The sequence below is a fragment of the Variovorax jilinensis genome, from assembly GCF_030316885.1.
GTDB lineage: Bacteria > Pseudomonadota > Gammaproteobacteria > Burkholderiales > Burkholderiaceae_C > Variovorax > Variovorax jilinensis.
The window spans coordinates 1-112,636 of record NZ_JASZYQ010000006.1; the positions used below are offsets into that span (position 1 = coordinate 1).

The following is a 112,636-nucleotide window of genomic DNA, read 5'->3' on the forward strand; positions in this document are numbered from 1 at the left end:
GCCGATCGGCAGGTAGCGGTCGGTGGCCGCGTCGTAGGCCATCGGATGCGTGAGGCGTCCGAGGTCCTCGATGTCGTGGTCGTTCCATGTCAGCAGTTCGCTGACCGAGTGGCGCTGGAACACCTCGGGCGTCGCGCGCTTGCGTGTCGCTTCCCAGCTCACGGCCTTGGCACCGTTCTCGCAGAACTCGAAGGTCGAGGTGTGCTTCGGATCGGGCCAGGCGCAGCCCGGGCAGTCGAAGCCGTCGGGCTGGTTGTTCCTGAGCATGATCTGGGTGCCCGAGATCGTATTCATCTGGCCATGGATGGCCTTGGCAACGGCGCCCAGGGCATCCCATCCGCCGGCGGGATGCCCATACTTCCTGATACCCAAACCGCCGCCCATGGTGTTCAGTTCTTGCAAACGAAGCGCAGCGCACGTGCTGCATCATGGACCCGAACGAAGTCTCCATGGACGAGTTCCAGGGGCGTGGCGCCGTTGAGCAAGGAGTTGGCGTCGACAAACCATTGCGCCAGCTCCCAGTCGTCGAGAGCCACGGACAGTTCCTCGACCAAGGCGCTCACTGACCCTCGCACGGTGCCACCTCCCTCCTCGAACTGAAACACCGGCAACCATCGATGGCCGCCCCAGTCGAGGCTGATCAACTCGCGCTTGGCAATGATCCGCGCGAGCTGGGACAAGCCAACACCGGGCCTTCTGGCAGCGATCTCGGAGCCGGTCGCAAGGCCTCCTGAGCGCCGGTAAGCGGCCAGGAGTTCTAGGAACTGCACGTCACGGGCGAAACTGCCGTTGGTGGCGGGCGCAAGAAAAGGTTCGAGCGTAGAGCCGACGCTCAGACAAGAGACAGTCCGGTCAGTTCTTGCTTGGAGGGCTGGCATAGGTGCTCCTTGACCTGCGAATCTGGCGATGAAGACTCCATCTTCAATGGCCGTCGTTCCAATTCTGTTTCAGGCGAGCGCCATGCATGTTGCAGCTGTGACTGAGAAGCGTCATTGGAGGCGCTTTGCGTTGCCTCGTTCACATTCAAGCGTTTTTCACACGCGCGTAATAAAGTTGATGTAGATCCTTTAAGCCATCCGCTCATGTGGCGTGAGGGCAGGCGCTCAAGGTGATGATGTCCCGAGAACAAAAGTGCCGGGCGGTGACAAATTTGTCATCTGTTTTGATAGCTCACTACATAATTGCGAGGGAAGTGCACCCTTAAGTTTCCATTGAGTACGTCGCCAGGATCCAATTGCGTCGGGTATACGAATTGCAGCGCTACAGAATCGATCAACACCAAACGAAATCGCCCTTCCGCGCACATCGGAACGAACGGCCTCTCCCATTGGCCGTTTGATGCCCGCCCTATCGGAGGACGGCGCGGGTCAAGGCGATTCGACACTCTTTGCGTAACGACTTTAAGGCACCCGATGAGAACTCATAGTCCAGATTTGGCCGATCAATGCCGCCCAGTCAAGGGGTTGACGCTGTTTGATGTAAGCGGTCGTTGTGCTCGACGCATGCAGTGGGGGTAGAGGCTCCGGAACCGGTGCATCGGGCCTCGGCTTGGGGATCGCAATCCAGCATCGCCGACTCAAAGCGACGCATTCAGGGTCGTCGGATTCTCGAGACCTCATTTGCCGGCGGCAAGCACTCCGAGCACCCTGGACGACCCCCTGTATTCGCTATGCACTTGAGGCGGCTCGGACCGCGAATCAACCATGCTGCATGCATTCCGGCCACCGGTCGAAGTGTGGAGTGCGACGCTTGGCGCGCGCTCCTTGTGGGCTGGCTCTTTGCCCGGGTCTTGGCGGCGCAATAAACCAACGCGATCTTCACGATGGCTAACACGTTGACAAAGCGATGCTTTGGCCATGAGCGCGACGCTGATGACCGCAGCGCTCGGTGAGAGCGTCCAATCTCGGCGGTGTCGCGATCATTGCATTCCTCGGCTTGATCTAGCCCGGTCCTCCCTGGCAAACATTGCCTCAAGGTGCGGGATCCTCGCCGTTTGTACAGGCCACATCGAATCAATTGCAGAATTCGCATGAAGCACGCCTTCCAAACGTCGGATTGGCGCAATACGCTGGCCCTCAATGCGGCACCACAGCGTGATCTCAAGTACTGAGAGAAGAATTTGGGGAGAGGAGACAAACCATACCAAACCACGACACGAAGTCGCCCAATACAACGAGCGACGCAAGAAGAGTACAAACAATGAAAACCACGGAACTGCTTGACCTAGAGCAAGCACTGCAGCTAATCGAACATGTGCTGGTGAGAGGAGGTGACGATGGCGAGCATCTGATTGCTCCCTGCATCAACCCCAAGGACGAAGAGAGGGGGCTCACGCAAAAGCGACTCGCCTTACGAAAGACTCTAATAGCCGCGACGAATCTTTTGACTGTGGCACATCGCCTCATGGAGAGCCCGACGGAAGGGACAGGCAAAGATCTTGCGCTTCGAATGAAAACGACGATCGAGAGGCTAAAGATGGCAGCCCGCGGCGCATACGAAGCTGGCCATCTACTGATCTTCGTTCGGACGACCCCGCGTGGCTGAAGTCGCAATACTTCTGGCCGATGAAGTCCCCGATCATGATGCTTCCAGCGCGACCCGCATTGCTTCATGGAGCCAGATCTGCCAGCCTGCCGTCACCCACGCAGGTTGAGCGACAGCAGGGCGTAGCACATTCACAACCTTGTTAAAGAACGAACTCTAAGAAGGATGCCCCCAACCGACGAACTGCGACGCAGGCAGTTCCTCGGCTCCGCGCTGCGGAGCGGGGCTGTTTATGGCGAGGTCCTTGGTCGTGACGGGCGGCCTCGAACTCGGTGGGCGGCATTTCCCGCTTCGCCTCTAACTTCGCGGCCCGTCATTTCATATGCAACATGGCCGTCGGCCATGAAATGACGCGGCAACTCGCGCACCTCACAGTTCATCCATGGACCCGGAACGCATCGTCCGGCCGTCCATCTCCATTCCCGATGCAGCTTACCGAGGTCGCTTTTATGACTACCACACTCGAATCCACAGTCGCCCGCCGACAGGCGCCCCTGCGTACGCCGACGGCCCTTGGCGCCGATGCCCGGCAGGACATCGGTGCCGGCCTCGCGGCCCTGCTTGCGGACAGCTTCGCGCTGTACCTCAAGACGAAGAACTTTCACTGGCACATCTCTGGCCCGCACTTTCGCGACTACCACCTGATGCTCGACGAGCAGTCGGACCAGATCTTCGCCCTCACCGACCCGCTCGCCGAGCGCGCACGCAAGCTCGGCGGCAGCACGCTGCGCTCGATCGGTGACATCTCGCGCCACCAGCGCCTGTCGGATAACGATGCGCCCTTCGTCACGCCGGGCGACATGCTGGCCGAGCTGCGCGAGGACAACCTGCGTCTGGTCGACTATATGCGCGCCACCCATGCAATGTGCGACGCCCATGGCGATGTCGCCACCGCGAGCCTGCTGGAGAACTGGATCGACGAGGCCGAGCGGCGCGCATGGTTCCTGTTTGAGACCGGCCGCGCGGCCTGATGCAGATCAAGGCAGGAGCACTCGGCGGGTTCAACCGGCGCAGTTTTCCGCCCTGCTGGCGGGACAGGTCCGGAGCGTAGCCCGGGTTCACTGCGCCTACGCCGAAGGCGCCTGCTGGACTGAGGTGATCTTGCGCCTGCAGGCGGCCGGCCGTCCACCCGCCAAGGGCGCGGCCGGCGGCCACGCTCAGTGCAGCACCTGTACCTGCGGCTCGAACACGTAGCCGGCGCCGCGCTCGGTACGGATCATCTTCGGCGCCGAGGCGTCGACCTCAATCTTGCGCCGCAGCCGAAGGATTTGAACGTCGATCGAGCGGTCGTACACCTCGGCGCCATGCAGCCGCGACGCCTCTAGCAACTGGTCGCGCGACAACACGCGCTGCGGTTGCTCGCACAGAGCCAGCAAGAGGTTGAACTCGCCGTTGCTGAGCTCGACGCGCTGCCCCCCCGGGGAGGTCAGCCGGCGCGCCAGCAGGTTCAGCTCCCAGCCAGCGAAGCGATAGGCCCTTCGTTTGGTGCTGCGGCCTTGAGATCCCACGTCGGAGCGCACCTGGTAGCGGCGCAGCACGGCGCGGATGCGAGCCAGCATCTCTCGGTTGCTGAAAGGCTTGGTGACGTAGTCGTCGGCGGCAATCTCCAGTCCCATCACCCGATCAGCCTCGTCCTGCTTGCCGGTAACAATGATGACTGGCAGTTCGCTGCTGTCTCGCAAGCCGCGCGCCAGTTGCATGCCGTCTTCGCCGCCCAGTCGCAGGTCGAGCACGACCAAGTCGATCACGTTGTCCTGCAGGATGGCGCTCATCTCGGCACCGCTGGCGACGGCGGTGACTTGAAACTCATTCTCGGACAGGTAGACCGACATCAGGTCGCGCAGTGCCGGATCGTCATCGACGACGAGGATGTGGGGTGAAGCTGTGTTCATGGCGATCGGAGCGTACTGCAATCGAGCCTACGAGAGCCTACCGGCAGATTACAAGTGAAATGAGCGCGCCCGAACTGACATTTCGCCGGCACTCGCGTCTGCGCCAATAGGTCCCAGGGGCTTTACGGCCAGGTCAATGCACAAGGACGAATTTATGTCGAAGATCTTGGTTATCGAGGAAGATGCTGCGATGCGCGTGCTGATTTCCGAATGGCTAGCCGGCGAGGGGCACCACGTCCACTCGCTACCGCGGTACGAGCCCGCGCTCTGCGCAACGGCCGATCTGGTCATTCTCGACTTCCCGCATCCGCGCTCTCGCGACCTCGAAAGCAAACGCACTGTGCAGGCCGTGCATGCTGCCTATCCGAAGGCCTCAGTGATCGGCATCTCGACCCGCCTTGGACGCAGCCTGGGCAGCAAATCCGACGCCGCCCGGGCCCTCGGTGTAGACCGTCTTCTGGCCAAACCCTGCACCAGAGATGAACTGGTCGGGTCCGTGGCCACCATGCTGCAATCGCATGAGATCCGGTGAGCGCCTGAGGCGGCGGATCATTGCCGCCGGCGTCGTACTGGTTGCGGCCTTCGCCGGTTCGGCCGTTTACGATGGTTGGCGGCTGCATAGGCAGATCATGATTGCGAACGAGCGTGAACTCGGCAACTTGGCCAGGGCGCTGGCCGAGCAAGGCGCAAGGACCCTGCAAGCCGTCGACGTGCTGTTGCGCGACACTAGCGAATGGTGGGAGACCACCGGCCGCGACCTGCCTGCCGACGCGGTAGCCGTGGGCCTCGCGTCACGCGTAGTTGGGGTTTCGCAGGTTAGCGTGTTGACCGTGGTTGATGCCGAGGGCAGGCAGCGACACCGCTCGCGGGTGACCGGGGAGCCGCTCGCCGACGTATCTGACCGTCCTTACTTCCTGAGCCAGCGCGCACGAGCCTCCGGCGGCCTTTACATCAATGAACCCGTGGTCACGCGAACCGAGCGCCTCCCGGCGCTGGTGGTGTCGCGGCGCCTGAACACACGAGAGGGCGTCTTCGAGGGCGTGGTCACGGCCATCGTCACGCTACAGGAGATCCAGGCCGCCTACACCGCGATCGACCTCGGCGAAGGCGGCGCCCTCATCCTGACTCTCGACGATGGCACCTTGGTGGTACGCCAACCGGAAGTGGTTGGCCTAGACCCGAACCAGCGGTACCCTGAGCTGCCAGCATTTAAGGGCGCGCCGCTGATCGATCGATCGGTCAGCCCGGTCGACGGCCGGACTAAACTGATCGCGGCGGTGGGCGTTGGCAAGAGGCCGCTAACCCTGACGCTCACACGCGATGAGGACCACGCCCTGAGGCCCTGGCACGACGAGATGCGCAGCGCCACCATACGCACCCTACTGCTCACGGCGCTGGTGGTATTAACCATCGCAGGTCTGTTGCGGCAACTGCGAAGACTAGAGGCCGGCGAGGCCGACAAGGCGGCGCTGGAGGCCCGGCTGCAGAAGGCCGAGCGTCTCGAATCGCTCGGCACGCTAGCCGGTGGTATCGCACACGACTTCAACAACATCCTCGGAGCCATACTAGGCTTCGGCGAGATGGCACAGCAGCATGCCGCGCCGGGAAGCGACATGCGCCGCTATATCGACCGCGTGATGCAGGCCGGCGCGCGGGCACGGGTGTTGGTGCGCCGCATCCTGGATTTCAGCCGCAGCGGCGTCGCCGAACGTGTTCCTGTCCACATTCAGGCCGTGACCGAGGAGGCCATCGCGATGCTCAGGCCCACCCTGCCAGAGGCGATACGTTTCGAAGCGAAGCTCGACGCTGGCAGTTCCGCCGTGCTGGGAGACGGCACCCAGCTCTACCAAGTGGTCATGAATCTGTGCACGAATGCGGCGCAGGCGATTGGCGACGCAGGCACCATCGAGGTCCTGCTCGACCGAGTGCATTCGGATGAGCCGAAGCCACGGATGCACGGCGAACTCGCTGCTGGAGCCTATGTCCGCCTTGTGGTGTCCGATGATGGCCCAGGTATGTCGGCTGAAGTGCTGCAGCGTGCCTTCGATCCCTTCTTCACTACCAAGAAGGTTGGCGAAGGAACAGGACTAGGGCTCTCGATGGTCCACGGCATAGTGACCGATCTCGGCGGTGCGATCGATATTTCGACCGCGCCCGGACATGGGACGCAAGTGACGGTCTGGCTACCGGTTTCGGGCGAGTTCGAAGCGCCGTTCTCGCCGCCGGATGCCACCTGGCCGCGTGGCAACGGCCAAGTGGTGATGGTGATCGATGACGAGCGACCACTGGTCGAACTGGCCGAGGAACTGCTGGCCGAACTGGGCTACGAGCCGGTCGGCTTTGACTCTAGTGAGCGCGCGCTAGAGGCATTTATCGCCGAACCGCAACGGTTCGACGCGGTGCTCACCGACGAGATGCTGCCTGACCTGGCAGGCAGTGAACTGGCCGCGCGGCTTCAGACGCTGCGCCCCGACCTGCCCGTCATCCTGGTCAGCGGCAACGTCAGCGCCGCTTTGGAGCAACGCGCGCGCGAGGCCGGTGTGGTCGAGCTTCTGCGCAAGCCCCTCGGCCTGCAGGAACTGGCCGAGAGCCTGGCGCGCAACTTCAATAGTGACTGAGGCAGGGAGCCGCAGCCGGCAGTGCCTGCGCCATGCGCGACGTGACAGGTGGTTCCCTGACCCGCCCGCCCCAGGATACGACCGACATCACCACCGCCAACGGCACCGAGGCACTTGAGCCACTTAGGTAGGAGAGCGCTGCAGCGCATGTGCTACTCCAGATTGTTGGCGATCAAACCTGGTCATCCGTGCTGTGATTCGCCCTGGAATGCGCAGCGGACTTTGAGATCGCCTGGCGCTTGGCCTGCGCATTTTTTTTCCGAAGGCGCCTGATGCGCAGGATGACCAGCTGGAAACTTTTGCATCGGAGTGCGTCGACGCCAGCAAAGGAGATGCATTTAACCTCGAGCTTGCGCTGACGCCTGCACGCAAAACTCGCGACGGGAGTTATCGACGCGCCACGGCGGTGCCCCTATGAGCCTCTTCAACGTTCGCTTCGCCCTATGCGAGTCGGAATCCGCAGCATGCTGCCGGGGCCTCGTGAGCATCGCGGACGTGCCATCTGCAAGCCGCCGATTCATCGCGCCGAACCTTGCCTATTCATATAAAGGATCGGGCGCAACGTAGACGGTCACTGGGTGGTCAAGCAATCCGCTCGGCGCGATGGTGTTCAGTTGAAATGTGTAAAGTCCCTGCGGTGCTTGAATGTGCCAAGTAAATTCTCTTTCGCCAATGAGAAACGTTACCACATCACCTCCCGTCACATTGACGTACTTCGTAGCAGAAGTAATGACGATGGTGCGACTGGCCTGTTGAGGATCGTCAGGTTGACCCAGCAGGTTGGCGCGAATGGGCGCGCAGGCGGCCAAGACGGCCAAGACGGCCACGGAGATTGCAAAAACCATCATCCTTGTGACACTCTTGGATCGACGACAGACCTCCACGGCTGTGACGCATACGGCTGAAGCGGGCCGCGACGAAGGGTCTGGTAGGGCATTCGCAATCGTCATCGCACGATCGTCAACTTGCGCAGGGGCGGCTGTAGCCGACATCAGGAGGAAGCTGGCCAAGGCCTGAAGTCTGCGGACTGAAAACTGATGCATAGAGAGCTCCACGGAATAGTTGAACGAGAGCCCATTCGCCGCCTCAGCGAAGCTGCTCGACGGCCGGTGGAATAGCAGGCTGTGACCTCTTTTGGCCAATGATCGAAGCTCTTCATTTCGATTTCATTGCGAGTCGCAATTGAGACGTTTCATATGCAACCGTCGATCCTGCTGTCTTCCTATGCACTGCAGAGAACTGGTTTCGCGATCGTGCGCGGAAGCTGCAACAAAGGCGTGGCCATGCCTCGGTGCTCGTGACCTGGCTGCCTCAGGTTGGCGTCAGAGATCGCGGCAACACACGCAGCTCAGCCGCTGCAAGCAGGTGAGGTGGCTTTCTCGACCTTGAGGGCTGCCAAGATCGCGGTGTGCCGCTTGGCCATGATTCCCTAGGTTTTTGCAGGGGCTGCACTATGCGCTTCCACCGGGGTACTCATGGTCACATGGTCCGGCAGCTATGCAGCGATTGCTGTCCTCCACTGCCACCCGACGAACTCACGCGCTGACGCCGAGTCCCGTCCTCGAGATCTGAAGACCTTTCCAGCCGCGGTGACAGCTTGGCGTTGCTTAGCCGACCTTGCCGTTGCAAGCGCGTGAGCTTGAGGCCATGACCTCCATTTGATCCAATGCACAGACCGCCTGAATGAGAATCGAACCATGTACGAAGAAAAATTCATGCAACGAGCTCTTGCACTGTCTGCCGAGGCACTGGAGGTGCCGGGGACCGAACCGTTCGGCGCGGTGATCGTGCTGGAGGGCGTGGTGGTGGGCGAAGGCTTCAACCACTCCCTGGCGCATTTCGACCCGACCTCGCACGGCGAGGTGGAGGCGATCCGCGACGCCTGCCGCAAGCTGGGACGGGTGAACCTCGCGGGCTGCGATCTGTACACGTCGTGCGAACCCTGCGCGCTGTGCGTCGCGGCCATGCACATCGTGGGCATCCGCAAGCTGTTCTACGCGGCTTCCTTGGAGCAATCGGGGGCTGCGTTCGAGGGGTTGCCCGTGGCCGAGCGGCACCCGATCGACGTCGACGAACTGCGGATCGAGGCCGGCGCTGCGCTGCAGGCACGGCGGTTGCCGTCCGAGCAGCGAATGGCGGCCGAAGCCGTCGACATCCTCACAGCATGGGCCGGGCCGCGCCGAGGTGGCAAGGCGGGCTAGCGCAGCGTTCGGGTTCGTGGCGTCCCGGTCTTAGCCTCCGGCCGCCAGTGAGCGGACGCGTTGTGTGAGCGGCGGCAAAAACCGGCTATCGAAGAGCCGTTCTGCGCGCGGCGGATGCACAAGCTGCTTGGTGCGTCCCATCAGTTCGATAGTTTGGCGGATTCGCGCCATGTCCACGGCGCCGATGCCCAGCATGCCGCCTTCGCGGTGGGCCATCTCGACGGCAAGTGTTCCGGCAAGTCGTTCGCGGTTGGCAACACGATCGATGGACGGGTTGCGCCGCACCACGGCATCCATGGCAGCGTCGATGTCTGCCACGGTGTCGACCACGCCCCGGTTGACCGCCCGCACCAGCCCCGCGACGACCGATGGATGGTCGCGCAGCAACGCCGGCGTCACCATCACCGCACCACCGTAGAGCGACGGCACATGGTGCTGCCATTCGAAATGGCGCAGCACCGTCTCGGGATTCAATCCAGCTTCGATCGTCTGCGCACGGATCGTGTTGACGAAGCCGAACAGCCCGTCCCATCGCCCCTCCAGCATCATGGGGACCAGCTCGCGATGCGCGAGATCTGACACCTCGATCTTCACCCTTGCCGGGTCGATCCCGCACGCGGCGCAGAACTCCGGAAACATGCGCCACGCGGCATCGTTCGGGTGCGTGACCAGCGACAGATCGTGCAGGTCCGTGGGGACCAGCGTCTTGCCGGCTGCGGGCACCGCGATGGTGTATGGAGAGGCGTTGTGCATGGCGAAGACGCCGAACGGTGCCTCCCTGGGCTCGGCGGACGCCCATTCGACGAGCGCATTCATGTCGCCATACCCGGCATCGAACGATGCCTGCCATCAACTTGGGCACTGCGTTGGCCATCGTGTCGCCTTCGGTGAACACGACCTCCAGGCCTTCGTCGCGGAAGTAACCGCGATCGTCGGCCAGGAAGAACCAGGCTTGCGGCCCGGAATAGAACGTGTTGAGGATGAAGCGCAGCTGGCGCAGTCCGGATGACGATGACGATATCAAGGACATCTCGAAGATCTCTTTGGTTGTTGTCGGGCGAAGCGTCACGAAGCAAACAGCAGGCCACGAAGCGCCGTAGGCGCGGTAATTGCTATGAGATGGCCCTATTCTCTGATCCGGAGCCGTCATGACCCAATTTCATCCTACCCGGCGAAGCGCGCTGCAGTTCTTGACGGCTGGCGTCGTGGCAGCCGCCCTTCCCGCCTACGCGCAGTGGCCCGACAAGCCGATCAAGATCATCGTCACATTCCCACCCGGCGGTTCGAGCGACGTGTTGGCTCGCCTGATGGCCGAGCAGCTCGGCAAGAAGCTCGGGCAGCCCGTTGTCGTTGACAACAAGCCAGGGGCGGGCGGGACCATCGGAGGGGCTCAGGTATCGGCGGCGGCGCCCGATGGCTATACGCTCATGCTGTCGAACACGACGCCGGTCGCGCTTGGCCCATTCACCCTGGAGAAGCTGCCCTACGACCCGGTCGCGGGTTTCACCCACATCGCCTACCTGGGTGCAGCGCCGCTGGTCATCATGGCCAGCAAGCCGTCGGGCATCAAGACTTACGCCGAATTCGAAGCGGCCGCCAAGAGGGACGGCCGCATGGACTTCGGCTCTGGGGGCCCCGGATCGATCGGACACATCGAGGGCGAGCTGCTGAAGAAAACTACCGGGCTGAACATGGTGCATGTGCCCTATCGTGGAGGCTCTCCGATGACCACCGATCTGATCGCCAACACGATCCCGGTCGGCATCGACGTCATCACCTCGTACGTTCCCTTCTTCAAGAGTGGGCAACTGGTTCCCCTTGCCGTGACGGGGACCCAGCGCTCGCCCCTGATGCCGGACGTGCCGACGATGGTCGAGTTGAAGCAGCCGAAGCTGGTGCTCGAGAACTTCTTCGGCCTCTCCGGGCCGCCTCACCTGCCCGCCGATGTGGTGGCGCGGCTGAACGCCGCGTGCAACGAAGTGCTGGTGATGCCTGAGATCCAGAAGAAGCTCACGGAGCTGGGGATCGTCGGCAAGCCAGAGACTGTTGCAATGTTCAACGATTTCGTGAAGGCACAGGTGGGCGTCTTGGGGCCGACAGTGAAGGACGCAGGAATCAAGCTCTAGCCGCTTCGCCAACCCATCGCACTCGGCTGGGAATGCGATCTCGAAGTACTCCCCCGCAGTTGCTTTAAGGCGTGCCAGGGCCTCAACTCGGCGAAAGGGGCGTGCCGCTCCATCACCACTTCCGAGGTTTGCGATCAAGCGGCGCGCACCCATCTCCCTTGAACGCGTCAGATCTCCGTCTGTCGGCGATCTCCAATGCGTCATCGACCTCGATGCCCAGGTATTGCCCTGAAGACTCCAGCTTGGCATGTCCAAGCAGCAGTTGCACAGCGCGCAAGTTCTTGGAGCGTTAGTAGATCAAGGTTGCCTGTGTGCGCCGCATCGAGTGCGTGCCGTACTCGCTCGGATCGAGGCCGATTTCTTGAACCCACCCCCCAAGGATTCGAGCATATTGCCGTTTTCCCAGATGTGGCGAATCGTGGACCCGGCTCGGGAACACAGGAAATCTTTTAGACCCTCGGTCAAGGCGCAGATTACGACTTCGGCCCTGATCGCGGTCTTTCGACCTTGCCACGCGCGAGCCGCCCGAGCCTTCGCGCCTCGCCCAGCGCTGCAACTTCAGCAGTTGGCCTGGATGCTTCGGATGACGACGCGCTGCGCCACGCGTTCGGTGTCGACGATCGCCGTGCCGTCGCACCGAGAATGCGTCGCGCGGTAACGATACCGTGCCTCGACCCTGCGCGCATCGAGCGGCCTGACCGAAAGCAGCTGAAGTGGCTCGCGGAAGGATGCGTAGAAGCGCGTCATGCCCGTCTCTTCGTAGGGGCCTGCGCCGCGCTTGGCGGGCGTCACCATCGCTGCCGCCGACTTACCGTCGCCGCGAGAGAGCGCACGATAGAAGGTGGACACCGCGTCCGCGGGAGTCTCGGCGATGGCTGCCGAGCGGGGTGGGACTGGGGCTTGCGCTCGTGCCTGCGCGTGTGGCAAGGGCAAGGGCAACGGGGACGACGATGGCGTTGCGGCCGGTGCCAGCAGCCAGGCGCCGGCATTGGGGAGATCGACCTCCGGCACCGGTGCCTGGACCACGCGTGCCGCCGGCGGCGCCGAAGGCTCGCTCTTGCGCGTGACATACACATACCAGCTTGTGAAGCCGGCGATGACTACGGCCGCAAGCACGGCCAGGCCGAACCAGAACGCGATGGCTTCCCCGAAGAAGGCCGCGGCCCCCATGCCGCCTTTCTGACCAGCGCCATCTGCGGGTGTCCGACGGGGCACGCGCAACGAGCGCATCGCCTCGAGCGCGGACGGCCCCGTGGGCGCAAAGCCGGGCAAGCGGCCAGTGCACCCAATGCAGAACATGGCGCTCGATCGATTGTCCTTGCCGCAAGATTCGCAGACGACGGGCATGTGCGTCCCTCTCTGGTTGCGCTTCGACTTTGCAGACGGTGTGGCACGTCGTCTGTAGGCAAAGCGCCTGTGTCGTCATGTATGCATGGAGGGACGAAGCGGTGCACGTCGTTGCGCGTCATATCAGGACGACGGCTGCGCAGCGCGAGCCGACCTTGTACCTATGCTCGTGCACTACCGTGATCGGCCAACCCCAGACGTTCGGCATGTCGCGTCAAGCCCGATATGCTCGTCGTCGACGAGCGACTTGCAGCGGGTTATGCCAGTCTGCGCAGGGGCAATCCAATGGTGAAGACGCAGCCCTTGCCGGGTATGTCTTGAACCGTCAAACGGCCGCCGTCCGCCTCGACGCTGCGTCTGGCGATCGACAGCCCCAGTCCCAGGCCGCGCTTGTCGTCGAAATTCTGCTTGAACGGCTCAAACATGGTGTCCGCTGCCCCGTTCGGGATTCCACCGCAACAGTCCTCCACGTCGATGAGGATCCATGAATCGGACGTATGCGCGTGCAACGAGACTTCGCTCCCGGCTCGGGTGAATTTGAAGGCGTTCTGCAACAAGTTGCCGAGGGCTGCAGAGAGGAGTTCGCGATTGCCTTCGATTGCGAGCCGGGCGTCTACTTCGGCAATGTTGAGAAAGCAGCCTGTATCGGTGGCATACAGCTCAGCCACGCGGCCAGCGTCACCCAGAAACATCGCAAGGGAAAATACGCGAGGATGCACCGGCCCGTGCGCGGCGTTGCGGACCGACGCCAACGACTGATCGATCAAGATTTGCAGGGAGTCCAGGCTGCGTTTGAGCACGCCTCCAGTCGATCCGCCGACAGGTAGCCTTCCCGACTCGAGAGCCGAGAACGCAAGCTTTGCGACATGCAAATGGTTGCGCAGTTCGTGTGCGAGAAGGCCCAGCCGCTCGTTCTCCTCTTGGGCTTGCTTTCGCGCTACTTCCATATCGCGCTGGGCAGCGAACTCGGTTACCGCGTCTGCGATTGCGTTGTCCAAGCAGCGGTTAAGCGTCCGAAACTGATCGACCGAAAATGGGGCGTCGCGCTCTACTGCCAGGTCGGTGATCGCCTGGCACAGATCGCCATAGTCATGCACGACTTGGTCGACTGTGTAGCCAAGCCCGAGCAATTCGCGGCCATGGACCGTCGCAGAAACCCCCATCTCCGAAAGCGCCGCAGCGTCTCCTCCGGATGGTCCGGAAATACGCAAGCCCCCGGCTGCATCGCCACCTTCCTCGGCTTCCAACGTGCGCGTCAACTGGTCGAGAAACATCGGTATGCCGTGTGCAAGCTGCTCGCGGGTAGCACCTCGTGACGGCCGCAACGCGACCTTCTCCGTGCATCTTTGAATGAGCTCATCGCGATGGTTGGAAAGAAAGCCGCGCATGCCGATGGCCAAAGGTGGGCTGCGGCGTTGCGCCGGTCGCAGCGGATGATGGCGGAAATCACGCTTCGCCAGTGTGTTGAGGCAGTATGCGCTAGCCGCGGAGTGGCCTCGGATTGCACACTAGGAACATGGGCAATACACATTGCTCGATCGCCCGGAGATCTAGGCGCAGCGGGCGGGAAGTCAGCTTCGTGTTTCCGGAACTGTTTTCATTGCGCCGGTCTGACAATCGTGTTCGCCCCCGTCAACGTCGCGCCAAGACCACGCTCGCCAGTTCGCGGCGAAACTCGGCTGAGTTCAAAGTAATAAGTTGCCCATTCGGAAGCTCCACCATTCCGCCTTCGAGGGCACTGATCGTCGCCACGATCTGCGGCCTGCCGTTTCGGATCACCGCGAAATAGCTGGCCCTGTTGAGGTCACCGAAGAAGTCATAGGCGACCGAGCCCAAGAGGTCCGGAAAACGGGTTGCCTCGAAGCGGGTGTTGTGAACCGTGTGAAGAAACTTCGCCTGATCGAGCTCTCCTGTCACCGTCAGGCCAGCCTTCAACAGTTGAACCGAGAAGTAGCCCTTGATGCCGTTGAGATCCGGTCGACGGCCATAGCGGGCCTCGTAGCGCTTCACGAATGCCTGCATCTGCACGGAAGGAGCGTCGACTGAGTTGTTCATGTGAACGAGAACCCCTTCAGTGGCTCCTCCTGCAGCGTCAATGACCTTCTGCGCCGCCACCAAGCCATCGGTCACGATCGGCTTGTCGAAGCCCTGCTTGCGCAACTCCTTCAAGACCTCGATCGATTCGGATTCCGTGGCATACAGCAGGAGGGCATCGACCTTGGCAGCGATCAGCGCCGCCACGACCTGGGCGCAATCCGTTTGCGCGGGTTTGACCGAGCCGTCGAAGCCCACGACAGTCTTTCGACGCTTGAAGGTTGCAATCAGGGCATCACGGCCATCCTTGCCAAAGTCATTGTCGATCCAGATCAATCCGATGTTCTGCGCACCCAATCCGAAGGTGGCCAGTGCTCCCAGGCGCGGCATGGATCCGCTCTGAGAAAGTGAGGTGCGCAACAATGAAGGATGGAAACGCCGCGTCAGTGACGATGCCTCACCCCCGGTGAATTGCGGCACGGCCGGATCCGCCGTGAACTTCATCGACGCCGCCGTGATGCCGGAAAACTGCGGGCCGAGGACAGCAAAGGGCTTGCCAACCAATGCCTTCTTGGTGGCCTCCTCGGCTGCAGCAGGCGAGGTGTCGATATCGAACTGCGTCAACTCGAGCTGCTGACCGAGCACGCCGCCGTTCCCATTGATTTCGTCGATGGCCATCAGGTAGCCGCTCTTGAGGCTCTGACCCGCCGTTGCGCCCGGCCCTCGACCTTCGGTAATCCCGGCCAGCTTGATCTGTGCAACGGCGGGCTGAAGGACAAGAGCAAGCACTCCCGTCAACAGAGTCAAGGTGATTCGATGAAGCATTTGGCCTACCTTCGGTGAGCGTGCGCCGGTTGAGCGTCCGATAGCCCGCAAGACGCGCGGCTGACGGAACTCGCCGAATGATAGGAAGTGTGGAAATGTTTTCCATCAGGGAAATCATTTCGCGTTCATGCCAAGTTTTCCGGCTTTTTCGACGTCGAGCTGTCGCGACAGCGGCGTCATTCGCGTCATTCGGGCGATTGACTAGCACTCTCCTCGATAACGCAGGAGACCTTCATCGTTTGAGCACTCCACAAAATTTGTTGCAGTCTCAATTTTGTGACCCCCTCCATACACTCATCCGCTGATCGCATCAAACAACGGAGACAAACGATGGAGAGACGCAATTTTCTTTCAGGGGCGGTCGCCACCGCGGCTGGCGTCGGACTGGCTGCTTGTGGCGGCGGCGGCTCGAACCCAGGGCCCTTCGCTTCCTTGCCGTCGGGGGCGGCACCTCCGGGCTCGGGCTCTACGCCGCCGGTCGAGGTCGCTCCTCCAGTTCCGCCCGTCAATCCACCCGTCGAGCCGACGCCCGCAGGGCCTCAGAAACTGGTCACGCAGCTCTGGTCCCGTCATCTGCAATGGGTCAGCACTCAAGCGGAGTCTCAGAATGGAACAGACCCCTTCGGTATCGGTGTCAAGATTGGCGAGGCTCTGCTGGCAAGCGGGTATGCCGCCGTCGACCTCACGGTGCGCGCCGACGGACATGTGCTGCCGCAGAACGTGAAGACACATCTGCCGAACATGCTCAAGGGGATCCGCAGCACGGGGGCCATCTGTGACCACATCGGCGTCAATTTCACTCCTTTGATCGATCCACTCAACACCACTTGGATCGTGGCCGAGAACGTGGAAGAAATCCTGTCGGTCGCCAACGACAACGGCATTCGAAAGTACCGTTTCAACAATGCCAACGGCACCGCAATCCCAGGCACCGCCGGCACGCTCACGGTCGCCTCGTTCGCGAGCAACACCTTCGGCGACACCATGACGACCCTGCTCGATGGCGTCCGTGCGAACCACCAGCGCCTGGCGGCCCTGAACGCCAAGTACGGCAACCTGTGCGGCGTCGCGCACACGCATGGAAACAACATCGGCACCAGCGTGTACGACTACGAGTACGCGATGCGCGACATCGATCCCAATCTGATCGCCATCAATCTGGCAATCGGCCATACCGCAGGCGCTGCACTTGGTGGTTCCGGCAATCCGGCGTGGGAGTTGCAGATGCGTAGGCACATGCCACGCATCAAGTGCACGGCCGTCGAGGATCTGCGTGCGACGCTCAACGCCACCACCGGAGCGTTGAGCAGCGGCAGGATCGAGCCACTACCGGGCACCGCAGGCGGTGGCGTGATCAACTGGACCAACTTCTACGGGCACCTGCTCAAGGGCGGCTACAGCGGTGCTGCCGAGTCGCAGATCGAGTACAGCATCCCCAACGGCAGCACCGGCGCAAACATCAGCCTGAACACGGCGTTCTGGTCAGACAACGCCAATTTCGCCAATGGCAACCTCACGCCCGCCATGATGATCGCGACCATGAAGAATGCCTCCACCTTCATTCGGGAGCGAGCTGCGATCGCCGGTTGGGGCCAGGACGGCAGCAACAGCAAGGTCCTCTGAACTGTCCCATGAGGTGGGCCGCTTCCAGCGGCCGCCTCGCTCGAGCAACGGGCGCGCCGCCATGGACGCGCCCGTGCTCATCGGCGCTCAGCCGAAATCCACCCTGTAGCCCCACGACTCGAGCCGGTTCGGAATGGCGTTGAACGCCATCGTCATGCGACGTTCGCCCTGGTTGTGCGGCACGGCGTGCATGAGATAGCTGGGAAACAGCAGCAGATCGCCCGGCGCAGGCGCGGGGCTGACCCAGCGTTCGGCATTGAACGGCGTCGACGCCACGTCGGAACCCGCGTTCTTGAAGACGAAGTCGGTGCCTGTGGACGATTTCATGAACACGGTTTGTGAACCCGGGTGCGACGGCGTCAGATAGACAATGCCCGACACGAAACTGTTGGCGTGAATGTGCTGCGCCTGCATGCCGCCGGGTTCGAGGATATTGACCCACATCTCCTTGATCGCCCAATCGAGCCGCTGTCCGAAGATGAGCGCACCCATGTCGACTACCTTGGGGGTAATCGCCATTGCCGCCTCCACCAACAGCGGACTGTCGTTGGGATCGAGCAGAGCCGTGTGCGACAGCTGGCCGGACTCCGGATTGGCCTGCGTGGCCCGCGCGCTGAAGTGCTGCACCAATCCCTCGACAAGGCGCGCGTCCAGCGTGCCCGGCGCGCGAAGCACAGGGGTGGGAAACAGGCCGAATACTTCATCCTTCATTGCACTTCTTTCCTGGCGCACCGACAGCCGCGAGCCGGACTGCGATGCAGCCGAACGCCTCGAAAGACATCAGAGTAGCTGGGACCCGTTCTGGCCCCAACCCGCCGCCGTCGCGCGCGCCCTGATGAAATCGGACGTGTTCTTCAATGTGGCAATCATCATGGCGGGCGTCAGCCTGCCGGAGGTGAATGCAGCGTTGTCCATGAAGAAGGCGCTGTTCAGGCTGATCGATCCGCCAATGGCGTCAGGAATGGTGTATTCGACCTGCGACTCGGCCGCCCCGCTGTAGCCGCCATTCAGCAGCAGTTGGTAGAACGTCGTCCAGTTGATCAGGCCGCCACCGGCGGTGGCCGGATTCGGCTCGATCCTGCTTGTGCTCACAGCACCGGTGGTGGCGTTGACCGCCGCGCGCAGGTCCTCGACGGCCGTGCATTTGATGCGTGGCATGTGGCGACGCATCTCCAGCTGCCACAGCGCGGTCCCAGTGCCCGGTGGCGGCGCCGCCGACGCGGTATGGCCGATCGCGAGGTTGATGGCGATCAGGTTGGGGTCGATGCCGCGCATCGAGTACTCATAGTCGTACACCGTGGTACCGATGTTGTTGCTGTGCGTGTGGGCGACGCCGCACAGGCCGCCGTACTGGGCGTTGATCTCGGCCAGGCGCTGGTGATTCACGCGGACACCATCGAGCAGCGCCGTCATCGCATCGCCATAGGTATTGGGGGCAAAGCTGGCGGCACCAGAATTGTTGAATCGATATTTCCTGATGCCGTTGGCGGCCGCGACCGAGAGGATCTCATGCACGAACTGGCTCGCGATCCATTGGGTGTTGTTCGGGTCGGCGGGCGGCGCGATATTGACGCCGATGTGGTCACAGATGGCACCCGTGCTGCGAATGCCCTTGAGCATCAGCGGGAGGCCGGTGGCCACGTTCTGTGGCGTCACGTGGCCGTCCGCGCGCACGGTGAGGTCGACGGCGGCATAGCCGGACTGCAGGAGCGCGTCGCCGATCATGATTCCCGCGCTCTCGGGGTTCGATTGCGCATACGCCTGGGTGCTGACCCATTGCAGATGACGTGACCAGAGCTGCGTGACCAGTGTCTGGGGCTGCGGCGCCGGCGTGACTGCCTGGCCCGCGGCCTCCTTGACCAATGCAAGTCCGGCGGCCATGACAGCGGCCCCCGAAAGAAAATTGCGTCTCTCCATCGTTTGTCTCCGTTGTTTGATGCGATCAGCGGATGAGTGTATGGAGGGGTCTACAAAATTGAGCCTGCAACAAATTTTGTGCGCGCGCCAGAGACATGCGCGGCGCGCGTGCATCTGTCATTCGCCGCGGCATTGCGCGGCGATGTTGTGCAGTTGCATGGCTGTGCCTGGGACGCGCTCGTGAGACCTGAATGCCTCGAAAAGTGCCTGATCCATGGCGCTTGCCTCCTCTGGCGCCGCATCCAACGCCGACCATCTCGGCCATTTGCGTGCGCCGAACCGTCGCACCTCCATAGCCAATGCCTCGGAGCGCTGCCAGCCCGACAACGCGGGATCGGTTTGAAGCCAGGCCGCGCAAAGCAAGTCATCGCGTCTCGCCCGTCTGAGCGCGCGTTCATTGGTTGGCAATCGCAGGCAGCGTTCCAGTGGAACGCGCCCGCTGCTGGCAAGGAATGCAGAGAAACCATTGCACAGCCAGTCGATGTCCTCATGCCTGAGGGTCCTGTTGGCGACGCGATGCGCACGCAGCAGGTGATCGTCGGCACCGGTCACAACGCCGGCCTTCCGATGCAATCTGTCGTCCATGGACTTGGCATCGTCAGCCACTTCGTCCTCGAATGCAGGCTGCCTTTGCTCGTCTGAATCGCTTTGCCACATCAGCCGGAGAAGAATTTCGCCGGCCAGATGACCAGCCACGGGAACAGGACCATGACGAACATGATCGCGAACTCCGCAATCATGAAGGGGACCACACCCTTGGTGACATCGTCCATCGAGATTTTCCCGACACCCGCCACCACGTTGAGCACCGTCCCCACCGGCGGCGTCACCAGGCCGATCGAGTTGTTGATGATGAACATCACGCCGAAGTACACCGGGTCGATCCCCGCCGCATTCACGATCGGCATCAGCACCGGCGTCAGGATCAGGATCGTGGGCGTCATGTCCATCGCGGTGCCGACCACCATCACGAGCACCATGATCGCCATCATCAGCAGGATCTTGTTGTCCATGAAGGGCTGCAGCAGGCTCACCACCTTCGAGGGCAGGTCCGCCACCGTGATCAGCCAGGCGCTCACCATCGCCGCGGCGATCAGGAACATCACGATCGCGCTGGTCTTGGCCGCGCTCACGAAGATGCCGTACAGGTCCTTCCAGGTGAGCTCGCGGTAGATCACGGTCGAGACGAACAGCGCATACACCGCCGCCACCACTGCCGCCTCGGTCGGCGTGAAGACGCCCATGCGCAGGCCCACCAGGATGATCAGCGGCAGCAGCAGTGCCCACAGCGCCTTGCGGAACGCGGTGAAGATCTCAGCGCCCGACTTGCGCGGCGGCGGCACGATCTTCTCCTTGCGCACCAGCCAGGCCCAGGTCAGCCACAGCGCAGCGCCGATCAGGATGCCCGGCACGATCGCCGCCAGGAACAGCTTGGAGATCGACACGTTGGCCGCGACGCCAAAGATCACCAGCCCGATGCTGGGCGGGATCACTGGGCCGATCACGCCTGTGGCCGCGATCAGGCCGCCCGCGCGTGCCTTGTCGTGGCCGGCCTTGACCATCATCGGCAGCAGGAGCGCGGTGAGCGCCGCCGCATCGGCCACCGCCGAGCCCGACAGCGCCGACAGCAGGCAGCCCGCCAGGATGGTCACGTAGCCCAGGCCGCCCTTCACGTGGCCGACCAGCGCGAGCGCGAAGTCGACAATGCGCTTGGACAGCCCGCCGACGTTCATGATCTCGCCGGCCAGCATGAAGAAGGGCACGGCCAGCAGCGGGAAGCTGTCGGCGCCGCCGATCACGTTCTGCGCCAGGATCTGGGCGTCGAACAGATCGAGGTGCCACATCAGGGCCACGCCGCTCGCCAGCAGCGAGAAGGCAATGGGAATGCCCATCGCCATGGCGAGCAGCAGGGAACCCACGAAGACGAGGATCGTCATGGCCTGGCTCCTCGTGCGCCGGCATTGGCGGCAACGGGATCGGTGTCGTTGGCGGTGCCCAGGATCTGCTGCAGCGCCACGGCTTCCTCGGACTCCTGGACCATCACCAGTTCAGCGTCGCTGAGCTGGCCGCTCAGCAGCCGCCAGAGGTCGAGCGCCAGGATGAAGAAGGCCATCACCGAGAACACGATGCCCGAGGCATACACCACCGCCATCGAGGCGCCGGTGACCGGCGCGGTCACGTCCCAGTTGATCTTGGCCTGCGCCACGCTGCCCTGGAACAGCAGCCACACGATGTAGATCATGACCACGTGGCCGAGCGCCAGGCAGACCTTCTTGCCGACGGGCGGCAGCTTCTGCACCACCATGTCCACGCCCAGGTGGCCGTGCTCCTTGAGCGCCACGACGGCCCCCAGGAAGGTCACCCAGATGAAGAGCCAGCGCGACACCTCCTCCGACACCGTGATGCCGGAGTTGAAGCCGTAGCGCAGCACCACGTTGCCGAATACCAGCACCACCATCACCGCCAGCGCCCCGGCAATGAGCATCTCGATGCCCTTGCAGCATCTGTCGAGCCATCGATTCATGGGCGGTTCCACCGACTCGGAAGTTGAATCGCTTGCATCGGATGCGCGCCTGCAGGCGTGGTCGGTGTGTGCTTCGAGCGAGGCACGTCGCGAGACAGCTTCGGGATGTGGAGAGGGATGGGAGTTCTCATTGTTTGGTCTTCTTTGGGAATCGCAGATTCGGGTGCTTTTCGGTGCGCCGGGCGCCAGGTCGCCAGATCTCTAGGGGTGAAGGATGATCTTGGTCCCCTCACGTCGGGAGACCATCTCCAGCGCGCGCTCGAAGTCTTCGAAGGCCACCCGGTGCGTGATGAGTCGCATCACCTGGTCGGCCACTTGGGGAAGCACGCTCAGCATGAGCGACCAGGTCGGCTCGTTGTAGCCACGCGAGCCGATCAACGCGAGCTCCTTGAGGACGACGGGCGTACTCCGCCATGTGCTTGCATCTCCGCAGAGGCCGATCAATCCGACGCTGCCTCCGCGCCGGGCCATGGCGACCGCCTGCTCCAGCGTGCTAGCGACACCACTTGTCTCGTACACGATGTCTGCCCCGTCCGCCTGCAGGCAGCGCAGTGCCGTCAGAGGGTCTTGCGCTTCGACATCGACGGGAATGGCACCGATGGATTGCGCGATGCGCAGGCGGCTGGCGTCCGCGGCCACTCCGGTCACCATGACCTTCGACGCTCCGGCCGCCAAGGCAAGTACGGCGCACAGGATCCCGATCGGCCCGGCGCCGATGATCGCGACCACGTCGCCGGTTCGCACGGGCACGCGTTCGAGCACGGCGTGGGTGGCCACTGCCAGCGGCTCGAGCAGGGGCGCGACAACGGGATCGATTCCTGCCGGCAACGGATGCACGTTGCGTTCCGGCACGCTGACGTGCTCCGTCCAGCCACCGTCGATGCGCCCTCCCATGAGGCGGCGGTCGTCACACAGCGTGGGTCGGCCCAGCCCGCAGTACCGGCAGCGGCCGCAGGCGATCTGGGGATTGACTGCAACGACAGCGCCGATCGGCAGCCGACCCGCGTCCGCGTCCACGACCACTCCTGCGAATTCGTGGCCGACGATCAGCGGAAAGCTCGGCGCGTATTGCCCGACGACGGCTTCATGCCATTTCCAGATTGCGACGTCGGTGCCGCAGATCCCGCCGGCCGAGATACGCAACATGACCTCTCCCGGCTTTCGCACGGGGGGCTCGACCTCGATCAGGCGCATCGCACCGGGTTCGGGTCGGAGCTTGGCAACGGCCTTCATGGCAACTTCCTTTCGATCGACGCGGCACCCGCCTTTGCGGCCTGCACCGCCGCATAGGCGAAGACGATGGCCGGTCCGAGATTGATTCCCGGCCCCGGGTAGGCGCCGGCCATCACGGATTGCATGTCGTTGCCCACTGCGAACAGGCCGCCGATGGGCTCGTCGCCCCTCAGGACACGGGCGTCGGCATCGGTGACCAGGCCCGTGTTGGCTCCGATGTCACCCACCTGCAGCCGCACCGCGTAGAACGGCGCCGTGTCGATCGCTCCGAGGGTCGGATTGGGTCGGACGGCGGGGTCGCCGAGATTTCGTTCGTATGCCGTGGTGCCGCGCGAGAACTCCTCGTCCATTCCCGACTGCGCGAACCGGTTCATGCGGTCGACAGTCGCGCCCAGGGTCGCCGGGTCGATATCGAGTTGCCGGGCCAGGCCCTCGAGCGTCGCATCGCGGACGAGGTAGCCGTCGCGGAGGAACGGCCCGAACCCGCGGCCGCCGGGGCGGACCATGCCTAGGCCGTATGTCACGAGTGCGCGGTGGTCCGCCAGCAGGAACGCGGTGGCGTTGGGCCGCGCACCGTCGATCGACTCGAGCATGCGTTCACCGAACAGGTGGTAGGACGTACTCTCGTTGACGAACCGGCGGCCTTGCGAGTTGACAACGACGGTGCCGGGCTTTGCGCGATCGAGCACGAAATGTGGGAACACTGCGGTGGTTCCGTCGCGTCGCCTTCTGGTGGACACAGGTGCCCAGAACGCGGCGCTCCCGTCGTCGGCGCCGAGCCGTGCGCCCAGCCCGAGAGCCTGCTGCTGGAGTTCCCCGGTCGCGCCCCCGGCGCGGGGCGAATGCCGCACTTCGGTCGGAATCAGACGACCACGCAGTGCCGGATGGTCACTGAAGCCGCCGCTCGCCAGCACGACGCCGCGGCGTGCCGTGAGTTGCAAACGTCGACCATCATGCGTCACTTCGACCCCGCTGACGCGGCCGTCCGCCTCGACCAGCGTGGCGTCGCTCGCTCGCGTCCAGATCGGAACCTCGCGCTGGCGCAACGAAAGCAGGAGCCTGCCGACGAGCGCATTGCCCATCACCAGTCGCGCGCCGCGCGGATAGCGCAGGCGATCGCCGGCATAGCGCCGCAGCAGTTTTGCCGCGTGCCGGAACGAGGTCCACGACCGCGTCATCTTCAGCAGATGGCCGATGTCGATGCGATCCACCATCATGCCGCCGAGGACCGTGAACTCCGGAATCGGCGGCCGCACGAGCAGGAGATCGGCCCCGAGCCGCCGCCCGTCGAACGGGAGGCATTCGAGGACACGGCCCGAGGTGGTCGCGCCTGGCAGCGCGGACAGGTAGTCGGGATGGAAGTCAAAGGCGCGCATCTGCACTTCAGTGTGCGCGTCCAGCTTCCCGACGGCCTGTCCGCCCAGGCTCAGGAATCGTGCACGCAGCGCTTCCGAACCGCGCGCCTGCGTCGCGTGCTCGAGGTACTGCTTCGCATCCAAGGGCGTATCGCCAGTGCCGGACGCCAGGTGGGTGTTGGGAATCCAGAGCGCCCCCGCGGCCAGCGCACTGGTGCCGCCGATCCACTGCGTGCGCTCGAGGAGAAGCACCTTCATGCCTTCGAGCGATGCGAAGAGCGCTGCCGCCATGCCCGCGCAACCCGCCCCGATGACGATGAGGTCATACGCAGTTCCCTGCGAAGATCTGGAAGTCATTTGTCGGCACCTAGGGACGTCGCCGCGGCGTCTGCCAGAACCATGTCGGCGCCCTTCTCGGCCACCATCAGGGTTGGCGCGTTGGAGTTGCCAGAGGTGCAACTGGGCAGGATCGAAGCGTCGATCACGCGCAGGCCACGCGTGCCGCGAACCTTCAGCTGCGGATCGACCACCGAACCGTCATCGCCGCCCATTCGGCAGGTGCCCACAAGGTGGTAACCAGAAACCCCCTTCTCTCGCGCATAGGCGAGCAGCTGCGCGTCGGACGCGACATCGGCTCCCGGAAGTGTCTCGGCCACACCCCAGCGCCGGAGCGCAGGCATCGAAAAGATGCTTCGCGCGAGCCGCAGACCCGAAAGCAGCACGTCCTGGTCGCCCGGCGCACTCAGATAGCGAGGCGTGATGGAAGGTGCCTGCGAGGCATCCGGCGAGCGCGCCCGGACCTGCCCGTGACTTTCCGGATAGGACTGGTAGACGGAGATCGTCATGCCCGGTTGCCGCTCGAGCGCGTAGGTGCCGGGCTCGAAACTGGCTGGGGCGAAGCTCAGTTGAAGATCGGGATGCGCACGCGTTCCGCTGCTGCGTGCGAATGCCGCGCAGGTGCTGGCTCCCAGCGTCAGCAGGCCGGTTCCGGCTAGCGCGTATTTCATGAGTTCGGATACCAGCGCAAGCCCACGGGTGCGCTCGTTGAGCGTCCCGATACCCTGGACACGGCGCGTCAGCCGGACCGAGTAGTGGTCACGCAGGTTGCTTCCGACATTCGCAGCGTCGACGACCAGCGCAACGCCCAGCGAGCCTAGCAACTCCCGAGGCCCGATCCCCGACAGCTGGAGCAGCTGGGGGGAACGGATGGTGCCGCAGGAGACGATCGTCTCCCTGCGTGCCATCACTCGAAGGCGGCCGCGCGCGCACAGCACGGAGGCACCCGTTGCGCGATTTCCGTCGAACAAGACTCTCTCGGCCAACGCGTCCGTCAGGATCTCGAGATTGGGCCTGCCGCGCGCATGGCGCAGGTAGGTCTGCGCAGGCCCGGCGCGAAAGCGTCCGCTGCGATTCTGTTGAAAGGGTGCCGCGCCTTCGCGCTCCACCCCGTTCAAGCTGTCTCTGACCTGCATTCCAGCCTGTCCGCACGCTTCGAGGAAGGCACGGCTCAACGGATGTGTCTCGACGAATTCGGCGACGGGAAGTCGTTGCTGGGTTGCCCCGACGCCCTCGATGCGTTCGATCGCCCGGTAGTACGGCAGCACCTCTTCGAAGGACCACCCGCTGCAGCCTTGTGAAACCCAGGACAAGTGCTCTGCGCGGGCGCTTCGGACGTAAAGCATCCCATTCAGCGAACCGGTGCCCCCGAGCATCCTGCCCTGCGGATACGCGACGACCTTGCCGCCTTGAGCATTGTCCGGCTCGCCGCGGTAACGCCAGCTCGCTCGAGGGTCGTCGATCAGGCGGAGAAATCCTGCGGGCATCTGGACGAACGGATTGCGGGAGGCCGGCCCGGCTTCCACGAGCAGCACCTGATAGCGCCCGCATTCCGAGAGCCGGTCCGCCAGCACGCAACCGGCACTTCCGCCGCCCAGGACGAGGAAGTCGACCTCCCGGTCCCAGGGCTGGCTATCGGGATGCATGCGCTTGAGCCAGCAGATCGAGCGTGGCGTCCCGGAGCATGCGGGCGCGAGGCACGGGAGGCAGCAGATCGGGCCGCCCGTGGAGCGGCACCTCGATGGAGACGACGGTGGCCGGCGGGAGTGCCCGGAGCATCGCCACGAGGTCGAGGCCGCCCTGCCCGGGTGGAAGGCGCGCCCTGCGCGCCTGGAACAGCAATTCGTCGGCGGAAGAAGGCGGTTGCGCAGGCGCATCACAGATCTGGAAGTACGCCCACAAGTGCAGCGGCAGCCGTGCGAGATCGTCGGCGGTGCCGCCCGAGCGTGCCAGGTGAATGGCGTCCACCACGACACCGCCACTACCGGCCGCTTCGAGCACACGTCGGGCGGAGGCAAGGCTCCTGATTCCTCGCCAGGGCATGAACTCCAGCGCCATGGTCAACCCGTAGCGCGCACCGAGCGCGCAAAGTTCGCCGAAGCGCTGGGCGAGCGCCGCCTCGTCATCGCTGTCACCGGCCACGAGCATGTGCTGCGCGCCAAGCATCGCGGCAGCGGCAAGCAGTGGTTCCAGTTCGGCTATCGAAGTATGGTCGGTGAGCCGCACGAGTTCCACATCGTGCACCGCGACTCCCCGATCGCGCATGCGCGCCAGGGCCTCGCGCATCATCGGCGTGTCGCCGATCATGGGATGCTGATGCTCGCCGGCGGAAGCAGGGGCGAGACGCATGCTGACCCGGTCGAAGCCGGCATCGGCCGCCACCTCGACCAACTCGGGTGGCGCGAGCTCGATGAGCGTCAGGTGCGCCAGGCACAGCGGATGTGCCGCGCGCGGCTTCGAGGCTCCGGAAGTCACTGTTGTAACGCCCTCAGAGTACGTCCGACGGGACGGCGGAGTACGACAACGAATAGATGTCGCTGACCTGATCCGGCGCAGTGCCCATGCTCGAGAGATGGCGTTCGGAGAGGTCCGAGGCCGCCAGGTCTTTCAAGGCTTCCAGTTCGTAGCCGCACGCCACAAACACCCAGTCCGCCACCTGGTCGGCCGCGCCGCGTATCTTCTGCTCCGTCGTCTGGGCGATCGGGGGCGTCTGATGCCGGAGCAGATGTGCACCGATCAGGCCGGAGCGAGCGGGCAGCGTCTCGATCAGCGACTTCAGCGCTGCCCGAAGTCCGGCCTCGTTGCCGGCCGCAGGCGCGAGCCGCACGGTCAGCGCGTGGCGGGCCACGGCACCGCCGTGCGTCTCGAGGACCTGGGACTGGCTGCGCACCATGTTCCTGTGGTGGGGCATCATGCGGGTCGACCACGGGGTCGGCGCATTGAGCCGTGCGAGATAGGCAGGCGACGAGAGGACCTCGTAGTCTTCTAGCTCGTACATCACGAACACGCCTTCGGCGCCGCTGGCACTGGTCCACCGCGAGGCACGCCGGAACCCGGGGATGCCCAGGCGCTCCGGAAAGTGCTCATGGGTGTGCCAGTGCTCGAAGTCTTCCCTCATGGCGGGAGCCATGTTCCACCACATGGCGAGGGCTGCCTTCCCGAGGAGAGACATGCTGGTCGGGCCTCAGTTCGCGCCGCGCAGGCGGCTCAGTTCGGCATTGACCTGCTTGACCGCGGTCTCGCCCACTTCGCGCGAGAACTTGTCGACCACCGGCTGCACCTTCTGGCGCAGGCGGGCAAGTTCTGCGGGGCTGATCTCGTTGACCTGCATGCTCTTCTTCAGCCCCTCGATCGCCTGCAGTTCGCGCGCCTGCGAAACCTTGCGCTCCTCCTGCTTCGCCTCTTCGGCAGCGGCCCGGATCACGGCTCGCTCGGGCTCCGACATCGAGTCCCAGGTCTTCTTGCTCATCAGGAAGGGCATGCCGGTGTAGACATGCTTGGTGAGCGAAAGGTACTTCTGCACCTCGGCGAACTTCGACGACTCGATCACGCTTACCGGATTGTCCTGGCCGTCGATGGCCTTGGATTCGAGCGCGCCATAGACCTCGCCGAAGGTCATCGGCACCGGGTTCGCGCCCAGGGTGGTGAACAGGTCCAGGTAGATCGGCGAGGCGATCACACGCACCTTCAGGCCCTGGATGTCCTCGGCCTTGGTGATCGGGCGCTTGCTGTTCGTCATGTTGCGAAAGCCCAGGTCCCAGATGCCCAGGCCGATCACGCCTTGCGCCGCGAGGTCGTTGAGCATGCGCGTGCCGACCGGGCCGTCCGCGACCGCATAGGCTTCCTGCGCGCTGTTGAAGAGGAACGGCAGGTCGAAGACCGTGAACTCCTTGTTGATGGAAGCGACCAGACCGGTCGCCATGGAGGTGAAGTCGAGCGTGCCGCCGCGAATGGCGGAAAGATTCTGGGGATCGCTGCCGAGCACCGCGTTGGGGAACAGCGTCACCTTCATCTTGCCGCCGCTCTTCTGGGCGACCGCATCCGCGAACTTCTGCGCGCCCACGCCGAAGGGGTGGTCCTTCGCAAGGCTGAAGGCAAAGCGCAGATTTCGTTCCTTGATCTCCTGAGCCGACACGCTGGTGGTCATTGCGCCGAACAGCGCAGTGGCGCCGATGAGCGTCACGAAAGCGCGACGCAGGGAGTTGTTTCCATTCATTCGAAGTTTTCCTTGAGAGGTCATGTCAGCCCGGGTCCTTCCGGCGTCTGCGGGGTCGAATGATGCACGAAAGCTGAAAGGTGTTCAACTTTCGTATAGCATTCAACTTTTGAACGATAAACCAAGGCGCGCGATGAGCGGATCACTCGAAAAGTCGCTGGATGTCCTCGAGTACCTGACGGACTACCCCGGGGGCGCCGCGTTGGCGCAAATCTCGATCGACCTGGGCCAGTCACGCAGCGGTTGCCACAGGACGCTTCATGCCCTCATCCAGCATGGCTACGTGCGTCAACTGCCGTCACATGGGGACTACGCGCTCACCACGAAGATGGCCTCGATGGGCCTGAGCTTTCTTAGCAAGTCAGGGGTGCTCGACATCGCTCAGCCAGTGATCGACCGACTCGCACAAACCACGGCGGAGCTCGTGCGCCTGGCGATCGTCGATGGGGACCGCCTGACGCTGGTCGCGAAGGCTCAAGGCGCCAGGTCCGGCCTTCTCTACGATCCGGACATGGGCATCGACCTGAGACTTTCATGCAGCGCCGCTGGCCAGGCCTGGTTGATGACGCTGCCGGAAGACCGGGCCATAGAGTGCGTGACACGACAGGGCATAGGGGAGCCGAGACATTTCGGGCCCAACGCTCCGGCAACCATCAAGGCCCTGATGAAGGTGCTGGAGGAACACCGCAGCCGCGGCTTCAGCATTATCCAGGACGCCTACGCCCCCGGCATGAGCTCGATCGCGGCGCCCATCAAGCGAAAGGACGAACCCGCCACGGGCGTCGTGCTGATCGCCGGGCCCTCCTCCCGTCTGACGTTTGAGCGCATGACGCAATTTGGCCCGTCGCTTCGAGCGGCGGCCGATGAACTTGTGATCTCGGGAAACTCCTCACCACTCCTGAAGGCTGCAAACGTCGGAACCTGGGGCAACGTGGCGGGCTCGCGAAGGAGCCAGATCTGAGGGTCGAGGTTGCGAGCTTGTTGACGGCAATACGGGTAGGGCGGCCTCATGCAACGAACGTGGTCGCTTCGACCTCAAGCGCGTGGACATACGCAGCCGCAGCAGGTGAGAGCGGGAGATCCGAGCGCCGCACCACGCAGGCGACGTTGGGCGACAACGGTTGGATGAGGGCAATTTCCTGCGTGTAGGTGGCAGTGATTTCAGAGCGCAGCCAGCGACGCGGAAGAATGGCCAGAAGGTCTGTCTTCGCGATCAACGCGAGCACCCCAATGATGGATTCGCACTGCACCGTCCTGCGCGGCACTGCAAGCTTCACGCGTTTGAAGTGCGCCTCGAACTCGGCAGACTGAAGCGCGCCTTGGCGCGTGACGATCCATGCCGCCTGCGACAGCTCGGCGAGCGAACGCGCGGCGGCGAGCGGATGACCCCTTCGCGCGATCACGGTGAGCGTGTCCCTCAGCAGGTCTTGGGTGGTGAGATCGTCGCCGAGTGAGCGCGGCGGGTCAGGCATGACGGCGAAGTCGATGACGCCCGATCGCAGGTCACGCACCGCGTCGTCGAACGAGCGCTCCACGACTCTGACGGTCACATCAGGGTGGCGCCTTTGGAAGGTGGCCAGCGAACCAGGCAGCATGGTCACTAGGTTCACACCGCCCATCGAAAAGCTGACGTGACCATAGCGCTCCGAGCGCATCTGCCGGATCTCGTCCTCGGCACGCTCCAGGTCGTTCATCACGGCCTGGGTGCGCGCGAACAGTGCTTCGCCGAACTTGGTGAGCTTCAGGCCACGGCCGGAACGATGGAATAGCGGCACCTCGAGCTGCGCCTCCAGTTGCTGCAGATTCTTGGTGATACCGGGCTGCGTAAGCGCAAGCGCGCGAGCCGCTGGCCTGATGCCCCCCAGCCTTGCCACCGCCACGAAGTCTCTCAACTGATGAATCTTCATTGCCAGGACTGATAGCCAACAGTTATCAATCATTGAATACTAGCATCTGCACATGGCGCCCTTTGATCCCGAAAATCAGCCTGCCATTGCCCGCAAAAGCAGACGGAGACAAAGATGAACGATTCACGCGACTCGCGGCTGAGCCGCCGCCAGGCCCTCGCCTACTTCGCCCTGACGCCCCTCGGAGCCAGCCTTCAAGAGCAGGCCTTCTCGCAGGACGTTTCGTCGGGAAAGCTCACCAAAGTCGTCTGTCCCTATAGCGCGGGCAGTCCGGTGGACGTGGTTGGCCGCTATATGGCTGCCTGCCTGCAGACCGGCATCCGGTCGCCTGTCGTGGTTGAGAACATCGCGGGCGGCGGCGGCATCACGGGCACCGAAGCCGTGCTGCGCGCACCCCTCGATGGCCACACCTTGCTGGTCCAGGCGTCCGGCGCCTTGACGACCACGCAGTTGCTCAACGTCGCGGCGCGCTTCGATGCGGCACGCGATTTCACGCCCTTGTGGGGAATCACGTCGATAGGCACCGTCATCGTGGTGGGCGCGCAGTCCCCGTACAGGACCATCAAGGACTTGATGGAAGCAGCGCGCGCCAAGCCGGGCACCATTACCTACGGCAGCGCCGGCATCGGATCCACACCGCACATCAACACCGAGATGTTCATGAAGGAGACGGGGGTGAAGCTCAACCACATCCCGTACCGCAGTTCGTCCGCCGTGATCTCGGACATGCTGGGCGGCCACGTCGACTGCCTCTTCGCGTCGATCGCCTCGGTGGTCCCGCTGATCCAGGAAGGAAAATTGCGAGGCCTCGCAGTCCTGAAGCCGGCGCGTTTCGATGACCTCCCCGGCGTCCCCACGCTGCTGGAGACGGGTGCAAGCGCCTGGATGCCACCGACCACCGCTTTCGTCCTGTACGCGCCGCAGAAGCTCCCGGCACCTCTCAAGGCGCAGATCGCGACGGCGACACAGCGCGGTTTCGAGGCCGACCCGGAAGGAGTGGCGCGTCTCAGGACCATGGGGCTGAACAGCGCCATTGCCGGCCAGGCATTGATCGACTACGTGACCAACGAGCAGTCGATCCTGACGCGGGCCATCAAGGATGCCGGCATCCAGGCGAGCTGACACGTCGAGGCACCATGACCACTCGAGAAGACGAAGTTGGCAGCGATGCGCTGAGGGCGACACGGTCGGTGATGGACTTCGTCGGACTGTCCGACTGCGCCACCGACGATCTGCTCTTCCATGGCCACGAACCGGTGGTTCCGACGCGGCACAGGCTGGGTTGCGCCAGTGCCGGCGCACTGGCCGCCCAAGCGATCGGGATCCGCGAGATCTGGAAGGCGCGTGGTGGAAAGCCGCAGTCCCTGTCGATCGACATCGGCCAGGCCTCGTATCCCGGCCTGTGCACATTCCTGCACATCCGGCAAAACGGTCACGCCCTCCCCTTCGTGCGCAACTGGGCGGGTCAAGGCCCCAACTTTTTCGCTACCCGGGACGACCGCCGCTTCTATCTGCTCTATACCGCGGCCTATGTCCAGCATTGCCTGCGACTGCACCGGTTCCTGGGTGCCACGACTTCGCACGAGTCTGTAGCCGAGAAGGTCGCTCAGTGGGATGCGAATGATCTTGAAGAGGCACTCGCCGCGCAGAAACTGATCGGCTGTATCGCGCGCACGCGCGACGAATGGCAGGCCCATCCCCAAGGCGCCCTGCTTGCACAGCGGCCGGCCGTTTCGGTGACGCGATTGCAAGCCAGCGCACCGGAAGGCTTCCGCCCCGCCGCGCGCCCGTTGAGCGGCATCCGAATCGTGGACATGGCTCACGTGCTTGCCGGTCCCATCACTTCGAGGTTGCTGGCCGAGCAGGGTGCGGAGGTGATCCACGTGTCTGCTGCGCACCAACCCGACGGGCACCTCACCGATGTCGATACCGGCTTCGGCAAGCGCACTGCGTTCATCGACCTCGACAACGCCGAGGATCGCGACCGGCTTCGCGAACTGATCCGCGGCGCCGACGTGTTCACGCAGTCGTGGCGGCCGGGTGCACTCGCTCGCAGGGGCTTCTCCCAGGCGGAACTTGTCGCGTTGCGGCCAGGGCTGATTCACGTCTCGCTCAGCTGCTACGGCTCTGAAGGTCCATGGGGCGAGCGGGGCGGCTATGAGCCGCTGGGCCAGGCCGTGTCGGGTCTGGCCATCGCGGAGGGCTCGGCCGACCAGCCCCAACTGGTTTCCACCTTCACGCTGAATGACTATCTCACGGCCTACCTGGCGGCGGCAGGCGTCGTGAGCGCGCTGCTTCGGCGCAGCCGTGAAGGCGGCGCCTACGGCGTGGACGCGTCCCTCACCCAGACCTCGATGTGGGTGCAGGAACTGGGCCGGCTGCCTCCCGCTCTCTGGCCCGGCGCGCCCGGCGGCATCGATGCGCTTCCCGCAGTGCCATCCAAATATCTCCAGAAGACGGCAACAGTGTTCGGCGAACTGGAGCACCCGCGTCCGATCGTCCAGTATGGGCGCACGCCCGCCGGTTGGGCGCTGCCGCCGGTGCCCACGGGCGCCGGTTTGCCGCGCTGGTCCTGACGCGCTTTCCCGTGGCGCCCGATCCCATGCCTGACCCGAACATCGATCCGGCACTGCGTGCCTTGCAGCTGCTTCTCACGCTTATCGGACTGCCGGAACCGTCAACCAGCGCCCGCGTCGTGCTGACCAGCCGCGACGCCGTGGTCCCAAGCGCCAACCGCTACGCCGCCGCAACGGCCGCAGCGCTGGGCGCATATGGCGCCGCCATTGCCGCCTTCTGGGCGCTGCGTACCGGTCGACAGCAGGAGGTGGAGATCGACGAACGTCGCGCGGTCCTGCATGGGCTGCGCTCGGTGTTCCTTCTGCGCCAGTCTGGCCATGGATACAGCGTCGGCGGCATCGGAGCCCAGGGGCTGCGGGCCAATAACTTCTTCATGACTCGAGACGGGCGGCAGATATACCTGCTGCGCATGTTCGACTACCCACATCTGGTGCCGGCCTTGTTGGGCGTGCTGCGTTGCCCTAACACTCACGACGACATCGCCCATGCCGTGTCGCATTGGGACGCCTTCGAGCTGGAAGATGCCCTGGCTCGCGCCAAGGCCGTGGGCGTGGTCTCAAGGAGCCCGCGGGAGTGGCTCGCACATCCGCAGGGCCAGTGGCTCGCAGAACGCCCGGGCGTCGAGGTTCGGAGGATCGGCGACAGCGCGCCAGAGCCTTTCCAGGACGGCGACCGGCCGCTGTCCGGCATCCGGGTGCTTGACGCCTCCCACGTCATTGCCGGTCCTGCCACCGGCCGCACGCTGGCCGAGCAGGGCGCACAGGTGTTGCGCATCTCGGCGCCGTACCAGCCGGACCCGCAGCAGATGGTGATCGACCTGGGTTTCGGCAAACGCAGTGCGTTCATCGACCTCAACCATGTGGAAGACGCGCGCCAACTGCGGGAATTGGCCATGAAGGCCGATGTGTTCATCGAGTCCTGGCGCCCCGGCGCCATGGAACGACGGGGATTCTCGCCCGAGGACCTGATGCGCCTGCGTCCCGGGATCGTCTATGTGTCGCTGAGCTGCTATGGGTCGGGGGGGCCGTGGCGCGAGCGCGCCGGCTACGAGCCGATCGGCCAGGCGGCGACCGGACTCAGCATGATGGAGGGTGGGAAGGACCATCCCGCGTTGGCGCCGACGGTCACCATGAACGACTACTTGTCCGCCTACCTGGCCGCCGCCGGCGTGGCGAGCGCGCTGGTCCGCAGAGCACGCGAAGGCGGCAGCTACCACGTGTCGACTTCGCTGGCGCAGTCCTCCATGTGGGTGCTGCAGCAAGGTGCGCATAGCGAAGCCGAAGGACAGAGTGTCTGCGGTCTCGACAGTCCGACGCCGGCCAACTGGATGAGTCGCACCGAGAGCGCTTTCGGCCTGCTGGAGCACTGCGCTCCTGTTACGCAGTTTTCCGAGACGCCAGGGTTCTGGGCTTGCCCGCCGCAGCCGCTCGGCGCCGCGCAGCCCGTCTGGTGACGCTGTTCCCCATCCCGCATTCCGTAGGAACGAATATGAACGCATCTGCCCTTCACCTCGACCGTCGCAGACTTCTCCGGCTCCTGGGCTTTGCCCTGGCGGGCGGTCTGCCGACGCTCGCCAGCGCATCGACCCCCGACGAGAAGTACCCGACCAAGGGCGTCCGCATCATCAATCCGTATCCAGCGGGTTCACCGATCGACGCGGTCGGTCGATATGCCGCCGAGGCATTGCAGAAAGCCACTGGGCAATCCTTCGTCGTCGAAAGCGTCACGGGCGCAGGCGGCACCATCGGCGTGGCCGCCGCCGTGCGCGCGCCCGCGGACGGCTACACGTTGCTGGCACAGACCACCGGAGCCCTCGTGTGCGGTCCGATGCTCTACAAGTCCGCCGGCTACGACGTCCTGCGCGATCTCAAGCCTGTCTGGGGTCTGCGCTCGGCCGGGCTGGTGCTCGTGGTGCCGCCCAACTCGCCCTTCAAGACATTGGAGGACCTCGTCACGCAAGCCAGGAAAGCACCAGGCAAGCTGAGCTTCGCGACTGCCGGCAACGGCTCTCCACAGCACATGGCGGCCGAGCTCTTGTCGAACGCCACCGGCATCAAGTTGATGAACGTGCCCTATCGAGGCGCGGTGCCATCGCAGGTCGCGCTCATGGGCGCAGAGGTCGACATGCTGTTCGACTCGATCGCCGGCGCACTGCCCCAGATCGCCGGTGGCAAGTTCCGCGCCCTGGCCGTGTTGCGCAAATCTCGGCTCGACGCCCTGCCCGACGTGCCGACCATGCAGGAAGCCGGCTTTGCTGCCGTGCAGATGCCGCCGAGCGCCATCGGCCTCTTCGTGCGCCAACCGGTGGCCGAAGCCGATATGGAACGCCTGGCCACGTTGCTGAGCAAGGCGTATGCCGCCGATACGCAAGTCCAGGCGCGGTTGAAGAACCTGGGCCTTTCGGATATCACGGCAGGCGCCCCTTTCGCAGCCCAGGTGCGCGACGAGGCTGCGTTCTACAAGCAGCTCATCCAGACCTCGAACATCACGGTCGGCTGAGGAGGCACGAATCTCATGAAGGCCTTCACGTTCTCCACGATTCCCGATCTGGTCGTGGAGCAAGGCAGCGCCGCACGCCTCGCCGAGGGCCTCGGGCTCGTCACAGCCGACCAGAACGCAGCCGATGCCACCGAAAAGGGCGAGCGTCTTCCTGGACTGGCTTGGCGCCTTGGTGGCGGCCGGGGGTGTGCCGCTGCGCCTGCGCGACCACGGCATTGACATCACCTAGCTACCGACACTCCCCAGCGATGCCATGCAGCAGCAACGACTGCTGATCAACAACCCCCGGCCACTTGCTCGAGAAGATGCAACGCGCATCTACGAGGGCGCCTACTGAACACGAATCTTCATGACGAATCCGCTTTCGCTCCTCAACGATCCTTCACTCCTGAAGACCGACGGTCTGATCGACGGCTCCTGGGTAGCCGGCAGGTCTCGATTCGATGTTGATGACCCGGCCACCGGCGAGCGGCTGGCGGATGTCGCCAATCTCGGCGCGGGGAATGCCGAGGCGGCGATCGCCGCCGCCGACAGGGCATTACCGGCCTGGCGCAGAAAGACGGCCAAGGAGCGCAGCGTCATTCTGCGCAAATGGTTTGACCTGTTGATGGCCCATCAAGAAGACCTTAGCCGCCTCATGACGTCGGAACAGGGCAAACCCTTCGCCGAGGCCAAGGGCGAAGTGGCCTACGGCGCCAGCTTCGTCGAGTGGTTTGCAGAGGAAGCCAAGCGGGTCAATGGTGAGACGCTCCCTCAGTTCGACAACAACCGGCGGCTGCTGGTGCTTCGCCAGCCCATCGGCGTGTGCGCCGCGATCACGCCTTGGAACTTCCCGCTGGCGATGATCACGCGCAAGGTGGCACCCGCGCTGGCCGCCGGCTGCACGGTGATCATCAAGCCGGCCGAGTTGACACCGTTGACCGCACTGGCCGCCGCCGAACTTGCGATGCGCGCCGGCATGCCTCCCGGGGTGCTGAACGTCGTCGTCGCAGACGCGGAGAACAGCATCGCCGTGGGCAAGGTGCTGTGCGCGAGTGACGTCGTGCGTCATCTGTCCTTCACCGGGTCGACCGAAGTCGGCCGCCTCCTCATGGCCCAGAGTGCGCCGACCGTAAAAAAGCTTTCGCTGGAGCTTGGTGGCAACGCGCCCTTCATCGTGTTCGACGATGCCGACATCGACTCCGCTGTGGAAGGAGCCATCGCGAGCAAGTACCGCAATGCCGGTCAGACTTGCGTTTGCGCCAACCGCATCTATGTGCAGGACGGGGTGTACGACGCGTTCATCGAAAGGTTCGCCTCGCAAGTCCGAGCGCTCAGGGTGGGGAATGGCTTTGCACAAGGCGTCGTGCAGGGTCCCTTGATCGAGAATGCGGCGATTGCCAAGGTTCAGCGACATCTGGATGATGCCGTCGCCAAGGGCGGAAGGATCGTCGCCGGGGGGCACAGGCTGGAGGGCCAGTTCTTCGAGCCTACTGTCGTCGCCGATGCCACGTCCGACATGCTGTGCGCACGCGAAGAGACTTTCGGTCCGTTTGCGCCTGTCTTCCGGTTCCAAACAGAGCAACAGGCCATCGAGGCAGCCAACGACACCGAGTTCGGCCTCGCCAGCTATTTCTACAGCCGCGACGTGGGCCGCATTTTTCGGGTGAGCGAAGCGCTGGAGTACGGCATGGTAGGTATCAACGCCGGCGTCATCGCCACGGAGCATGTGCCATTCGGCGGCGTGAAGCAGTCGGGGCTGGGACGGGAGGGATCCCGCCATGGCATGGAAGACTACGTTGAGCTTAAATAACTCTGCGTAGGCGACATACTGAAGTAGGCTTTGGAGTCCGCGTTCCAATCGTTTCAAGGATCGGCGCTGCTGGAACCGGCTGCTTTCACCGCGCAGGATGCGGCAGATCGCACGCTGCTCCCACGTGGGATTTCTCGCATTTCGAGAATGCATTTGCGATATGTTGACTTGCCAGAAGCCAGCGCTATCGCAAGCCCTTGAAGCAGAGCCTGCCTGCGGGCCTTGGCCGCATCGAGTTCCAACTCGCGCGTGTCGGGCCTATCCCCGCGCCGTCTGAATCATTCGTTCGGATGACGCGCCAGGCGCAACGCCTGCCTGAGCCTGCAAAAGACAAGCCGCGCGGGCCTTTCCAGCCAGTTGGAGCGGGCCGGATCGCGGACGAAGCGGTCATCGCGACGGCCAAGGGCGGCCCGGGGGTGCCGAAAGTCGCGCCGGTGCAAGGTCCCCCAGGTGCTTTCCGGCCTGTACCACTACAAATGGTGCGCATCCCGACGCTGCGTCGGCCCGCTGCGCCCGCGCGACACGAGGACACTACCGGGTCGAATTGCACCCACCCTGCGCTCTTGACCGGTACCGGATCGCGGGCATAGCATCGCGTCCCCTCTTTTCGAGGGTGAGCAAGACCAATAACAGGAGAGACACATGAATCGACTGATCTTGGGGGTGCTTCCTTGCGTGCTCGCTGCATGTGGCACGCCATCCGCCGTATCGACGTCTTCGCCGCAAGCCGCAGCTCCCACGCTGACGCATGCGCCCGTGCTCACGAAGCTCGAGAGTCCCTGGGACATGGCCTTCCTGCCCGACGGCACGATGTTCTTCACCGAAAAATGCCACGGGCTCTCGGTGCGACAACCGAGCGGCAACGTGGTCAAGCTGCTCGGCATGAAGGATGCGAAGGGCTACCCCACGAGCGCAGTCGATCTGTTCTGCGAAGGCCAGGCCGGAATGATGGGTGTCGCAGTCGATCCGAACTTCGCCACCAACCGATTCATTTACGTCTCCTCGACATCCGGCCTCACCGCGCCCGGCACCAATCGCGTGTTGCGGCTGCGGGTCAACAACAACGCGACCGGCGTGTCCGAGCGCGTCGACATCGTCACGGACATTCCTTACAAGCCGCGCGCCAGCGACCATCCCTTCGGCGGCCCCGGCGCCCACAACGGCGGGCGGCTGCGCTTCAGCCCGGGAGACGGCTATCTCTACGTGACCACGGGCGACACGCACAACGGCGAAGTCCCGCAGAGTCCGACGCGCATCGGCGGCAAGGTCCTGCGCATCGACCGCGACGGCAAGGCTGCGCCGGGAAACAACGCACCGGCCGGATTCGATCCCCGCATCTACACCTACGGACACCGCAACCCGCAGGGCATCACCTTCCGGCCGGCGACAAACCAGCCTTACGTTGCCGAGAACGGACCCTGGCACACCGACGAGGTCACGGCACTGGTGGCCGGCGGCAACAGCGGCTGGGATCCGCGGCCCAACATCGGGGGACGCGGCGCCTGCCCGGACAACTACTGCGGCTACAGCCCGAACCAGATGGGTGCCGTGGACCCGAAGGTGCGCTCGGTCTTCATGCCGATGACCGATCTCAAGACCTATCCGAACGCCATGAAGCCGGCCTGGACCAATGACGGCCTGTCACAGGGGCTTTTCACGGGCACCTTCCTGAGCGGCCCGCAATGGAAGGGATGGGACGGTCGGATGATCATCGGCTTAGCCGGCATCGGCATCCATGGCACGCCGGTCGGCAATCGCCTGGACGTGCTCGACATCAAGGCCGACGGCCTGTCGGCCACGCGCACGACCGTGAACCTGCCAATGCCGGCCGCGCGCTTCCGCTCCCTGGTTCAGGGGCCCGACGGGAATCTCTACGTGGCGACCGACGAAGGCGCGATCTCCCGGCTCACGCCGAGCTGATCGACGGATGCTGCGCATGGTCGTGCTCCAGGACCGGGACGTCTACCCATGAAGTCGGTGATCATCCTGGCCGTCCTCGGCGCTTCGCTTGGCGGTCCCGCCCGCGCCGATCTCGACGAGATGTACAAGGCCAAAAACTGTTTCGCCTGTCACCGGATCGACAGGAACCACCTGGGTCCTTCGTTCACCAGCGTTGCATCCAAATACGCCGGCGACGGCGGCGCAGACGCGAAGCTGGCGAAAAAGATCCGCGAAGGGAGTGTCGGCGTCTGGGGCCCCTCCCCGATGCCGGCGCAGACCCAGGTGACGGAAACCGAGTCCCTGACGCTCGCGCGCTGGATCCTCGAACTCAAGTGAGCATCAGGTCGCGCAGTTGCAGTCGGCCGATCCGATGTGTCTGCATGTGACTACAGGAGGAACCGTGCGGTCATCCTAAGGTGGCCACATCACTCTCCTCATGTATCAATGAACCCGCCTCGCCGAACATTCCTCCGCTCTGCGGCCTGCCTTGCCGCTGGCAGCGCCGGCATCATGCCGTGGCTCGCAACGGCTGCACCGCAACGCGCACCCGCAGCAGAGGGCGGCGGCCTGGCCGCCCTCGACAGGCTCAACGCAGCCAACGACACGCCCTTGATAGCCCAGGGGTCGCGCGGACCTGCCGTGATGCGGGCTCAGATCCTGCTCGACCGGGCCTGGTTCTCGCCCGGGGAGATCGATGGGGGCTTTGGCGCCAACATGCATCGGGTCGTCAAGGCCTACCAGCGATCATTCGCGCTCCCCGAGAGCGGGAAGGTGGATGCCGGAACGTGGGCAGCACTGAAGGCTGACGGCGCCCCGTTTTTTGCAAGCTACACCCTCACCGAGAAGGATGTCGCCGGCCCCTACGCGCGCACACCCAAGGAGATGTCCGACCGCGCAAAGCTGAAGTCCCTGGGCTTCGAGGACCTGAAGGAAGCAATCTCGGAAAGAAACCACATGTCTCCGAATGCTCTGGTTGAGCTCAATCGCGGCTCCCGGTTCCAGGCTGGCGACGCGATCATCGTCGTGAATACTCGCGGAGCCGCCGAAGCAGGTGTCGTCAAGGCCGCGAAGTCGATCGAGATCGACAAAAGCGAACACATGTTGTTCGTGCTCGATGGCGAAGGCAAGCCGCTGGCGGGATTTCCGATCAGCATCGGCGGTCCACTCGACCCGCTGCCGCTCGGCCGGATGAAGATCATCAACGAGGTCAAGGACCCCACCTTTACCTTCGACCCGTCGATCCTCAAGAAGGCGCCGGCCGGTGCCGCGAAAGTGGACATCGCCGCTGGACCGAACAACCCGATCGGGAATGTCTGGCTGGGGTTGTCCAAGCCTCACTGGGGCATCCATGGCACACCTGCGCCTGACCGCGTGGGACGCGAGGAGACCAATGGCTGCATCCACCTCACGAACTGGGACGCAGCCCGCCTGTCGCAACTTGCAAAGGCCGGCTTCGCGGTGGAAGTCAAGGCCTGACGAGTCCAGCGATGAGCAAGGCCGTGCTCAGAAATGTGGCCCACTTCGCGGTCGTGCTCCTGGGGTGCGGCGGGTCTTTCGCGCAACCGTACGCAGCGGACAGTGGTCAAGCATTGCTGGTAGCTCGCACGTTGCGGTTTCCCGTTGACGAGGTCCGACCCGAGACGATACGCGACACCTTCGAAGACGGACGTCCCGGACACCGGCACGAGGCGCTCGACATCATGGCACCGCGCGGCACGCCGGTGCGCGCGGTGGACGATGGCCGACTCGTCAAGCTGTTCGACAGCAGGCCCGGCGGACTCACCATCTACCAATTCGATCCCGAAGGCCGGCTTGCCTACTACTACGCGCACCTGGACCGCTACGCCGATGGCCTGCGCGAAGGCATGCAACTTCGACGGGGAGACGTGATCGGCTACGTGGGCAGCACAGGCAATGCTGCGCCCGACGCGCCGCACCTTCACTTTGCGGTCTTCCTGCTCGGCCCGGAGCGGCAGTGGTGGAAGGGCGAGGCGCTGAATCCGTACGAGGCGCTGCGCGCGTCGCGATGAGCGGCGGCCTGCCCCAAAGAAGCGGCGCGGCGTTCACTTCGTCCCACCCGGCGTCCCGCCTGCCTGCACCTTGACGAAAGCTAGCGTCGGCTCCATGAAGCCGGTACCTCGCAACCATCCAGTCACATCGATCGGCGCAATTGGCGGATCCAAGCCCTCTGAGGTGACATAGGCGAAGACCAACGGTCGCGGACAGTTCTTGCGCGTGCGAGGCACGCGCGAACACAATCTACAAGACGTGGATGTCGACTTGCCTCGCGACGCGCTCGTGGTGTTGAGCGGCATCTACGGCCCAGGCAATCGTCCCTCGCCTTCGGCACCCTGTACGCGGAGGCCCCCAGCCTCCGCCGCATCTTCGATGTTCACCCGCCGGACAATGCCTTCAAGGTGAGCGCATTGGGCACCGCCTCTCCCGCGGCGGTGTTGTCGAAGATGCACCAGCACCGCGCGCCAGAGAGCCGAGCGGCCTCCAGGCGGGCCGCCACACGCTGCAGCAGAGGATCCTCGTAGCGCGACCAGTAGCGTCGAGGTGAACCATGCAGGCGCAGATAGATCAGCTCGGGCCAGCCGCCCGGCGCAGCGGCGGCCGGAAAAAGAACCGGATCGGCCAGCACCCGTGCCATTCGAAACCGGGCCAGGCGGCGATCCGCTCCGGGCGTGAACCAGGACGCATGGCGCGCCTCGAGCGCGACGTCGCCTCCATGACGGGCACGCAGGTCCCGTGCGAAGCGATGAACCTTCGCCACATCGAACACAAGCGTGGGTGGCAACTGGATCAGCACGCATCCGAGCCTGGGGCCCAGACCGGCCACCTGTGCGAGGAACTCCTCCAAGGCCGGCATTGCGGCCTCGAGTCGCAAGTCGTGCGTGATCGCCTTCGGGCACTTGACCGAGAAGCGGAACTGTGGCGGCGTCGACGCGGCCCATCGCTCGTAGGTCTCGCGACGGTGTGGCCGGTAAAAGGAGGAGTTGATCTCCACCGCCTGCAAGCGCGTGGCGTAGCTTGCCAGGTGCGAATCGCGGGGCGCGAACCGACCCCAGTGCGCGCGCGGCAGGCTCCAACCCGCGCAACCGATGTCGATCGGGGGAAGGGTCAGTGACCTGGATCGGTGTTTCTGAAAGGACTTCTGCATCACGCCCAATATCGCACTCGCTCGGCGTCCAAGATCTCGATTCCCGTTTTCGCTGACGGGAATGACGGCTGGTCGTGCACCGCACCACGACTGACGGCGTGATGCCCCGGCCGCCGTCTTCATGACACTCCGGGGCGCCTCGTGCGCTTTGTCTACGCCATCGACATGCACCACGGTGTGCCGCAGGAGATCGCGAGTCGGGTACTTGGCGGCAAGGAAATTCCGCTCGAGACCTGAACGGTGAACGTGATGTGGCAAGGTGACGCGATCAACCAGTTTGCAAGGCTGCTGAGCTTTTGCGAGACACCCTCCTCCCCTGTCAATGAAACGCCATGCAATTTTCGTTGCGACAAGCGCGCAGAGCGCCGCCTGCATGTGCAGACGACCCCTAGAAACATCGCGCGCACCGGGCCACGTCGTCTGGCGAGGTACGAATGCATGACCCAGCCGCTGTCGAGTACTCGATCGGACCGAAGGCGATGCGACTGAGCGCCCTGGTCGCCCGCCGCACCTTCAGATTCAGAAGATGTCGGGTTCCCCGGCAGACTCGCCGAATTGCGTCTGGAGGAAGTCCATGTCGCAGCCCTGGTCGGCCTGCAGGATGTGCTCGGTGAACATCCATCCGTAGCCCCGGCCGAAACGTGGCGGCGGTGGCGTCCATTCGGCGCGCCGGCGCGCCAGCTCCTCATCGCTCACCTGCACGTCCAGCCGGCGCATCGGTACATCGATGCTGATGATGTCGCCGGTGCGCACCAACGCCAGGTTGCCGCCGACATACGCCTCGGGCGCGACGTGCAATGCACAGGCACCGTAGCTGGTGCCGCTCATGCGCGCATCGCTCACGCGCAGCATGTCGCGCACGCCCTGCTTCAGCAGCTTCACGGGGATCGGGACCATGCCCCATTCGGGCATCCCGGGGCCGCCCTTCGGTCCCGCGTTGCGCAGCACGATCACGTGGTCCTCGGTGATGTCGGCGTCTTCGTCGTCGAGCATCTTCTTGAGCGACGGATAGTCGTCGAACACCACCGCAGGGCCGCTGTGCTTCAGGAATTTCGCGCTCATCGCGCTTGGCTTGATGACGCATCCGTCGGGTGCCAGGTTCCCCTTCAGACGCGCCAGTGCACCTTCGGTGTAGACCGGGTTGTCGAGCGTGCGGATGACGTCGTCGTCGTAGACCTGCGCGCCCTCGATGTTCTCGCCGACGCTCCTGCCGGTGACGGTGGGCGCGTCGAGATGCAGGTGCACCTCGATGCGCTTCATCAGCGCTGGCAGACCGCCGGCCAGGTAGAAGTCTTCCATCAGGTACTGGCTGGTTCCGCTCGGACGCACGTTGGCGATCACCGGCACTCGCCGGCTGATCGCGTCGAAGTCGTCCAGGCTGATGTCGGCCCGGGCCCGCCGCGCCATGGCGATCACGTGGATGATCGCGTTGGTCGAACAGCCCATCGCCATGGCGACCGTGATCGCGTTCAGGAAGGCATTGCGGCTCTGGATGCGCGAGGGACGCAGGTCCTCGTGGACCATCTCGACGATGCGACGGCCGACCTGCGCCGACATGCGCTGATGGCCGGCCTCGACCGCCGGCACGCTGGAGGCGCCCGGCAAGGCCATGCCCAGCGCTTCGGCGATTGCGGTCATGGTGCTGGCGGTGCCCATGGTCATGCAGGTGCCGGGGCTGCGGGCGATGCCGCTGATGATGCCGTCCCATTCGGGCTCGGTGATGAGCCCGGCGCGCCGATCGTCCCAGTACTTGAATGCATCGGAGCCCGAGCCCAGCGTCTTCCCGCGCGAGTTGCCGCGCAGCATCGGACCCGCCGGCAGGAAGATCGCGGGCACGTCGGCGCTGGTGGCGCCGAGCAGCATGGCCGGCGTGGTCTTGTCGCAGCCGCCCATCAGCACCACGGCGTCGACCGGATAGCAGCGGATCATCTCCTCCACTTCCATCGCCATCATGTTGCGATAGAGCAGCGCGGAAGGCTTCACGATCGAATCGTTCAGCGAGATCGTCGGCATCTCCAGCGGGAAGCCGCCGGCCTGCAGCACGCCGCGCTTGACGTCGTCCACGCGCTGGCGGAAGTGCATGTGGCAAGGGTTGTAGTCCGACCAGCTGTTCATGATCGCGACCAGCGGCTTGCCCTCCCAGTCCCTTCGGTCGTAGCCCATCTGCATGATGCGGCTGCGATGGTTGAAGGTGCGGAAGTCGTTGTTGGCGAGCCAGCGTTGGCTACGGAGCTTGAGAAGTTCGGCCATACCCAGGATGTACTTCAGTTCCACGGCGCTGTCGACCACGCACGCGGTCGAGCACAGCGGTCCGGCGTAGACGTCGAGCCGGTAGGCCTCGACGGCTGCGCGAAAGGTGACCGGGGTATCGGCTGACAGGCGATATACCCGCGTGACGACCTCGCCGTCGCTTCGCTCGGCCTACCTTCATCCCAGAGTGCTTCGACGAAGCGCTTTCAACCTTTGCCCATCGTGGCAAGAACCAAGGAGATGACAGATGGCAACAGACGATCGCAATGACGCGTCCAATCGAGATCCGATCACTGGCACGCCCGGCGCCCATCCGGTAGGCACCGGCATCGGTGCCGCTGGCGGCGGTCTTGCAGGCGCTGCCGCGGGGTCGCTTGCGGGACCGGTGGGCACGGTGATCGGCCTGGTGGCCGGCGCCGTGGTGGGCGGGTTGGGAGGCAAGGCCGCTGCCGAAGGCGTGAACCCGACCGCCGAGGACGCCTACTGGCGAGAGAACCATGGCCGCCAAACCTATGTGACCTCCGGGCGCAGCTATGACGACTACGCCCCGGCCTACGAAATGGGTTGGTCGGGCCGAGGCACGCGGGGCGCCGATTTCGACAGCGCCGAGCCGCTGATGGCTTCCGAATGGGAAGGTCGCCGCGGCGTCTCCACGCTTGCATGGGCCGATGCAAGGCCGGCCACGCAGGCGGCATGGAACCGTGCCGACGAGGTCTACTACGCCAAGCAGGCCAATGGCAGCGACATCGTGAGCCATGAAGATCTGTCGAACGACGACGTGGTCGATGTCCTGAACGACCTGCTCGAGAACGCGCGGGATGGGGAGTACGGCTTTCGGACTTGCGCCGAGCAGGTCGAGACCCCGCAGGCCAGGCAGCTCTTCGCCAGTCGCGCGGAGGCTTGTCGCCAGGCCGGCGACGAGCTGATGCAGCTCGTGAGTGCCTATGGTGGCGAGCCGGCTTCGGGCGGTACCGCCGCAGGCGCGCTGCATCGGGGCTGGGTCCAGGTCAAGGGCAGCGTCGGCGCCGACAGCGAGTTGTCGATCCTCGAATCCTGCGAGCGCGGCGAGGACGCGGCCGTGGCCCGCTACCGCAAGGCATTGAAGCAGAGCCTACCTGCGGACGTGCGTGCCACGGTCCAGCGCCAGGCCGACGGAGCCCAGCGCAATCACGACCAGATTCGCGACTTGAGAAACGCGGCACGGGCGCGCGATTGATTCCGCGAAGGCCCTCGCCGCGGGCCGGCCTCAACGGTCGGCAGCCTCATGGTTGCTCGACTTCCACGAGCAACTGTTCGATTCCACCGACCGGCATCGCCGCCTGGACGTGCGGCGCCTGGACGCGGAATTCACGCGCGCCGAGCACCGCGAGATCATGGACGCGGCGGTCAGCCGCGACACTGCGCTCACGATCAAGCTGCTCAACGATTCCATCGACACGCTGATCACGCGGCGGAATTCGTCCGAGGCCAACGGCGAGGCCATCAGCTCAACGTGATCTGCGCGTCGTGAACGACGCGGCGCCTCGGGCGCGGCCATGTTTTACCAACGACAAGACGCAGACATCACTGTGCCCGCCCTGCCCGGGCACTGCGATGCAGGGCTGACGCCCATCCCAGCCATGCGCGGTCACCTGGACTGCGCAGGTGCTTCAAGCCGCACCCATGGATGGTGGGATCCCCGCCCTTGCGGCAGCCGATTCAGGCCCTGCCATCGCGCCAAGGTAGGCACGCACCCGCTCGTCGCTCATCAGGGATTCGAAGTCCGGCAACTGCGTGACCGTGCCCTTCTGCACGAAGATGAAGCGTTCGCAGCTCTGACGCAGAATCTCGACGTGGTAGGGCTCGTTCGGGTGCAGGCACAGGAAGACGACCCGCCCTGCCCGCCTCAGGTGCTTGAAGAATTCGAGCATGAAGCCGATGTAGCCGTCCTGCGTATTGAACTGTGGCTCGTCGAACAGGTGCACCAGCGGCGAGTCGCTGATCGAATGCTCGAGCATGAAGTTGGGGCGTGTACGCTTGAACGACCGCAATTGGTAGGACTGGTGGTAGTGGATCGCGAGCCGATCGCGCTCGCGCGTGCGTACGCGATGGATGTCCTGTCCGTTGACCAGCACCCGGCCGGTGCTCGGCAGGTTGCTTCCGGTCATGAGTTCGAACAGCGTGGTCTTGCCGGAACCGTTGGGGCCCAGCACACCGACCACAGCCGGGCCTTCGATCTCGAAGTCGGCATCGAGATTGAAAGTGACCTTCGGCCGCAGCAGGCCGCGCGCGTATTGCTTGCCGATCTTGTCGACGCGAAGAAGCGAAGCACCCATTTCGTCACACTCCCAGCAGTTGAAGGCGCAGTGCGTCGTCGCGGCGCAGCGCTTCTGCCGGACCCTCGTGCACGATGGCGCCCAGGTTCATCACATAGACGCGGTCGGCCACCGCCAGCGCGCTCTGGACGTTCTGCTCGACCACCAGCACCGAGACGCCCTCGGCCTTCAGGCGGGTGATGGTCTTCATCACGTCCTGCACCACCTTGGGCGCGAGCCCCTGGCTCGGCTCGTCGAAGAGCACCAGTCCTGGCGAGCCGAGCAGCGCGCGCGAGATCGCGACCATCTGCATCTCGCCGCCCGAGAGGTTCTCGCATTCGCGATGCATCAGGTATTCGAGCGCGCTGAAGATCTCGAAGCATTCCTTTTCGCTCCAGGCGCGAAAGCGAGAACGCTTGCGTGCGATCGCAAGATTGCGCGCCACGGTCAGCGTCGGGAAGATGCGACGGTCGTCCGGCACCCAGCCGATGCCCGCGCGCGCGATCTCGTGCGTGGGCGCATGGGTGATCTCGCGGCGATCGAAGCGGACCGTGCCGGCACTCGGCGGCGTCAGGCCGAGGATCGCGCGCAGCGTGGTGGTCTTGCCTGCACCGTTCGGCCCCAGCAATGCAACCACCTCCCCCGCGCCGACCTCCAGCGAGACGCCGAACAGCGCCTGGGTCTCGCCATAGAAGGCGTCGATGCGGTCGATCGTCAGCAGTGCCGACGACATGGGGACCGGGGCGTCCGACGGCACCCGCGTATCCAGTGCGAACGCGTTCATGCCAGAGCTCCCAGGTTCGAGCGCGCCACCCATTCGTTCTGTCGCAACTCGTCAGGCGTCCCCTGAGCGATCACCTGCCCCCAGTGGATCACCGAGATGCGGTCGGCCAGGCCGAACAGAAACTTCATGTCGTGCTCGATCACCATGATGGTCAGGCGCCGGCGCAGCTGCGCCACCAGTTCGGTCAGTCGTGCGGTGCCTTCGGCACCGAGCCCGGCTGTCGGTTCGTCCAGGAACAGCATGCGCGGCTCGGCCGCCAGCGCAACGCCGATCTCGAGCGCGCGCCTCTCGCCGTAGGACAGGCTCCTGGCGAGGCTGCGCTCCTTGCCCGTGAGGCCGACGCTTGCCAGCACGCCGGCCGCGATGTCCTGCGCCGTGCTGTCCGCGCCCAGATCCCGCCACGGATTGAAGCCCTGGCGGCGCACGTGCGGCGTTGCGATCAGCACGTTGTCGAGCGCCGAGTAGTCGTCGAACAGATTCATGATCTGGAACGAGCGCGAGATGCCCTTGCGCGCGATCTCCCGCGGCGGCATGCCGGTGATGTCCTCGCCGGCGAAACGCACCGTGCCGCGGTCCGGACGGAAGCGTCCGGTGAGCACGTTGAAGCAGGTCGTCTTGCCGGCACCGTTGGGGCCCATGATGCCTACCAGTTCGCCCTCTTCGCACGCGAGCGTGATGTCCTCGAGCACGACCTGGTCGCCGAAGCGCTTGGACAGGCCGGTGGCTTCAAACAGCTTCATCGGCGCCTCCCCGGACCAACGCGGCAGGTACCGCGGCAACCGGCTGGCGGGCGGTCTGCGACGCCCTTCGTCGCCTGGCTTCCATCCAGCCCTGCCAGATTCCCGCGATGCCATCGGGCTTGAAGAGCACCATCGCCATGAAGATGAGCCCATACCAGAGGAGCCAGGTTTCGGTATAGGCGCCCAGAAGGTCGCGCGCGAGGATGAAGAAGGCGGCGCCGATGACCGGCCCCCAGAAGCTCACGAGCCCGCCGCCGATCAACACCATCATCACGACGAAGCCCGAGTTGTGCAGGCTCATCACGTTCGGATACGCCGACTGCTGCGCCATCGCGAACAGCGCGCCGGCCAGGCCCGAGACGCCGGCCGACAGCGTGAAGGCCAGCCACTTGTAGAGCCAGACGTTGTAGCCCACGAAGGCGGCCCGGGTCTCGTTCTGCTTGATCGCGCTGAGCACTCGCCCCAGAGGCGAATGCACCAGTCGCCAGAGGCCCACCAGCACCAGAGCGAACACCGCCAGGCAGAAATAGAACAGCGCGTTGTTGCTCGTGAGATCGAACGACACGAAGCCCAAATCAACCGGCAGCCGCTTGATGTTGAGCAAGCCGTCCTCGCCGCCGGTGACCGTGTGCCATTTGTTGGCGATGAACCAGAACACCTGGCCGAAGGCGATCGTCAACAGAGCGTAGTAGATGCCGCGCTTGTGCGAGATGAACAGCGCCACCAGCGCGCCCAGCACTGTCGCGACCAGCACCGCGCCGACCAGGTCGAACCACAGGTTCGGCCAGACCTTGTGCTGCAGCAGACCGAAGGCATAGGCGCCGATGCCGAAGTACGCACCGTGGCCGAACGAAGGCAAGCCCGTGAAACCGAGCAGCAGGTTGAATCCCAGCGCGAACATCATCCAGATCATGATTTCGAGCGCGAGGTACTGATACAGCCCCACCTGCGCGATCCACAGGGGGGTCGACATCAGCAGGCCCAGGGTGAGGACCAGGGGCGCGGGGAACAAGGCGGCGCGGCCGGCAGCGAGATGCATCAAGGATCGGTCTCCAGGTTTTTTTCTTCGTTCAGGGCTTGCACAAAACAGAATGTACGTTCTATCATCAAAACATTCAAGAATCTTTGTTCTATTTTTGCAAATGGCCTCTATGGATTCGATCGAGACATACGAAGAGCTCAAGGAACGCATCTCGCAGGCCTACTCCGGCATGTCCAAGCAGCTGCAGCGCATTGCACGCCAGGCGCTGGAACGCCCCGACGATCTTGCGCTGGGCACCGTCGCGGCAGTCGCCGAAAGCGCGGAGGTGCAGCCCTCGGCAGTGATCCGCTTCGCCAACGCGGTGGGCTATGGCGGCTTCTCCGAGATGCAACAGGTCTTTCGCGGCCACCTGGTGGAGCGCTCGTCGAGCTACCGCGAGCGCATCGTCGAGATGCGCCGCCAGAGCAACGGCGCGCGGGCACCGGCTGGCGTCCTTCACCAGTTGACCAGCGAATCCGTCGCGGAGCTCAGCCAGCTGCAGGACATGGTGCGCGAGTCGGAGCTCTCGGCGGCCGTGAAGCTGATCGCCGAGGCGACCCAGATCCACGTGCTGGCGCAGCGCCGCGCCTTCCCCGTGGCCGGCTATCTGGCCTATGCGCTGAGCCAGCTCGAGCTGCGCACTCACCTGCTCGACGGCGCCGGCGGCATGCTGCGCGAGAGCCTGCGCGCGGTGGCGCCCGGCGACGTCCTCGTGGTGGCGAGCTTTCGCAACTATTCGCCCGAGGTGCTCGAGGCCTCGCTCGCTGCAGCCGGGCGCGGCGTCCCGGTGATCGCGATCACGGACGGTCCGCTTTCGCCCCTGAAGGCCTCATCCCGCGTGTGCTTCGAGCTCGCCGACGACTCGTCCAAGCCCTTCCGCTCGCTCGTTGCGCCACTCTGCCTGGCTCAGGCGCTGGTGGTGAGCACAGGGCATCTTCTGGCCGAACAGGCCGGCCGCAGGAAAACGCGCCGTGCAAGCGCATCTGGAAAGAAAGCATGACCCGCCCCTTCGATGTCATCTGCATGGGCCGCGCCGCGGTCGATCTCTACGGCGAACAGATCGGCGGCCGGCTCGAGGACATGCAGACTTTCACCAAGTACCTCGGCGGCTCGCCCGCCAACACCGCAGTCGGCGTGGCGCGCCTGGGCCTCAAACCCGCAATGCTGACGCGTGTCGGCGACGAACACAACGGCCGCTTCGTGCGCGAGACGCTCGCGGCCGAAGGCGTCGACGTCAGCCTCGTCAGGACCGATCCGAAGCGCCTGACCGCCCTGGTCTTCCTCGGCATCCAGGATCGCGAGACCTTCCCGTTGATCTTCTACCGCGACCACTGCGCGGACATGGCGATCGACGCGCAGGACGTGGCGGCCGCACCGATGGCGTCGGCCACTGCGCTGCTGCTGTCCGGCACCCATCTGTCCCAGCCCCAGACCTACCGTGCCTGCATGACGGCGGCCGAGCTGGCCCGCGCCGCAGGGACCCGCGTGGTGCTGGACATCGACTACCGCCCCGTCCTCTGGGGCCTGACCAGCCCGGGCATGGGCGAGCAGCGATTCGTGCCCTCGGACCAGGTCAGCGCGCACCTGCAGACCGTGCTTCCTGCCTGTGATCTGGTGGTCGGCACCGAGGAGGAGATCCACATCGCCGGCGGCAGCGCCGACACGCACGCTGCGATCCGCCGCATCCGCGCGCTCACCACCGCCACGATCGTGGTCAAGCGCGGGCCGGGGGGCTGCGTGGTCTTCGACGGCGCCATTCCCGAGCGGCTCGAGGACGGCCTGCAGGGGCCCGGCTTTCCGGTCGATGTCTACAACGTGCTCGGCGCCGGCGATGCCTTCATGGCCGGCTTCCTGCGCGGATGGCTCGTCGACGAGCCGCTCGCGCGCTGTTGCACCTTTGCCAACGCCTGCGGCGCGCTGGTGGTATCGCGCCACGGCTGCGCGCCCGCGATGCCGAGCTGGGAGGAACTGCAGCACTTCATGGCGCGCGGCTCATCGACGCGGCGGCTGCGGGAGGACATCGGCCTGGAGCACCTGCATCGGGTCACGACCCGGACACGCCGCTGGAAGGAACTCTGCATTCTGGCTTTCGACCATCGCGTCCAGTTCGACGAGCTCGTCGCCCGCCATGGCGGCGGCCCCGGACGCATCGAGGCCTTCAAGTCCCTCGTGGCCGAGGCCGCGCGCCGCGTGGCGCACACCGAAGCCGGCGACGCGCTGGACGCCGGCATGATCCTCGATTCCCGCTTCGGACAGGACATCCTGCCGGCGCTCACCGGCAAGGGCTGGTGGGTGGCGCGGCCGGTCGAGCTGCCGGGCTCGCGGCCGCTGGTCTTCGAGCCGGCGCAGCCGCTGATGCTGGAAATGCGGAACTGGCCGGCCGAGCATGTCGCCAAGTGCCTGGTCGCGTGGCACCCCGAAGATCCGGCCGAGCTGCGCGCCACGCAACTTGCGCGCCTGGAGGAACTCCAGGCCGCCAGCGTGGCCACATCGCACGAATTCCTGGTCGAGGTCGTGCCGCCGCGCGACATGCCGGCCGACGACTGGACGCTGGCGCAGGCCATGGGGCAGATGTACGAGGCAGGTATCCGCCCAGACTGGTGGAAGCTGCCACCCACCGGCTCCGAGGAGGCGTGGGACCGCATTGCCACGGTGATCCACGAGAACGATCCCCACTGCCGTGGCGTGCTGCTGCTGGGCCTGGAAGCCAGCGAGAAGCTGTTGCGCATCGGCTTCGAGGCGGCCGCGCCGCATTCGATCTGCCGTGGCTTTGCAGTCGGCCGTTCGATATTCGCGGACGCCGCCGCCGGCTGGTTCGCCCACCAGCTCGACGACGCGCAGGTCATCGCCGACGTCGCAGCACGCTACGCGCGGCTTATCCGGCTCTGGCGCGAAGCCCGGGCCAACCATGTCCCCAGTCTCGTCTGAAACGCTCCAAGGAACACCCAATGACCCACCCAAGAATCGGCTTCATCGGCATCGGCATGATGGGCCACGGCATGGCGAAGAACCTGCTCGCCAAAGGCCACGCGGTAAAGCTCAAGGCGCACCGCAATCGCGCCAACCTCGAGGACCTGCTGGCCGCCGGTGCCACCGAGGCCGCCACGCCGGCGGCCACCGCAGCCGACGTCGACATCGTCTTCATCTGCGTCACCGGCTCTCCTCAGGTGGAAGACGTCGTCTACGGCGCCGAGGGACTGCTGGGTGCCGCGCGCAAGGGCCTGCTGGTGGTCGATTGCTCGACTGCCGAGCCCTCGTCGAGCGCGCGCATTCGCGCCGACTTCGCGGCCAGGGGCGTGAAGTTCATCGATGCGCCGCTGGCACGCACACCCAGGGAGGCCGAGGAAGGCCGACTCAACACCATGGTGGGCGCGGAACCCGATGACTTCCGCACGGTCGAGCCGGTGCTCAAGACCTTCTGCGAGAACATCTTCCATGTCGGCCCGCCCGGCCACGGCCACGTGCTGAAGCTGGTCAACAACATGATGGCGATGAGCTTTGCCGCCTGCATCGCCGAGGCCTTCGCGGTCGCGGCCAAGTCGGGGCTGGACCTGAAGCGGCTCTACGACGTGGTGTCGGTCGGCGGCGTGAACTGCGGCATCTTCCAGATGATGACCAGCAAGACGCTCACCGAAGGCACGGTCGACGGCTTCAAGTTCGGCATCTCGAATGCGCAAAAGGACCTTCGCTACTACACGCACCTGGCCGAGACGCTGCCCGTCTCCAGCTTCATGGGCGAGGCCACGCACCAGAGTCTGGTGCAGGCCGTCAACCTGGGTTTCGGCGACAAGCTGATTGCTTCGCTGTTCGAGGCTCAGGAAAAGATCAACGACGTAAAGATCGTGCCGCGCTGAATCCACCCACCGAGGAGACAACCCATGACCAACTCAGACAATCCATCGAATTCCCGCCGCAAGCTGCTCAAGGGCACGGGCCTCGCGCTCGCAGGCGCCGGCCTCTACGGCGTTGCCCCCTTCATGGGGCCCTGGAAGCACAACCGCGTCTGGGCCCAGGCGGCGCAGAAGAAGCCGCTCGTGATCGGCCTGACGATGGACACCTCGGGCATGTATGCGGCCTCCGGCGGCGAGGAGCGGCTCGGCGCCATGATGGCGATCAAGGAATTCAACGACAAGGGCGGCGTGCTGGGCCGGCGCATCGAGGCCATCCACATGGACACCGAGACCACGCCGGCGACTGGCTCGCGCATCGCGGAACGCATGATCACGCGCAACGAGGCGGCCTTCCTGATCGGCGCGGTGCACTCGGGCGTGTCGAACGCGATCTCGCAGGTGGCGCAGAAATACGGCACCGTGTTCCTCAACACCAATTCGAGCTCGCCGACCGAGGCCGGCAAGGATTGCCACCGCACCAAGTTCGTCTGGGATGGCAACGGCACCAACTTCTCGAATGCAATCGTGAAGAACGCAATCGCGGCCAACGGCAAGAACTGGGTCCTGCTTACCAACGACTACGTCTGGGGCCACACGACCTCCAAGGCGACGCGCGCGATCGTCGAGGCCAATGGCGGCAGGATCGTCGACGAGTTGCTGATTCCGCAGAACACGCGCGATTTCTCCTCGTACCTGTTGAAGCTGCAGCAGCTGAAGCCCAACGTGGTCGCCACGGCGGTTGGCGGCGACGACATCAAGGCGCTGCGCCAGCAGGTGGTGCAGCTCAAGCTCAACGAGTCCATGGCGTGGATCAACAACCAGCAGGATTGGCCCGATGTCTATGGTCTGGGCCCCGACGCGATCTTCGGCGTCTTCGGCACCACCTGGTACTACCGCCTCGACCTTCCGGGCGTGAAGGAGTTCGTCGCCGCCTACCAGAAACAGTTTCCGGGCGTGGCCATCCGCGTGCCCGGCAATGTCTATCACAACACCTACATGGCGACCCGCGAACTGCTGCGCTGCACCGAGGAAGCCGGCACGACGCAGAACATCGCGGTCATCAAGAAGCTCGAAGGCCGGCAGATGAAGGCGATCGACCGGCTGCAGCACTACGACGCCTGGATCGATCCCGTCACGCACCAGTGCCAGCAGACCATCTACATGGCGAAGTACAACGACCAGCCAGCCGAGAAGGACGACATCTTCAAGATCATCACGCAGGCAGACCCGAAGAGCGTGATGGACAAGGATGCGCAGGCCGCCTGCAAGCTGGAGAGCTACGACGCGACGCCGAGCTACGAAGCCTGACCGGACGCGTGATGAAGCAGCAACGACGACGGCTCGTCGGCGGCATCGGCGCGGGCGTGCTGGGTTTCATGGGCCCGTGGCAGGTCCACCGTGCATGGGCACAGTCCACGGCAAGGAAGCCCCTGGTGATCGGCCTCACGACCGACGACACCGGCCAGTATGGTGCCAGCGGCCAGGACGAGCAGCGCGGCATCCGCATGGCGATCGCCGAAGCGAACGTGCGCGGCGGCCTGCTCGGCCGGCGCATCGAGACCGTGCATGCCGATACGGGCGGCGATGCCGCCCGGGCCGCCGGCGTCGCGCGCCGCATGATCACCGAACAGGAGGCCGCGTTCCTGATCGGGGGCGTCCATTCGGGCGCCGCGAACGCCATCTCGGGAGTGGCACAGCAATACGGCTGCATCTACTTCAATACCAACTCGAGCTCGCCGACGGAGGCGGGCAAGGATTGCCATCGCGTCAAGTTCGTCTGGGATGGCAACAGCACCAATTTCTCCACCGCAGTCGTGCGGGGAGCGATGACCGGCTTCGGCCCGAACTGGGTGCTGGTCACCAGCGACTACCTCTGGGGACGAAATACGGCCAAGGGGATCCGGGAGATCGTCGAGCGATCGGGTGGCAAGGTGGTCGAGGAACTCCTCGTGCCGCAGAGCGCACGCGACTTCTCGGCGCAGCTTGAACGCATCAGGCAGCTCAATCCCAGCGTGGTCGCCACGGCAGTGGGTGGCGACGACGTGAAGGCGCTGCGCCAGCAGGTGCGCGCCGCCAGGATGGACCGCGCCTTCGCCTGGATCAACAACCAGCAGGACTGGCCAGATGTCTACGGCGCCGGCCCCGAGGCGCTGTTCGGCATCTTCTGCACCACCTGGTACTGGGGCCTGAGGCTGCCCGGCGTGCAGGAGTTCGTCGAGCGCTATCAGCAGTTCAATCCCGACTACCGGATCCGCAGGCCAGGCAACGTCTACTACAACGGCTACATGGCCACGCGCGAACTGTTCCGCGCGATCGAGCGCACGGGCACCACCAACAACCTGCGCCTGATCCGCGAACTGGAAACGCTCAAGCTTACGGCGCGCGATCGGATGCAGCATTTCGACGCCTGGATGAACCCGCATACTCATCAACTGCAGCAGACCATCTACATGGCCGCCTACAACACGGCACCCCGCGAGCCCGACGACGTGTACCGCGTGCTCGCGCAGCAGCGTCCCGAAGAAGCAGAAGATGCTTCGGCCGCGCAGAGCTGCAAGCTCGAATCCTGGGCCGCCACACCAAGCTACGAGGTCTGAAGACATGTTCACGCAACTCGTTCCGCATCTTGTCAACGGCGTCACGCTGGGACTCCTGTTCGCCTTGATCGCACTGGGCTTCATGCTGATCGTCGGTGTGATGGAGACCATCAACCTCGCGCACGGCTCGCTGTTCGCCCTCGGCATGTACATGGCCCTGTTCGTGGTGGCGCCGAGCTTCGGCCTGCTGCCCGAGACGCAGGCGGCCTACATGGCGCTGCCGATCGAGCTGCGCTACCTTTTCGCGCTGGTCCTGGCACCGATCTTCGTCGGCCTGTTCGGCATGCTGCTGGAGCTGTGCATGCGGCGCACATACGGCCGCGACCCGCTCTACGGCCTGCTGCTGACCTTCGGCGCGGCGCTGGTCATCGAAGAAGGCATCCGGCTGGTCTGGGGATCCTCGGAAAGGCAGCTGCAGCTGCCGCAGGCGATCTCGGGCGCGCTGCTTGTCGGCGACCTGATCTATTCGCGCTACCGCTTCTTCGCGAGCGCCTTCGCGGTGCTGATGATCTTCCTGCTCTGGCTATTCCTGCAGAAGACGCCCTACGGCGCGATCATCAAGGCCGGCGCGCACGACAGCGAGATGGTGCGCGCGTTGGGAATCAACCTCAAGCGCCTGAGGCTCTTCGTCTTCGGCCTCGGCGTGGCGCTGGCCGCGATCGCGGGCGTGGTGATGGCGCCGATCTGGGGCATCCGGCCCCATGTCGGCGTCGATGCCGTCGTCCCGGCGTTCCTGATCATCGTCCTTGGCGGGGTCGGCTCGCTGTGGGGCGCGGTGATCGCCGGGCTGATGGTCGGCATGGTTGTCGGCCTGACCGGCTCCTACGCGTCCGAATGGTCGCTGATGTCGATGTACCTGCTTTTCATTGCGGTCGTCACCTTCCGCTCGCGCGGACTGTTTGGAAAGAAGAGTGTTCTCGATGTCTGATGACCTGATCAAGCCCCTGCAGGGCAAGGTGGCGCTGGTGACCGGAGCGGCCGGAACGATGGGCCTGGCCGCCGTGCGGGTGCTGCTGGAGGACGGCTGCACTGTCGCGCTGGTAGACACCCACCACGAGCGCACGCTGGCCATCGCCGAGAGCCTGGGCACCGATGCCCTGCCCTTCTGCTTCGACATCAGCGATGTGGACGCCGTGCGCGAGGGCTACGCCCGCATCGTTGCCGCGGTCGGACCGGTCGACATCCTGGTCAACAACGCCGGCATCCTGTCGAACAACAAGGTCGAGGCCACCGATGCGGCCGAGTGGCGCCGCGTGCTCGCGGTCAATCTCGACGGCGCCTTCTACCTGTCGCAGCAGGTGGTGCCCGGCATGAAGGCACGTCGCTCGGGCCGCATCATCAATACCTGCTCGCTGGCCGCGAAGACCGGAGGTCTGACGGCAGGCACGGCCTATTCGGTCTCCAAGGGGGCCCTCAGCTCGCTGACCTTTTCGCTGGCGCGCGAGCTGGCATCCTTCGGCGTCACGGCCAACGGCATCTCGCCAGCCTACGTGAAGACGCCAATGATCACCGAGCAGCTGACCGAGGCGCAGCGCCAGGCATTGCTGAAGGACATCCCCGTGGGTCGCTTCTGCGAACCCGAGGAGTTCGCGCACGTGGTGCGCTTCCTGGCCTCGCCACTGGCTGGCTTCATCACCGGCGAGGTCATCGACCTCAACGGTGGCCTGCTGATGGATTGAACAGGTGGACGCTCCTACGCCCCGCGTCGACTTCCCCCAGGCCCTCTCGGGCCTGTTCAGCCTCGAAGGCAAGGTGGCTTACATTCCCGGTGGCTATGGCGGCATCGGCGAAGCGATCGCCTGGGCGCTGGCGCTGGCCGGCGCGAAGGTCGCCATCTCGGGTCGCGACGGAGCGAGGGCTCAAGCCTTGGCTGCGTCGCTCAAGGACGCCGGGCACGACGCGCTCGGAATCTCGATGGACGCGCACTCGGTCGACGACGTGCGAGCGTCGGTCGATGCCGTGGCATCGCATTTCGGCCGGCTCGACGTGCTCATGAACTGCGTCGGCATCCAGCGTGAGCAGGCCTTGCTCGACGTCACGGAAGAGGCCTTCGACGAGGTCGTTCAGGTCAATCTCAAGTCGGCGATGTTCCTGGCACAGGCTGCCGCGCGCCACCAGATCGCGGGCGGGCGCGGCGGCGCCCAGATCCACCTCCTGTCGGTGCGCTCGCGTTTCGCCTTGCGCGCGCGAGGCTACTCGGCGTATGCCAGCACCAAGGGAGCGCTCGTGATGCTGATTCGCCAGCATGCGGCGGAGCTGGCGCCGCACGGCATCACGGTCAACGGCATCGCGCCGACCGTGGTGCGCACCGAAATGGCCCGGCACTGGCTGGACAACCCTGAAACCCACGAGCAGCTTCTTGCGCGCATCCCGCTCGGTCGGGTCGCCGAACCCGAAGACGTTGCCGGCTCGGCTGTGTACTTCTGCGCCCCGGCAGCGGCCTTTGTGACGGGCCAGGTGCTCTACCTCGACGGCGGGATCACGGCAACCCAGTGAGGCGGGCGTTTCCCCGCTCGACTGTTTCCTGCCCAGGCGTGCAAGTGGTCCGATCGCGGGAACGCCTTTGCATCCTGCATTCTGGAGACGGCGCGCGCGGCATATAAGCTTCGAAATGGCGCAAGGCGCCCGTGTGGGTGGGCGACGCGGCCTGAGCGCGGTGCAGGCTCACTCCGGCTGGATGCCTGCTTCCTTCACGACCTTGCCCCACTTGGCCAGGTCGGATTTGATGACTTCCGCGTAAGCCTGCGGCGTGCCGCCCTGGATCTCGATACCGGCGGCTTCCAGCTTGGCGCGCACGTCGGGCAACTTGAGCGCCGCGTTGATCTCGGCATTGAGCTTCGCCACGATCGCCTTGGGCGTGCCGGCGGGCGCCAGGAAGCCACCATTGGTGTTGGCGTCGTAGCCCTTGAGGCCCTGCTCCTCCGCCGTCGGTACCTCGGGCATCGACGCCGCGCGCTTCCGGGTCGACACCGCGATGGCGCGCACGTTGCCGGCCTTTGCCTGCGACTGGATCGCGCTGATGGTGTCGATGTAGAGCGCGGTGCGCCCGGCAAGCAGGTCCGGGTGGGCGGCGGAAGATCCCTTGTAGGGCACCAGCAGCATCTGCGTGCCGCTTGCCATGCGGAACATCTCGGCCGCCATTTCCTGGGCGCTGCCGCGGCCGGATGTCGCGACCTTGGCCTGTTCCGGATTGGCCTTCATCCAGGCCACGAACTCGGGCAAGGTCTTGGCCGGAATCTGCGGATAGATGGCGAAGACCAGAGGCACCTCGTGCGTGTAGACGATGGGCTCGAAGCTCTTTTCCGGGTCCCAGCCCAGGTTCTTGAACAGGAACTTGTTGGTGTTGTGGCTGCCGCCGACGATGCCGATCGTGTAGCCGTCGGGCACCGACTTGGCGAGCACGTCGGTGCCGAGGTTGTTGGAGGCGCCGGGCCGGTTGTCGATGACCACCGGCTGGCCCATCGACAGCGCCAGCTTGTCGCCGACCACGCGCGCGATCGTGTCGATGGCGCCGCCCGGTGGGGCGGGCACGATGATCTTGATGGCGCGGCTCGGGTAGGCGGCCTGGGCCGAAGCCAGGGCAGGCACCACGGCCAGCGAGGCCGCGACGGCGAGGATCTTGAAGAGGGGCTTGAAGGGCATGGTTGTCTCCGTTTTGCTGGGGGTTCGAATCGTCATGCAGCGCCGCGGTCTCTTCGGACTGCTCGGCACCGCGGCAGGTTGTCTAGCCGCGCCCCACGAAGGGCATGGCACTGGCCATCACGGTCATGTTCAGCACGTTGGCGCCGAGCGGCATCGCGGCGATATGCCGCACCGCGTCGGCCACGTGCTGCGCGTCCATCATGGGTTCGGGCGCGACGGTGCCGTTGGCCTGCAGAACCCCGCGCGTCATGCGTTCGGAGAGTTCGGTCAGCGCGTTGCCGATGTCGATCTGGCTGGCCACGATGTTGTAGGCCCGGCCGTCGAGCGCCAGTGACTTGGTGATGCCCGAGACCGCGTGCTTGCTGGCCGTGTAGGGCGCGGTGAAGGGGCGCGGCGTCTGCGCCGAGATCGAGCCGTTGTTGATGATGCGACCGCCCTGCGGCACCTGGCGGCGCATCAGCCCGAAGGCCGCACGTGCGCAGAGGAACACGCCGGTCACGTTGGTGTTCAGGACGTTGAACCATGTGTCCAGCGGCAGTTCGTCCATCGGCACTGCCGGTGCGTTGACGCCCGCATTGTTGAACAGCAGGTCCAGCCGGCCGAAGCGGCTGTCGATGGCGTCGAACAGACCCTGCACGCTTTCGGGCCGTGTCACGTCGGTAGGCACGGCGAGGGCTGTCTGGCCGCGGGCCTCGGCTTCGGCGGCCAGCGTCTGGAGTGGCTCGGCACGGCGGCCGGCCAGCACCACGGCCCAACCGTCACTGAGCAGGGCCAGGGCCACGGTGCGGCCGATGCCGCTGCCTGCGCCCGTGACCAGGGCGATCTTCCGGGGAGGGGTTGCGCTCAAGGGGAGTCTCCTGACAGGAATGGTTCGAACGGAGGGGCGGTCGGTGCGGCGCCGACCGTCATGGAGAAGCGGCCGATGCCGTCCACGCCGCCGGTGACGACATCGCCGGGCTGGAGCGAATCCACACCCACCGGCGTACCCGTGAAGACCAGGTCGCCAGGTGCGAGCGCCACCGAGCGCGACAGCATCGCCACCAGTTCAGGCACCGGCCACAGCAATTCCGACACATCCGCACGCTGGCGCTCGATGCCGTTCACGGCCAGCCACACGGCGCCTTGCCTCGGGTGCCCGCCTGTCGCGACCGGCACGATCGCGGTGCAAGGCGCCGAGTGATCGAAGGCCTTGGCTGGCTCCCAGGGGCCGCCGGCCCGCTTGGCCTGCTGCTGCAGGTCGCGCCGCGTGAGGTCGAGGCCCGCCGCATAGCCCCAGGCGTGATGCGCTTCGACCCGGGACGGCGCGATGTCGCGTCCGCCCCGGCCGATGGCCACGACCATCTCGATCTCGTGGCAGAAGTCGACAGTGCCCGGGGGATACGGCAACAGGCCCTGCGCCGGCACCACCGCGCTGGCAGGCTTCATGAACCAGGACGGCATCTCGCGCGGCCTGCCTGGCTCGTCTGCGCTCCAACGGTAGTTGCGGCCGATGCAGAACACGCGACCCACCGGGAAGACCATGGTGCTGCCCGCCACGGCCAAGGCGGTCGGTGCCGGCGCTGGGAATGCCAAGGAAACGCTCATGGTCAGGCGCGAGGCATTCAGGTGGTCAGGCTCATCGACGGGCGTGCCCCCGTGAGCGCCTGCGCGATACCGGCCAGCACCATCTCGCCCATGGCCGTACGGGTCTCCCATGTGGCGCTGGCGCGGTGGGCCTGCAGTGTCGCGCGGTCGGACTGGCGCAGGGCCAGGGGCACGCGCGGTTCGTCGACGAACACGTCCAGGCCCGCACCGGCGATGCGCCCGGCGGTCAGCGCAGCGGCCAGGTCGGGCTCGTTGACCAGGCGGCCCCGCGCCACGTTGACGAGGAAGCCGCGCGGACCCAGCGCATCGAGCACGGCCGCATCGACGATGCCTTCGGCCGAGTCGGCCGCCGCGCACAGCACCAGCGCGTCGGAGTCGCGTGCGAGTTCGATCAGCGACGGCACGAAGCGATGACCGACGTCGTCCATGGCGCGCAGGTCGGTGTAGCCGATCGGGCATCCGAAAGCGGCTGCGCGGGTTGCGACTGCGCGCCCTACCCGCCCCATGCCCACGATGCCGACGCGCATACCGCTGAAGCGGCGGGCCAGAGGAATCGCGCTGGGTTGCGGGAAGCGCTCCCACTGGCCGTCGCGCACGAAGCGGTCCCCAGCGCACAGGTTGCGGCAGGCTGCGATCAGGAGGCCTATGGCCAGGTCGGCCACGTCCTCGGTGAGCGCGCCCAGCGTGGCAGTGACTGGCAATCCGCGCTCGCGGCAGTAGGCAAGGTCGACCGCATCCGTGCCCACTCCGTTGACCGCCACCACCTTGAGGCCTGGCAACTGCTCGAGCATCGCGCGAGAAATGCCGGTGTGTCCGCCGGTGATGACGGCGGCAATGTCTGCGCCGTTCGCACGCAGCCATGCTTCGGGCTCGCTCATCTCGAAGTGCCTGTGCACGGTGTAGAGCGACGCCAGCGCGTCATTGATCGAGGGGATCAGTATCGGGTTGAGCTGCAGGACCTGGGGTTTCATGCCTGCATGCTAGTTATTGCTTGATCGTATCGTCAATATTGATGTATAAAATCAATATATAAAACTTTCCGTCCAACCCGCCATGGCTTCCTGGATTTCGATGAGCGAGGCCTGCGAGCGTCTCGGCGTGCAACCCCAGACGGTGTACGCCTACGTCAGTCGCGGCAAGCTCGAAGTCATGCCCGACCCGGCCGACACGCGCCGCAGCCTCTATCGCGCTGAAGACGTGGCCGGCCTGGCCAAGCGCAAGCAGGCGGGGCGCAAGCACGAGACGCTGGCCGCCAACACGCTCTTCGGCTCGGAGCCCAGCATTCCGACCGCCTTGTGCGCCTTCTTTCGCGGCCACCCCTACTACCGCGGCCAGGACGCCGTGAGCCTGGCGCGCTCTGCCACCCTCGAAGAGGTAGCCCGCCTGCTGTGGAATGCCGAACAGCCCGTCGACTTCTCCTCATCGACGCCGTTGAACGCGACCCCACCGGGACGCATCGCGGCGTTCACGGCCCTCGCCCACATGGCGGCCACCGGCCATTCGACGCGCGGCCGCCTCACACGGGTGCTTCACAACGAGAGCCAGGCACTGGTCGGCCAGGTCGCCAACGCGTTCGGCGCACGGCCGGGCCAGCAGGCTCTGCATCTGCGCTTCGCCAAGGGCTGGAAGCAATCGACCCACGTCGCGGAACTGCTGCGCACGGCCATGGTGCTGCTGGTCGACCATGAGCTGACCAGCTCCGCCTTCGCGGCGCGCATCGCGGCATCGACCGGCGCCTCGCTGCCTGCCTGCCTGCTGGCCGGGCTGACCACCTTGTCGGGACCCCTGCACGGCGATGCCTCGGGCCGCGTGCAGGCACTGTTCAGCGAGGTCGAGCGCCTCGGCGAAGAGCAGGTGGTGGCCCACTACCTCTCGACCGGCCTGCCCTTGGCCGGCTTCGGCCACCACATCTATCCGGACGGCGATCCGCGCGCGGCCGCGTTGCTCGCGATGTTCGAGCCGCCGCAAGTCATCGCCCGTTTCATCGAGAAGGTGACCCAGCTCACCGGCCTGCAGCCCAACATCGACGTGGCCCTGGCTGCGCTGGTTGCGCACCACCGGCTGCCCGCCGATGCTGCGTTCGGCCTGTTCGCGACGGCGCGCAGCGTGGGCCTGCTGGCCCACAGCCTCGAGCAGTTGAGCGTGGCGCAGGTGATCCGGCCACGCGGGCGCTATGTCGGGCCGGTGCCCGCACTCGCCGCGCGATCGACCGCTGCCTAGAATTTCCCCGGCAGTGCCTGACGGTTGCCATCGCCGATCGCGCTTCAGGTGCATCGGTGTCGTTCGTGATGTGCAGCATCCCGGCAGGTTCCGTGGACCGGCAGAGGTAGCATCGGTTTCTCGCTCGACGTCTTCCATCGAACCACCATGTCCGCCCTGCACCCGGCCACTGCGCGCTACAGCCCGATCGCGATGGCGCTGCACTGGCTCTTGGCACTCCTGATCCTGACGTCGTTCAGCGTCGGCCTCTACATGGCCGATCTGCCCTTCTCGCCGCTGCGCGTGCGGCTCTTCAACTTGCACAAGTGGGTGGGCATCACCATCCTCGCCCTCTCCGCCCTGCGCCTGCTCTGGCGCCTGGCCCACCGTCCACCGCCCCTGCCCGCTGCGATCGAACGCCGGATGTCGCTCTGGCAGCGCCACGCCCATCGCTTCACACTCACTGCGCTGTACCTGCTGTTCTTCGCCGTCCCGCTGCTGGGCTGGGCCTACAGCTCGGCATCGGGCTTCCCGATCGTTTGGTTCGGCCTGATGCAGCTACCCGATCTCGCGCCGGTCGACGTGGAATTGGCCCAGAACGTGCTGCTTCCTTTGCACCGAAGCAGCGCGTTCCTTCTCGCGGTCCTGGTCGTCATCCACACCGTGGGCGCGTTGAAGCATCATTTCATCGACCATGACGGCCTGCTGGCCCGCATGTGGCCGGCCCGGCGCCCAGAAAGCCCTTCATCATGAATCCGTTGCGTCTTGCGCTTGGCGTTGCTCTCGTCGTCTCCGCCGGGCTGTCGTTCGCGGATCCGCCGAAGACCGAGTTGCTGTCCGACAAGAGCCGCATCGGCTTCGTGACGAAGCAGATGGGCGTGCCGGTGGAAGGCAGGTTCGGCCGCTTCTCGGCGCAGGTCGCGTTCGATCCGCGCAGGCCCGAAGGCGGCAGCATCTCGCTTTCGATCGACACGGGCAGCGCGGCGCTCGGCATACCGCAGAGCGATGCCGAACTGCCCAGGCCGGCATGGCTGGATACTGCGAAGCACCCCTCGGCGAACTTCCGGTCCACCGCCATCAAGGGACTCGGCAACGGCCAGTTCGAGGTGGTGGGCAGGCTCACGATCAAGGGTGCGACCCAGGATGTTGTGGTGCCGGTGGCGATCACGCAGGCGCACGGCGAATCCGTCGCAAGCGGAAGCTTCACCCTCCAGCGCCTCGGCTTCAAGGTCGGCGAAGGCGAATGGACCGACACCTCGATGATCGCCAACGACGTCGAGGTCCGATTCAAGTTCACCCTGACGGGACTCGGACCGCTGTGAACCTCGCCCCACGACCTGCACTCACATCCCCATGAATCCCAATGCCTGCGCCAGCGCCCTGCTCCTCGTCCTCACCGCGGCGGCTCACGCGCAGGCACCTCTTCGGTCCGATTTCACGGCTCCGCCGATGGCCATGCTGCCGGCCGGCGGGCCAGTCAAGGGCGCGAGCTACACGATCGATCCGACCCACACCTTCGTCAACTACGAGATGGGTCACTACGGCACGACGACAAACCGAGGCCGTTTCAGCACGAGCGATGGATCGGTGCAGATCGACCCCACGGGCACGAGCGGCAAGGTCGACATCACCATGGACATGAGTTCCGTCAATACCGGGGTCGACCTTTTGAACCGGCATGTGCAGAGCAAGGACTTCTTCAATGTCGCGGCCTTTCCGACCGCCCGCTTCCAGTCTGACAGCATTGCATTCAACGGCGACAAGGTGACCGAGGTGGCCGGGACCCTCACACTGATGGGTCAGGCGCGGCCGGTCGTGCTGAAGGCCAGCCGTTTCAACTGCTACATGAATCCGCTGATCAAGCGCCAGGTCTGCGGCGGTGACTTCGAGACCACGGTCGAGCGAAGCCAATGGGGCATCCTCTGGGGCCTGAACTTCGGTTTCGAGGACAAGGTCCGGCTTCTGGTCCAGGTCGAGGCCATCAACCTCAAGCCTTGATCACAGGAAACTTTCCGGCGTCAGCGGCGCGAGGATCTCCAGCATCGTGCGGCTCCAGAAGTCGGAGTCGGGCTCCTCGGTCAGCACTTCCTGCCGCCCCGCAGGGCCGGTGACCCATTCGATCTCTTCCGTCCCTTCGGCGAAGCGAAGCCGGTACGAGCCTTGCTGCTTGAGCACATCGACCAGCTTGAGCGCCTGCTGCGCCATCTCGGGGCTCTGGATGAACAGGCCGATCTCGGTGTTGAGCGCATCGGAACGCGGGTCGAAGTTCATCGAACCGATGAACAGGATTCGCCGGTCGATTACCGCCGACTTGGCGTGCAGCCGTCCGACGGACGAACCGAACAGGCCCAGGCGCACACTGTCGCGCGTGCGAACCGAGCTGAGTTCATGGAGTTCCATGCCGAGCCGCAGCATGTCGGGCCGGTAGCGGCGGTAGGCGGTGTGAACCAACGGTTCGTCGGTGGCGGCCAGCGAGTTGGTGACGACGCTCATCTTCACGCCTCGCCCGTGCACCTCCTGCATCACCTCCAGTCCGCCCCTGCCCGGAATCAGGTAGGGCGAGGTGATGCTGACGTCGCTGCGCGCCCGGCGAATCTGCTCCATGACGTTGTAACGCACGCTGTCCACGTCGAGCAGGGGGACGCCGCCATAGGACGCGGTCTTTCCGACCACCCGGTCGGGGGAGTCGGCGTACGCCTCGGCACGGGCCTGGATCAGGTCGAGCCGGCCGCCCCGCAGGTCGTCCACGATCGGACCGTAGCCCAGCAGGTCGTTGGGTGCGGGCGGCGGCGGCGGCGGCGTGGAACCCGGGCCGGTCATCGCCTCGAACGCGGCCTGCAGCTCCTCGCGCGGTACATCGCTCTTGACGACGGCATGCAGCGGCAGAACGTACTCGCTGTTCCAGTACTGGTCGAACAGGCTGCCGAGGCGCGGCAGAAGCGCACCGGCCACGAAGGTGTCGAGGTCCAGGAAGTTGGGCCCGGCCGTGCGCGCGAAGTACTGGTTGCCGATGTTGCGTCCGCCCGCCACGGCCATCGCGCCATCGGCGATGAACAACTTGTTGTGCATGCGCCGCTGCACCCGGTCGAAGTGGAAAAGTGACGCTGCGAAGCGATTGCCGAGGCTGTCACGTCCCGCGGGGAAGGGATTGAACAGGCGGATCTCCAGGTTCGGCGTGGCAGCCAGGCCGAGCAGCAGCTTGTCCTCGCCCGAGGTGTACAGATCGTCCATCAGGAGCCGCACACGCACTCCGCGCAGGGCCGCGTCGCGCAGCGTCCGGAGGAAGTAGCGGCCCGTCTCGTCGTTCTCGATGTGGTAGTACTGCACGTCGAGCGTTCGTTCGGCGCGGCGTGCGAGTTCCAGCCGGGTGCTCAACGCGTAGTCGCCGCCGGGCATGAGCCTGAATCCGCTCAGGTCTGGATCGGGCGCGGCCGCTTGCGCCAGTCGGCCCAGCGTGGTGTCGGCGGATGCGCGCAGGGCTTTCGACGGAGGACCGGCAAGCCCGTCGGGCAGCGATGCGCAACCCGAGACGAGCCAGATGCACAGACAAAGGATGCCCGGCAGGATTCGTTTGTGGAGGAGCATCCGACCCTGGGCGATGCAAGCTGACTCGGGCAAGATGACAAGGCTCCGTTCGATCAAAGGCAGCAGACCCGACAAGTGGGTTCGCTTCGCCCCGAAGAATAAGGGCCAACGTCGGGAACGGGCTGGTGCAGCCTCGAAAAAGGAAGGCTTCCGATCTTCATGCGCAGCAATGCTGGACGATCGGGGGAGTCGGTTGCGAACTACCTCAGGCTCCGCCGATCTGCCAAATATGCAAATGCGAAATGCTTCGTTGATGCGTTTGTGCGAGCTTCGTAGAGTGCCGGGGCCTGGGCGGCCATGCCCGCCCTTGCGTCGAGCTTCCCGATCGCCCCGTGAATTGGCTGGTTCCCTATCCCGTCGGCGGCGGCGTCGTCGGCATCGTGGCCCCTATCGTGGCCGATAGCGTCGCTGCTCAATGGGGCCAGCCGGTCGTCGTCGGGAACCGAGCGGGCGCGAACGGCAGCATCGGCGCGGACGCCGTGAAGAACTCCAAGGCTGATGGCTACACGGACTGGTAGGTTCGAGGTTCGTCGTGATCAATCCGCTGATCGACCGCACCGCACGCTTCACGTCAAGGGACTTCGAGCCGATCGCCGCCATTGGCGATTGCATGCCGCGTCCCAAGCCTTTGACGGCCCTCGATCGACAGCAAATCCGGCAGGCATTCACCACCGTTCATTCAACTTGTCTCTGGTGCCTATTCACCATGGAACATCTAGCATCCATGCGGCTTTCCGCCTTGTTCATGGTGTCTGCATGGTGAGCAATAAGCATCGCGCGAGCGAATAAATCGTTATATATCAACGACTTAGCCACCCCGCCGGGGGTGCGTTCTGTGTATTGAGGTTTAGGGCCTGTTAAGGACCTAAATCTCTCCTTTGAAGGACGTCCAGATCACGCAGGCCGAAGGCCGTTGGACAGCAAACGTCCGATAACTGAAAGAACATCTCAAGATGACGGCAAAAACGAAACAGAAAACGAAGAATTAATAGACTCAATGCAAGCATGTCATGAACTGAAGACGAACAGAAGTCCGACGAATCATGAACAAAACCAATACATCAGGCGAGGCAACTGGTGCGTGGCAAGCACGCGTGTCGAGCAGAAGGTGGAGGCGTCGCGCAAGCTCGGTTGGTTCGAGGGCCACGGCGAGTTCACGAACGACCTCGGCGGCGTGGCGTTGCCGGTGGCGCTGCCCGATCGCCAAGTGCGCGGTGCTGGTGGCGGGGCCGATGACCCGGATCTAACATCGCGTCGAGGAGTTCGTGCGGATCATGCAAGGCGCGCTCGCACGGCATTTGTCGACGTAGGCGCCGAGCCCCCGAGTCAGGCGGGTGGGTCGGCTGCCGCGAAGCAGGGGCACCGCCCGGGGCGGCGGTGTCGCGGTGTCTTCCTACTCCAAGACGACGGATCTTCCGCCGCGCGCGAGAAAGCGGACGACGGATGGTTGTACCTGCGTTTCGGTTGAACCTGCCTTTCCAACCTAGAGGGTGAGCATGAAACGAGAGTCTTCCACCTGCCCCGCCGGCTCCCGCGTGCATCGCGCCTGCAGGACGCTCGTTCTCGGGCTTGCCATGGCGCTGGCCGGATGTGCTTCGCCGCCACCACAGCGCTGGAGCGAGTGGGTCGATCCGGGGCTGGGCCCGAATTCCGGCCTCTTGCGCGGTGCGCCGGTCCTGGTCGCCTGCGACACCTTCGATCTTCTGATGCGCCCACCCTGCGAAAGCGACCTGACCCAGGCACTCGCAGAACGCGGCGTGCGTCCGATCGTGGCACCCGGAACCACGCCATTCAGCCCGCGAGAGACCGATCCGCAGATGGCGTCCAGCGCCACGAGCCTCGGTGCCAACGCGATCTTCATCCTGACGCTTGCGCCTGCGGCGAGTTCCGGCGGCTGGGGTGGCTCGGGCATGGCCATCGGCATCGGCGGCTTCAGCGGCGGGCGCAACAGTGGCGTTGGTGTGGGTCTGAGCGCACCGATCGGTGGCGGCGCATGGGGAGGCGGGGGCGCCACCGGATTTTCTGCGACCGGACGTGTCATCGACGTGCGGACGGGCCGGATGGTGTGGAGCAGCACCTTCGTGGCCTCGCCGTCTTCCGACGTCGGCGGGCAGGTCAGGGGGTTGATGCGCAATGTCCTGGATTCCGCCCAGGCCGCGGGTGTGCTCTAGGGGCCTGCCAGGGGCGCTAACGCTTCTCCTTGACGAAGCCCGCGGCGTTCTCGTCGGTGCCCGGGATTCCTTCGTCGGAATGCGGGTTGCCGGGCTCCGGGTCGGTGGGGAACTCCGGCTCGACCGGCAACTGCGCGGGATCGTCGTCGGAAGGAATCTTGGGATGGGGCATGGAGGTCTCCTTTGCGATCAAGTTAACGCCAGGCCGACCCGACGTCTGTAGGAGGGGCACCGGTCCGCGACCCTGCGGGCTCAGATGGCGGCAACGCTTCCTGTCACCGGCAGCACGATGCCGGTGATGTAGCCGGCGCATGCCGGCGCGGCCAGGAAGACGAAGGCCGGCGACAACTCTTCGGGCTGGGCCACGCGCTTGAAGTCCGTCTCCTTGCCGAACTTCCGGACATCGGCCGGCATCTTGTCGGCAGGGTTCAGGGGGGTCCAGACCGGACCGGGCGCGACCGCGTTCACGCGGATGCCGCGGTCGATCACATTCAACGCGAGGGCTTTAGTGAACGCGTGGATCGCGCCCTTGGTCGCGGAATAGTCGATCAGGTTGCGGCTGCCCTGCAGGCCGGTGCGAGAGCCCGTGTTGATGATCGACCCGCCGGCCGGAAGGTGCGGCAGCGCAGCGCGCGCCATCCGCATGTAGCCGCCGATGTTGGTCTGCAGCGTCAGGTCGAGCCGCTCGTCGTCGATGTCCTCCAGTGCCTCCGCGTGCATCTGGAACGCGGCATTGTTGACGAGGATGTCGAGGTGGCCGAAGGCCTTGACCGTCTTGTCGACAGCACGCTGGCAGAAGGCCGAACGTCGCACGTCGCCCGGGATCAGAAGGCAACGCCGGCCCTCGGCCTCCACCGCGGCCTGGGTGGCTTTCGCGTCGGCATGTTCGTCGAGGTACACGATCGCCACGTCCGCACCTTCCCGGGCAAACAGCACCGCCACCGCGCGCCCGATTCCCGAGTCGCCACCCGTGACGATCGCGGCCATGCCTGCCAGCTTGCCGCTGCCCACGTAGCCGGGCGCCGCAAAGCGAGGCTTGAGCTTCAGGTCTGCTTCCAGTCCGGGCTTGGCAAGTTGCTCGGCCGGCTGGCGGCTCGGTTGAACCCGGACGCCTGCCTGCACGGCGCGGGTGGTTTTTCGTGCCGGTGCTGCGTTCGCATCCGCGCGTCGCTGCGCGCGCTGGATGTCCTGGTGCTTGCGCACGAGGGCGTTCGCCGATCGGGGCGGCTTCGACTTGCTGGTGGCCATGGAAGAACCTCGTGGACAACGAAGCACGGATCGTAGGCAGCGCCGACGTCGCGCCGTGTAGGCGCTGTTCGATGAAAGCCGCACTCCCGGCCACCGCGACCTCCGGTCGGATCCGGACAGCCTTGCACTTCCCCGCCCAGTGCCGGGCCCGCGCTGCCCGATCGACGCGTGCAGCGCCGGCCGGCCCTCAGTCGACGATCAGGCGGGTCTTCCCCTGGCACGTCCGAGGCGCGACGGTCTGCGCCGTCTGCAGGCAGAGGCTCAGGTTCCAGACGCCGGCAGACCACGGCCCGGCCACCTCCACCGTCCTTGTCTGCATGGCACCACTGGCGAGCGCCGGAACGTCGACGGTGCCGATCGTCATCGCGAGGCCGGCGCTGGATTCGCTGCTGGCGAGGATGCTGAATTCGTAGCTGCGCGGAGGGCCCGAGCGCGCCAGACTGCGCAGCGAGACCTGCATCTGAAACGCACCATTGACCGGTACGCGAGGCGGCACCACGACCTTCTCGATCAGAAAGAGCTTCTCGGCAGAACGCGCGGCCCTGGCGCGTCCTGCCGATGCCGGCGGGGATGCCTCGTCTGCGCCTCGAGGTGGATCGAGTGTCGTCTCGGGCGTCCAGTATTCGGGCCGCATCGGAAGCGGGTCCGCCGCGACGGCGGCAACGCTCCAGCCCAGGAACATGACGCCCATCCATCCACGAAGACAGCGGTCGAAGGTCTGGTCGAGTTTCATGCTGCTCCCTTGCCGGGTCGCGACTGCCAAGCGCCGGAGTGGAAACCATAGGGCATTCGGGCCGGCCGAGCCGGAATAGCCATCGCGGCCACATGTGCATGGCCCTGCGTTGCAGGCCTTCAGTCCTCGATCCAGGCCAGACTCCGTTTGCCGATGGCCTCGGCCAGGCCGCGCAGCCGCACCGAATAGCGAGTCTTCAGGTCGCGCGCAGACACGGCATCCTTCGGGAAGATCATGTTGATCGCGGCCAGCAGCCGGTCGCCGCTCAGCACAGGCACGGCGATGGCAGCGAACTGTGGCTCCAGCACCCATTCGCCTTCATTGACCGCATAGCCGCGAAGCCGGGTCTCCCGGATCATGCGGTTGATCCGGCGCCGATCCCGTGCCATGGCACCCATGGCGTCGTCGCGCTCCCCGAGCAGCTTCAGCAGCGCCTCGAGTTCCTCGTCGGAACACGCGGCAAGGTAGGCGCGGCCGACCGCCGTGATGAACAGCGGCAGCTTCTGCCCCAGGCGCGCATGGTGTTGCGACAGCGTGCTCCAGCGGTGGGTCGACTCGCGCACCACCATGAATCCGCCTTCGATGGTCGCTATGTCGCACGGCCACAGCAGGTCCTTGACCGACGCATGCATGAGCGGCGTCGCCACCTGCGACACCCACGCCTCGTCGGCAAAGCCCTCGCTCAGGCGCCGCACCTCGAAGGTCAGGTAGTACTGGCCATCGCGCTCGCCGTGGCGAACCAGGCCGGCCGCCCGAAGCGTTTCCATCAGGCGCTTGACGGTGGTCCGGTGCATGCCGCAGGCCTTGCCCAGGTCGGTGGTGGTCGCGATGCCGCCCGGCGCGGCGTTGAGCACCTTGAGAAGCTCGATGCCCCGGGTGAGTCCGCGCACTTCCTTGTAGGGGGTGGACAAGTCGGTTTCTCCGGCCGGCAAGGCGGCGCAACGGGTTTCTACCAGCACCATGGTGCACCTGGTGCACTCAGTTTACGTCGCTCGGTCCGTGCGTGAACATCCCGGCAGAAGGAGACAGGAAGAATGCCCCACGCCGCGACGCAGAGCCTCTGGCAGAACCTCAACCGCACGCCGTTCTCGCAAGGATGGTTCGACGCCAAGGGCATCCGCACGCGCTACCTGCAGGCGGGAGAACGCTCGCACCCTCCCCTGATCCTCCTGCATGGCGTCGGCGGCCATGCGGAGGCCTACGCCCGCAACCTGCGCGTGCACGGGCGCTTCTTCGACACCTGGTCGATCGACCTGATCGGCCACGGCTGGACCGACAAGCCCGATCATCCATACGAGATCCATCACTACGTCGATCACGTGCTGCGCTTCATGGATGCGCAGGGCTGGGACAGGGCGCGGATCAGCGGCGAATCGCTGGGCGGCTGGGTGGCCTCGCGCATGGCTGCCAGCCACCCCGACCGCGTGGAACGGGTCGTGCTCAACACCGCGGGCGGCTCCCGCGCCGAGCCGACCGTGATGCAGCGCATCAAGAGCCTCTCGATGCGCGCCGCGGAAGATCCGAGCTGGGAATTCATCAAGGCGCGCGTCGAATGGCTCATGGCCCACCCGGAGCACGCGACGGACGACCTGATCGCCTGCCGGCAGGCCATCTACTCGCAGCCCGGTTTCAGGCAGGCGATGGCCAATGCCATGGTGCTGCAGGACATGGAGGTGCGAACGAGGAATCTCATCACGCCGGAAGACTACGCCCGCATCGAGGCGCCAGCGCTGGTGCTCTGGACCTCACACGATCCGACCGCGGACGTCTCCGAGGGACGCCGGATCTCCGAGATGATTCCCGGCGCCCGCTTCGTCGTGATGCAGGACTGCGGGCACTGGCCGCAGTGGGAGGACGTCGAGACCTTCGATCGCCTGCACGTCAATTTTCTGCTGGGCCGCGAGCTTTCCACGGCCCTCGATCCCTGAGGCCGGCACCGATGACGGCCGACATGCCCTGGGAGGTGGTGATCGCGGGCGCGGGCCCGACCGGCCTCACCCTGGCCAACCATCTCGGCGCGCTGGGTGTGCGTACGCTGGTGCTGGAGATGCTGCCCGAGCTGATCGACTATCCCCGTGGCGTCGGCATGGACGACGAATCGCTTCGCAGCTTCCAGGCCGTGGGGCTGGCCGAACCCGTGCGCCGGCACACCGTGCCCAACCAGGCGATGCGCTTCGTCGATCGACGGGGGCGTCTGCTGGTGTCGATCAATCCCCTCGCCCAGCCCTTCGGCTGGCCCCGCCGCAGCGGATTCATTCAGCCACTGGTCGATCGCGAGCTGGCCCGGGGGCTGGCGCGATTTCCGAACGTGAGCCTGTCGTTCAATCGCAAGGTTCGAGGCTACGTCGACGACGGCGGCCAGGTGCGGATCAGCGTGCAGCCGACCGACGCGCAGGGCGGGGACGAGGGTCCGCCACAGGAGCTTCGTGCGCGTTTCCTCGTCGGTTGCGATGGCGGTCGCAGCCCGGTGCGCGCCATGATGCAGCTCGGGTTCGAGGGCAAGAGCGAATCGACCCGGTGGCTGGTCATCGACCTCGCCAACGATCCCATCGGCAAGCCCAACGTCACCCTGGTGCTGCGGGACGACTTTCCCTATGTGGAGATCGCGCTGCCTCACGGTGTCAGGCGCTATGAGTTCCTGGTCCCTTCCGACGAGGAAGAAGGCGCCTACGAGAGCCTCGAGGCGATCCATCGACTCCTTCACCGCGTGCTGCCCGCGCATGTCAGGCCCGACGTGATCCGGCACCGCGTGTACACGCACCACGCCCGCATCGCGCCCACCTTCGGCAAGGGCAATGTGTTTCTCGCGGGGGATGCCGCACACCTCATGCCGGTCTGGCAGGGCCAGGGCTTCAACACCGGCATCCGGGATGCAACCAACCTGGCATGGAAACTGGCCCTGGCGGCGCGGCATGGCACCGGCACCCGACTGCTCGAGAGCTACACGCTGGAGCGCCATGCCCATGCGGCGGCCATGATCGACCTGTCCGTGCTGGTGGGGAAGATCTTCGTGCCGGCGAACTCGGGCTTGCGCATCCTTCGAAACATCGCCGCGCCGTGGATATCGCGAATCCCGCCGTTGCGGGACTATGTCGCGCAGATGCGCTTCAAGCCGATGCCCTTCTTCGAGCAAGGCGCGGTGGTGCATGGCAAGGGCTTGCGTCGCGATGGCCCCGTTGGCCGGATGTTCGGCCAGCCATGGGTCATGAATCCAGGCGGCGATGCCGCGCGCTTCGACGATGTCGTGGGCCTGCGCTTCGCGCTCGTCAGCTGGAGCGTGAACGTCGATGCCTGGATCGATGCGGCGTCGCGCCGAGTCCTCGATGCATTGCAGGCCGTGCCGATCGTCGTGCGCCCGGCCTGCCAGGACCTGACGAGAGACCTGCCGGCCGGGGGGCAGGTCGTCGCGGACCGGGACGGCGACTTCAGGCGCTGGTTCGACGCCGCACCCGGCTCGGTCATGGTGCTCCGGCCGGACCGGATCGTTGCCGCCGTGTGCATGCCTTTCGAACTCGATGCCACGCTGCGGGCATTGGCCGAGGCGCTCGGACTGCGTGCCGGAGACGCAAGCGCCCGTGCCCCCGTGGCCTCCACGGCCGTGCCGATACCGGAGCCGGGCACATGAACGCGATCAGGGGCGCACGTGCATTCCTCGGCATGTCCCACACGCCGCTGCTGGGGCTCGCAACCCTCGACGAGCCGGTGGAGCGCGAACTGCTCGGCGCCATTGCAAACGTGCGGGAGCACGTGCTGCAATGGGCACCGGACCGCATCGTGCTGATCGGCCCGGATCACTACAACGGCTTCTTCAACGAGCTGATGCCCGCCTTCTGCATCGGCAGCGAGGCCGCATCCGTCGGTGACTACCTCATGCCCGCCGGCCCGCTGAACGTCGATGCTGCGATCGCACTCGCCATCGCGGATTTCCTCATGGACGAGGGCTTCGATCCGGCCGTGTCCCGCCGCATGCGTGTCGACCACGGCTTCGTGCAGCCGCTCCAGTTCGTGTGGGGCGGTCTGGACACGCCGCCGGTTATCCCGCTGTTCATCAATGCGGTGGCGCCCCCGACCATTCCGCGCGTGCGCCGCTGCCGCCGGCTGGGGCTCGCGCTCGGCCGCTTCATCGATCGGCTGCCGGGCCGCACCTTGCTGCTGGCGTCCGGAGGCCTTTCGCACGAGCCGCCCGTGCCGACGCTGGCGCATCCGGACCCGCAGGTGCGCGAGCGCATCACCATCCGGGCCGAGCAAAGCGACGAGATGCGCCGGGCCAAGACTGCGCGGGTGCTGGCCGCAGGCTTGGCTCTGGCGGCCGGGGATGCCGGAATGAAGCCCCTGAATGCCGCGTGGGACCGGCGATGGATGGACGCGATCGAGCATGGCCGGCTGGCCGAGCTGGAGGCGCTCAGCGAGCATTCGATCTCGGAGGAAGCGGGCCTCTCGGCCCACGAGTCGAAGACCTGGCTCGTGGGCCGCGCCGCGCTGGGCGAAGGAATTCGAGGCGCCCGTTTCCGGCACTACCAGGCGATCGACGAGCTGATCGCGGGCTATGGCCTCATGTTCATCGACGGCGCTGACCCGCAATAGCCGGTGGCGAATGGACGAGATGCGTCCGATTTTCAACAACCAAAGGAGACAAGACATGCAAACCAGACTGAGCACCTTCCTCAAGGCGCTTGCCTCGGCGCCTTTGATCTTCATGGCCTGTGCCTCGCCGGCGCAGGATTTCCCGACGCGGGCGATCACGATGGTCGTGCCTTTCGCGCCGGGCGGGCCGACCGACACGATCTCGCGCAACATCGCGCAGAAGATGAGCGACACGCTCGGCCAGCCCGTCGTCGTGGACAACCGGCCCGGTGGCGGCGGCCAGATCGCCGGCTCCTTCGTGCGCCAGGCGAAGCCGGATGGCTACACGCTGTTCGTCGGAGCGACCGAGATGTTCGCCATCAACCACACGCTGTTCAGCAAGTTCTCCTACGACCCGATGAAGGACTTCACGCCGGTCAGCGCCTTCGTCCAGACGCCGATGATCCTGGTGGTGGCCAAGGACAGTGCCGCCGGCACCGTGCAGGATCTGATCGCACTGGCGAAATCGAAGCCCGAGGGGCTCAGCTACGCATCCCAGGGTCCGGGTTCGATCGGCCACCTGCTGGGCCAGACCTTCGGGAGCAGGACGGGCGTCAAGATGGTTCACGTGCCCTACAAGGGGTCGGCACCCGCGCTGCAGGACCTGGTCACGGGTCGCGTCGACCTGATGTTCGACGTGATGATGAGCAGCGGCCCGCTGATCAACGCCGGCAAGCTCAAGGCGCTGGCCGTGGCGGATCCGCGCGCGTTCGCAGGCCTGCCCGCCGTGCCGACGCTGTCTCAGGCCGGCGTCGGCGGTCTGGATGCCGGGGTCTGGTTCGGCGTGGTGGCCCCGGCCGGCACCCCCGATGCCGTCGTCGCGACACTCAACGCGGCCGTCACCAAGGCCATCCAGAGCCCCGACCTCGTCAAGCGCTTTGCCGACCAGGGGCTGGATCCCCTGCCCATGACCGCCGCGCAGTTCGGCCAGTTCATGAAGGGCGAGGTCAACCGCTGGACGCCGCTGGTCAAGGCAAGCGGTGCGCAGGTGGAATGAACGCTTCCTGATTTCGCCATTCGCGCGGAGACATCCCGACTTTCTGCGTGAAGAGCCGCGACAACGCCGAGGCGTTGGCGTAGCCCAGTTCGTCGGCGATGGCCTTGACCGGAGTCCCGTCCCGGAGCCGGGCCTGCGCGATGGCCAGCCGCCATGCCGCGAGGTAGTTCGCAGGCGTCGTCCCGACCCGTGACTTGAAGCGCGCCGCGAAGGCGCTCCGCGACATGCCTGCGACCCTGGCCATTTCATCGAGCGGCCAGGGATCGCCGGGCCGCTCGTGCAGGGCCACCAGCGCACGCGCCAGCGGCGGCTCGCCCAGGCCGGTCAGCAGGCCGACCGGCAATTCGACTTCCTGCGGATGGTCGAGAAGCCAGCGCAGCAACTGGATCAGCACGACCTCGAACAAGCGGTCTGCCAGCAGCCGGTGCCCGCACAGCACCTGCGTGGTCTCCGCGAACAGCAGGGACAGCGACGCTTCGAGCCCCGGCACCTCGCGCAGCGGGAGCCGGATCAGCGGCGGCAGCGCGCGCGCCAGCGGATGCGCATCGCCGCCTTCGAAGTCGACGGTCGCGCAGACGAAATCGGAACCCTCCGAAGGCGCGTTGTGGAACTGGTGCTCGAGCGGTCGAGGGTAGAAAAGGAGGCTCGGCTCGTTTACCACGATCCGGCGGGGAACTCCCTTGCGCGGCGAATGGGTGACGACCATGTCGCCGCGCCGCAGCACATGCAGAAAGCCGCGCCCCGGCTCGGCGGCGTAGGTGGTGACGCCGCACAGGGGGCCGGCGTGGAACAGGTGCGCCCGCACTCGGAAGCGCTCAAGCAGCGAGGAAAGCCGGTCGATCGATGCACTGGCCTGCATTGGACGATTAGGTATGTCTGATGGATGGAACGATACCCATCATACGACGCGCCGGAGGAAACTCGTTGCATCGACATCAACTGAAGGAACCGAAATGAACCGCATCCAACTCGTCCCCGACCACGCTGCCGCCGGAGAGGCGAAGGCCCTTCTCGCCCGCATCCACGGCGCCTTCGGTGCCACGCCGAACATGTTCCGCGCCGTGGCCAATTCGCCTGCCGCCCTCAAGAGCATGTGGGGCGCGTTCGGGGCCCTGAGCGGCGGCGTGCTGCCCGCGCAACTCGGCGAGAAGATTGCCGTGGCCGTCGCCGAACGCAACGCCTGCCGCTACTGCCTGGCCGCGCACACGGCGCTCGGTCGCAAGGCCGGAGTGTCTGCGTCGGACATGGCGGCCGCGCAGGCCGGCGAATCCTCCGATCCGAAGACCGCCGCCGCCCTGCGCTTCGCCCTCCAGCTGGTCGACGCACGAGGGCAGATCGGCGAGGCAGACCTGCTGGCGCTGCGCACCGCGGGATTCGACGACGAGCACATCGTCGAGATCCTGGCCCACGTCGCGCTGAACCTGTTCACCAACTACGTGAATGTCGCGTTCGACGTGCCGGTCGACTTTCCCGCCGTGGAATTGCGCACGGCCGCCTAGCTTCCATCTCATCTTCGATTCAGGAGGTTCACCATGTCACACCACCCCGAAGCACCGCCGCTGCAGGTTGCGCAGTGGCTCAACACGGCAACCCCGATCAGCCTGGAGTCGCTTCGCGGCCGGGTGGTCGTGCTGGAAGCCTTCCAGATGCTGTGCCCGGCCTGCGTGTCGCACAGCCTGCCGCAGGCCAGGAAGATCCGGCAGCTCTTTGCCGCGAAGGATGTCGCGGTTCTCGGCCTGCACTCGGTCTTCGAGCATCACGACGTCATGACGCCCGCGGCTCTGGAGGCCTTCGTCCACGAGTACCGCCTGACGTTCCCGATCGCGATCGACGCCCCTTCGCGCGGCAGCATCCCGGCCACGATGCGTGACTATCAGCTGCAGGGAACGCCGACGACCGTGCTGATCGATCGACGGGGCCGGATCCGCATGAGTCACTTCGGACTGATCGACGACATCGCCTTGGGCGCCGCCATCGGCCAGCTGGTGGCCGAGGACGCCCCCACGGCGCCGACCGAGCGTCCTTCGGACGATTCGAAGGCGCTCCAGGCGGCGGCTGCGCAGTGTGACGAGCAAGGCTGCAGGACCGTCGCGGGCTAGCTGCACGAGAGAGGTCCCGCCTCGAGGCGGTTTCCGGGCATTCGCAGGGCGCGCCGGACACCCGAGCAAGAACTCCGGACGCTCGCGCATGGTCGCGCTTCACGAACGGCCCCAAGATGCCGAGACCTCGAAGGAGCCTCCATGGACGAGCACTCTACGGACTACCTGGTCGTCGGCGCGGGCGCGATGGGCATGGGCTTTGCCGATTCGCTTTTCGACCTCAGCGACGCACGCATCACGCTGGTCGATCTCCACGATCGGCCCGGAGGCCACTGGAACGACGCCTATCCGTTCGTGCGCCTGCACCAGCCCTCGGCGTTCTACGGACTCAATTCGCGGACGCTGGGCACCGATGCGGTCGATACCGCCGGCACCAACTGCGGACTGCACGAGATGGCCTCGGGCCAGCAGGTGCTGGACCACTTCGACGCCGTCCTGCGCCAGAAGCTGCTGCCCTCCGGGCGGGTGAAGCTGCTCTCGATGACGGAACACGTGGGCATGGACCCGGCCGGCATGCAACGGGTCCGATCCCTCCTGAACGGCACGGAGGGCGGCATCAGGGTGCGGCGCAAGATCGTGCATGCCACGCACACCGGCACGCGGGTGCCGGCCACGCACAGCCCGCGATTCGCGATCGCCGCAGGCGTTCGTTGCGTGCCCCCGAACGCCCTGCCCCACATTGCGCGCGCGCATTCACGCTACACGGTGGTAGGCGCGGGCAAGACGGGCATGGATGCCTGCCTGTGGCTGCTGCTCAACGGCGCGGAGCCCGCGCGCATTCGCTGGATCATGCCCAGCGACGCCTGGTTCCTCGACCGCGCCAACGTGCAGCCCGGTGCCGAGCACCTCGACCGCTTCTTCGGCTCGCTGGCCGCGCAGTTCGAGTGCGTGGCGCGCGCCGCATCGCTGGAGGACCTGTTTGTGCAGCTGGAATCCCAGGGACAGCTGCTGCGGCTCGATCGATCGGTGTCGCCGACCCGGTACCGCTGCGCCACGGTGACCCGCCAGGAGCTCGCCGAGCTGCGCCGCATCCGGTCGGTGCTGCGTCTCGGGCATGTGCAGGAGATCGGTGTCGATCGTGTCGTTCTCGAGAAAGGCGTCGTCGGCGCGCTGCCGGGGGAGCTGTTCATCGACTGCAGCGCTTGCGGCATACCGTCGCGGCCTGGAATTCCCGTCTTCCAGGGCGACGAGGCCATCCATCTGCAACTGGTGCGCCAATGCGCGCCCTCTTTCAGTGCTGCCTTCATCGCCGCGGTCGAATGCCTGGTCGAGGCGGGCGCCGAAGCGCGCAACGACATGTGCCAGCCGGTGCCGCTGCCCCAGGACGACACGAGCTGGGTCACCATGCATGCGACGACGCTGGCAAATCGCCAGCGCTGGTCGCGCCATGAGCGACTCATGCAATGGCTGGCGGCTTCGCGTCTTGACTACGGCACGCGCATGCGCAGCCAGGTCTCGCCGCAGGTGATGGAGCGGTACATCCGGTCGGTCAAGGCTGCCGCGCCACAGTGGCCCGGGCTCGTCGCCGCGTGCGGGCTGCAGCGCGCCGAGCAGCACCCCGCGCCGGCTGCCTCGGGCTTTCAGGAACCCGGCGAGCCGGCACGCTCGAGCTGCGTGCGTCGCCAGCCGGCCGGTGGAGAACCGGTCGCCCGCTTGAATGCGCGGGAGAACGCGGCCTCCGATTCGTAGCCGACCTCCAGCGCCACCGCCGCCACGCTCGAGCGGCTTTCCCTGAGCAGGCGGGCGCCGCACTGCATGCGCCAGCTGGCCAGGTACTGCATCGGTGCCATGCCGGTCAGCGCGACGAAGCGATCGTGCAGGGCCGAGCGCGACAGGCCGACCTGCCGGCCGAGCTCTTCCAGTGTCCACGGCGCCGCCGGATCGGCGTGCATGGCCGAGATCGCGCGTCCGACCTGCCGGTCGCGCAACGCAGCGAACCAGCCCTGTGTGTCCTGCGACAGCGATTCCAGATAGCGCCTTGCGCCGTCGACGAAGACCATTTCGCTGACGCGCTGGAGGAGCGCCGCGCCGCCGGCCCGACGCGCTCTGGATTCCGACGCCGCATGCTCGAGCATCGGTGCCACCCAGGCACCGACGCCCTCGGCCGGGAGGTGCAGCACGCGGGGCAGCGCATGGATCAGGGGATTGAAGGGACGCAGGTCGCACGCGATGAAGCCGCAGACGATGACCGTCGTGGCGTCTTCGGGCGGCAGAAGGCCGAGCTCCACCGTGCTGCCGCGGTAGGTCACCGGCAGGGGCCTGGCTTCCTCCATCTCGTCGAACAGCCAGTCGTCGTCGGGCGCCGACTGCATGCCCGGTGCGCTCGAGACCATGTGGCCGTCACCGTGCGGCAGCATCACGATGTCGCCTTCCCGCATGCGCAGCGGCGGCTCGCCATCGACGCCGATCCAGCCTTCGCCCTTGACGAACAGGTGGTACTCGATCACGTGCTCGGCACCCGGCATCAGCGTCGGCGCTACCTCGGACGACTTCGGCGCCCAGACCGCCCACTGGTCACGGCAGCTGACGTGAAAGAACACCGAACCCCGCAGGCGCACGCTGCGAAGCACGTCGGACAGCGGATCGAGCTCGTTCATGGCCGCAGGGCCGATGCATCGGCGGACGCTGGAGCAAGGCGCGGCGACATCCGGTGAAGCGCCCCGGGCCGTCGCCGGGAATCATCGGGACACCGGCAACGATGCTGTCGGCAATCAACCCACCTGAAGGAACATGTCATGACCTCCTCCATCATCGAGAGCCCCGCAGCCGAGGCGCCTGACTATGCCGCGATCAAGCAGCGCCAGCAAGCCACCTGGGCCAGCGGCGACTACACCGTCGTGGGCACGACGCTGCAGATCGTCGGCGAAACGCTGGCCGAGGCGGTCGACCTGCGTGCCGGCGAACGCGTGCTCGACGTCGCTGCGGGCAACGGCAACGCAACGCTGGCCGCGGCCCGCCGCTACGCCGAGGTCACTTCCACCGACTACGTGCAGGCGCTGCTCGACAGGGGCCGCGCGCGGGCCGAGGCCGAAGGCCTGACCGTCAGCTTCCAGCTCGCCGATGCCGAGGCCCTGCCCTTCGATGGCGCCAGCTTCGATTGCGTGCTGTCGGTCTTCGGCGTGATGTTCGCGCCCGACCAGGCCCGCGCTGCGCAGGAGCTGCTGCGGGTCGTGCGGCCCGGTGGCCGGATCGGCATGGCCAACTGGACGCCCAACGGATTCATCGGCCGGCTGTTCAAGATCATCGGCGCGCATGTGCCGCCGCCCGCCGGCGTGCGCCCGCCCTCGCTCTGGGGCACCGAGGCGCAGCTCGTCCAGTGGTTCGGACCGAGGGCGCTGACCCTGAAGGTCGAGCATCGGTACTTCGCCTTCCGCTATCGGTCAGCCGCGCATTTCGTGCAGGTGTTCCGGGACTTCTACGGCCCGACCCACAAGGCCTTCGGCGCGCTCGATGCAGCCGGGCAGGCTGCACTGGAGCGCGACATCACGGCATTGATCGACGAACTCGACATCGGTGGCGGGCGCGGCCTGGTGGTGCCGAGCGAGTACGCCGAGATCGTCATCACCGTCAGCTGAGCCGCCTGGGCGCCATTGCTTGCAGGTGCGCGGCCAGCGCCCTGGCGGCGGGCGACAGACGCGTCTCGTCGTGAAAGCAGATGGCGAAGCTTCGCCGGGCCCAGGGGTCCGTGAGCGGCAGGACCTTGAGCCCATGGGTCGATGCCACGGGCTCGGCGACCTCGCGCGGGACCACCGCGATGCCGAGGTTCGCGCGCACGCAGCGCAGCGACGCATCGAAGGTCGACACCACCGCGCGGTAGCTGATGGTCTTTCCGATGATGGCCGCGGCCCGCGCCAGCATGGTGTGCACGGCGGTCGATGCCGGCAGCCCCACGTGGTCGTAGTCCAACGTGTCCTCGAAGGCGCAGCGCTTGCGGGCTGCGAGGGGATGCGACGGGCTGGCGATGATGGCCAGATGGTCGCTGCGATAGGGCCGCGTCTGCAGCCCCTCGAGGTCCGCCGCGTCCCAGCAGACCGCCAGCGGAGCGAGCCCTTCGCGCAGGCCGGTGACCACATCGCGGCTCAGCGCTTCCTCGATGTCGATTCGGATCTCGCGGTGCTCGGGGACCTGCAGGAACGAGGCGATGTCGTCGGGCAGCAACTCGGCAATGGACGAGACCGTGGCCAGTATGCGTACCTGGCCCTTGATGCCCTTGCCGAATGCGGCCATGTCGCGCGCGACCCGGTCGGCGCCGGCCAGCATGCCGCGCGCATGCTCCAGCAGGATCTCGCCCGCGCCCGTGATGGATACGCCGCGGCGGTTGCGCTCCACCAGCACGTTGCCGAGCGTGTGCTCCAGCTGCGCGATGCGCTTGCTGATGGCCGAGGCGACGATGTGGTGCTGCTCCGCGGCCCGCGCGATGTTGCGGGTCTCGCAGACGGCCACGAACAGGCGGAGGCTGGTGAGGTCGAGGTCGTGCATGCCGTGATGTCGGTGACATTCCCATATGGAACTGTGATCGTTCCAATTTACCGCTTTCAAGATCAATAGGGAATGCCTACAGTGGCTCCATCGCGCCGACCCGAGCGCCCCAGCCTGGAGACACCCCATGACAGTTCCTTCGGCCCGCCTGCCGCGCAGCGCCGTGATCCGCGAAGTAGGACTGCGCGACGGCTTGCAGAGCATCGCGACGATCCTGCCCACCGCGCAAAAGATCGAATGGATCCGCGCCGCCTACGAGGCAGGCCAGCGCGAGATCGAGGTCGGCTCCTTCGTGCCGGCCCGCCTGCTGCCGCAGCTGGCCGACACCGCGGAACTGGTGGCCTTCGCCAGGACGCTGCCCGGGCTCTTCACCTCGGTGCTGGTGCCCAACCTGCGCGGCGCCGAGAGCGCGATCGCCGCCAGCGCCGACCTGATGATCGTGCCGCTGTCGGCCAGCCACGCCCACAGCCTGGCCAACCTGCGCAAGACACCCGACGACGTGGTCGCCGAGGTCGCGAAGATCCGCGCGGCGCGCGACGCGTCAGGCTCGCGCACCCTGATCGAAGGCGGCGTCGGCACGGCCTTCGGCTGCACGCTGCAGGGGGCGGTCGACAAGCGCGAGGTGCTGCGCCTGATGCAGGCCCTGCTGGACGCCGGCGCCGACCGCGTGAGCATCGCCGACACGGTCGGCTACGCCGATCCCGGCATGGTGCGCGACCTGTTCGAAGACGCGGTCGCGATTGCCGGCGAGCGCTTCTGGTGCGGCCACTTCCACGACACGCGCGGCCTCGGCCTCGCCAACGTCTATGCCGCGCTCGAAGTCGGCGTCAGCCGCTTCGACGCCTGCCTGGCGGGCATCGGCGGCTGCCCGCACGCGCCCGGCGCCAGCGGCAACGTCTCGACCGAAGACCTGGCCTACATGCTCGGCAGCATGCACATCGCCACCGGCATCGACATCGGGCGGTTGCTCGCGCTGCGGGGCCGGGTCGCGCAATGGCTGGCCGGCGAGACCCTCCATGGGTCGCTCTGGCAGGCCGGCCTGCCGAAGACCTTCGGCCTCGGCGCCGAAGCCGTTTCAGCCTGAACAACCAGAGAACCGATTCATGACCACCCCTTCTGCTTCCCTGCCCCTCGCCGGCATCCGCGTGCTCGAGTTCACCCACATGGTGATGGGCCCGACCTGCGGCATGATCCTCGCCGACCTCGGCGCCGAGGTGATCAAGGTCGAGCCGCCCGGCGGCGACAAGACACGCAAGCTGCCGGGCCTGGGCATCGGCTTCTTCCGCTCCTTCAACCGCAACAAGAAGAGCGTCGTGATCGACATCGCGACGGAGGAAGGACGTGCCACCGCGGCCGAACTCGCGGGCCAGTGCGACGTGGTGCTCGAGAACTTCCGGCCAGGCCTGATGGCCAGCTTCGGCCTCGACCACGAGACGCTGTCGGCCAAGTACCCGAAGCTGATCTACGTCACGCACAAGGGCTTCCTGCCCGGTCCCTACGAGAACCGGCTCGCGCTCGACGAGGTGGTACAGATGATGGGGGGCCTCTCGTACATGACCGGTCCGGTCGGCCGGCCGCTGCGCGCGGGCACCTCGGTCAACGACATCATGGGCGGCATGTTCGGCGCCATCGGCGTGCTGGCGGCGCTGCGCGAGCGCGAGCGCACGGGCCGGGGGCAGGAGGTGCAGAGTGCCCTCTTCGAGAACTGCGTCTTCCTGTCCTCGCAGCACATGCAGCAGTTCGCGATGACCGGCGAGCCGCCGCCGCCGATGCCTTCGCGCGTGTCGGCCTGGAGCGTCTACGACGTCTTCACGCTGGCGGAGGGCGAGCAGCTCTTCATCGGCGCGGTCAGCGACAAGCAGTTCCTCACGCTGTGCCGCGTGATCGAGGCGCCCGAGCTGGCGGCCGATCCGGCGCTCGCGAACAACGCGCTGCGCGTGGCGGTGCGGCCCGCGCTGCTGGCAAAGCTCGGCGAGATCCTCAAGCACCATCGGATCGAGGACCTGGCCCCCAAGCTGGAGGCGGCCGGCATTCCCTATGCACCGATCATGCGGCCCGACCAGCTGGTCAACGACCCGCACCTGAAGGCCAGCGGCGGCCTGGTGCCGATGGAATGCGACGACGGCGAGATGACGGACGTCGTGCTGCTGCCGCTGCTCATGGGCGGACGCCGGCCGGGCGTGCGGCATGCACTACCCGCCGTCGGACAGCACACGGACGAGATCCTGGCCGGCCTTCCGAGTCACGTTCCCGCCTGATACCGATTCAAAGAACCCACGGAGACAACCCATGAAACTCGAATTGCAACGCCGCGCGGTCAACGCGCTCATCGCGACCGCCTTTGTCCTCAGCGCGGCCAGCAGCATGGCGCAAGCCTCCGACAAGCCATTGCGCCTGGTGCTGCCGGTCGGTGCCGGCTCCGGCGTCGACACCATCATGCGAGCGGCCGCGCCTTCGCTGACCAAGTCGCTCGGCGGCCAGCCGGTCGTGATCGAGAACCTGCCCGGCGCGGGCGGCATCACCGGCACCAGCGTGGTCGTGCGCGCAGCGCCCGACGGCCAGACGCTCGGCGTGGTCTCGAACAACCACGTGGTCAATCCCAGCGTCTTCAAGAAGATGCCCTTCGACGCGATCGCCGACATCACGCCGATCTCGGTGGTGGGCGAAACGCCCTTCGTGCTGGTCGTGAACCCCAAGGTGCCGGCGAAGAACGCCAAGGAACTGCAGGCCCTGCTCAAGGCCAAGCCCGACGGCTACAACTACGCCTCGTCGGGCAACGGCACCATCATCCATCTGGCCGGCGCGATGTTCATGGACGCGGCCGGCGTCGACGTCCGCCACATCCCGTACAAGGGCGTCGGCCCGATGGTGGCCGACATCATCGGCGGCCAGGTCGAGATGGGCGTGGTCGCACTGCCCGCCGTGCAGGGCCAGCTCAAGAGCGGGCAGCTGCGCGCGATCGGCGTGATGGGTGCGAGCCGTGTGCCCTCCCTGCCCGACCTGCCGACGATCGCCGAGCAGGGCTTCCCGAGTGTCGACGTCGGGGGCTGGTTTGCCTTCGTGGGCCCGGCCAGGATGTCACCGACTGAAGTGAAGCGCCTCAATACAGCCATCATTGCCGCCTTCAACACGCCGGAAACCAAGGAAGCGATGGCCAAGCAGGAAAACATCATCAAGCCTATGACGCCCGAGGCCTCCGCGCAGTACTTCAAGTCGGAGCAGGAGCGCTACGCCAGGCTTGTCAAGAAGGCCAACATCGTGGCGGAATGAGGCACCACAACCCGAAAGCAAGCCATGACCGATCTGTTCGAAAACCCGATGGGCCTGATGGGCTTCGAGTTCGTCGAGTTCGCCTCGCCCACGCCCGACACCCTCGAGCCCTTCTTCGAGAAGCTCGGCTTCTCGCTGGTCGCCAGGCACCGTTCCAAGGACGTGGTGCTGTACCGCCAGGGTGACATCAACTTCGTCGTCAACCGCGAGCCCAACAGCCCGGCCGCCTACTTCGCTGCCGAACACGGACCCTCGGCCTGCGGCATGGCGTTCCGCGTCAAGGACTCCCACAAGGCCTATGCGCGTGCGCTCGAGCTCGGCGCCCAGCCGATCGAGATCGCCACCGGCCCCATGGAGCTGCGCCTGCCCGCGATCAAGGGCATCGGTGGCGCCCCGCTCTACCTCATCGACCGCTTCGAGGACGGCAAGTCGATCTACGACATCGACTTCGAATTCGTGGAAGGGGTGGAGCGGCATCCCGCAGGCCACGGCTTGAAGGTGATCGACCATCTCACCCACAACGTCTATCGCGGCCGCATGACCTTCTGGGCCAACTTCTACGAGAAGCTCTTCAACTTCCGCGAGATCCGCTACTTCGACATCCAGGGCGAATACACCGGGCTGACCTCCAAGGCGCTGACCGCGCCCGACGGCAAGATCCGCATCCCGCTGAACGAGGAGTCGGCCAAGGGCTCGGGACAGATCGAGGAATACCTCATGAAGTTCAACGGCGAAGGCATCCAGCACATCGCCCTGTTGAGCGACAACCTGATCGACACCATCGACCAGCTGGGACTGGCCGGCGTGCCGCTGATGACCGCGCCCAACGACGTCTACTACGAGATGCTCGAGACGCGCCTGCCCGGCCACGGCGAGCCGGTGGGCGAGCTGCAGGCGCGCGGCATCCTGCTCGACGGCACCACCGAGGGCGGCACGCCGCGCCTGCTGCTCCAGATCTTCTCTGAGACCGCCTTCGGGGGGCCGGTGTTCTTCGAGTTCATCCAGCGCAAGGGCGACTACAGCGACGGCTTCGGCGAAGGCAATTTCAAGGCGCTGTTCCAGTCGATCGAGCGCGATCAGGTGCGCCGCGGAGTGCTCCAGGCAAACCCATGAGTTCGCTGTCGCACGACGACGCCGGCGCGATCGCTTCGGCGTGTCCATGAAGGTGGCGCCGGCACCGGAAGCGTTTACCGCCGATGCATTGCAACGCTGGGTCGCCGCGGTGCTCGCGACGCAGGGCATGGACGCGGCGGCGGCAACCGTCGGCGCGAAGGTGATGGTGCGCACGAGCCTGCGCGGCATCGACACCCACGGCGTCTCGCGGCTGCCGGGCTATGTCGACAGGCTGGCTTCGGGCGAGATCAATCCGCGTGCGGCTCCGCGCTTCGAGAACCACCATGGGCTGCTGCGCTGCGACGGCGACGGCGGGCTCGGTCAGCTGGTTGCCACGGCGGCGATCGACCGCGCGATGGCGCAGGCGCGATCGACGGCCGTGGTGCCCTGCGGCATCGTGCATGCCGGCCACCTCGCGGCGCTCGGCACCTTCGTCCTCACGGCTGCGGAAAGCGGCTTCTTCGCCCTCCTGTGCCAGCGCACGCCGCCGATCATGGCCATGCCCGGCTCCCGAGGACCGGTGATCGGCAACAACCCGATCGCCTTCGCCGTTCCCGTGCCGGGCCAGGCGCCGCTGGTCTTCGACATGGCGCACAGCGTGGTGGCGCGCGGCCACGTGATGCAGGCGCAGCGCGAAGGCGCGCAGACGATTCCCGGCGATTGGGCCCTCGGGCCGGACGGCAGGCCCACCACCGATCCTGCGCTGGCGCTGAAGGGCGCGATGCAGCCGATGGCGGGCCACAAGGGCCTGGGACTGGCCATGCTGGTGGAGTGCCTGGCCGGCAGCCTGAACGGCGTCATCGCCGATCCGCCAGGGCAAGCGACTGCTTCGCTGCAAGGCTCGGCAGCCGACGTGAGCGCCTTCCTCATCGTCATCAACCCGGCGCTTGCGATCGGACAGGACGCCTTCGACGTCAGCATCGGGGCCTGGATGCAGGCCTTCCGGGATGGCTCGGGCCCGGGCTCGCGCTATCCGGGCCAGCGGCAGGCGAGCTGCGAAGCCCAGCGCCTCGCCGATGGCATTCCGATCCCCGCGGGTCTGCGGGCCGAGCTCCGGCAACTGGGTGCACGCGTCGGGCATCCCTTCGACCTTCTGCCGCTCTGAGGACGGCGCGCGCTGCCCGGATGCGCAGTGCGGCTGTGGCAGGATCGGGGAGCGCGGTTCTCTCGCCGCTTCCCTCGATTCGTCATTCCCATGCTCCTGCACTCCCCGTCCTCCCGAGAGAACGGCCGGGCCGTCGCCGCCATGATCGGCGGCATGGCCTGCTTCGTCACCAATGATGCCCTGGTCAAGCATGTGAGCCAGTCGATGCCGGCGGCGCAGCTGATCTTCCTGCGCGGCGTGATGGCCACGATGCTCGTCCTGCTGGTAGCGTACCGGCTGGGCGCGCTGCGCCAGGCGGGTGCGCTGCTGCATCCCAGGGTGGCGCTGCGGGGCGTGGTCGATGCCTGCGCCACCATGATGTACCTGCTGGCGCTGTTCCATCTTCCGATCGCCAACGCCACCGCGATCAATCTCGCAGCGCCGTTGTTCATGACCGTGTTCGCGGTGATCTTCATGGGCGAACGCGCGGGCGCGGCGCGCTGGTGCGCCGTCGCACTGGGATTCGCAGGCGTGCTGTTCGTGGTGCAGCCCAGCCGCGAAGGCTTCAACGCCTGGTCGCTGCTGTGCCTGGCCGGGACGCTCTTTCACGCCACGCGCGACCTGATGACCCGGCGCATCGCTGCGTCGGTGCCATCGATCATCATCACGCTGGCGACTGCACTGGCCGTCACCCTGCTTTCCGGCGCGCTGACCCTGCGTGGCGGCTGGCAGCCCTTCGGTCTGCGCGAGCTGGGCCTGCTGGGTCTCGCCGCGGTCTTCCTGGCATCGGGCTATTTCCTGCTCGTCCAGTGCATGCGCGCGGGCGAGGTGTCCCTCACGGCGCCGTTCCGCTACACGGCCGTGCTGTTCGCCATGCTGCTCGGCTATGCGGTATGGGGCGAGGTTCCGACCGCCTGGGCCTGGATCGGCACCGCCCTGCTGGTGGGTTCCGGGCTGTACATGCTGCACAGCGAGCGCAGTTCCCGCCAGGCGGCAACCCTGGCCGCCCAACCCGAATGATCAGGGGCCCTTCCGCGGCTTGACCGCCAGCGCCACGATCGTGAGGCCGGCGGCAACGATGATCGCGTCCTCGATCACGCCGCTGCGCGTCTGGCCGATCCGCGCCATGGCTCGCTCACGGGCAGCCAGCGTTGCGTAGGCCAGAGGTACGGCAGTTGCCACCGCGGTCAGGGCGCCGGCCTGCTCGCGGCCTCGGGGGGCCAATGCTGCGCCCGCGATACCTGCGCTCATCACGCGCGCGAGCAGGCCGAGGAAGACAGTGCGATCGGGCGCGGTCTTCATCTTGTCGCCGAACAGTTCTCCGACACCCATGGCCAGGGCGCCAAGCCTGAACAGAGGGCGATCCAGCAGGACCAGCCGGCCCGGCGTGCTGTGGCCCAGCAGCCGTGCCGTGGCGATGCTCGCCATGGGCGTCATGGATCGCGCACTGGCGACCGCGCCGATCAATGCGGAAAAAAGCAAGCCGCGAAGTTTCATGTCTGGACCCACACAGGTAGTACCGGGACCCTCATGGTCCTCGGTTCGGCACAGGGTCCCCGACGCAAAGCACGCGATCGGCTGTAGGAATCGGGCGTCGACTCGCCTCGCTCCTCGCTCCAACTGATTCTTCCTTTTGCGCTCCTGTCAGGGCTGCGCCTCCAGCACCAGGTTGAACGGCGTCTCCGTGGCGCGGCGAAAGTGCGTGAAGCCGCCCCGGGTCACCACGTCGCGCAGCCGCGCCTCGCCTGCCTGCGCGCCGAGGCATTCGCCGACTTCCTGCGAACGCGAAGCCGGCGTGCAGATGAAGGTCGACGCCGAGTAGAAGATGCGCCCGACCGGGTTCAGGTTGTCTTCGAGCTTGTCGTTGGCGAAGGGCTCGACGATGAGCCAGGTGCCATCGGGCTTGAGCGTCTTTCGCACGTGGGCTGCCGCGCCGACGGGGTCGCCCATGTCGTGCAGGCAATCGAACACCGCCACCAGGTCGTAGCCCGTGCCGGGATAGTCCTGCGCGCGCGCCACTTCGAATTCCACCCGATCGTGCACGCCGGCATTCTTGGCAGCCTGGCGCGCGTACTCGATCGAAGGGCCGTGGTAGTCGAAGCCGATGAAGGTCGATTTCGGATAGGCCTGCGCCATGATGATGGTCGAGGCGCCATGCCCGCAGCCGACGTCGGCAACCTTGGCGCCGGCCTGGAGCCTCGCCTCCACGCCCTCGAGTTGCGGGATCCAGTTGGCGACCAGGTTGGCTGCGTAGCCCGGGCGGAAGAAGCGCTCGGTGCCGTGGAAGAGCGCCGTGTCGTGCTCGTGCCAGCCCAGCCCGAGGCCGGTCTGCATGGCCTTGGCGATCTTCGGAATGGCCTTGAACTGGGCCACCGCGATCTGGAAGGCCCCGGGGATGAAAGCCGGGCTCCCTTCCTGCGCCAGCGCGAAGGCCTGTTCCTCGTTGAGGCTGAAGCGCTGGGTCGCGGGGTCGTAGTCGACATAGCCGCTGGCAGCCTGTGCCGACAGCCATTCCCGAAGGTAGCGCGGGTCGGTCTCGGTGCGGCGGGCCAGCGTTTCCACATCGGCCGACCCTTCTGCCAGCCGCTTGTAGAGCCCGAGCTGGTCACCCACGACGATGGTGGCGGCATGCATCACCGCGCCCAGATCGCCGACGAAGCGGCCCATGAATTCATTCAACCTGGTCTCATTGATGGCCATGATGTCCTCTGAGTTCGGCCGAGAGTGCGGGGACGGATCGTGGCGCTCAGCCTGTCGCCCAGGTCCGGTTCTCCATCACGGAGATGATTTCCTTGGCGGCGCGCGCGGCGCCGTCGGTTTCCACCGGCCGATAGGCCACCGGCGCGTGCATTGCCTGCAGCGCGCGCTCGGCCAGTTCGTCACCGCTCAATTCCTTGAACCGCACCGAGCAGTCGGCGCAGTAGTTGCGCAGCCTTCCGCGCACGTGGATGCATTGCTCGAAGTGCCGTTCGAGCGGAAAGCTCAGGAAGCGCCGGCGCGTGGCAACCAACTCCATGCAGGTGCTGAGGCCGCCTTGCACCAGCGCCAGGTCGGCGCAGGCGAGATGCTCGAACAGCTTGTGGACGTAGGGCAGCACGTCCATTCCTGCATGCGCCGGCAGCGCATCGCGCGGAACGCGAGGCCCGGCGACCAGCACGAGGCGAAGTTCCGGCACCTGGCGCTTCATCGCGGGGAAGGCGTCGGCGATGCGTTGCAGCAGCGGCAGTCCGACGGCGGTGCCACCGACCGCCGCGATCATGAGCTTCTCGTCGTCGCGATAGCCGTGCTGGCGGCGCAGCCGCCCGGTATCGGCGAGCGCCAGGGGATCGAAGGGCAAGGCGTAGCCGGTGAACGCGAAGTTGCTGCGACACCAGTCCCGGATGTTGGGCAGGCCCTGGCCGAACGGAAGGTCGGGCGCGTCCTCCGGGTTGCCGACGAAGATCGCGCGGTCGCGAATCCACGGGTAGCGCGCGATGTGCTCGATGTCGTCGGCGTTCCGGTCGGCGCACAGGAAGGCTTCGCGTTCGTTGCCCTCCTCCATCGGCAGGCAGCCGACGAAGTCGGTCAGGAACACGAAGGGCTGGCGCTTCAGCTCGGGGTTCTCGTGGTAGTGGTAGTCGACCTCCCAGGCTTCGTCGCCGACGACGATGTCGTAGTGCTCGGCCTCGAGCAGCTCGGTGAAGATCAGGAAGTTGCGCGCCATCAGTTCGTCCATGGTGCGCAGGGCGAAGAAGGCCTGCAGGTCGTGCTCGCCGGCCATCGCCTCGAAATGGCGGCTCTCGTTGGCCAGGCGCTGCGTGATCGGATGCACGCGCTCTCCCTCGCGGACCAGGTAGGTCGCGGCCGGATCGACCGTGAACCAGTCGATCTCGAGATCGGGCTGCTGCCGGCGCATCTCGCGCGCGATCGCGAGGTCGCGCTGCACGTGGCCCAGACCGATGGCGCTCGAGACGAACAGCGCGCGGCGCTTGCGCGCCATGCCGCGCACCCAGGTGGCGCGCGCCGGTCCCGGGGCGACGAAGTCGCGCAGGGCGCGGGTGAACGCCACCGGGTCGCGCGCCTGCATGAGATGGCCGCCGCCGCCGATGGCCAGCAGTCGCGCACCCGGCACCAGCTCGGCGATGGCCTCGCCCATGGCGAAAGGCACGCGCTGGTCGTTGTCGCCGTGCATGACGAGCGTCGGGCAGCGCACGCGCCGGGCCTGCTCGCGCACGTCGTTGCCCATCCATCCGGCCAGCGCCATCGCCACGGTGTCGCCGTCGGTGGCCCAGCCGCCATGCAGCACCGCGTCTTCGTAGGGCTTGGTCGAGTGCGGTTCGGTGAAGCAGAGCGAGCCGAAGAACCGGTCGATGTAGGCCGGCCAGTCCTCGCGCATGGCCTCGAACTGGGCCTTCGCGGCGGCGACCGCCGCGGGGTTCTCGAGCAGCCGCTGCGCGAAGCCGCCTGCGATCACCAGGTGCGAGACACGCTCGGGCTGCTCGGCCGCCAGGCGCAGCACCGTCATCGTGGTGGCCGACACGCCGACCAGCGCCGCGCGGTCGACCGCGAGCCGGTCGAGCACGGCGACGAAGTCGGCGTAGTAGTGATCGAACGCATAGGCCTCGGGAGCCGTCGGACGGTCGGACTTTCCGCTTCCGCGCAAGTCCATGACCACCACCCTGAAGTGCTGCGACAGGTAGGGCACCACGCCCTTCAGCAGGTGCGAGTTGCCGATCTGGAACACCGGCGCGAAGGCCAGCCACGGACCTTGGTCTCCATACCGGGCGTACCACGAGCGGACGCCGTCACGCTCGACGAAGCCTTCGCTGAGCGGTGCGACCGTCTCGAACGGATGCGGCTCCGGCAAGGTGCGCGGTGCCGGCAGCGGCCCGGCCGCGAGTGCCAGCCTTTGCGGTACGGACGCTGGCGTCATGTGCTTCTCCTGCGCACCCGGGCCGTGGGCTTGCCGGCTGCCTTCGTCTCGACCAGGCGCAGCAGCGTTCCCACCGCGGCCAGTGCTTCCCGCTGGTGGCCGTGCTCCTCGGCGACGCCGAGCGTCATGCCGGCTTCCATTCCGAACCAGAACCACGCGACCCACGCCGCGATGGCACGCCCCGACACCGGCAGGTCGAGCCCCGATTCGTCGATGAACGCATTGACGCCGGACTCCACCAGTTCGTGCCAGGCCTGCATCCGCGGCACGAACCCGGCGCGCAGCTCCGCGTCGTGGAAGCTGGCGCCCATCAGTTCCATCAGCAGTCGCACGAAGCCCGACTTCAGGTCGTCCTCGTAGAACGCGCAGGCCTGCTGCCACTTCTGGCTGGTGCTCGCCTCGGCCTCGTACATGCGCGACTGCCGCTTCAGCAGTCGCTCGTTGGCCTCGTCCAGCACCGCGAGCACGAGTTGCTGCTTGCCCCGGAAGTGGTAGCCGATCAGCGCATGGTTGACGCCGGCGTCACGCGCGATGTCGCGAACGCTCAAGTTGGCGTAGCCGCCTTCGCACAGGCGGCGTCGGGTCGCCTCGAGGATCAGCGTGCGGGTGGCCTGGCCATCGGAACGCACCGGCTTGGCGGCCGGAGCGCTCCGGCGCACGGTTGCCGCCTTGGCCCCCGTCTTCCCCGGCTTAGATTGAACGCGCGGTTTATCCATTCGTTCAATCTAAAGCCGGGACGATGGATCGTCAAGACGATGCGGGCATGTCTTGCGGCCTATGCTGTTCAGCGCGGCGCCGGCCGATCTGTCGTGGCTTGGCAGGTCGAGGCCTGGAGTGGAAGTGCAGGGCAGGCCGCCGTGTGGCGGCGGGACCGACATGATGCATTTGCACTATGTGGCGCGGGCCGCATGCCCGGGAGACTCGACACTGAAACATCTTGAAGCACATCGATGCGACTCCCCACCGGCCCTCGCTCCCCCATCCTGCGCGAAGTCCTTTGCCGCGGCTTGAACTTCATCGTCGTCCTGGCAGCCAGTCGGCTGCTGTTCGTCATCGAGCGACTGCCGCAATGACGCAGCTGCTCGCGCTCGAGATGGGACAGGCGCGAACGTCCTGACCGGCTGGAGGCGCCGGCCGGCTCAGCGCGTGACGTTCGGCGGGACGGCGCCGCCCGACGCCTGGGCTCGCAGGGCCGACAGCAGGCGCTGGTAGTCCGGGTTGTTGCGCAGCAGTTCGCGGCCGGTGGTGATGAGGCGCGCCACCTGCTCCTCGTCGAGCACGAAGCTGGTCGGGATCTCGTTCAGGAAGCGGCGCATGGTGACGTCGGTCACGTCCTCGAAGCTCAGGCGGATGAAGTACGAGGTGACGGGATGCCCTGGCGTCGACAGCTCGCGGCTCCAGCGGTCGAGGTTCTCCTGGGTGTGCTGCAGCGTGGCCACGTTGTAGCGGTGGATCTGCACGTTCGTGACCGCGCTCATGGTCTCTTCGAGGGTCGGTGCCCGGTTGCTCTTGCCGAAGCCCTCGGGCGCGTCGGCGGCGGCATTGACCGAGATGATGGCGATGCGGCGCTGCTGCGGAACCCCGAAGGCGGCCGCGTAGTCCCGTGCGCCGCCGGCCAATTGGACCGCATCCAGCAACGCCAGCAGGCCCAGGTTGTCGGTGATGCCGCCGTCGACGAATTGCGCGAACTTGTGCGTCACCTTGTCCTGGTAGGCCAGGTCGTCCCGCACGACCATGCTGAGGTATGCGTTGTCGCCGTCCCGCTTCTTGGCGGCCGCCAGCCAGGGCGGCATGGTGCTCGGGCAGCTGCTGTAGTTCTCGACCACCACGGGCTCGAACAGCACCGGCACGGCACTCGACGCCGTCACGGCGCGCGCCAGCGGAAAGCTGCTCAGGTCCGAGCAGAGCAGCCCGAAGTACTCCTGAACGAAGGAGAAGCGCCCGCCGGTCGCCAGGTCGGAACTGTTGATCAGGATCATCGGGCCGTCGCGCCTGGCCAGATCGCCGAAGGTCGCGTCACCGAACAGCAATTGCTTGTAGTAGGCGACCGCCATTTCCGTGCGCCCCTTGCTGCTGAACCAGCGCGCCGGGTTCAGGAGGCCGCGCAGCAGGGCGCCCTGCACATTGCTGGTGAGGAAGCGCTTCTCGTAGTCCTCGAAGATGCGGTTGCCGTAGAGCCCGTAGTAGGCCGAGGTGAAGCTGCCTCCGGACACCGAGCTGATGACGTTGATCGCCTCCAGCAGGCTCTGCTCCTTGCCGTCGATCAGTACCTTGGTGTCGCGCAGTTCCTGCAGCACGCCGTAGGACAGGGCGGCGGCACGCGTGCCTCCACCCGAGAAGGCCACCGCGAGTGTCAGGTCGCTCGGTTGGCGATGCTGCTTGGCGGCGAATTCACGCAGCGAATACTCCGTGCCCTGCTCTCCCGGCGTCAGCGGCGCGTTGGCGATCACGCCATAGCTCGTGCAGGCGCCCAGCACCAGCGTCGAGGCGAGCATCACGGGCAGCAGCATGCCCCTCTTCGAGAAACGGGTGGATGAAATGGACATGGGCGTGATCGTATCTTTTCGACGCGGGCCGCGGATCGCCTGCCTCGGCATGCGGTGAACGCTGCAGTCCGGCATCACGCAAAAAGCGCGCCCCGGCGCGACGATCGGATACCGGCAATCCGGCCATCTTGCGGATCGATGCGCCTGACGATAGTGTCGGAATGCGAGGCTGCGCGAGCGTGACCATTGGGCGCACGAACGTCTCGGCCGTGAATGGCTACGCAGGGAGCTCCCACATGCAATGGATAGAGACGTTCGGCTATCTCGGCGGCCTGATGACGCTGACCACCTTCTCGATGAAGACGATGCTGCACCTGCGCATCGCGGGCATCGTGTCCAACGTGTTCTTCATTTCCTACGGCTCGCTGGGCCACGTCTACCCGGTGCTCATCCTTCACCTGGCGCTGCTGCCCCTCAACGTCTGGCGTCTTCGGCAGCTGCTGCGGCTCACCAGCCAGATCAAGGGCATCGCTGCGGGCCGGCTGTCGATGGAATGGCTCAAGCCCTTCTCCCGCCGCAAGGAGTTCGTTTCCGGAGAGACGCTGTTTCGCCAGGGCGACGCCGCGACCGAAGTCATGTTCGTGCTCAGCGGCCGGTTCCGTGCGATCGAAGCCGACGTCGCCCTGGAACGAGGCGACCTCATCGGCGAGCTCGGGCTGCTGACCAGGGACCGCACGCGGACGCAGACCGTCGTTTGCGAACAGGAAGGCGCGCTGCTGCTCGTCACCTACGACGAGGTGCGGCAGATGTACTTTCAGAATCCCGGCTTCGGCTTCTATTTCCTGGAACTCGTGGCCGAGAGGTTGATGCGCGACGCCACGCGGATGGCACTGGTGCGGAACGTGGAAACTCGATCAGGGTCGGCGAACACGAGCGCGCCGTAGTCGCCACCGCGTTGGCGGCCGGCTCAGGCCTGCGCGCCGGCCGCCGCGGCAGCTACAGCAGCATTCTTCAACCTCGTCCGCACCTCCGAGGTGCTCGCCAGCTTGCCGCCAGCGCCAACGATGCGCCGCGCGGCGGCCTCGGTGAGTTCCCTGTTGCCGAGCCTGCAACCCATCGGCGCATCCTCGAGGCCCACGCGCACGTGGCCGCCGCGTCGAACGGTCATGTCGATGAGCGGATCGACCTCGACGCCGAGCCCGGCGACCATCCACGGCGCTTGCGGCGCGGTGGTGCCAAGCAGCTCGAGGTAGGCGGCCAGCGCCCATTCGGTTGGCGGGAAGCCGAAGGCGATGTGCTCGGAGAACATCAGGCGATAGATCGGCACGGGCGCCCCGGGGTACGCGTTCCACAAGGCCGCGCCGAAGCGCATGAAGCCGGGTTCGTAGATGGCGAACGACGGCGTGATGCGATGCGTGCGGGCCAGCGACAGCCCGTGCCGCACATGCGCCTCGGGGTTGGCGTAGACGAAGCCTTCCTTGCCGGTCGCGATGTCTGCGTAGTGGCTGATGTTGACCGATCCGGGATCGACCACGGCCCATTCGATCAGGCCGGCATGCAGCAGCTTCTCGACGGCAGCGAAGCGCTGGGCCGGTGTCAGCGGCGTCGGCGAATCCACGCTGCCTGCGAATGGCAGCGTCGGGTAGCAGATCACGTCGGCCTCGGCGCGGATCCGCTCGATGATGGGGGCATAGATGTCGTAGTCGTCGCGTTGTCGGCCGCTCACCGCGTCATAGGCGTGGAAATGCAGGATCGACGCACCCGCTTCGACGCATCGCATGGCGTCGTCGAAGATCTCGTCGGCCAGCACGGGCATCAGGGGCTGGCGCGTGCGCGACCAGGGGCCGTTGAGGGCGACTTCGAGCCAGACGGGCGAGTGCATGCGGCGGCCTTCAGATCAGCGCGCAGATCGCGTCGCTCATCTCGACGGTGGTCGCCGTGCCGCCCAGGTCGCCGGTGCGCGGCCCGGTGGCCAGCACCTGCTCGATCGCGCGCACGATCGCGTCGTGGGCATCGCGATGACCAAGGAAGTCGAGCATCAGCGCGCCCGACCAGATCATGGCGACCGGGTTCGCGATGCCCTTGCCGTAAATGTCGGGCGCCGAGCCGTGGACCGGCTCGAACAACGACGGAAAGCGTCGCTCGGGGTTGAGGTTGGCCGAAGGCGCGAGGCCGATCGTCCCGGTGCATGCGGGCCCGAGATCCGACAGGATGTCGCCGAACAGGTTGCTCGCCACCACCACGTCGAAGCGCTGCGGCTGCAGCACGAAGCGCGCCGACAGGATGTCGATGTGCTGCTTGTCCACCTTCACCTCGGGGTAGTCGGCCGCCACCGCGTCGGCACGGCGGTCCCACCACGGCATGCTGATCGCGATGCCGTTGCTCTTGGTGGCCACCGTGAGCTGCCGTCGCGGCCGCGACTGCGCGAGGTCGAATGCATAGCGCAGGACCCGGTCGGCGCCGAAGCGGCTGAAGACCGATTCCTGGACGACGATCTCCCGATCGGTGCCTTCGAACATGATGCCGCCGAGGTTCGTGTACTCGCCCTCGGTGTTCTCGCGGACGATGAGGAAGTCGATGTCGCCGGGCTTGCGGCCGGCCAGCGGACCCGGCACGCCCTCGAACAGGCGCACCGGGCGCAGGTTCACGTACTGGTCGAACTCGCGCCGGAACTTGAGCAGCGATCCCCACAGCGACACGTGGTCCGGCACGGTCTCGGGCCAGCCGACGGCGCCGAAGTAGATGGCGTCCATGTCCTGCAGCCGGGCCTTCCAGTCGTCCGGCATCATCTGCCCGGTACGGGCGAAGTAGTCGCAGCTGGCCCAGTCGATGGGCGTCACGGCGAGTTCGATGTCGAAGCGGCGCGCCACGCGCTCGAGCACCCGCAGGCCCTCGGGCATGACCTCCTTGCCGATGCCGTCGCCGGCGATGGCGGCGATCCGCAATGCCTTGCCGCTCATTCTGCGAGCAGCGAGACGAGTTCCGGCACCAGCGCCTGCGCGCCACCCTTCTCGACCGCGCGATCGAAGGTCCCGAGCACGGCCTGGGCGATCGCCTGCGCCGCGCCGACGTCGCCCGCCATCGCGTTGTAGTAGCCGAGGTCCTTCTGGGCATTGGCCATGTAGAAGCGAAGGCCAGATGGATCGCGCGACGCGAGGTAGGGCTTCAGCCGCTCCAGCGCGACGCCACCGCCGCCGCCCTTGGCGAGCACGTCGATGAAGACTTCCGGCGCGACACCCGAGCGCTGCGCGCAGGCGGCAGCCTCCGACAGCAGCGCGACGAAGCCGAGCGACACGTAGTTGTGCAGCAGCTTCATGCGATGGCCGGCGCCGACCGGACCGGCGTGCGTGATGTTCTCGGCGAAGCAGGCCAGGATCGGGCGGCATTCGGCGAACAGCGCCTCGTCGCCGCCCACCAGCAGGTTCAGGCGGCCTTCGGCGGCCTCCTTCGGCGTGCGGGTCATCGGTGTATCGAGGAAGCGACCGCCCGCCTCGGCCACCGCCTTGGCCACGCGTTCGGTCGACGAGGGCACCGCGGTCGAACAGTCGATCACCACGGTTCCCGGGCGAATGCCTTCGAGCACGCCGCCTTCACCCATCAGCACGGCCTCGACCTGCGGCGTGCCGGTGACGCAGAGAATGATGACGTCGCTGGCGGCCGCCAGCGCCTTCGCACTGACCGCGGTCTTGACGCCGGCGGCCTTCAACTGGTCGAGCGGCTGGTTGCCGGCATGCTCGAGTACGGTGAGCGGGTAGCCGTGCTTGGCAACGTTCTGTGCGATGCCGTGCCCCATGAGGCCAATGCCGACCATGCCGATGTTCTGCTTCATTCAATGCTTTCGATGGACGTTGGGAAGGTGATCGAGAGGGAGCGGGTCCCGGGTGATCCGTATTACAAATAGGTCATACGAATTTGTCAATGCTGGCAACCCCCGGTGGTAGGCTTCGACGACCGAAGCGACATTCCACCTCCATGAATCCCTTACTTTCGAGCACGACTGCGAATACCGGCGACGACGAAGGCACCCTCGCCGATCGCGTGACCGATCTGCTGGAGACCCAGATCCGCGCGGGCGCCTATCCGGTGGGCTCCCGGCTCGCGACCGAGACCGCGATGACGGCGCAGTACGGCGTGAGCCGCACCGTCGTTCGCGAGGCGATCTCTCGCCTGAAGGCCGCAGGACTGGTCGAGACCCGGCAAGGCAGCGGCACGGTCGTGTGCGACCCGAAGGCGTCCGATGCCTTCCGGCTCGACAAGAACGCGATCGACGACCCGGCCGAAGGCGTGCTTCGCATCATCGAGCTGCGGCGCAGCATCGAGGCGGAGATGGCGGCACTCGCTGCCGAACGGCGCACCGCGGGCGAGATGAAGACGATCGAACAGTCGCTCAAGGCGATCGACCTTGCGGTGGCGCGAGGCGGCGACGGCGTGGCCGAAGACCTGGCCTTTCACATGGCGATCTCGCGCGCGACCCACAACAGCCACTACACCGAACTGCTCGGCATGTTGACGCGGGCACTCGAGGACGCGATCCACGTCACGCGCAGCAACGAGGCGCGCCGTGCCGACCTTGCCGCGCAGGTGCGCGAAGAGCATCAGGCGATGTGCGAGGCCATCCGTGCACGCGACCCGTCAGGCGCTCGCGCCGCGGCCTACGGGCACATGTGCAACACGGCCGACCGCCTCAAGCGGGCCGGTCGCGACTTCTGGGCCGGCAGCCGGCGCGACGCCGCGCAGCGCCTGGCGAAGACGCACCTGGGCACGGTCGCGGCCAGGCCCAAGCGCTGAAGAAGCTGTCGGAGGCAGGGACAACCCGCAGACGCGTCGGCTTAGTTGTCTTATATATTCGTCATACAACTTCGAGAGACCGGGCGGCGGACGCTCTTCTCTCGACGCCCATGACAAGCCTTCACTTCGTCTCTGCCGACCTATGAAAAAGTTCGAAGCGATCTTCGTCGCCGCCAATCGCTGGGTGCTCATCGGCCTGCTGGCTGCGATGTCGGTCATCGTGTTCACCAACGTCGTGCTTCGCTACCTCACGGACGGCTCGATCTCGTGGTCCGAGGAAGTGGCGCGTCACATGATGCTGTGGCTGACCTTCCTGGGCGGCGGCCTGGTGCTTCGCAGCGGCGGACATATCGCCATCGACAACCTGCAGGATGCGCTGCCCGCCTCGGGCGCACGCTTCGTGCGCTGGCTGGTGCTCGTCATCATGGTGGCCTTCCTGGGCCTCATGACCTGGTACGGCTGGATCTACGTCGAGCTGACGATGGTGCAGACCACGGCGTCGACCGAGATCCCGATCGGCCTCATCTACGCGGCAATGCCGATCGGCTGCATCCTGATGCTGATCCACCTGGCGCTGATCGCGCCCGAATGGCTTCGTTCCAGGACCTTCGCGGCGGACGAGAACTTCGACGCCACGGCCAGTGCTTCGCTGTAGAAGGGACACAGCGACATGAACATGAGTCTCGTGATGCTCGCCTGCGTGGTTCCCCTGCTCGCGCTGGGCGTTCCCGTGGCCTTCTCGCTGGGCATGGCCTCCTGTATCGCGGTGCTGGCGGTCGGCAGCTTTCCGATGATCGTCATCCTCAAGGAGACCTTCACCGGCATCGACAGCTTTCCGCTGATGGCGGTGCCCTTCTTCATCCTCGCCGCAGAGCTGATGAGCGGCGGGTCGCTCACCCTGGTCCTGCTGCGCTTTGCCGGGCAGTTCGTGGGGCACAAGCGCGGCGGGCTGGGCTACACCAACGTGGTGTCGATGACCTTCTTCTCGGGCATCTCGGGCTCGGCGCTGGCCGATGCCGCCGGCCCGGGTTCGATGCTGATCAAGATGATGGACAACGCCGGCTACGGCCGCGCCTATGCCGGGGCGTTGACGGCTGCGACCGCGATCGTGGGCCCGATCATTCCGCCTTCGATCATCATGATCATCTACGGCCTGCAGGACGAGCGCGTGTCGATCGCCGCACTGTTCGCCGCCGGCCTGGTCCCTGGCCTGCTGATCGCCGTGGCCATGTGCACGGTCAACTTCTTCATCTCGAAGAAGCGCAACTACCGCTCCTCGGGAAGCCTGCCTCCGCTGGCCGAGATCCTGATGAACACCTGGAAGGCGATTCCCGCCCTGCTGCTTCCGGTGCTGATCCTGGGCGGCATGCGCGCAGGGTGGTTCACGCCGACCGAGGCCTCCGTCGTGGCCGTGTTCTATGCCCTGCTGTGCGGCAAGCTCGTCTATCGCACGCTGGAGCTCAAGGCGCTGCCCGGCATCCTGGTGCGTTCGGCGCTGCTCACGGCCTCGGTCCTCATCATCATCGGGTTCTCGGGTGCCTTCGCCTGGATCCTGACCATCGAGCGGGTACCGCACACCGTCGCCGAGATGGTGGTGCAGTGGAATCTCTCGCCGATTGCGCTGCTCATCGCCATCAACATCTTCCTGCTGCTGTTCGGCATCTTCATCGAGCCGCTGCCGGGCGTGATGGTGCTGGTGCCGATCTTGGCACCCGTCACCGCGGCGGTGGGCATCGACCCGATCCACTTCGCCATGATCGTCATCTTCAACCTGACGCTCGGGATGATCACGCCACCGGTCGGCGGGCTGCTGTTCGTGACCTCGAACGTGGCCAAGATTCCGCTGTCGGACCTGGTGCGCGAGCTCAAGCCCTTCCTTCTCGCGCACGGCGTGGTGCTGCTGCTGCTCACGTTCGTTCCTGCCTTCTCGACCTGGCTGCCGCGTGCCATGGGGTTCACCTGAGCCGCGACGGCAGTCCGTTCCATTTCCCTGTCCGGGCCGCCCGCACGCATTCGAGCGCGACGGGCATTCCGGATCCCTGCAAACCTTCCTAGGAGACGAACCATGAAGAAGATGACAGTGATCAGTGCGATCTGGGCCGGATGGATGATGGCCCTGCCAGGTGCGGCGATGGCACAGACCGTGCTGAAGGTCGGCTACGTGCTGCCGACCACCTCGCACTACGGCTACGCGGTGTCGGTGCTCAAGGTCGAGGTGGCCAAGCGCACGGACGGCCGCTACCGGCTCGAGGAGTTTCCGTCGGGACAACTGGGCGGCGAACGCGAGATGGTCGAAGGCGTGCAGCTGGGCACGCTGGACCTGGTGCTGACCTCGACCGGGCCGATCACGAACTTCGTGCCCGATGTCGGCATCCTGGACATTCCGTTCCTGTTCACCGACGGGGCGCATGCCCATCGCGTGCTCGACGGCAAGATCGGCCAGGACCTGCTGGCCAAGTTTCCGTCGCGCGGCCTGATCGGGCTTTCGTGGGCCGACCAGAGCTTTCGCCATCTCACCAACAGCAAGCGACCGGTCAACACGCCCGAGGACGCGAAGGGCCTGAAGGTGCGCACCATGGAGAACCCGGTGCACATCCTCGCGTTCAAGACGCTGGGTGCCAATCCGACGCCGATGTCCTTCCCCGAGGTGTTCGGCGCACTGCAGCAGGGCACCATCGACGGCCAGGAGCAGGCGATCCCGGGCAGTGCCTCCACGAAGATGTCGCAGGTCCAGAAGCATCTGTCGCTCACGGGCCACTTCTTCTCGCCGGCCGTGTTCATCATGTCGCCCAAGGCCTTCAACGCGCTGTCGCCGGCCGACAAGCAGAACTTCCTGGATGCCGCCAAGGCAGCCTCGATGTCGTTGCGCGAATACATGAAGGAAGCCGATGCCAAGGGCGTCGAGCAGATGAAGAAGGAAGGCATGCAGGTCGTCTACGACATCGACAAGCAGAAGTTCCAGGCCGCGCTCAAGCCGGCGTATGACGAGTACGCCAAGAAGTACGGGCAGGCGAACATCGACGCGATCCGCAACGCCAAGTAGATCGCCTGCGACGCACTTCATCAGCCCGATCGAAACTCCTCCGTCATGTCGTCCCAGCCCCCTACCCTGCCTCGCGCGTTCCTCTGCCGCCGCTTCACCGCGCCGGTGGAAGCGGCACTGCACGAACGTTTCGCGCTGACGATGAACGAGGACGACTCCATCCTGTCGGCCGGGCAGATCGCCGGGCTTGCGGCGGGCTGCGAGGTGCTGTTCGTCACGGCCACGGAAAGCATCGACGCCACGGTGATCGCAGCACTCTCTCCCTCGCTGAGGATCATCGCGACCCTGTCGGTCGGCTACGACCACATCGACAGGGCGGCCGCCGGGGAGGCCGGCATCAGCGTGCTGCACACGCCCGACGTGCTGAGCGATGCCTGCGCGGAGATCGCGCTGATGCTGCTGCTCAATGCCTGTCGCCGCGGCCACGAGGCCGACCGGCTCGTGCGCAGCGGCGCCTGGGCCGGCTGGGCGCCGACCCAGCTGCTGGGGATGGGCCTGGTCGGCCGCAAGCTCGGCATCTTCGGCATGGGCCGCATCGGCCGGGCCATCGCGGTCCGTGCGCGCGCCTTCGGCCTCGAGATCCACTATCACAACCGGCAGCGCCTCGCGCCGGCGCTGGAGGACGGCGCCGTCTATCACGAGGCACTCGACGACATGCTGTCGAGCGCCGACATCCTGATGATCGCGGCGCCGGGTTCCCCTTCCCTGCGTGGCACCTTCGATGCGCGGCGCCTCGCGCTGCTGCCGGTCGGCGCGGTGGTGGTCAACATCTCGCGCGGCGACCTGGTGATCGACGATGCGCTGATCGACGCCCTGCATTCCGGCCGCTTGCGCGGCGCAGGCCTCGACGTCTTCGCCAACGAGCCCCGCATCCACCCCGGCTACAGGGCGCTCGACAACGTGTTCCTGTCGCCGCACCTCGGCAGCGCCACCCACGAGACGCGCGACGCCATGGGCTGGCTGCTGATCCGCGGCGTCGAGGCGCTCGCGCGCGGCGAAGAACCCGCCAACCTGCTGCGCTGACCACCACGCCCGCGGCCATTTTCTGAACTGGGATTCGAACCATGAAGAGCTACGACATCGCGACCATCGAGGGCGACGGCATCGGCCCCGAGGTCTGCCAGTCGGCGGTTGCCGTCCTCAAGGAAGCCTGCGGCAGCGAGCTTCTGCGCTTCGAGGCGTTCGACGGCGGCGCTGCGCACTACGCGCGCACGGGTGCGGTGCTTCCCGAGGACACATTCGCGGCCTGCAAGTCGATGCATGCGATGCTGCACGGCGCCGCGGGACTGCCCGGCGTCACCTATGCGGACGGCACCGAGGTCGGCAACGACCTGCACCTGCAGCTTCGCTTCCGGCTCGACCTGTTCGCCAACGTGCGTCCGATCCGGCTGTATGCCGGCGCGGAGTCGCCGCTCAAGGGCTGGCAGCCCGGGCAGATCGACTACGTCATCGTGCGCGAGAACACCGAAGGCCTGTATGCGAGCCGCGGCGGCGGCATCAACCTGCGCGGCGAGGTTTCGACCGATACGCTGGTCATGACGCGCAAGGGGGTCGAGCGGGTCGCGCGCTTCTCCTTCGACCTGGCCCGCAGGCGCAAGGGCGCGCCGCGCGACGGCAAGCGCCGCGTCACGGTCTGCGACAAGGCCAACATCCTGCGCAGCTATGCCTTCTTCCGCGCGATCTGCGACGAGGTGGCGGCCGGCTACGACGATGTCGAGATCGACTATGCGTACGCCGACGCGATCACCGTGCACATGCTCAAGAAGCCCGACTTCTACGACGTCATCGTGGCGGAGAACATGTTCGGCGACATCATCTCCGACCTCGGCGCCGGCACAGTCGGCGGGCTCGGCATCGCCGCGTCGGCCGAACTGGGCGAACGCCACGGGCTGTTCCAGGGCGCGCATGGTTCGGCCCCCGACATCGCGGGCCGCAACCTTGCGAGTCCGATCGCGACCATCCTGTCGGGGGCACTGATGCTGCGCTGGCTCGGCGAACAGCACGCGGACCCCGCCCTGCTCGCGGCCGCCGATCGTGTCGAGCAGGCGGTAGAGGCCGTGCTGGCCGAAGGCGCAACCGTTCCGCGCGACCTCGGCGGCAGCGCCAGCTGCACCGACATGACCGAAGCCATCTGCCGCCGGCTGCGCTGAATACCGGCTCGTCCGCGCCGCCCTCTTCATTCCCAATCCGTCTCCTCCTACTTCTCTTTCAAAGGATCCGCGCCATGTCCATCCCGCGCCAGCACCTCAACCTGATCGACGGCCAATCGAGGCCTGCAGCCTCGGGTGAGGTGATCGAAGTCATCGACCCGTCCGACGGGCAGGTCTTCACCTCCATTCCACGCGGTGCCGACGGCGACATCGACGCTGCGGTGAACGCGGCGCATGACGCCTTCCGACGCGTGTGGCGCAACCAGACCGCGACCGATCGAGGCCGAATCCTGTCGCGCCTGGCCGCCAGCATCCTCGCCCACCAAGACGAACTCTCCGAACTCGAATGCCGCGACACGGGCAAGCCGATGGCGCAGGCCAGGGTCGACATCGCCGCCTGTGCCCGCTACTTCGAGTTCTACGGCGGCGCGGCCGACAAGCTGCATGGCGAGACCATCCCCTACACGGCCGGCAGCACCGTGATGGCGATCCGCGTCCCGCACGGCGTGACCGGCCACATCATTCCGTGGAACTACCCGGCGCAGATCTTCGGCCGCTCGGTTGGCGCATCGCTGGCGGCCGGCAACTGCTGCGTGGTCAAGCCCGCGGAAGACGCCTGCCTGACGCCGCTGCGCGTCGCCGCGCTCGCGCTCGAATGCGGCCTGCCGCCGGGCGTGCTCAACGTGGTCTGCGGCCTGGGCCGCGAGGCGGGGGCGGCCCTGGCGGCGCATCCGGGCATTGCGCACATCTCCTTCACGGGCTCGACCGAGACCGGCGCCACCGTGGCCGAGGCGGCCGCGCGCCGGCACGTCCCGGTCACGCTCGAACTCGGCGGCAAGTCGCCGCAGATCGTGTTCGCCGACGCCGACCTCGGACAGGCGGTGCCGGTCATCGTGAACGCCATCATCCAGAGCGCCGGCCAGACCTGCACCGCCGGCAGCCGCGTGCTGATCGAGCGCTCGATCTACGCCGAGGTGCTGGCACAGATCGGCGCGCGCTTCGACGCGCTGCGGATCGGCCCCGGACTCAGCGACCTCGACTGCGGCCCCCTGGTCAATCGCCGCCAGCAGCACAAGGTGATGGGCATGATCGAATCGGCGCAGGCCGACGGCATCCGCATCGCGGGCCAGGGCAAGCTGGTGGCGGGCGCGCCGGTCGATGGCTGCTACGTGCTGCCGACGCTGTTCGCGGATGTTCCGGCCGGCCATGCGATCGCGCAGAAGGAGATCTTCGGCCCGGTGCTTTCGGCCTTCGCCTTCGAGGGCGAGGACGAGGCCGCCGAGCTTGCCAACGGCACCGACTTCGGGCTCACTGCAGGTGTCTGGACGCGCGACGGCGGGCGCCAGCTGCGCATGGCCCACGCCATCGAGGCCGGGCAGGTGTTCATCAACAACTACGGCGCGGGTGGCGGCATCGAACTGCCGTTCGGCGGCATGAAGCATTCGGGCTACGGACGCGAGAAGGCGTTCGAGGGGCTTCGAGGCTTCACGACCATCAAGACCATCGCCATCAAGCACGGCTGAGCTGCGGCACCACCTACCAGGAGACTCCCCATGAACGAGAAGATCGCATTGTTCGGCGCCGGCGGAAAGATGGGCGTTCGCCTGTCGAAGAATCTCCTGAAGTCGGACTACCGCGTGAGCCACGTGGAGCCCGGCGCCGCGGGCCGCCAGCGCCTGAAGGACGAGCTGGGCCTGGACTGCGTCGAGGTCGATGCGGCATTGGACGGCGTCGACGTCGTGATCCTGGCCATTCCCGATACCCTGATCGGGAAGATCGCCCACGAGATCGCGCCGCGGCTGAAGGCCGGCACCATGGTCATGACGCTCGACGCCGCGGCACCCTTTGCCGGACACCTCCCGGACCGCACGGACCTGACCTACTTCGTCGCGCATCCCTGCCACCCGCTGATCTTCAACGACGAGACGACGGCCGAGGCCCGGCGCGACTATTTCGGAGGCGGCGCCGCCAGGCAGTCGATCACGAGCGCCCTGATGCAGGGGCCGCCCGAGGCCTTCGACCTCGGCGAGGACATCGCGAAGACCATCTACCAGCCGATCCTTCGCTCCTACCGGCTCACCGTCGACCAGATGGCGATCCTCGAGCCCGGGCTGTCCGAGACCGTCTGCGCGACGCTGCTGCAGGTGATGCGCGATGCGATGGACGAGACCGTGCGCCGCGGCGTGCCCGAGCAGTGCGCGCGCGACTTCCTGCTGGGTCACATGAACATCCTGGGTGCGGTGATCTTCAACGAGATACCGGGTGCCTTCTCGGACGCCTGCAACAAGGCGATCACCTTCGGCAAGCCCCGCCTGATGCGCGACGACTGGCTCAAGGTCTTCGATCGCGAGGAGATCGCCGAGAGCATCCGCCGGATCACCTGACAGGCAGGCCCGCGGTGTCCGAACGCATTCACGCCACCTACTGGCTGGAGACCGGCGGCGATCCCGCGCACGCGGCCGAGGTGATCGCGGGCGAGCAGTCGAGCGGCACCTTCGTCGCGCTGGCTGCCGAGACACCCGAACTCAAGGCGCGCGCCGGCGCGCGCGTCGAACGGCTCGAGCTGCTCGACCACGCCTCGACGCCCAGCCTGCCGACGCCCGTTCACTCGGGCCGCTACACGCGCTGCCTGCTCGAGCTGTCGTGGCCGCTCGCCAATCTCGGCCCCTGCCTGCCGTCACTGATGGCGACCATTGCGGGCAACCTGTTCGAACTGCGCGCTGTCACGGGGCTGCGCCTCGTCGATCTGCAACTGCCCGCCGCGTTCGCTGCCGCCTACCAGGGCCCGGCGTTCGGCGTGGCCGGCACCCGGCGCCTGGCGGGAGTGCCGCAGGGCCCGCTGATCGGCACCATCATCAAGCCCAGCGTCGGGCTGTCGGCCGAGGAGACCGCCGCGCAGGTGCGCCTGCTGGTGGAAGGCGGCATCGACTTCATCAAGGACGACGAGCTGCAGGCCGACGGTCCGCACTGCCCGTTCGACGATCGCGTGCGCGCGGTGATGAAGGTGGTGCGCACCGCCGCGGACCGCAGCGGCAAGAAGGCGATGGTGGCCTTCAACCTCACGGGCAGCCTCGACCAGATGCGGCGCCGCCACGACCTCGTGCTGTCCGAAGGCGGCACCTGCGTCATGGCCAATCTGAATTCCATCGGCATCGTCGGCATGCAGGAACTGCGGCGGCACGCCCAGTTGCCGATCCATGCGCATCGTGCCGGCTGGGGCTACCTCACGCGTTGCCCGCAGCTCGGCTGGGACTACGCGCCGTGGCAGAAGATCTGGCGCCTGCTCGGCGCCGATCACATGCACGTCAACGGCCTCGGCAACAAGTTCAGCGAGCCCGACGACAGCGTGATCGCCGCGGCGCGCTCGGTGCTCGCGCCGGCGATGGCCGCCGCTCCGATGTCCGCCATGCCGGTGTTCAGCTCGGGCCAGACCGGCCTGCAGGCGGCCGGCACCTTTGCCGCGCTGGGATGCACCGACCTGATCCACACGGCCGGCGGCGGCATCTTCGGCCATCCGCAGGGTGTCGCGGCGGGCGTCGAGGCGCTGCGTGCGGCCTGGCAGGCCGCGGTCGAAGGCGTTCCGCTCGCGCAGCGCGCGGCGCAGGTGCCGGCGCTGGCCGCCGCGCTGGGCTTCTGGCGATGAGCGAAGCCGGGCTGCCGCCGGGATTGCTGCTCGCCTACTACGGCGACGACTTCACGGGCTCCACCGATGCCCTGGAAGCGATGACGGCGGCCGGCCTGCAGACCGTGCTGTTCCTGCGCACTCCCACGCCGGACATGCTCGCGCGGTTCGCCGGTGTGCGCTGCATCGGCATCGCGGGTTCGTCGCGCGGCCGCAGCCCCGAATGGATGGCGCGCGAACTGCCGCCCTCTTTCGAGGCACTGGCGGCGCTGGACCCGCCGATCCTGCACTACAAGGTCTGTTCGACCTTCGACTCATCCGCCACCACGGGCTCCATCGGCCGGGCGATCGACATCGGCGTGCGGCACCGCAGCGGCCGCTGGTCGCCGTCGATCGTCGGCGTGCCACGGCTCAGGCGCTACCAGGCCTTCGGCAATCTCTTCGCCTCGGTCGACGGCAGTGCCCATCGGCTGGACCGGCATCCGACGATGTCGCGTCACCCGGTCACGCCGATGACGGAAGCCGACCTGCGTCGGCACCTGTCGACACAGACCGAGCGCCGGCTCGAACTCGTCGACCTGGTTCAGCTGCGGCTGCCGGATGCCGCCCAGCGCGTCGAAGCGCTGTCCGGGCCCGACGTCCCCGTGGTGTTCATCGACGTGCTCGACGACGAGACGCTGGAGGCCGCCGGCCGCCTGGTGTGGGAGCAGCGCGGCACCGGCCTCTTCAGCGCGTCGTCGTCGGGGCTGCAGTACGCGCTGGCCGCCCACTGGAGGCGGCAGGGCTGGCTGCCCGAACCCGACCCGATGCGTGCCTGTGCGCCCGTACCGGCAATCGCGGCCGTCAGCGGCAGCTGTTCGCCCGTGACCGCTGCGCAGATCGCCTGGGCCCGCGCGCGGGGCTTCTGTACCGAGCGCCTGGACATCGCACGGGTGCTGGACCCAGCCCGGTGCGATGCAGAGCTCGAACGCGTCGCCGGCATCGCGATCGATGCCTTATCGCGCGGCACCAGCGCCATCGTCTTCACGGCCGAAGGCCCGGACGATCCCTGCGTTCGTGGATTTGCAGCGATCGCCAGCGCGGCGGGCCTGAGCCACGCCGATGCTGCCCGGGGAATCGGGGCCGCGCTCGGCGCTGTCATGCGGCGCTTGCTCGACCGGACGGCGTTGACGCGCGTGGTGGTGGCCGGCGGCGACTCGTCGGGCGAAGTCGCGAGCGCGCTCGGCGTCGACGCCCTGACTGTCGTCTCGGCACTGGCACCGGGCGTGCCGCTGTGTCGGTGCTGGGCCGGCTCGTCCGATCGCGAGGGTCTCGAGATCGCGCTCAAGGGCGGCCAGATGGGGGCCGTGGACTTCTTCGGCATTGCGCGCGACGGCACGGGCTGAGGGTCGGCACGCGGACTGTCGACCGCAGTCCAACGCGCTCGTCGCATAGAGGGTTTCCCCTCTCATTTCGTGCAGCTCAGCCCGTCAAGATACATACCGACCAACCGGTATGTATCCACCAACGGAGGCAACTTCATGCGAACCATCGACGTGGCCGCGGCAAAACGCCGTGCGATGAAATATGTGCTCACCCACCCGTACGAACGGGACTACTGGGAGAAGGCGATGGCGATCACTTCCGTCCTGGCTTGGGACGACGCCGAGGAGGTCGCAGAGATTCGGAATTGGATCGATCGTGCGGTCGAGACGCAGACGTCGAACGGCGACCTGAACTACGCTGACCCCCTGGACCTGCCGGCGGGTCATGTGCGGACGTTCACGCCGACCTCCAGTCTCCCGTGCAGCCTGGGCTACCCGCTTTTGCTGATGCATCAGCGCACCGGAGATGCCTCCTACCTCGAGGCCGCCCGTCTACAGGCGGAAGCACTCGTGCGGACCAGCCGTACGTCGGAAGGCGGCATCTGGGCACGCAAGGAAGGCCCGGAGTTGTGGGTCGACTTCCTCTACATGATGTGCCCGTTCCTGATTCTCTACGGGCAGATCAGCGGCGAGACATCGTATGTCGACGAGGCATTCAAGCAGTACGACGTCCACGTTCGACACCTCGTGGATCCCCATCAGGGGCTGACCCGGCACGCGTGGTGTGAAACGCCAAACCACTACCCGCAGTCGACCTTCTGGGCGCGCGGCAATGGCTGGCTGGTCTGCGTGTCGATGGACATGCTGGCTCTTGCGCCCGATCACAAGGGCGCGGCACAGGTGCGCGAGGTGGGTGTGCGGGCGCTCAAGAAGATGGCCGAGTACCAGGACCGCAGCGGCTACTTCCACCACGTGCTCGACGACGTCGGCACGAAGCTCGAGGCATCGAGCACAGTGATGTTTGCGCTGGCCGCGCAGAACGCAGTCCAGCGAGATCTCGTCGACTCGACGTTCACCGACAAGGCACTTCGTGCCGTGCGTGTGGTCGCCGCCTCGGTGGACGAATCCGGCGCAGTGCCCGGGGTCGCCGTTCCGCCCGGCGGCCCCGGCGTACCGTTCGGGACCACCCTCTTCGGCCAGGGCTTCTTCCTGCTCGCGGCGCATGCCCTGAAGCAGCAACTCAACGTGCTCTGAGCGC

General features: G+C 66.1%; 106 protein-coding genes and 2 pseudogenes. 61 read left to right on the forward strand and 47 right to left on the reverse strand.

The window, feature by feature from the left end; all coding sequences use genetic code 11:
- Both QTH87_RS20345 and QTH87_RS20350 read right to left on the reverse strand, forming a co-directional pair.
- Positions 1–384 (reverse strand): annotated as a pseudogene (locus QTH87_RS20345) (hypothetical protein); the annotation flags it as partial.
- A gap of 5 nt (positions 385–389) precedes the next feature.
- Positions 390–878 (reverse strand): hypothetical protein, encoded by a 489-nt coding sequence (locus tag QTH87_RS20350; RefSeq protein ID WP_286611850.1) that lies wholly within the window; start codon positions 876–878, stop codon positions 390–392.
- Positions 879–2,199: 1,321 nt separating this feature from the next.
- Here QTH87_RS20350 and QTH87_RS20355 point away from each other — a divergent pair.
- Both QTH87_RS20355 and QTH87_RS20360 read left to right on the forward strand, forming a co-directional pair.
- Positions 2,200–2,544 (forward strand): hypothetical protein, encoded by a 345-nt coding sequence (locus tag QTH87_RS20355; protein ID WP_286611852.1) that lies wholly within the window; start codon positions 2,200–2,202, stop codon positions 2,542–2,544.
- 425 nt (positions 2,545–2,969) lie between these two features.
- Complete coding sequence (locus QTH87_RS20360; protein ID WP_286611853.1) at positions 2,970–3,515, forward strand: Dps family protein; 546 nt, start codon at positions 2,970–2,972, stop codon at positions 3,513–3,515.
- Between the two features lie 186 nt (positions 3,516–3,701).
- Here QTH87_RS20360 and QTH87_RS20365 read toward each other — a convergent pair whose 3' ends face one another.
- A complete protein-coding gene (locus QTH87_RS20365; RefSeq protein ID WP_286611854.1) occupies positions 3,702–4,436 on the reverse strand; it encodes a response regulator in 735 nt (244 codons plus the stop codon).
- A gap of 154 nt (positions 4,437–4,590) precedes the next feature.
- Between QTH87_RS20365 and QTH87_RS20370 the strand changes: the two genes are divergently transcribed.
- On the forward strand, positions 4,591–4,968 hold the full coding sequence (locus tag QTH87_RS20370; protein WP_286611855.1) for a DNA-binding transcriptional response regulator: 378 nt from the start codon (positions 4,591–4,593) through the stop codon (positions 4,966–4,968).
- Positions 4,955–7,054: an ATP-binding protein gene (locus tag QTH87_RS20375; RefSeq protein WP_286611856.1), complete on the forward strand. Its 2,100-nt coding sequence runs from the start codon at positions 4,955–4,957 to the stop codon at positions 7,052–7,054. The genes QTH87_RS20370 and QTH87_RS20375 overlap by 14 nt, the downstream gene beginning before the upstream one ends.
- A gap of 536 nt (positions 7,055–7,590) precedes the next feature.
- Here QTH87_RS20375 and QTH87_RS20380 read toward each other — a convergent pair.
- Positions 7,591–8,064 (reverse strand): CzcE family metal-binding protein, encoded by a 474-nt coding sequence (locus tag QTH87_RS20380; RefSeq protein WP_286611857.1) that lies wholly within the window; start codon positions 8,062–8,064, stop codon positions 7,591–7,593.
- A gap of 687 nt (positions 8,065–8,751) precedes the next feature.
- On the opposite strand from QTH87_RS20380, the gene QTH87_RS20385 reads away from it, so the two are divergent.
- The gene (locus QTH87_RS20385) at positions 8,752–9,255 is read left to right on the forward strand and encodes a nucleoside deaminase (protein ID WP_286611858.1); all 504 of its coding nucleotides are present in this window, start codon (positions 8,752–8,754) and stop codon (positions 9,253–9,255) included.
- Positions 9,256–9,285: 30 nt separating this feature from the next.
- Here the strand turns inward: QTH87_RS20385 and QTH87_RS20390 are convergent, their stop codons facing one another.
- On the reverse strand, positions 9,286–10,071 hold the full coding sequence (locus QTH87_RS20390) for an ABC transporter substrate-binding protein (RefSeq protein ID WP_286611859.1): 786 nt from the start codon (positions 10,069–10,071) through the stop codon (positions 9,286–9,288).
- A 332-nt stretch (positions 10,072–10,403) separates the two neighbouring features.
- Between QTH87_RS20390 and QTH87_RS20395 the strand changes: the two genes are divergently transcribed.
- On the forward strand, positions 10,404–11,381 hold the full coding sequence (locus QTH87_RS20395; RefSeq protein WP_286611860.1) for a Bug family tripartite tricarboxylate transporter substrate binding protein: 978 nt from the start codon (positions 10,404–10,406) through the stop codon (positions 11,379–11,381).
- A 112-nt stretch (positions 11,382–11,493) separates the two neighbouring features.
- Here QTH87_RS20395 and QTH87_RS20400 read toward each other — a convergent pair.
- The 4 genes and pseudogenes from QTH87_RS20400 to QTH87_RS20415 all read right to left on the reverse strand — a co-directional run.
- A pseudogene (locus tag QTH87_RS20400) lies at positions 11,494–11,820 on the reverse strand (tyrosine-type recombinase/integrase); the annotation flags it as partial.
- A gap of 119 nt (positions 11,821–11,939) precedes the next feature.
- On the reverse strand, positions 11,940–12,728 hold the full coding sequence (locus QTH87_RS20405; protein ID WP_286611861.1) for a hypothetical protein: 789 nt from the start codon (positions 12,726–12,728) through the stop codon (positions 11,940–11,942).
- A 257-nt stretch (positions 12,729–12,985) separates the two neighbouring features.
- Positions 12,986–14,128 (reverse strand): sensor histidine kinase, encoded by a 1,143-nt coding sequence (locus tag QTH87_RS20410; RefSeq protein WP_353506156.1) that lies wholly within the window; start codon positions 14,126–14,128, stop codon positions 12,986–12,988.
- Between the two features lie 232 nt (positions 14,129–14,360).
- The gene (locus tag QTH87_RS20415) at positions 14,361–15,587 is read right to left on the reverse strand and encodes an ABC transporter substrate-binding protein (RefSeq protein WP_286611862.1); all 1,227 of its coding nucleotides are present in this window, start codon (positions 15,585–15,587) and stop codon (positions 14,361–14,363) included.
- A 330-nt stretch (positions 15,588–15,917) separates the two neighbouring features.
- Between QTH87_RS20415 and QTH87_RS20420 the strand changes: the two genes are divergently transcribed.
- Positions 15,918–17,210, forward strand: a complete 1,293-nt coding sequence (locus QTH87_RS20420) for an IolE/MocC family protein (protein ID WP_286611863.1) — start codon at positions 15,918–15,920, stop codon at positions 17,208–17,210.
- 87 nt (positions 17,211–17,297) lie between these two features.
- Here QTH87_RS20420 and QTH87_RS20425 read toward each other — a convergent pair whose 3' ends face one another.
- From QTH87_RS20425 to QTH87_RS20475, 11 genes are all read right to left on the reverse strand, one after another.
- Positions 17,298–17,921 (reverse strand): TIGR02466 family protein, encoded by a 624-nt coding sequence (locus QTH87_RS20425; RefSeq protein WP_286611864.1) that lies wholly within the window; start codon positions 17,919–17,921, stop codon positions 17,298–17,300.
- A gap of 69 nt (positions 17,922–17,990) precedes the next feature.
- Entirely contained in the window at positions 17,991–19,127 is a 1,137-nt protein-coding gene (locus QTH87_RS20430; protein WP_286611865.1) for an IolE/MocC family protein, read from the reverse strand.
- A 117-nt stretch (positions 19,128–19,244) separates the two neighbouring features.
- Positions 19,245–19,823, reverse strand: a complete 579-nt coding sequence (locus QTH87_RS20435) for a hypothetical protein (protein ID WP_286611867.1) — start codon at positions 19,821–19,823, stop codon at positions 19,245–19,247.
- Positions 19,784–21,064, reverse strand: coding sequence for a TRAP transporter large permease (locus tag QTH87_RS20440; protein ID WP_286611868.1), 1,281 nt, complete (start codon positions 21,062–21,064; stop codon positions 19,784–19,786). Before QTH87_RS20440 ends, QTH87_RS20435 begins: the two co-directional genes overlap by 40 nt.
- Positions 21,061–21,651 carry a TRAP transporter small permease gene (locus QTH87_RS20445; protein ID WP_286611869.1) on the reverse strand — a complete coding sequence of 197 codons (591 nt, stop codon included), beginning with the start codon at positions 21,649–21,651 and terminating at the stop codon, positions 21,061–21,063. The genes QTH87_RS20440 and QTH87_RS20445 overlap by 4 nt, the downstream gene beginning before the upstream one ends.
- Before the next feature lie 201 nt (positions 21,652–21,852).
- Positions 21,853–22,884 carry a zinc-dependent alcohol dehydrogenase gene (locus QTH87_RS20450; protein WP_286611870.1) on the reverse strand — a complete coding sequence of 344 codons (1,032 nt, stop codon included), beginning with the start codon at positions 22,882–22,884 and terminating at the stop codon, positions 21,853–21,855.
- Positions 22,881–24,596 carry an FAD-dependent oxidoreductase gene (locus QTH87_RS20455; RefSeq protein WP_286611871.1) on the reverse strand — a complete coding sequence of 572 codons (1,716 nt, stop codon included), beginning with the start codon at positions 24,594–24,596 and terminating at the stop codon, positions 22,881–22,883. The genes QTH87_RS20450 and QTH87_RS20455 overlap by 4 nt, the downstream gene beginning before the upstream one ends.
- Entirely contained in the window at positions 24,593–26,221 is a 1,629-nt protein-coding gene (locus QTH87_RS20460) for a GMC family oxidoreductase (RefSeq protein WP_286611873.1), read from the reverse strand. Before QTH87_RS20460 ends, QTH87_RS20455 begins: the two co-directional genes overlap by 4 nt.
- Positions 26,208–27,050: a sugar phosphate isomerase/epimerase family protein gene (locus tag QTH87_RS20465; protein ID WP_286611874.1), complete on the reverse strand. Its 843-nt coding sequence runs from the start codon at positions 27,048–27,050 to the stop codon at positions 26,208–26,210. Before QTH87_RS20465 ends, QTH87_RS20460 begins: the two co-directional genes overlap by 14 nt.
- A 13-nt stretch (positions 27,051–27,063) precedes the next feature.
- The gene (locus QTH87_RS20470) at positions 27,064–27,693 is read right to left on the reverse strand and encodes a hypothetical protein (RefSeq protein WP_286611875.1); all 630 of its coding nucleotides are present in this window, start codon (positions 27,691–27,693) and stop codon (positions 27,064–27,066) included.
- Between the two features lie 66 nt (positions 27,694–27,759).
- Positions 27,760–28,791 carry a TRAP transporter substrate-binding protein gene (locus QTH87_RS20475; protein ID WP_286611876.1) on the reverse strand — a complete coding sequence of 344 codons (1,032 nt, stop codon included), beginning with the start codon at positions 28,789–28,791 and terminating at the stop codon, positions 27,760–27,762.
- Positions 28,792–28,924: 133 nt separating this feature from the next.
- Here QTH87_RS20475 and QTH87_RS20480 point away from each other — a divergent pair, with 133 nt between their 5' ends.
- Complete coding sequence (locus tag QTH87_RS20480) at positions 28,925–29,752, forward strand: IclR family transcriptional regulator (RefSeq protein WP_286611877.1); 828 nt, start codon at positions 28,925–28,927, stop codon at positions 29,750–29,752.
- Between the two features lie 46 nt (positions 29,753–29,798).
- Here the strand turns inward: QTH87_RS20480 and QTH87_RS20485 are convergent, their stop codons facing one another.
- Positions 29,799–30,698 (reverse strand): LysR substrate-binding domain-containing protein, encoded by a 900-nt coding sequence (locus tag QTH87_RS20485; protein ID WP_286611878.1) that lies wholly within the window; start codon positions 30,696–30,698, stop codon positions 29,799–29,801.
- 114 nt (positions 30,699–30,812) lie between these two features.
- Here QTH87_RS20485 and QTH87_RS20490 point away from each other — a divergent pair, with 114 nt between their 5' ends.
- The 10 genes from QTH87_RS20490 (at position 30,813) to QTH87_RS20535 (ending at position 41,537) form a co-directional block, all read left to right on the forward strand.
- Positions 30,813–31,820: a Bug family tripartite tricarboxylate transporter substrate binding protein gene (locus QTH87_RS20490; RefSeq protein WP_286611879.1), complete on the forward strand. Its 1,008-nt coding sequence runs from the start codon at positions 30,813–30,815 to the stop codon at positions 31,818–31,820.
- 14 nt (positions 31,821–31,834) lie between these two features.
- Positions 31,835–33,274, forward strand: a complete 1,440-nt coding sequence (locus tag QTH87_RS20495) for a CoA transferase (RefSeq protein ID WP_286611880.1) — start codon at positions 31,835–31,837, stop codon at positions 33,272–33,274.
- Between the two features lie 26 nt (positions 33,275–33,300).
- On the forward strand, positions 33,301–34,728 hold the full coding sequence (locus QTH87_RS20500) for a CoA transferase (protein WP_286611881.1): 1,428 nt from the start codon (positions 33,301–33,303) through the stop codon (positions 34,726–34,728).
- Entirely contained in the window at positions 34,725–35,774 is a 1,050-nt protein-coding gene (locus QTH87_RS20505; RefSeq protein WP_286611882.1) for a Bug family tripartite tricarboxylate transporter substrate binding protein, read from the forward strand. Before QTH87_RS20500 ends, QTH87_RS20505 begins: the two co-directional genes overlap by 4 nt.
- A gap of 15 nt (positions 35,775–35,789) precedes the next feature.
- Positions 35,790–35,993 (forward strand): hypothetical protein, encoded by a 204-nt coding sequence (locus tag QTH87_RS20510; protein ID WP_286611883.1) that lies wholly within the window; start codon positions 35,790–35,792, stop codon positions 35,991–35,993.
- A 130-nt stretch (positions 35,994–36,123) separates the two neighbouring features.
- Positions 36,124–37,566 carry an NAD-dependent succinate-semialdehyde dehydrogenase gene (locus QTH87_RS20515; RefSeq protein WP_286611884.1) on the forward strand — a complete coding sequence of 481 codons (1,443 nt, stop codon included), beginning with the start codon at positions 36,124–36,126 and terminating at the stop codon, positions 37,564–37,566.
- A 642-nt stretch (positions 37,567–38,208) separates the two neighbouring features.
- A complete protein-coding gene (locus QTH87_RS20520) occupies positions 38,209–39,486 on the forward strand; it encodes a PQQ-dependent sugar dehydrogenase (protein ID WP_286611885.1) in 1,278 nt (425 codons plus the stop codon).
- Positions 39,487–39,534: 48 nt separating this feature from the next.
- Positions 39,535–39,843 carry a c-type cytochrome gene (locus QTH87_RS20525; RefSeq protein WP_286611886.1) on the forward strand — a complete coding sequence of 103 codons (309 nt, stop codon included), beginning with the start codon at positions 39,535–39,537 and terminating at the stop codon, positions 39,841–39,843.
- Positions 39,844–39,951: 108 nt separating this feature from the next.
- Positions 39,952–40,983, forward strand: a complete 1,032-nt coding sequence (locus QTH87_RS20530) for a L,D-transpeptidase family protein (RefSeq protein ID WP_286611887.1) — start codon at positions 39,952–39,954, stop codon at positions 40,981–40,983.
- Between the two features lie 11 nt (positions 40,984–40,994).
- Positions 40,995–41,537: a M23 family metallopeptidase gene (locus QTH87_RS20535; RefSeq protein ID WP_286611888.1), complete on the forward strand. Its 543-nt coding sequence runs from the start codon at positions 40,995–40,997 to the stop codon at positions 41,535–41,537.
- Between the two features lie 362 nt (positions 41,538–41,899).
- Here the strand turns inward: QTH87_RS20535 and QTH87_RS20540 are convergent, their stop codons facing one another.
- Together QTH87_RS20540 and araD are read right to left on the reverse strand one after the other, a co-directional pair.
- A complete protein-coding gene (locus QTH87_RS20540) occupies positions 41,900–42,670 on the reverse strand; it encodes a DUF72 domain-containing protein (protein WP_286611889.1) in 771 nt (256 codons plus the stop codon).
- 519 nt (positions 42,671–43,189) lie between these two features.
- Positions 43,190–44,920, reverse strand: a complete 1,731-nt coding sequence (gene araD / locus QTH87_RS20545) for an L-arabinonate dehydratase (RefSeq protein WP_286612094.1) — start codon at positions 44,918–44,920, stop codon at positions 43,190–43,192.
- Between the two features lie 247 nt (positions 44,921–45,167).
- Between araD and QTH87_RS20550 the strand changes: the two genes are divergently transcribed.
- Entirely contained in the window at positions 45,168–46,136 is a 969-nt protein-coding gene (locus QTH87_RS20550; protein ID WP_286611890.1) for a ferritin-like domain-containing protein, read from the forward strand.
- A 52-nt stretch (positions 46,137–46,188) separates the two neighbouring features.
- Complete coding sequence (locus QTH87_RS20555; RefSeq protein ID WP_286611891.1) at positions 46,189–46,416, forward strand: hypothetical protein; 228 nt, start codon at positions 46,189–46,191, stop codon at positions 46,414–46,416.
- 153 nt (positions 46,417–46,569) lie between these two features.
- On the opposite strand, the gene QTH87_RS20560 is transcribed toward QTH87_RS20555, so the two are convergent.
- Genes QTH87_RS20560 through QTH87_RS20575 form a run of 4 tightly spaced genes read right to left on the reverse strand, consistent with a single transcriptional unit; the run spans position 46,570 to position 49,777 of the window.
- Positions 46,570–47,235, reverse strand: a complete 666-nt coding sequence (locus QTH87_RS20560; protein ID WP_286611892.1) for an ATP-binding cassette domain-containing protein — start codon at positions 47,233–47,235, stop codon at positions 46,570–46,572.
- Positions 47,236–47,239: 4 nt separating this feature from the next.
- Complete coding sequence (locus tag QTH87_RS20565; protein WP_286611893.1) at positions 47,240–47,998, reverse strand: ABC transporter ATP-binding protein; 759 nt, start codon at positions 47,996–47,998, stop codon at positions 47,240–47,242.
- Entirely contained in the window at positions 47,995–48,738 is a 744-nt protein-coding gene (locus QTH87_RS20570; protein ID WP_286611894.1) for an ABC transporter ATP-binding protein, read from the reverse strand. Before QTH87_RS20570 ends, QTH87_RS20565 begins: the two co-directional genes overlap by 4 nt.
- Positions 48,725–49,777: a branched-chain amino acid ABC transporter permease gene (locus tag QTH87_RS20575; protein ID WP_286611895.1), complete on the reverse strand. Its 1,053-nt coding sequence runs from the start codon at positions 49,775–49,777 to the stop codon at positions 48,725–48,727. Before QTH87_RS20575 ends, QTH87_RS20570 begins: the two co-directional genes overlap by 14 nt.
- Positions 49,778–49,889: 112 nt before the next feature.
- Here QTH87_RS20575 and QTH87_RS20580 point away from each other — a divergent pair, with 112 nt between their 5' ends.
- The 8 genes from QTH87_RS20580 to QTH87_RS20615 are packed head-to-tail and all read left to right on the forward strand — an operon-like array spanning position 49,890 to position 58,742.
- Positions 49,890–50,759: a MurR/RpiR family transcriptional regulator gene (locus tag QTH87_RS20580; protein ID WP_286611896.1), complete on the forward strand. Its 870-nt coding sequence runs from the start codon at positions 49,890–49,892 to the stop codon at positions 50,757–50,759.
- A complete protein-coding gene (locus tag QTH87_RS20585; RefSeq protein ID WP_286611897.1) occupies positions 50,756–52,687 on the forward strand; it encodes a bifunctional 5-dehydro-2-deoxygluconokinase/5-dehydro-2-deoxyphosphogluconate aldolase in 1,932 nt (643 codons plus the stop codon). The genes QTH87_RS20580 and QTH87_RS20585 overlap by 4 nt, the downstream gene beginning before the upstream one ends.
- A gap of 20 nt (positions 52,688–52,707) precedes the next feature.
- The gene (locus tag QTH87_RS20590) at positions 52,708–53,613 is read left to right on the forward strand and encodes an NAD(P)-dependent oxidoreductase (RefSeq protein WP_286611898.1); all 906 of its coding nucleotides are present in this window, start codon (positions 52,708–52,710) and stop codon (positions 53,611–53,613) included.
- Between the two features lie 24 nt (positions 53,614–53,637).
- Entirely contained in the window at positions 53,638–54,957 is a 1,320-nt protein-coding gene (locus tag QTH87_RS20595) for an ABC transporter substrate-binding protein (protein ID WP_286611899.1), read from the forward strand.
- Between the two features lie 11 nt (positions 54,958–54,968).
- The gene (locus QTH87_RS20600; protein ID WP_286611900.1) at positions 54,969–56,246 is read left to right on the forward strand and encodes an ABC transporter substrate-binding protein; all 1,278 of its coding nucleotides are present in this window, start codon (positions 54,969–54,971) and stop codon (positions 56,244–56,246) included.
- A gap of 4 nt (positions 56,247–56,250) precedes the next feature.
- On the forward strand, positions 56,251–57,174 hold the full coding sequence (locus QTH87_RS20605; RefSeq protein WP_286611901.1) for a branched-chain amino acid ABC transporter permease: 924 nt from the start codon (positions 56,251–56,253) through the stop codon (positions 57,172–57,174).
- Positions 57,167–57,925, forward strand: a complete 759-nt coding sequence (locus tag QTH87_RS20610; protein ID WP_286611903.1) for an SDR family NAD(P)-dependent oxidoreductase — start codon at positions 57,167–57,169, stop codon at positions 57,923–57,925. Before QTH87_RS20605 ends, QTH87_RS20610 begins: the two co-directional genes overlap by 8 nt.
- A gap of 4 nt (positions 57,926–57,929) precedes the next feature.
- Positions 57,930–58,742 carry an SDR family NAD(P)-dependent oxidoreductase gene (locus tag QTH87_RS20615; protein ID WP_286611904.1) on the forward strand — a complete coding sequence of 271 codons (813 nt, stop codon included), beginning with the start codon at positions 57,930–57,932 and terminating at the stop codon, positions 58,740–58,742.
- Between the two features lie 168 nt (positions 58,743–58,910).
- On the opposite strand, the gene QTH87_RS20620 is transcribed toward QTH87_RS20615, so the two are convergent.
- The 4 genes from QTH87_RS20620 to QTH87_RS20635 form a co-directional block, all read right to left on the reverse strand.
- Positions 58,911–59,888: a Bug family tripartite tricarboxylate transporter substrate binding protein gene (locus QTH87_RS20620; protein ID WP_286611905.1), complete on the reverse strand. Its 978-nt coding sequence runs from the start codon at positions 59,886–59,888 to the stop codon at positions 58,911–58,913.
- Between the two features lie 82 nt (positions 59,889–59,970).
- Positions 59,971–60,735, reverse strand: coding sequence for an SDR family oxidoreductase (locus QTH87_RS20625; protein WP_286611906.1), 765 nt, complete (start codon positions 60,733–60,735; stop codon positions 59,971–59,973).
- Positions 60,732–61,472 carry a fumarylacetoacetate hydrolase family protein gene (locus tag QTH87_RS20630; RefSeq protein WP_286611907.1) on the reverse strand — a complete coding sequence of 247 codons (741 nt, stop codon included), beginning with the start codon at positions 61,470–61,472 and terminating at the stop codon, positions 60,732–60,734. Before QTH87_RS20630 ends, QTH87_RS20625 begins: the two co-directional genes overlap by 4 nt.
- 17 nt (positions 61,473–61,489) lie before the next feature.
- Entirely contained in the window at positions 61,490–62,443 is a 954-nt protein-coding gene (locus tag QTH87_RS20635; RefSeq protein WP_286611908.1) for a 2-hydroxyacid dehydrogenase, read from the reverse strand.
- Between the two features lie 82 nt (positions 62,444–62,525).
- Here QTH87_RS20635 and QTH87_RS20640 point away from each other — a divergent pair, with 82 nt between their 5' ends.
- The 4 genes from QTH87_RS20640 (at position 62,526) to QTH87_RS20655 (ending at position 65,669) form a co-directional block, all read left to right on the forward strand.
- Positions 62,526–63,692: a citrate/2-methylcitrate synthase gene (locus tag QTH87_RS20640; protein ID WP_286611909.1), complete on the forward strand. Its 1,167-nt coding sequence runs from the start codon at positions 62,526–62,528 to the stop codon at positions 63,690–63,692.
- Positions 63,693–63,839: 147 nt separating this feature from the next.
- Entirely contained in the window at positions 63,840–64,424 is a 585-nt protein-coding gene (locus QTH87_RS20645) for a cytochrome b (RefSeq protein WP_286611910.1), read from the forward strand.
- The gene (locus QTH87_RS20650; RefSeq protein ID WP_286611912.1) at positions 64,421–64,993 is read left to right on the forward strand and encodes a YceI family protein; all 573 of its coding nucleotides are present in this window, start codon (positions 64,421–64,423) and stop codon (positions 64,991–64,993) included. The genes QTH87_RS20645 and QTH87_RS20650 overlap by 4 nt, the downstream gene beginning before the upstream one ends.
- A 31-nt stretch (positions 64,994–65,024) precedes the next feature.
- Positions 65,025–65,669: a YceI family protein gene (locus tag QTH87_RS20655; RefSeq protein ID WP_286611913.1), complete on the forward strand. Its 645-nt coding sequence runs from the start codon at positions 65,025–65,027 to the stop codon at positions 65,667–65,669.
- Here QTH87_RS20655 and QTH87_RS20660 read toward each other — a convergent pair whose 3' ends face one another.
- Positions 65,670–67,256, reverse strand: coding sequence for a phospholipase D family protein (locus QTH87_RS20660; RefSeq protein WP_286611914.1), 1,587 nt, complete (start codon positions 67,254–67,256; stop codon positions 65,670–65,672). It lies immediately after the preceding gene.
- A gap of 332 nt (positions 67,257–67,588) precedes the next feature.
- Between QTH87_RS20660 and QTH87_RS20665 the strand changes: the two genes are divergently transcribed.
- The 3 genes from QTH87_RS20665 to QTH87_RS20675 all read left to right on the forward strand — a co-directional run bounded on the left by QTH87_RS20665 (position 67,589) and on the right by QTH87_RS20675 (position 69,427).
- Entirely contained in the window at positions 67,589–67,774 is a 186-nt protein-coding gene (locus QTH87_RS20665; protein ID WP_286611916.1) for a tripartite tricarboxylate transporter substrate-binding protein, read from the forward strand.
- A gap of 14 nt (positions 67,775–67,788) precedes the next feature.
- Positions 67,789–68,019, forward strand: a complete 231-nt coding sequence (locus tag QTH87_RS20670; protein WP_286611918.1) for a hypothetical protein — start codon at positions 67,789–67,791, stop codon at positions 68,017–68,019.
- An 811-nt stretch (positions 68,020–68,830) separates the two neighbouring features.
- Positions 68,831–69,427: a hypothetical protein gene (locus QTH87_RS20675; RefSeq protein WP_286611920.1), complete on the forward strand. Its 597-nt coding sequence runs from the start codon at positions 68,831–68,833 to the stop codon at positions 69,425–69,427.
- 16 nt (positions 69,428–69,443) lie between these two features.
- Here the strand turns inward: QTH87_RS20675 and QTH87_RS20680 are convergent, their stop codons facing one another.
- From QTH87_RS20680 to QTH87_RS20695, 4 genes are all read right to left on the reverse strand, one after another.
- On the reverse strand, positions 69,444–69,599 hold the full coding sequence (locus QTH87_RS20680) for a hypothetical protein (RefSeq protein ID WP_286611921.1): 156 nt from the start codon (positions 69,597–69,599) through the stop codon (positions 69,444–69,446).
- Positions 69,600–69,679: 80 nt separating this feature from the next.
- Positions 69,680–70,675: an SDR family oxidoreductase gene (locus QTH87_RS20685; RefSeq protein WP_286611922.1), complete on the reverse strand. Its 996-nt coding sequence runs from the start codon at positions 70,673–70,675 to the stop codon at positions 69,680–69,682.
- Positions 70,676–70,862: 187 nt separating this feature from the next.
- On the reverse strand, positions 70,863–71,408 hold the full coding sequence (locus QTH87_RS20690; protein WP_286611923.1) for a hypothetical protein: 546 nt from the start codon (positions 71,406–71,408) through the stop codon (positions 70,863–70,865).
- Between the two features lie 119 nt (positions 71,409–71,527).
- Positions 71,528–72,319, reverse strand: a complete 792-nt coding sequence (locus QTH87_RS20695) for a DNA-binding transcriptional regulator (RefSeq protein WP_286611924.1) — start codon at positions 72,317–72,319, stop codon at positions 71,528–71,530.
- A 123-nt stretch (positions 72,320–72,442) separates the two neighbouring features.
- Between QTH87_RS20695 and QTH87_RS20700 the strand changes: the two genes are divergently transcribed.
- From QTH87_RS20700 to QTH87_RS20715, 4 genes are read left to right on the forward strand one after another with little or no spacing between them, the layout of a single operon-like run.
- On the forward strand, positions 72,443–73,336 hold the full coding sequence (locus tag QTH87_RS20700; protein WP_286611925.1) for an alpha/beta fold hydrolase: 894 nt from the start codon (positions 72,443–72,445) through the stop codon (positions 73,334–73,336).
- 11 nt (positions 73,337–73,347) lie between these two features.
- Complete coding sequence (mhpA, locus tag QTH87_RS20705) at positions 73,348–75,033, forward strand: bifunctional 3-(3-hydroxy-phenyl)propionate/3-hydroxycinnamic acid hydroxylase MhpA (protein WP_286611926.1); 1,686 nt, start codon at positions 73,348–73,350, stop codon at positions 75,031–75,033.
- Positions 75,030–75,992, forward strand: coding sequence for a 3-carboxyethylcatechol 2,3-dioxygenase (locus QTH87_RS20710; protein ID WP_286611927.1), 963 nt, complete (start codon positions 75,030–75,032; stop codon positions 75,990–75,992). Before mhpA ends, QTH87_RS20710 begins: the two co-directional genes overlap by 4 nt.
- A gap of 55 nt (positions 75,993–76,047) precedes the next feature.
- Positions 76,048–77,028 (forward strand): Bug family tripartite tricarboxylate transporter substrate binding protein, encoded by a 981-nt coding sequence (locus tag QTH87_RS20715; RefSeq protein ID WP_286611928.1) that lies wholly within the window; start codon positions 76,048–76,050, stop codon positions 77,026–77,028.
- Here QTH87_RS20715 and QTH87_RS20720 read toward each other — a convergent pair.
- On the reverse strand, positions 77,000–77,887 hold the full coding sequence (locus tag QTH87_RS20720; RefSeq protein WP_286611930.1) for an AraC family transcriptional regulator: 888 nt from the start codon (positions 77,885–77,887) through the stop codon (positions 77,000–77,002). The genes QTH87_RS20715 and QTH87_RS20720 overlap by 29 nt on opposite strands.
- A gap of 94 nt (positions 77,888–77,981) precedes the next feature.
- Between QTH87_RS20720 and QTH87_RS20725 the strand changes: the two genes are divergently transcribed.
- From QTH87_RS20725 to QTH87_RS20735, 3 genes are all read left to right on the forward strand, one after another.
- Positions 77,982–78,527, forward strand: a complete 546-nt coding sequence (locus QTH87_RS20725; RefSeq protein WP_286611932.1) for a carboxymuconolactone decarboxylase family protein — start codon at positions 77,982–77,984, stop codon at positions 78,525–78,527.
- A 33-nt stretch (positions 78,528–78,560) separates the two neighbouring features.
- Complete coding sequence (locus QTH87_RS20730) at positions 78,561–79,127, forward strand: redoxin family protein (RefSeq protein WP_286611934.1); 567 nt, start codon at positions 78,561–78,563, stop codon at positions 79,125–79,127.
- A 141-nt stretch (positions 79,128–79,268) separates the two neighbouring features.
- Complete coding sequence (locus QTH87_RS20735) at positions 79,269–80,816, forward strand: NAD(P)/FAD-dependent oxidoreductase (RefSeq protein WP_286611936.1); 1,548 nt, start codon at positions 79,269–79,271, stop codon at positions 80,814–80,816.
- Here the strand turns inward: QTH87_RS20735 and QTH87_RS20740 are convergent.
- Complete coding sequence (locus tag QTH87_RS20740; RefSeq protein WP_286611937.1) at positions 80,708–81,724, reverse strand: AraC family transcriptional regulator; 1,017 nt, start codon at positions 81,722–81,724, stop codon at positions 80,708–80,710. The two genes, QTH87_RS20735 and QTH87_RS20740, sit on opposite strands and share 109 nt — an antisense overlap.
- Before the next feature lie 138 nt (positions 81,725–81,862).
- On the opposite strand from QTH87_RS20740, the gene QTH87_RS20745 reads away from it, so the two are divergent.
- On the forward strand, positions 81,863–82,702 hold the full coding sequence (locus tag QTH87_RS20745) for a class I SAM-dependent methyltransferase (RefSeq protein WP_286611938.1): 840 nt from the start codon (positions 81,863–81,865) through the stop codon (positions 82,700–82,702).
- Here the strand turns inward: QTH87_RS20745 and QTH87_RS20750 are convergent.
- Positions 82,695–83,606 carry a LysR family transcriptional regulator gene (locus QTH87_RS20750; RefSeq protein WP_286611940.1) on the reverse strand — a complete coding sequence of 304 codons (912 nt, stop codon included), beginning with the start codon at positions 83,604–83,606 and terminating at the stop codon, positions 82,695–82,697. The genes QTH87_RS20745 and QTH87_RS20750 overlap by 8 nt on opposite strands.
- Before the next feature lie 127 nt (positions 83,607–83,733).
- On the opposite strand from QTH87_RS20750, the gene QTH87_RS20755 reads away from it, so the two are divergent.
- The 6 genes from QTH87_RS20755 (at position 83,734) to QTH87_RS20780 (ending at position 90,093) form a co-directional block, all read left to right on the forward strand.
- On the forward strand, positions 83,734–84,690 hold the full coding sequence (locus QTH87_RS20755; RefSeq protein WP_286611941.1) for a hydroxymethylglutaryl-CoA lyase: 957 nt from the start codon (positions 83,734–83,736) through the stop codon (positions 84,688–84,690).
- 19 nt (positions 84,691–84,709) lie between these two features.
- A complete protein-coding gene (locus QTH87_RS20760) occupies positions 84,710–85,864 on the forward strand; it encodes a CaiB/BaiF CoA transferase family protein (RefSeq protein ID WP_286611943.1) in 1,155 nt (384 codons plus the stop codon).
- 31 nt (positions 85,865–85,895) lie between these two features.
- Positions 85,896–86,876, forward strand: coding sequence for a tripartite tricarboxylate transporter substrate binding protein (locus QTH87_RS20765; protein ID WP_286611945.1), 981 nt, complete (start codon positions 85,896–85,898; stop codon positions 86,874–86,876).
- A gap of 24 nt (positions 86,877–86,900) precedes the next feature.
- Positions 86,901–87,989, forward strand: coding sequence for a 4-hydroxyphenylpyruvate dioxygenase (gene hppD, locus QTH87_RS20770; RefSeq protein ID WP_286611946.1), 1,089 nt, complete (start codon positions 86,901–86,903; stop codon positions 87,987–87,989).
- 46 nt (positions 87,990–88,035) lie between these two features.
- Positions 88,036–89,094, forward strand: a complete 1,059-nt coding sequence (locus QTH87_RS20775; RefSeq protein WP_286612095.1) for an Ldh family oxidoreductase — start codon at positions 88,036–88,038, stop codon at positions 89,092–89,094.
- 90 nt (positions 89,095–89,184) lie between these two features.
- Positions 89,185–90,093 carry a DMT family transporter gene (locus QTH87_RS20780; protein WP_286611948.1) on the forward strand — a complete coding sequence of 303 codons (909 nt, stop codon included), beginning with the start codon at positions 89,185–89,187 and terminating at the stop codon, positions 90,091–90,093.
- Here QTH87_RS20780 and QTH87_RS20785 read toward each other — a convergent pair whose 3' ends face one another.
- The 5 genes from QTH87_RS20785 to QTH87_RS20805 all read right to left on the reverse strand — a co-directional run bounded on the left by QTH87_RS20785 (position 90,094) and on the right by QTH87_RS20805 (position 96,531).
- Positions 90,094–90,501: a hypothetical protein gene (locus tag QTH87_RS20785; RefSeq protein WP_286611950.1), complete on the reverse strand. Its 408-nt coding sequence runs from the start codon at positions 90,499–90,501 to the stop codon at positions 90,094–90,096.
- A 216-nt stretch (positions 90,502–90,717) separates the two neighbouring features.
- Positions 90,718–91,773 (reverse strand): class I SAM-dependent methyltransferase, encoded by a 1,056-nt coding sequence (locus QTH87_RS20790; protein ID WP_286611951.1) that lies wholly within the window; start codon positions 91,771–91,773, stop codon positions 90,718–90,720.
- A 46-nt stretch (positions 91,774–91,819) separates the two neighbouring features.
- Positions 91,820–93,985, reverse strand: coding sequence for an alpha/beta hydrolase (locus QTH87_RS20795; RefSeq protein WP_286611953.1), 2,166 nt, complete (start codon positions 93,983–93,985; stop codon positions 91,820–91,822).
- Positions 93,982–94,644, reverse strand: a complete 663-nt coding sequence (locus tag QTH87_RS20800; protein ID WP_286611954.1) for a TetR/AcrR family transcriptional regulator — start codon at positions 94,642–94,644, stop codon at positions 93,982–93,984. The genes QTH87_RS20795 and QTH87_RS20800 overlap by 4 nt, the downstream gene beginning before the upstream one ends.
- Positions 94,645–95,124: 480 nt before the next feature.
- Positions 95,125–96,531 (reverse strand): patatin-like phospholipase family protein, encoded by a 1,407-nt coding sequence (locus tag QTH87_RS20805; protein WP_286611955.1) that lies wholly within the window; start codon positions 96,529–96,531, stop codon positions 95,125–95,127.
- Positions 96,532–96,659: 128 nt separating this feature from the next.
- Between QTH87_RS20805 and QTH87_RS20810 the strand changes: the two genes are divergently transcribed.
- A complete protein-coding gene (locus tag QTH87_RS20810; RefSeq protein WP_286611956.1) occupies positions 96,660–97,415 on the forward strand; it encodes a Crp/Fnr family transcriptional regulator in 756 nt (251 codons plus the stop codon).
- Positions 97,416–97,438: 23 nt separating this feature from the next.
- On the opposite strand, the gene QTH87_RS20815 is transcribed toward QTH87_RS20810, so the two are convergent.
- From QTH87_RS20815 to QTH87_RS20825, 3 genes are read right to left on the reverse strand one after another with little or no spacing between them, the layout of a single operon-like run.
- Positions 97,439–98,353, reverse strand: a complete 915-nt coding sequence (locus QTH87_RS20815) for a beta-keto acid cleavage family enzyme (RefSeq protein ID WP_286611957.1) — start codon at positions 98,351–98,353, stop codon at positions 97,439–97,441.
- 10 nt (positions 98,354–98,363) lie between these two features.
- On the reverse strand, positions 98,364–99,431 hold the full coding sequence (locus QTH87_RS20820) for a tartrate dehydrogenase (protein WP_286611958.1): 1,068 nt from the start codon (positions 99,429–99,431) through the stop codon (positions 98,364–98,366).
- Positions 99,428–100,300 (reverse strand): NAD(P)-dependent oxidoreductase, encoded by an 873-nt coding sequence (locus QTH87_RS20825; RefSeq protein ID WP_286611959.1) that lies wholly within the window; start codon positions 100,298–100,300, stop codon positions 99,428–99,430. Before QTH87_RS20825 ends, QTH87_RS20820 begins: the two co-directional genes overlap by 4 nt.
- A 143-nt stretch (positions 100,301–100,443) precedes the next feature.
- On the opposite strand from QTH87_RS20825, the gene QTH87_RS20830 reads away from it, so the two are divergent.
- The 11 genes from QTH87_RS20830 (at position 100,444) to QTH87_RS20880 (ending at position 112,632) form a co-directional block, all read left to right on the forward strand.
- Positions 100,444–101,259: a FadR/GntR family transcriptional regulator gene (locus QTH87_RS20830; protein WP_286611960.1), complete on the forward strand. Its 816-nt coding sequence runs from the start codon at positions 100,444–100,446 to the stop codon at positions 101,257–101,259.
- 142 nt (positions 101,260–101,401) lie between these two features.
- Entirely contained in the window at positions 101,402–101,914 is a 513-nt protein-coding gene (locus QTH87_RS20835) for a TRAP transporter small permease (protein WP_286611962.1), read from the forward strand.
- A 21-nt stretch (positions 101,915–101,935) separates the two neighbouring features.
- Positions 101,936–103,222, forward strand: a complete 1,287-nt coding sequence (locus QTH87_RS20840; protein WP_286612096.1) for a TRAP transporter large permease — start codon at positions 101,936–101,938, stop codon at positions 103,220–103,222.
- A 102-nt stretch (positions 103,223–103,324) separates the two neighbouring features.
- Positions 103,325–104,302 carry a TRAP transporter substrate-binding protein gene (locus QTH87_RS20845; protein WP_286611963.1) on the forward strand — a complete coding sequence of 326 codons (978 nt, stop codon included), beginning with the start codon at positions 103,325–103,327 and terminating at the stop codon, positions 104,300–104,302.
- Positions 104,303–104,347: 45 nt separating this feature from the next.
- Positions 104,348–105,325 (forward strand): 2-hydroxyacid dehydrogenase, encoded by a 978-nt coding sequence (locus QTH87_RS20850; RefSeq protein ID WP_286611964.1) that lies wholly within the window; start codon positions 104,348–104,350, stop codon positions 105,323–105,325.
- A 41-nt stretch (positions 105,326–105,366) separates the two neighbouring features.
- Complete coding sequence (locus QTH87_RS20855; protein ID WP_286611966.1) at positions 105,367–106,452, forward strand: isocitrate/isopropylmalate dehydrogenase family protein; 1,086 nt, start codon at positions 105,367–105,369, stop codon at positions 106,450–106,452.
- Positions 106,453–106,526: 74 nt separating this feature from the next.
- Positions 106,527–107,975, forward strand: a complete 1,449-nt coding sequence (locus tag QTH87_RS20860) for an aldehyde dehydrogenase family protein (protein ID WP_286611968.1) — start codon at positions 106,527–106,529, stop codon at positions 107,973–107,975.
- A 30-nt stretch (positions 107,976–108,005) separates the two neighbouring features.
- The gene (locus tag QTH87_RS20865) at positions 108,006–108,836 is read left to right on the forward strand and encodes a phosphogluconate dehydrogenase C-terminal domain-containing protein (RefSeq protein ID WP_286611970.1); all 831 of its coding nucleotides are present in this window, start codon (positions 108,006–108,008) and stop codon (positions 108,834–108,836) included.
- Between the two features lie 14 nt (positions 108,837–108,850).
- On the forward strand, positions 108,851–110,095 hold the full coding sequence (locus QTH87_RS20870) for a ribulose-bisphosphate carboxylase large subunit family protein (RefSeq protein ID WP_286611972.1): 1,245 nt from the start codon (positions 108,851–108,853) through the stop codon (positions 110,093–110,095).
- A complete protein-coding gene (oiaK, locus tag QTH87_RS20875; protein WP_286611973.1) occupies positions 110,092–111,459 on the forward strand; it encodes a 3-oxo-isoapionate kinase OiaK in 1,368 nt (455 codons plus the stop codon). The genes QTH87_RS20870 and oiaK overlap by 4 nt, the downstream gene beginning before the upstream one ends.
- A 135-nt stretch (positions 111,460–111,594) precedes the next feature.
- Positions 111,595–112,632 (forward strand): glycoside hydrolase family 88 protein, encoded by a 1,038-nt coding sequence (locus QTH87_RS20880; RefSeq protein ID WP_286611975.1) that lies wholly within the window; start codon positions 111,595–111,597, stop codon positions 112,630–112,632.
- The last annotated feature ends 4 nt before the right edge of the window (positions 112,633–112,636 follow it).

Coding starts and splice junctions, on each gene's coding strand:
- QTH87_RS20350 (WP_286611850.1), bottom strand. CDS start 878: ATGCCAGCCCTCCAAGCAAGAACTGACCGGACTGTCTCTTGTCTGAGC.
- QTH87_RS20355 (WP_286611852.1), top strand. CDS start 2,200: ATGAAAACCACGGAACTGCTTGACCTAGAGCAAGCACTGCAGCTAATC.
- QTH87_RS20360 (WP_286611853.1), top strand. CDS start 2,970: ATGCAGCTTACCGAGGTCGCTTTTATGACTACCACACTCGAATCCACA.
- QTH87_RS20365 (WP_286611854.1), bottom strand. CDS start 4,436: ATGAACACAGCTTCACCCCACATCCTCGTCGTCGATGACGATCCGGCA.
- QTH87_RS20370 (WP_286611855.1), top strand. CDS start 4,591: ATGTCGAAGATCTTGGTTATCGAGGAAGATGCTGCGATGCGCGTGCTG.
- QTH87_RS20375 (WP_286611856.1), top strand. CDS start 4,955: ATGAGATCCGGTGAGCGCCTGAGGCGGCGGATCATTGCCGCCGGCGTC.
- QTH87_RS20385 (WP_286611858.1), top strand. CDS start 8,752: ATGTACGAAGAAAAATTCATGCAACGAGCTCTTGCACTGTCTGCCGAG.
- QTH87_RS20390 (WP_286611859.1), bottom strand. CDS start 10,071: ATGAATGCGCTCGTCGAATGGGCGTCCGCCGAGCCCAGGGAGGCACCG.
- QTH87_RS20395 (WP_286611860.1), top strand. CDS start 10,404: ATGACCCAATTTCATCCTACCCGGCGAAGCGCGCTGCAGTTCTTGACG.
- QTH87_RS20405 (WP_286611861.1), bottom strand. CDS start 12,728: ATGCCCGTCGTCTGCGAATCTTGCGGCAAGGACAATCGATCGAGCGCC.
- QTH87_RS20415 (WP_286611862.1), bottom strand. CDS start 15,587: ATGCTTCATCGAATCACCTTGACTCTGTTGACGGGAGTGCTTGCTCTT.
- QTH87_RS20420 (WP_286611863.1), top strand. CDS start 15,918: ATGGAGAGACGCAATTTTCTTTCAGGGGCGGTCGCCACCGCGGCTGGC.
- QTH87_RS20425 (WP_286611864.1), bottom strand. CDS start 17,921: ATGAAGGATGAAGTATTCGGCCTGTTTCCCACCCCTGTGCTTCGCGCG.
- QTH87_RS20430 (WP_286611865.1), bottom strand. CDS start 19,127: ATGGAGAGACGCAATTTTCTTTCGGGGGCCGCTGTCATGGCCGCCGGA.
- QTH87_RS20440 (WP_286611868.1), bottom strand. CDS start 21,064: ATGACGATCCTCGTCTTCGTGGGTTCCCTGCTGCTCGCCATGGCGATG.
- QTH87_RS20445 (WP_286611869.1), bottom strand. CDS start 21,651: ATGAATCGATGGCTCGACAGATGCTGCAAGGGCATCGAGATGCTCATT.
- QTH87_RS20450 (WP_286611870.1), bottom strand. CDS start 22,884: ATGAAGGCCGTTGCCAAGCTCCGACCCGAACCCGGTGCGATGCGCCTG.
- QTH87_RS20455 (WP_286611871.1), bottom strand. CDS start 24,596: ATGACTTCCAGATCTTCGCAGGGAACTGCGTATGACCTCATCGTCATC.
- QTH87_RS20460 (WP_286611873.1), bottom strand. CDS start 26,221: ATGCATCCCGATAGCCAGCCCTGGGACCGGGAGGTCGACTTCCTCGTC.
- QTH87_RS20470 (WP_286611875.1), bottom strand. CDS start 27,693: ATGAGGGAAGACTTCGAGCACTGGCACACCCATGAGCACTTTCCGGAG.
- QTH87_RS20475 (WP_286611876.1), bottom strand. CDS start 28,791: ATGAATGGAAACAACTCCCTGCGTCGCGCTTTCGTGACGCTCATCGGC.
- QTH87_RS20480 (WP_286611877.1), top strand. CDS start 28,925: ATGAGCGGATCACTCGAAAAGTCGCTGGATGTCCTCGAGTACCTGACG.
- QTH87_RS20485 (WP_286611878.1), bottom strand. CDS start 30,698: ATGAAGATTCATCAGTTGAGAGACTTCGTGGCGGTGGCAAGGCTGGGG.
- QTH87_RS20490 (WP_286611879.1), top strand. CDS start 30,813: ATGAACGATTCACGCGACTCGCGGCTGAGCCGCCGCCAGGCCCTCGCC.
- QTH87_RS20495 (WP_286611880.1), top strand. CDS start 31,835: ATGACCACTCGAGAAGACGAAGTTGGCAGCGATGCGCTGAGGGCGACA.
- QTH87_RS20500 (WP_286611881.1), top strand. CDS start 33,301: ATGCCTGACCCGAACATCGATCCGGCACTGCGTGCCTTGCAGCTGCTT.
- QTH87_RS20510 (WP_286611883.1), top strand. CDS start 35,790: ATGAAGGCCTTCACGTTCTCCACGATTCCCGATCTGGTCGTGGAGCAA.
- QTH87_RS20515 (WP_286611884.1), top strand. CDS start 36,124: ATGACGAATCCGCTTTCGCTCCTCAACGATCCTTCACTCCTGAAGACC.
- QTH87_RS20520 (WP_286611885.1), top strand. CDS start 38,209: ATGAATCGACTGATCTTGGGGGTGCTTCCTTGCGTGCTCGCTGCATGT.
- QTH87_RS20525 (WP_286611886.1), top strand. CDS start 39,535: ATGAAGTCGGTGATCATCCTGGCCGTCCTCGGCGCTTCGCTTGGCGGT.
- QTH87_RS20530 (WP_286611887.1), top strand. CDS start 39,952: ATGAACCCGCCTCGCCGAACATTCCTCCGCTCTGCGGCCTGCCTTGCC.
- QTH87_RS20535 (WP_286611888.1), top strand. CDS start 40,995: ATGAGCAAGGCCGTGCTCAGAAATGTGGCCCACTTCGCGGTCGTGCTC.
- QTH87_RS20540 (WP_286611889.1), bottom strand. CDS start 42,670: ATGCAGAAGTCCTTTCAGAAACACCGATCCAGGTCACTGACCCTTCCC.
- araD (WP_286612094.1), bottom strand. CDS start 44,920: ATGGCCGAACTTCTCAAGCTCCGTAGCCAACGCTGGCTCGCCAACAAC.
- QTH87_RS20550 (WP_286611890.1), top strand. CDS start 45,168: ATGGCAACAGACGATCGCAATGACGCGTCCAATCGAGATCCGATCACT.
- QTH87_RS20560 (WP_286611892.1), bottom strand. CDS start 47,235: ATGGGTGCTTCGCTTCTTCGCGTCGACAAGATCGGCAAGCAATACGCG.
- QTH87_RS20565 (WP_286611893.1), bottom strand. CDS start 47,998: ATGAACGCGTTCGCACTGGATACGCGGGTGCCGTCGGACGCCCCGGTC.
- QTH87_RS20570 (WP_286611894.1), bottom strand. CDS start 48,738: ATGAAGCTGTTTGAAGCCACCGGCCTGTCCAAGCGCTTCGGCGACCAG.
- QTH87_RS20575 (WP_286611895.1), bottom strand. CDS start 49,777: ATGCATCTCGCTGCCGGCCGCGCCGCCTTGTTCCCCGCGCCCCTGGTC.
- QTH87_RS20580 (WP_286611896.1), top strand. CDS start 49,890: ATGGATTCGATCGAGACATACGAAGAGCTCAAGGAACGCATCTCGCAG.
- QTH87_RS20585 (WP_286611897.1), top strand. CDS start 50,756: ATGACCCGCCCCTTCGATGTCATCTGCATGGGCCGCGCCGCGGTCGAT.
- QTH87_RS20590 (WP_286611898.1), top strand. CDS start 52,708: ATGACCCACCCAAGAATCGGCTTCATCGGCATCGGCATGATGGGCCAC.
- QTH87_RS20595 (WP_286611899.1), top strand. CDS start 53,638: ATGACCAACTCAGACAATCCATCGAATTCCCGCCGCAAGCTGCTCAAG.
- QTH87_RS20600 (WP_286611900.1), top strand. CDS start 54,969: ATGAAGCAGCAACGACGACGGCTCGTCGGCGGCATCGGCGCGGGCGTG.
- QTH87_RS20605 (WP_286611901.1), top strand. CDS start 56,251: ATGTTCACGCAACTCGTTCCGCATCTTGTCAACGGCGTCACGCTGGGA.
- QTH87_RS20610 (WP_286611903.1), top strand. CDS start 57,167: ATGTCTGATGACCTGATCAAGCCCCTGCAGGGCAAGGTGGCGCTGGTG.
- QTH87_RS20620 (WP_286611905.1), bottom strand. CDS start 59,888: ATGCCCTTCAAGCCCCTCTTCAAGATCCTCGCCGTCGCGGCCTCGCTG.
- QTH87_RS20630 (WP_286611907.1), bottom strand. CDS start 61,472: ATGAGCGTTTCCTTGGCATTCCCAGCGCCGGCACCGACCGCCTTGGCC.
- QTH87_RS20635 (WP_286611908.1), bottom strand. CDS start 62,443: ATGAAACCCCAGGTCCTGCAGCTCAACCCGATACTGATCCCCTCGATC.
- QTH87_RS20640 (WP_286611909.1), top strand. CDS start 62,526: ATGGCTTCCTGGATTTCGATGAGCGAGGCCTGCGAGCGTCTCGGCGTG.
- QTH87_RS20645 (WP_286611910.1), top strand. CDS start 63,840: ATGTCCGCCCTGCACCCGGCCACTGCGCGCTACAGCCCGATCGCGATG.
- QTH87_RS20650 (WP_286611912.1), top strand. CDS start 64,421: ATGAATCCGTTGCGTCTTGCGCTTGGCGTTGCTCTCGTCGTCTCCGCC.
- QTH87_RS20655 (WP_286611913.1), top strand. CDS start 65,025: ATGAATCCCAATGCCTGCGCCAGCGCCCTGCTCCTCGTCCTCACCGCG.
- QTH87_RS20660 (WP_286611914.1), bottom strand. CDS start 67,256: ATGCTCCTCCACAAACGAATCCTGCCGGGCATCCTTTGTCTGTGCATC.
- QTH87_RS20675 (WP_286611920.1), top strand. CDS start 68,831: ATGGCGCTGGCCGGATGTGCTTCGCCGCCACCACAGCGCTGGAGCGAG.
- QTH87_RS20680 (WP_286611921.1), bottom strand. CDS start 69,599: ATGCCCCATCCCAAGATTCCTTCCGACGACGATCCCGCGCAGTTGCCG.
- QTH87_RS20685 (WP_286611922.1), bottom strand. CDS start 70,675: ATGGCCACCAGCAAGTCGAAGCCGCCCCGATCGGCGAACGCCCTCGTG.
- QTH87_RS20690 (WP_286611923.1), bottom strand. CDS start 71,408: ATGAAACTCGACCAGACCTTCGACCGCTGTCTTCGTGGATGGATGGGC.
- QTH87_RS20700 (WP_286611925.1), top strand. CDS start 72,443: ATGCCCCACGCCGCGACGCAGAGCCTCTGGCAGAACCTCAACCGCACG.
- mhpA (WP_286611926.1), top strand. CDS start 73,348: ATGACGGCCGACATGCCCTGGGAGGTGGTGATCGCGGGCGCGGGCCCG.
- QTH87_RS20710 (WP_286611927.1), top strand. CDS start 75,030: ATGAACGCGATCAGGGGCGCACGTGCATTCCTCGGCATGTCCCACACG.
- QTH87_RS20715 (WP_286611928.1), top strand. CDS start 76,048: ATGCAAACCAGACTGAGCACCTTCCTCAAGGCGCTTGCCTCGGCGCCT.
- QTH87_RS20720 (WP_286611930.1), bottom strand. CDS start 77,887: ATGCAGGCCAGTGCATCGATCGACCGGCTTTCCTCGCTGCTTGAGCGC.
- QTH87_RS20725 (WP_286611932.1), top strand. CDS start 77,982: ATGAACCGCATCCAACTCGTCCCCGACCACGCTGCCGCCGGAGAGGCG.
- QTH87_RS20730 (WP_286611934.1), top strand. CDS start 78,561: ATGTCACACCACCCCGAAGCACCGCCGCTGCAGGTTGCGCAGTGGCTC.
- QTH87_RS20735 (WP_286611936.1), top strand. CDS start 79,269: ATGGACGAGCACTCTACGGACTACCTGGTCGTCGGCGCGGGCGCGATG.
- QTH87_RS20740 (WP_286611937.1), bottom strand. CDS start 81,724: ATGAACGAGCTCGATCCGCTGTCCGACGTGCTTCGCAGCGTGCGCCTG.
- QTH87_RS20745 (WP_286611938.1), top strand. CDS start 81,863: ATGACCTCCTCCATCATCGAGAGCCCCGCAGCCGAGGCGCCTGACTAT.
- QTH87_RS20750 (WP_286611940.1), bottom strand. CDS start 83,606: ATGCACGACCTCGACCTCACCAGCCTCCGCCTGTTCGTGGCCGTCTGC.
- QTH87_RS20755 (WP_286611941.1), top strand. CDS start 83,734: ATGACAGTTCCTTCGGCCCGCCTGCCGCGCAGCGCCGTGATCCGCGAA.
- QTH87_RS20760 (WP_286611943.1), top strand. CDS start 84,710: ATGACCACCCCTTCTGCTTCCCTGCCCCTCGCCGGCATCCGCGTGCTC.
- QTH87_RS20765 (WP_286611945.1), top strand. CDS start 85,896: ATGAAACTCGAATTGCAACGCCGCGCGGTCAACGCGCTCATCGCGACC.
- hppD (WP_286611946.1), top strand. CDS start 86,901: ATGACCGATCTGTTCGAAAACCCGATGGGCCTGATGGGCTTCGAGTTC.
- QTH87_RS20775 (WP_286612095.1), top strand. CDS start 88,036: ATGAAGGTGGCGCCGGCACCGGAAGCGTTTACCGCCGATGCATTGCAA.
- QTH87_RS20780 (WP_286611948.1), top strand. CDS start 89,185: ATGCTCCTGCACTCCCCGTCCTCCCGAGAGAACGGCCGGGCCGTCGCC.
- QTH87_RS20785 (WP_286611950.1), bottom strand. CDS start 90,501: ATGGCGAGCATCGCCACGGCACGGCTGCTGGGCCACAGCACGCCGGGC.
- QTH87_RS20790 (WP_286611951.1), bottom strand. CDS start 91,773: ATGGCCATCAATGAGACCAGGTTGAATGAATTCATGGGCCGCTTCGTC.
- QTH87_RS20795 (WP_286611953.1), bottom strand. CDS start 93,985: ATGACGCCAGCGTCCGTACCGCAAAGGCTGGCACTCGCGGCCGGGCCG.
- QTH87_RS20805 (WP_286611955.1), bottom strand. CDS start 96,531: ATGTCCATTTCATCCACCCGTTTCTCGAAGAGGGGCATGCTGCTGCCC.
- QTH87_RS20815 (WP_286611957.1), bottom strand. CDS start 98,353: ATGCACTCGCCCGTCTGGCTCGAAGTCGCCCTCAACGGCCCCTGGTCG.
- QTH87_RS20820 (WP_286611958.1), bottom strand. CDS start 99,431: ATGAGCGGCAAGGCATTGCGGATCGCCGCCATCGCCGGCGACGGCATC.
- QTH87_RS20825 (WP_286611959.1), bottom strand. CDS start 100,300: ATGAAGCAGAACATCGGCATGGTCGGCATTGGCCTCATGGGGCACGGC.
- QTH87_RS20830 (WP_286611960.1), top strand. CDS start 100,444: ATGAATCCCTTACTTTCGAGCACGACTGCGAATACCGGCGACGACGAA.
- QTH87_RS20835 (WP_286611962.1), top strand. CDS start 101,402: ATGAAAAAGTTCGAAGCGATCTTCGTCGCCGCCAATCGCTGGGTGCTC.
- QTH87_RS20840 (WP_286612096.1), top strand. CDS start 101,936: ATGAGTCTCGTGATGCTCGCCTGCGTGGTTCCCCTGCTCGCGCTGGGC.
- QTH87_RS20845 (WP_286611963.1), top strand. CDS start 103,325: ATGAAGAAGATGACAGTGATCAGTGCGATCTGGGCCGGATGGATGATG.
- QTH87_RS20850 (WP_286611964.1), top strand. CDS start 104,348: ATGTCGTCCCAGCCCCCTACCCTGCCTCGCGCGTTCCTCTGCCGCCGC.
- QTH87_RS20855 (WP_286611966.1), top strand. CDS start 105,367: ATGAAGAGCTACGACATCGCGACCATCGAGGGCGACGGCATCGGCCCC.
- QTH87_RS20860 (WP_286611968.1), top strand. CDS start 106,527: ATGTCCATCCCGCGCCAGCACCTCAACCTGATCGACGGCCAATCGAGG.
- QTH87_RS20865 (WP_286611970.1), top strand. CDS start 108,006: ATGAACGAGAAGATCGCATTGTTCGGCGCCGGCGGAAAGATGGGCGTT.
- oiaK (WP_286611973.1), top strand. CDS start 110,092: ATGAGCGAAGCCGGGCTGCCGCCGGGATTGCTGCTCGCCTACTACGGC.
- QTH87_RS20880 (WP_286611975.1), top strand. CDS start 111,595: ATGCGAACCATCGACGTGGCCGCGGCAAAACGCCGTGCGATGAAATAT.